This window comes from Streptomyces sp. CT34 (assembly GCF_000805335.1).
Lineage (GTDB): Bacteria > Actinomycetota > Actinomycetes > Streptomycetales > Streptomycetaceae > Streptomyces.
The window spans coordinates 6080069-6185691 of record NZ_KN708638.1; the positions used below are offsets into that span (position 1 = coordinate 6080069).

General features: G+C 71.7%; 83 protein-coding genes, 1 pseudogene and 1 riboswitch. Of the genes and pseudogenes, 57 read left to right on the forward strand and 27 right to left on the reverse strand.

Features of this window, described 5'->3' with window-relative positions; genetic code table 11:
* The 4 genes from RZ84_RS26590 to RZ84_RS26605 form a co-directional block, all read right to left on the reverse strand.
* On the reverse strand, nucleotides 1-862 hold an 862-nt coding region (locus RZ84_RS26590; RefSeq protein ID WP_241777866.1), incomplete at its 3' end, for an amino acid ABC transporter permease.
* A 73-nt stretch (nucleotides 863-935) separates the two neighbouring features.
* Nucleotides 936-1583: an amino acid ABC transporter permease gene (locus RZ84_RS26595; protein WP_043266420.1), complete on the reverse strand. Its 648-nt coding sequence runs from the start codon at nucleotides 1581-1583 to the stop codon at nucleotides 936-938.
* Between the two features lie 157 nt (nucleotides 1584-1740).
* Nucleotides 1741-2652: a glutamate ABC transporter substrate-binding protein gene (locus RZ84_RS26600; protein ID WP_043270901.1), complete on the reverse strand. Its 912-nt coding sequence runs from the start codon at nucleotides 2650-2652 to the stop codon at nucleotides 1741-1743.
* A 56-nt stretch (nucleotides 2653-2708) separates the two neighbouring features.
* The gene (locus RZ84_RS26605) at nucleotides 2709-3494 is read right to left on the reverse strand and encodes an amino acid ABC transporter ATP-binding protein (RefSeq protein WP_043266421.1); all 786 of its coding nucleotides are present in this window, start codon (nucleotides 3492-3494) and stop codon (nucleotides 2709-2711) included.
* A 287-nt stretch (nucleotides 3495-3781) separates the two neighbouring features.
* Between RZ84_RS26605 and RZ84_RS26610 the strand changes: the two genes are divergently transcribed.
* The 4 genes from RZ84_RS26610 to RZ84_RS26625 all read left to right on the forward strand — a co-directional run bounded on the left by RZ84_RS26610 (nucleotide 3782) and on the right by RZ84_RS26625 (nucleotide 7871).
* Nucleotides 3782-4519 carry a response regulator transcription factor gene (locus RZ84_RS26610; RefSeq protein WP_043266423.1) on the forward strand — a complete coding sequence of 246 codons (738 nt, stop codon included), beginning with the start codon at nucleotides 3782-3784 and terminating at the stop codon, nucleotides 4517-4519.
* Nucleotides 4520-4534: 15 nt separating this feature from the next.
* On the forward strand, nucleotides 4535-5950 hold the full coding sequence (locus RZ84_RS26615) for a sensor histidine kinase (protein WP_043266426.1): 1416 nt from the start codon (nucleotides 4535-4537) through the stop codon (nucleotides 5948-5950).
* A gap of 214 nt (nucleotides 5951-6164) precedes the next feature.
* Nucleotides 6165-6368 carry a cold-shock protein gene (locus RZ84_RS26620; RefSeq protein ID WP_043270903.1) on the forward strand — a complete coding sequence of 68 codons (204 nt, stop codon included), beginning with the start codon at nucleotides 6165-6167 and terminating at the stop codon, nucleotides 6366-6368.
* Between the two features lie 120 nt (nucleotides 6369-6488).
* Entirely contained in the window at nucleotides 6489-7871 is a 1383-nt protein-coding gene (locus RZ84_RS26625; RefSeq protein ID WP_241777867.1) for a DEAD/DEAH box helicase, read from the forward strand.
* On the opposite strand, the gene RZ84_RS26630 is transcribed toward RZ84_RS26625, so the two are convergent.
* Together RZ84_RS26630 and RZ84_RS26635 are read right to left on the reverse strand one after the other, a co-directional pair.
* Nucleotides 7861-8856, reverse strand: coding sequence for a TAXI family TRAP transporter solute-binding subunit (locus RZ84_RS26630; RefSeq protein WP_043266427.1), 996 nt, complete (start codon nucleotides 8854-8856; stop codon nucleotides 7861-7863). The two genes, RZ84_RS26625 and RZ84_RS26630, sit on opposite strands and share 11 nt — an antisense overlap.
* Before the next feature lie 48 nt (nucleotides 8857-8904).
* On the reverse strand, nucleotides 8905-9876 hold the full coding sequence (locus RZ84_RS26635; protein ID WP_052230167.1) for a LysR family transcriptional regulator: 972 nt from the start codon (nucleotides 9874-9876) through the stop codon (nucleotides 8905-8907).
* Nucleotides 9877-10001: 125 nt separating this feature from the next.
* Here RZ84_RS26635 and RZ84_RS26640 point away from each other — a divergent pair, with 125 nt between their 5' ends.
* Complete coding sequence (locus RZ84_RS26640; RefSeq protein WP_043266429.1) at nucleotides 10002-10619, forward strand: maleylpyruvate isomerase family mycothiol-dependent enzyme; 618 nt, start codon at nucleotides 10002-10004, stop codon at nucleotides 10617-10619.
* Nucleotides 10620-11106: 487 nt separating this feature from the next.
* Nucleotides 11107-11958 carry an LLM class flavin-dependent oxidoreductase gene (locus RZ84_RS26645; RefSeq protein ID WP_043266431.1) on the forward strand — a complete coding sequence of 284 codons (852 nt, stop codon included), beginning with the start codon at nucleotides 11107-11109 and terminating at the stop codon, nucleotides 11956-11958.
* A 15-nt stretch (nucleotides 11959-11973) separates the two neighbouring features.
* Here RZ84_RS26645 and RZ84_RS37105 read toward each other — a convergent pair.
* Nucleotides 11974-12854, reverse strand: a protein-coding gene (locus RZ84_RS37105; protein ID WP_107068170.1) for an IS5 family transposase whose coding sequence is annotated in 2 segments (ribosomal slippage) — nucleotides 11974-12386 and nucleotides 12386-12854 — 882 coding nt in all. Because the reading frame shifts where the segments join, the coding sequence is not laid out codon by codon here.
* 75 nt (nucleotides 12855-12929) lie between these two features.
* On the opposite strand from RZ84_RS37105, the gene RZ84_RS26655 reads away from it, so the two are divergent.
* Nucleotides 12930-13490: a recombinase family protein gene (locus tag RZ84_RS26655; protein ID WP_043266436.1), complete on the forward strand. Its 561-nt coding sequence runs from the start codon at nucleotides 12930-12932 to the stop codon at nucleotides 13488-13490.
* Nucleotides 13490-14098 carry a hypothetical protein gene (locus RZ84_RS26660; protein ID WP_043266438.1) on the forward strand — a complete coding sequence of 203 codons (609 nt, stop codon included), beginning with the start codon at nucleotides 13490-13492 and terminating at the stop codon, nucleotides 14096-14098. The genes RZ84_RS26655 and RZ84_RS26660 overlap by 1 nt, the downstream gene beginning before the upstream one ends.
* Nucleotides 14099-14323: 225 nt before the next feature.
* Here RZ84_RS26660 and RZ84_RS26665 read toward each other — a convergent pair whose 3' ends face one another.
* Nucleotides 14324-14620: a hypothetical protein gene (locus RZ84_RS26665; RefSeq protein WP_043266440.1), complete on the reverse strand. Its 297-nt coding sequence runs from the start codon at nucleotides 14618-14620 to the stop codon at nucleotides 14324-14326.
* Nucleotides 14621-15239: 619 nt separating this feature from the next.
* Between RZ84_RS26665 and RZ84_RS26670 the strand changes: the two genes are divergently transcribed.
* A complete protein-coding gene (locus RZ84_RS26670) occupies nucleotides 15240-15467 on the forward strand; it encodes an OsmC family protein (RefSeq protein ID WP_198540054.1) in 228 nt (75 codons plus the stop codon).
* A gap of 48 nt (nucleotides 15468-15515) precedes the next feature.
* Here RZ84_RS26670 and RZ84_RS26675 read toward each other — a convergent pair whose 3' ends face one another.
* On the reverse strand, nucleotides 15516-16430 hold the full coding sequence (locus RZ84_RS26675; RefSeq protein WP_043266443.1) for a GNAT family N-acetyltransferase: 915 nt from the start codon (nucleotides 16428-16430) through the stop codon (nucleotides 15516-15518).
* Nucleotides 16431-16597: 167 nt separating this feature from the next.
* Between RZ84_RS26675 and RZ84_RS26680 the strand changes: the two genes are divergently transcribed.
* The 3 genes from RZ84_RS26680 (at nucleotide 16598) to RZ84_RS26690 (ending at nucleotide 19753) form a co-directional block, all read left to right on the forward strand.
* Entirely contained in the window at nucleotides 16598-16876 is a 279-nt protein-coding gene (locus RZ84_RS26680) for a hypothetical protein (RefSeq protein ID WP_043266445.1), read from the forward strand.
* A 507-nt stretch (nucleotides 16877-17383) separates the two neighbouring features.
* The gene (miaB, locus tag RZ84_RS26685; protein ID WP_078894216.1) at nucleotides 17384-19000 is read left to right on the forward strand and encodes a tRNA (N6-isopentenyl adenosine(37)-C2)-methylthiotransferase MiaB; all 1617 of its coding nucleotides are present in this window, start codon (nucleotides 17384-17386) and stop codon (nucleotides 18998-19000) included.
* 42 nt (nucleotides 19001-19042) lie between these two features.
* Nucleotides 19043-19753, forward strand: coding sequence for a class III extradiol ring-cleavage dioxygenase family protein (locus tag RZ84_RS26690; RefSeq protein ID WP_043266447.1), 711 nt, complete (start codon nucleotides 19043-19045; stop codon nucleotides 19751-19753).
* A 120-nt stretch (nucleotides 19754-19873) separates the two neighbouring features.
* On the opposite strand, the gene RZ84_RS41760 is transcribed toward RZ84_RS26690, so the two are convergent.
* On the reverse strand, nucleotides 19874-20251 hold the full coding sequence (locus tag RZ84_RS41760) for a hypothetical protein (protein ID WP_063772704.1): 378 nt from the start codon (nucleotides 20249-20251) through the stop codon (nucleotides 19874-19876).
* A 182-nt stretch (nucleotides 20252-20433) separates the two neighbouring features.
* Here RZ84_RS41760 and miaA point away from each other — a divergent pair, with 182 nt between their 5' ends.
* The 6 genes from miaA to hflX all read left to right on the forward strand — a co-directional run bounded on the left by miaA (nucleotide 20434) and on the right by hflX (nucleotide 29325).
* A complete protein-coding gene (gene miaA / locus RZ84_RS26700; protein ID WP_043266448.1) occupies nucleotides 20434-21372 on the forward strand; it encodes a tRNA (adenosine(37)-N6)-dimethylallyltransferase MiaA in 939 nt (312 codons plus the stop codon).
* Between the two features lie 108 nt (nucleotides 21373-21480).
* Nucleotides 21481-22011 carry a hypothetical protein gene (locus tag RZ84_RS26705; RefSeq protein WP_043266449.1) on the forward strand — a complete coding sequence of 177 codons (531 nt, stop codon included), beginning with the start codon at nucleotides 21481-21483 and terminating at the stop codon, nucleotides 22009-22011.
* A gap of 407 nt (nucleotides 22012-22418) precedes the next feature.
* The gene (gene dapF, locus RZ84_RS26710; RefSeq protein ID WP_043266450.1) at nucleotides 22419-23297 is read left to right on the forward strand and encodes a diaminopimelate epimerase; all 879 of its coding nucleotides are present in this window, start codon (nucleotides 22419-22421) and stop codon (nucleotides 23295-23297) included.
* 381 nt (nucleotides 23298-23678) lie between these two features.
* Nucleotides 23679-25874: a RelA/SpoT family protein gene (locus RZ84_RS26715; RefSeq protein WP_043266451.1), complete on the forward strand. Its 2196-nt coding sequence runs from the start codon at nucleotides 23679-23681 to the stop codon at nucleotides 25872-25874.
* A 119-nt stretch (nucleotides 25875-25993) separates the two neighbouring features.
* Entirely contained in the window at nucleotides 25994-27691 is a 1698-nt protein-coding gene (locus RZ84_RS26720) for a M1 family metallopeptidase (RefSeq protein WP_078894220.1), read from the forward strand.
* Nucleotides 27692-27837: 146 nt separating this feature from the next.
* The gene (gene hflX / locus RZ84_RS26725; RefSeq protein WP_043266452.1) at nucleotides 27838-29325 is read left to right on the forward strand and encodes a GTPase HflX; all 1488 of its coding nucleotides are present in this window, start codon (nucleotides 27838-27840) and stop codon (nucleotides 29323-29325) included.
* Nucleotides 29326-29488: 163 nt separating this feature from the next.
* Here the strand turns inward: hflX and RZ84_RS26730 are convergent, their stop codons facing one another.
* A complete protein-coding gene (locus RZ84_RS26730) occupies nucleotides 29489-30676 on the reverse strand; it encodes a trypsin-like serine peptidase (RefSeq protein ID WP_043266454.1) in 1188 nt (395 codons plus the stop codon).
* 283 nt (nucleotides 30677-30959) lie between these two features.
* On the opposite strand from RZ84_RS26730, the gene RZ84_RS26735 reads away from it, so the two are divergent.
* From RZ84_RS26735 to RZ84_RS26755, 5 genes are all read left to right on the forward strand, one after another.
* On the forward strand, nucleotides 30960-32354 hold the full coding sequence (locus RZ84_RS26735) for a diaminobutyrate--2-oxoglutarate transaminase family protein (RefSeq protein WP_043266455.1): 1395 nt from the start codon (nucleotides 30960-30962) through the stop codon (nucleotides 32352-32354).
* Nucleotides 32351-34396, forward strand: a complete 2046-nt coding sequence (locus RZ84_RS26740) for an IucA/IucC family protein (protein WP_043266457.1) — start codon at nucleotides 32351-32353, stop codon at nucleotides 34394-34396. The genes RZ84_RS26735 and RZ84_RS26740 overlap by 4 nt, the downstream gene beginning before the upstream one ends.
* Before the next feature lie 37 nt (nucleotides 34397-34433).
* Nucleotides 34434-35129, forward strand: a complete 696-nt coding sequence (locus tag RZ84_RS26745; protein ID WP_043266459.1) for a GNAT family N-acetyltransferase — start codon at nucleotides 34434-34436, stop codon at nucleotides 35127-35129.
* Nucleotides 35130-35233: 104 nt separating this feature from the next.
* Nucleotides 35234-37018, forward strand: a complete 1785-nt coding sequence (locus tag RZ84_RS26750) for an IucA/IucC family protein (protein ID WP_043266461.1) — start codon at nucleotides 35234-35236, stop codon at nucleotides 37016-37018.
* 42 nt (nucleotides 37019-37060) lie between these two features.
* Nucleotides 37061-39028, forward strand: coding sequence for an ATP-dependent DNA helicase (locus RZ84_RS26755; RefSeq protein ID WP_043266463.1), 1968 nt, complete (start codon nucleotides 37061-37063; stop codon nucleotides 39026-39028).
* Nucleotides 39029-39164: 136 nt separating this feature from the next.
* On the opposite strand, the gene lexA is transcribed toward RZ84_RS26755, so the two are convergent.
* The gene (lexA, locus tag RZ84_RS26760) at nucleotides 39165-39962 is read right to left on the reverse strand and encodes a transcriptional repressor LexA (RefSeq protein ID WP_043266465.1); all 798 of its coding nucleotides are present in this window, start codon (nucleotides 39960-39962) and stop codon (nucleotides 39165-39167) included.
* Nucleotides 39963-40596: 634 nt separating this feature from the next.
* Between lexA and nrdR the strand changes: the two genes are divergently transcribed.
* Both nrdR and RZ84_RS26770 read left to right on the forward strand, forming a co-directional pair.
* Nucleotides 40597-41127 (forward strand): transcriptional regulator NrdR, encoded by a 531-nt coding sequence (nrdR, locus tag RZ84_RS26765; protein ID WP_043266467.1) that lies wholly within the window; start codon nucleotides 40597-40599, stop codon nucleotides 41125-41127.
* A gap of 121 nt (nucleotides 41128-41248) precedes the next feature.
* Nucleotides 41249-44122, forward strand: coding sequence for a vitamin B12-dependent ribonucleotide reductase (locus tag RZ84_RS26770; RefSeq protein ID WP_043266469.1), 2874 nt, complete (start codon nucleotides 41249-41251; stop codon nucleotides 44120-44122).
* Nucleotides 44123-44469: 347 nt separating this feature from the next.
* Here the strand turns inward: RZ84_RS26770 and RZ84_RS26775 are convergent, their stop codons facing one another.
* Entirely contained in the window at nucleotides 44470-45327 is an 858-nt protein-coding gene (locus RZ84_RS26775; protein WP_043266471.1) for an alpha/beta fold hydrolase, read from the reverse strand.
* 449 nt (nucleotides 45328-45776) lie between these two features.
* Entirely contained in the window at nucleotides 45777-47075 is a 1299-nt protein-coding gene (locus RZ84_RS26780; RefSeq protein ID WP_052230168.1) for an MFS transporter, read from the reverse strand.
* A gap of 166 nt (nucleotides 47076-47241) precedes the next feature.
* Between RZ84_RS26780 and RZ84_RS26785 the strand changes: the two genes are divergently transcribed.
* Nucleotides 47242-47835, forward strand: a complete 594-nt coding sequence (locus tag RZ84_RS26785; RefSeq protein WP_198540055.1) for a CGNR zinc finger domain-containing protein — start codon at nucleotides 47242-47244, stop codon at nucleotides 47833-47835.
* Between the two features lie 123 nt (nucleotides 47836-47958).
* Here the strand turns inward: RZ84_RS26785 and RZ84_RS26790 are convergent, their stop codons facing one another.
* A complete protein-coding gene (locus RZ84_RS26790) occupies nucleotides 47959-48480 on the reverse strand; it encodes a TerD family protein (protein WP_043266473.1) in 522 nt (173 codons plus the stop codon).
* 614 nt (nucleotides 48481-49094) lie between these two features.
* Between RZ84_RS26790 and RZ84_RS26795 the strand changes: the two genes are divergently transcribed.
* Nucleotides 49095-49700 (forward strand): YdbC family protein, encoded by a 606-nt coding sequence (locus RZ84_RS26795; protein ID WP_078894224.1) that lies wholly within the window; start codon nucleotides 49095-49097, stop codon nucleotides 49698-49700.
* Nucleotides 49701-49750: 50 nt separating this feature from the next.
* Here RZ84_RS26795 and RZ84_RS26800 read toward each other — a convergent pair whose 3' ends face one another.
* Nucleotides 49751-50497, reverse strand: coding sequence for a TetR/AcrR family transcriptional regulator (locus tag RZ84_RS26800; protein ID WP_043266478.1), 747 nt, complete (start codon nucleotides 50495-50497; stop codon nucleotides 49751-49753).
* 117 nt (nucleotides 50498-50614) lie between these two features.
* On the opposite strand from RZ84_RS26800, the gene abc-f reads away from it, so the two are divergent.
* The 5 genes from abc-f (at nucleotide 50615) to RZ84_RS26825 (ending at nucleotide 55856) form a co-directional block, all read left to right on the forward strand.
* Nucleotides 50615-52234: a ribosomal protection-like ABC-F family protein gene (gene abc-f / locus RZ84_RS26805; protein WP_043270919.1), complete on the forward strand. Its 1620-nt coding sequence runs from the start codon at nucleotides 50615-50617 to the stop codon at nucleotides 52232-52234.
* Between the two features lie 322 nt (nucleotides 52235-52556).
* Nucleotides 52557-53216 (forward strand): histidine phosphatase family protein, encoded by a 660-nt coding sequence (locus tag RZ84_RS26810; RefSeq protein WP_043266480.1) that lies wholly within the window; start codon nucleotides 52557-52559, stop codon nucleotides 53214-53216.
* 10 nt (nucleotides 53217-53226) lie between these two features.
* Complete coding sequence (locus RZ84_RS26815; protein WP_043266482.1) at nucleotides 53227-54135, forward strand: ADP-ribosylglycohydrolase family protein; 909 nt, start codon at nucleotides 53227-53229, stop codon at nucleotides 54133-54135.
* 302 nt (nucleotides 54136-54437) lie between these two features.
* A complete protein-coding gene (locus tag RZ84_RS26820; protein ID WP_043266484.1) occupies nucleotides 54438-55139 on the forward strand; it encodes a ribonuclease HII in 702 nt (233 codons plus the stop codon).
* Nucleotides 55140-55205: 66 nt separating this feature from the next.
* Complete coding sequence (locus tag RZ84_RS26825; protein WP_043266487.1) at nucleotides 55206-55856, forward strand: hypothetical protein; 651 nt, start codon at nucleotides 55206-55208, stop codon at nucleotides 55854-55856.
* A gap of 579 nt (nucleotides 55857-56435) precedes the next feature.
* On the opposite strand, the pseudogene RZ84_RS41765 reads toward RZ84_RS26825, so the two are convergent.
* Nucleotides 56436-56975, reverse strand: a pseudogene (locus RZ84_RS41765) (hypothetical protein); the annotation flags it as partial.
* A 304-nt stretch (nucleotides 56976-57279) separates the two neighbouring features.
* On the reverse strand, nucleotides 57280-59445 hold the full coding sequence (locus RZ84_RS26835; RefSeq protein ID WP_043266491.1) for a RecQ family ATP-dependent DNA helicase: 2166 nt from the start codon (nucleotides 59443-59445) through the stop codon (nucleotides 57280-57282).
* A 125-nt stretch (nucleotides 59446-59570) separates the two neighbouring features.
* Between RZ84_RS26835 and RZ84_RS26840 the strand changes: the two genes are divergently transcribed.
* The 6 genes from RZ84_RS26840 to RZ84_RS26865 all read left to right on the forward strand — a co-directional run bounded on the left by RZ84_RS26840 (nucleotide 59571) and on the right by RZ84_RS26865 (nucleotide 68965).
* On the forward strand, nucleotides 59571-61181 hold the full coding sequence (locus RZ84_RS26840; RefSeq protein WP_043266493.1) for a DUF4192 domain-containing protein: 1611 nt from the start codon (nucleotides 59571-59573) through the stop codon (nucleotides 61179-61181).
* A gap of 113 nt (nucleotides 61182-61294) precedes the next feature.
* Complete coding sequence (locus RZ84_RS26845) at nucleotides 61295-63406, forward strand: glycogen debranching N-terminal domain-containing protein (protein ID WP_241778096.1); 2112 nt, start codon at nucleotides 61295-61297, stop codon at nucleotides 63404-63406.
* 48 nt (nucleotides 63407-63454) lie between these two features.
* Complete coding sequence (locus RZ84_RS26850) at nucleotides 63455-64222, forward strand: NUDIX hydrolase (protein ID WP_043266495.1); 768 nt, start codon at nucleotides 63455-63457, stop codon at nucleotides 64220-64222.
* A gap of 859 nt (nucleotides 64223-65081) precedes the next feature.
* Nucleotides 65082-66065: a FadR/GntR family transcriptional regulator gene (locus RZ84_RS26855; protein ID WP_043266497.1), complete on the forward strand. Its 984-nt coding sequence runs from the start codon at nucleotides 65082-65084 to the stop codon at nucleotides 66063-66065.
* A 400-nt stretch (nucleotides 66066-66465) separates the two neighbouring features.
* Nucleotides 66466-68016 (forward strand): RNA polymerase sigma factor, encoded by a 1551-nt coding sequence (locus RZ84_RS26860; protein WP_277816884.1) that lies wholly within the window; start codon nucleotides 66466-66468, stop codon nucleotides 68014-68016.
* A gap of 139 nt (nucleotides 68017-68155) precedes the next feature.
* Complete coding sequence (locus RZ84_RS26865; RefSeq protein WP_043266501.1) at nucleotides 68156-68965, forward strand: serine protease; 810 nt, start codon at nucleotides 68156-68158, stop codon at nucleotides 68963-68965.
* A gap of 123 nt (nucleotides 68966-69088) precedes the next feature.
* On the opposite strand, the gene RZ84_RS26870 is transcribed toward RZ84_RS26865, so the two are convergent.
* Nucleotides 69089-69319, reverse strand: coding sequence for a DUF7455 domain-containing protein (locus RZ84_RS26870; RefSeq protein WP_043266503.1), 231 nt, complete (start codon nucleotides 69317-69319; stop codon nucleotides 69089-69091).
* Between the two features lie 445 nt (nucleotides 69320-69764).
* Here RZ84_RS26870 and RZ84_RS26875 point away from each other — a divergent pair, with 445 nt between their 5' ends.
* From RZ84_RS26875 to RZ84_RS26890, 4 genes are all read left to right on the forward strand, one after another.
* Nucleotides 69765-71885, forward strand: coding sequence for a DNA gyrase/topoisomerase IV subunit B (locus RZ84_RS26875; protein ID WP_043266506.1), 2121 nt, complete (start codon nucleotides 69765-69767; stop codon nucleotides 71883-71885).
* A 158-nt stretch (nucleotides 71886-72043) separates the two neighbouring features.
* Nucleotides 72044-72532, forward strand: coding sequence for a DUF1453 family protein (locus tag RZ84_RS26880; RefSeq protein ID WP_043266508.1), 489 nt, complete (start codon nucleotides 72044-72046; stop codon nucleotides 72530-72532).
* Nucleotides 72533-72563: 31 nt separating this feature from the next.
* Complete coding sequence (locus RZ84_RS26885; RefSeq protein WP_043266510.1) at nucleotides 72564-73730, forward strand: sensor histidine kinase; 1167 nt, start codon at nucleotides 72564-72566, stop codon at nucleotides 73728-73730.
* The gene (locus tag RZ84_RS26890) at nucleotides 73727-74413 is read left to right on the forward strand and encodes a response regulator transcription factor (protein ID WP_043270923.1); all 687 of its coding nucleotides are present in this window, start codon (nucleotides 73727-73729) and stop codon (nucleotides 74411-74413) included. The genes RZ84_RS26885 and RZ84_RS26890 overlap by 4 nt, the downstream gene beginning before the upstream one ends.
* A gap of 809 nt (nucleotides 74414-75222) precedes the next feature.
* Here RZ84_RS26890 and RZ84_RS26900 read toward each other — a convergent pair.
* Nucleotides 75223-76233 carry a sucrase ferredoxin gene (locus tag RZ84_RS26900; RefSeq protein WP_043266514.1) on the reverse strand — a complete coding sequence of 337 codons (1011 nt, stop codon included), beginning with the start codon at nucleotides 76231-76233 and terminating at the stop codon, nucleotides 75223-75225.
* Between the two features lie 684 nt (nucleotides 76234-76917).
* Between RZ84_RS26900 and RZ84_RS26905 the strand changes: the two genes are divergently transcribed.
* Nucleotides 76918-78054 carry a CobW family GTP-binding protein gene (locus RZ84_RS26905; RefSeq protein WP_043266516.1) on the forward strand — a complete coding sequence of 379 codons (1137 nt, stop codon included), beginning with the start codon at nucleotides 76918-76920 and terminating at the stop codon, nucleotides 78052-78054.
* A 400-nt stretch (nucleotides 78055-78454) separates the two neighbouring features.
* Here the strand turns inward: RZ84_RS26905 and RZ84_RS26910 are convergent, their stop codons facing one another.
* On the reverse strand, nucleotides 78455-80902 hold the full coding sequence (locus RZ84_RS26910; RefSeq protein ID WP_043266518.1) for a DNA gyrase/topoisomerase IV subunit A: 2448 nt from the start codon (nucleotides 80900-80902) through the stop codon (nucleotides 78455-78457).
* Nucleotides 80903-81193: 291 nt separating this feature from the next.
* Between RZ84_RS26910 and RZ84_RS26915 the strand changes: the two genes are divergently transcribed.
* The 4 genes from RZ84_RS26915 (at nucleotide 81194) to RZ84_RS26930 (ending at nucleotide 86270) form a co-directional block, all read left to right on the forward strand.
* Nucleotides 81194-82534: a M16 family metallopeptidase gene (locus RZ84_RS26915; RefSeq protein WP_043266520.1), complete on the forward strand. Its 1341-nt coding sequence runs from the start codon at nucleotides 81194-81196 to the stop codon at nucleotides 82532-82534.
* 38 nt (nucleotides 82535-82572) lie between these two features.
* Entirely contained in the window at nucleotides 82573-83955 is a 1383-nt protein-coding gene (locus RZ84_RS26920; RefSeq protein WP_052230562.1) for a M16 family metallopeptidase, read from the forward strand.
* Nucleotides 83956-84354: 399 nt separating this feature from the next.
* Nucleotides 84355-84511: riboswitch (cyclic di-AMP (ydaO/yuaA leader) on the forward strand.
* Between the two features lie 12 nt (nucleotides 84512-84523).
* Complete coding sequence (locus tag RZ84_RS26925; RefSeq protein WP_043266522.1) at nucleotides 84524-85303, forward strand: M23 family metallopeptidase; 780 nt, start codon at nucleotides 84524-84526, stop codon at nucleotides 85301-85303.
* Nucleotides 85304-85580: 277 nt separating this feature from the next.
* Complete coding sequence (locus RZ84_RS26930) at nucleotides 85581-86270, forward strand: GntR family transcriptional regulator (protein ID WP_043266524.1); 690 nt, start codon at nucleotides 85581-85583, stop codon at nucleotides 86268-86270.
* A gap of 417 nt (nucleotides 86271-86687) precedes the next feature.
* On the opposite strand, the gene RZ84_RS26935 is transcribed toward RZ84_RS26930, so the two are convergent.
* Nucleotides 86688-86969 carry an HPr family phosphocarrier protein gene (locus RZ84_RS26935; RefSeq protein WP_043270927.1) on the reverse strand — a complete coding sequence of 94 codons (282 nt, stop codon included), beginning with the start codon at nucleotides 86967-86969 and terminating at the stop codon, nucleotides 86688-86690.
* Nucleotides 86970-87168: 199 nt separating this feature from the next.
* Between RZ84_RS26935 and RZ84_RS26940 the strand changes: the two genes are divergently transcribed.
* From RZ84_RS26940 to RZ84_RS26955, 4 genes are all read left to right on the forward strand, one after another.
* Complete coding sequence (locus RZ84_RS26940) at nucleotides 87169-90168, forward strand: bifunctional acetate--CoA ligase family protein/GNAT family N-acetyltransferase (RefSeq protein WP_043266526.1); 3000 nt, start codon at nucleotides 87169-87171, stop codon at nucleotides 90166-90168.
* A 38-nt stretch (nucleotides 90169-90206) separates the two neighbouring features.
* Nucleotides 90207-90800, forward strand: coding sequence for a DUF5998 family protein (locus RZ84_RS26945; protein WP_043270929.1), 594 nt, complete (start codon nucleotides 90207-90209; stop codon nucleotides 90798-90800).
* Complete coding sequence (locus RZ84_RS26950) at nucleotides 90800-91990, forward strand: alkaline phosphatase family protein (RefSeq protein ID WP_043266528.1); 1191 nt, start codon at nucleotides 90800-90802, stop codon at nucleotides 91988-91990. Before RZ84_RS26945 ends, RZ84_RS26950 begins: the two co-directional genes overlap by 1 nt.
* An 89-nt stretch (nucleotides 91991-92079) precedes the next feature.
* Nucleotides 92080-92769: a thymidine kinase gene (locus RZ84_RS26955; RefSeq protein ID WP_043266530.1), complete on the forward strand. Its 690-nt coding sequence runs from the start codon at nucleotides 92080-92082 to the stop codon at nucleotides 92767-92769.
* Nucleotides 92770-92835: 66 nt separating this feature from the next.
* Here RZ84_RS26955 and RZ84_RS26960 read toward each other — a convergent pair whose 3' ends face one another.
* Nucleotides 92836-93609, reverse strand: a complete 774-nt coding sequence (locus RZ84_RS26960; protein WP_043266533.1) for a VOC family protein — start codon at nucleotides 93607-93609, stop codon at nucleotides 92836-92838.
* A 252-nt stretch (nucleotides 93610-93861) separates the two neighbouring features.
* Between RZ84_RS26960 and RZ84_RS26965 the strand changes: the two genes are divergently transcribed.
* The gene (locus RZ84_RS26965) at nucleotides 93862-94701 is read left to right on the forward strand and encodes a sulfurtransferase (protein ID WP_043266535.1); all 840 of its coding nucleotides are present in this window, start codon (nucleotides 93862-93864) and stop codon (nucleotides 94699-94701) included.
* Between the two features lie 113 nt (nucleotides 94702-94814).
* Here RZ84_RS26965 and sepH read toward each other — a convergent pair whose 3' ends face one another.
* Nucleotides 94815-95885: a septation protein SepH gene (gene sepH, locus RZ84_RS26970; protein WP_043266537.1), complete on the reverse strand. Its 1071-nt coding sequence runs from the start codon at nucleotides 95883-95885 to the stop codon at nucleotides 94815-94817.
* A gap of 497 nt (nucleotides 95886-96382) precedes the next feature.
* On the opposite strand from sepH, the gene RZ84_RS26975 reads away from it, so the two are divergent.
* Nucleotides 96383-97594: a hypothetical protein gene (locus tag RZ84_RS26975; RefSeq protein ID WP_043266539.1), complete on the forward strand. Its 1212-nt coding sequence runs from the start codon at nucleotides 96383-96385 to the stop codon at nucleotides 97592-97594.
* 127 nt (nucleotides 97595-97721) lie between these two features.
* On the opposite strand, the gene RZ84_RS26980 is transcribed toward RZ84_RS26975, so the two are convergent.
* Both RZ84_RS26980 and RZ84_RS26985 read right to left on the reverse strand, forming a co-directional pair.
* Nucleotides 97722-99062: a D-arabinono-1,4-lactone oxidase gene (locus RZ84_RS26980; protein ID WP_043266541.1), complete on the reverse strand. Its 1341-nt coding sequence runs from the start codon at nucleotides 99060-99062 to the stop codon at nucleotides 97722-97724.
* 446 nt (nucleotides 99063-99508) lie between these two features.
* Nucleotides 99509-100795 (reverse strand): MFS transporter, encoded by a 1287-nt coding sequence (locus tag RZ84_RS26985; protein ID WP_043266543.1) that lies wholly within the window; start codon nucleotides 100793-100795, stop codon nucleotides 99509-99511.
* A 169-nt stretch (nucleotides 100796-100964) separates the two neighbouring features.
* Here RZ84_RS26985 and RZ84_RS26990 point away from each other — a divergent pair, with 169 nt between their 5' ends.
* Entirely contained in the window at nucleotides 100965-102119 is a 1155-nt protein-coding gene (locus RZ84_RS26990) for a ferrochelatase (protein WP_043266545.1), read from the forward strand.
* A gap of 54 nt (nucleotides 102120-102173) precedes the next feature.
* Nucleotides 102174-102989: an inositol monophosphatase family protein gene (locus RZ84_RS26995; RefSeq protein ID WP_043266547.1), complete on the forward strand. Its 816-nt coding sequence runs from the start codon at nucleotides 102174-102176 to the stop codon at nucleotides 102987-102989.
* Nucleotides 102990-103072: 83 nt separating this feature from the next.
* Here RZ84_RS26995 and RZ84_RS39935 read toward each other — a convergent pair whose 3' ends face one another.
* Nucleotides 103073-103246, reverse strand: coding sequence for a hypothetical protein (locus tag RZ84_RS39935; protein WP_198540056.1), 174 nt, complete (start codon nucleotides 103244-103246; stop codon nucleotides 103073-103075).
* Nucleotides 103247-103551: 305 nt separating this feature from the next.
* Between RZ84_RS39935 and RZ84_RS27000 the strand changes: the two genes are divergently transcribed.
* Nucleotides 103552-104205, forward strand: coding sequence for a response regulator transcription factor (locus RZ84_RS27000; protein WP_043266549.1), 654 nt, complete (start codon nucleotides 103552-103554; stop codon nucleotides 104203-104205).
* Nucleotides 104206-104211: 6 nt separating this feature from the next.
* Nucleotides 104212-105474, forward strand: a complete 1263-nt coding sequence (locus RZ84_RS27005; RefSeq protein ID WP_043266551.1) for a sensor histidine kinase — start codon at nucleotides 104212-104214, stop codon at nucleotides 105472-105474.
* Nucleotides 105475-105623 lie beyond the last annotated feature (149 nt).

Below are 105623 nucleotides of genomic sequence, written 5' to 3' on the forward strand. Positions count from 1 at the left end.
CGGCGGCTGCGGCCATCCCGATGCCCGTCTTGGCGCGACGGCCGCGCCGCTCGATCCAGTTGGCGAGGCCGGACAGGGCCAGGCACATCGCGACGTAGATGCATCCCGTGACGATGATGACGGGGACGTAGGTGTCGTTCCCGTTGACGATGATGTTGCCGCTCATCCAGCGGGCTTTGTAGAGCAGTTCCTCGTACGTGATGATGTAGCCGAGGGAGGTGTCCTTGAGGGTCACCACCAGCTGGCTGATGATCGTCGGCAGCATCGCCCGGACGGCCTGCGGCATCAGCACCGTCGTCATGACCTGCGTCTTGCTCATGCCCAGCGCATAGGCGGCCTCCTTCTGGCCCTTGGGCACGGAGTTGATGCCGGCCCGCAGCACCTCGGCCTGGACCGAGCCGTTGTAGACCATCAACCCGAGGACCAGGGCCCAGAATTGCGGCTGGCTGCCGGTGAGGCCGAGGCTCCCGCGGTTGCTGAGGAAGATCACCCACAGCGCGTAGATGGTGATCAGCAGCGGGACGGCCCGGAAGAGTTCGATGAACCCGGTCGCGAACCAGCGGATCGGCTTGTGGTCCGACAGCCGCGCCACCGCGAGCAGTGCGCCGAGGGCGAGCGACAGCACCCCGGCCACCGCGAAGACCTGAAGCGTTGTCAGGACGCCCTCGCGGATGCTGGTGCGCACCCCGGCGTAGTTGAAGATGTTCCACACTTCGGGCTGGAGCTGCCCCTTGGCGCTCAGCCGCAGCACGACGAACGCGATCAGCCCGAGCACCGCAAGGGTGCCCACGGCGGCGTAGACGCGGTTACGTGCCTTCGCCTTCGGTCCCGGAACGTCGTAGAGAACGCTCGCGCCGCTCATGCCCATACCTCGCTTCGATCCGCCCCGCCTGCGCGTGGCACCTGCGTCCTGCTGTCCCGTCCGCCCTGACCACTCACCGCGCCACCCCCAACCGCCGCTCCAGCAGCCGGAAGAGCCCGCTGATGGCGAAGGTGATGACGAGGTAGGCGAGGGCGATCCAGAGGAAGATCCAGGCGATCGGATATCCCTTGTCGTTGAGCAGCTTGGAGACGTTGAACAGCTCGGTGACGCTGAACGCGCCGGCGATCGCGGAGTTCTTCGTCAGGGCGATGAAGATGCTGCTCAGCGGGGGCAGTACGGTGCGCGTCGCCTGCGGCAGCACGATCAGGCGCAGCGTCTGGGAGAAGGTCATCCCGAGGCTGCGGGCGGCCTCCGCCTGGCCCAGCGGCACGGTGCTGATGCCGGAGCGGACCGCCTCGCACACGAACGAGGAGGTGTAGAAGCCGAGCGCCAGGGTGGCGAGCACGTACGGGCTCGCGCCCTGGAAGAGGACCTGTGGGACGACGAAGAACGCGACCAGGAAGAGCAGCGTCAGCGGCGTGTTGCGCAGCACCGTGACCCAGGCCGTTCCGAAGGCGCGCAGCGGCGGTATCGGAGAGACCCGGAAACCGGCTATGAGCACGCCGAGCACCAGGGCGAGCAGCGCGCTGGACGCGGTGATCGCCAGGGTTCCGAGGAATCCGTCCCGGAACTCGGGCAGATAATCGAGGAGTACGTTCATGGGGTCTCCGCGGTAGCGGTCGGGCCGGCGACGGGGAAGAAGGGCGGCTCAAGGGGGAGCGCGCGGGGCTCAGTTGGGGGCGCGGAAGACACCGCGCCCCGTACACCCGCCGCGGCGGGCGGACGGGGCGGCGCGGTCCGGTGTGCGGCGGGCGGCCTCAGTACCGCGGCAGCGGGGTCTCCGGCGCGACGTAGGCGGAGCCGGACTTGCCCAGCGTGCCCTCGTACGCCTTCTTGTAGTCACCGTTCTTGATGTGGTTCTCCAGCGCGGTGGTGATCGCGTCGCGCAGGGCCTTGTCGTCCTTGCCCAGACCGACGCCGTAGGGCTCCTTGGTGAAGGGCTTGCCGACGACCTTGAGCTTCTCGGGGCGCTGGGCGGCGTAGCCCTTGAGGATCGCGTCGTCGGTGGTGACCGCGTCGACCGAGCCGTCCAGCAGCGACTTCACACAGTCCGAGTACTTGGACTGCTCGACCGTCTGCGCACCGTACTTGGGCTTCTTGATCTCCTGGAGCGGGGTGGACCCGACGATCGAGCAGACCTTCTTGCCCTGGAGGGAGTCCGGGCCGGTGATGGCCTTGTCGTCCTTGCGCACCAGGAGGTCGGCGCCGGCGGTGTAGTACGGGCCCGCGAAGCTGACCTGCTTCTTGCGCTCGTCGTTGATGGTGTACGTGCCGACGTAGTAATCGACCTGGCCCTTGGAGATGGTGGTCTCACGGACGTTGGAGTCGATGGTGTCGAACTTTATCTGCTTCTCGGAGAAGCCCAGGTCGGCGGCGATCATCTTGGCGATCTCGATGTCGAAGCCGGAGTACTTTCCGGTGGCCGGGTCCTTGAAGCCGAGGAACGGCTGGTCGGCCTTGACACCGATGGTGATCTGACCGGCCTTCTGCGCCTTCTTGAACGTCGCCGAGTCCACGTTCACGCCCTTGGCGACCGGGTACGTGCCACTGTAGACATCGCCGCCGGCCGGCTTGTCGCCCGCCGTGCCCGACTGGCCCCCGCACGCGGTCGCCGTCGCCGCCAGCGCGAGCACCACCGCACCCGCCGCAGCCGTCTTGAGAATCCTCATGGTGAACATCCTTTGGTTCAACAGGTGTTGGCATTCATGGTGGCCCAACCGCGGCCTCAGTGGTGGAGGATCTTCGACAGGAAGTCCTTCGCCCGGTCGCTGCGCGGGTTGGTGAAGAACTGGTTCGGCTCGGCCTCTTCGATGATCCGGCCGTCCGCCATGAAGACCACCCGGTTCGCCGCGGAGCGCGCGAAGCCCATCTCGTGGGTGACCACGACCATCGTCATGCCGTCCCGGGCGAGCTGCTGCATGACCTCCAGCACCTCGTTGATCATCTCCGGGTCCAGTGCCGAGGTCGGCTCGTCGAAGAGCATCACCTTCGGGTCCATCGCCAGGGCGCGGGCGATCGCCACGCGCTGCTGCTGGCCACCGGAAAGCTGTGCGGGGTACTTGTCCGCCTGGGCGCCGACGCCGACCCGGTCGAGCAGCGTACGGGCCTTCTCCTCCGCCGCGGTCTTGTCCGTTCTGCGGACCTTGGTCTGGCCCAGCATCACGTTCTCCAGCACCGTCTTGTGCGCGAAGAGGTTGAAGGACTGGAAGACCATGCCCACGTCGGCGCGCAGCCGCGCCAGTTCGCGGCCCTCCTGCGGCAGCGGCCTGCCGTCGATGGTGATGCTGCCGCTGTCCACGGTCTCCAGGCGGTTGATCGTGCGGCACAGCGTGGACTTGCCGGACCCCGAGGGCCCGATCACCACGACCACTTCGCCGCGCCGGATCGTCAGGTCGATGTCCTGGAGCACGTGCAGCGCGCCGAAGTGCTTGTTCACGTTGTCCAGCACGACCAACCGGTCCCCGGCGGGCGCGGGACCCTCGGCGTTCTCGGTCACCGATACTTCGCTCATCGGCGTACAGCTCCGTCCTCCTCGGTTGGGAGGACCCTAATGACGCCCCGCGACCAGCGTCATTACATCTGAGGGAGAATTGAGCATAACGATCCGGCTGCAAACGGACACACCGTGTGAAGGCGCCGCCGTGCCGGTGTGCGACGGAGTCACCCACCGTAGGCGCCGGCGTACCGGCTGGGTAACGGATGGCGGCCCGGAGGCGGCGCCCTCTTGACGGGCGGGGCGGCCATCCCCGTAGATGCCCTGTGGCCCGTACGCACGCACGCACCGAAGGAGGGGGCCGGATGAGACTGCTGCTCGTCGAGGACGACGACCATGTCGCCGCCGCCCTGTCCGCGGTGCTGGCCCGGCACGGCCTGACCGTCGTGCAGGCCCGCAGCGGCGAGGAGGCCCTCCAGGCCCTGCTGCCCGACGACGCCGAGCCGTACGCGGTGGTGCTGCTCGACCTCGGGCTGCCCGACCAGGACGGCTTCGAGGTGTGCGGCCGGATCCGCAGGATCTGCACGATCCCGGTCATCATGGTCACCGCGCGCTCCGACGTGCGCTCCCGTATACACGGCCTGAACCTCGGCGCCGACGACTATGTCGTCAAGCCCTACGACACCGGCGAACTGCTCGCCCGTATCCACGCGGTGAGCCGGCGCACCACCCCGGCCGCGGGCGGCGAACCCGCCGAGGAGGCCGCCCCGGTGGAGCCGCTGCGGCTCGGCCCGCTCACCGTCGAACTCCCCACCCGCCAGGTGTCCGTGGGCGGCACGGCGGTCCCGCTCACCCGCAAGGAGTTCGACCTGCTCGCCCTGCTCGCCCAGCGCCCCGGGGTGGTCTTCCGCCGGGAGCAGATCATCAGCGAGGTGTGGCGGACGAGTTGGGAGGGCACCGGCCGGACCCTGGAGGTGCACATCGCCTCGCTCCGCGCCAAACTGCGCATGCCGGCGCTGATCGAGACGGTCCGCGGCGTCGGCTACCGCCTCGTCGTCCCGGCCGCCGGCGCCGCACCGGGCACCCGGCCGCCGGCCTCCTGACGGCTGCCGGTCCCCGTGCGCACCCGACTCCTCCCGCTCCTCCTCGTCCTCATGGCCGCGGTGCTGCTGGCGCTCGGCATCCCGCTGGCCGTGATCAACGCCGGGGTTGCGCAGCAGAAGGTGGTCGTCGACCGGATCGACGACGCCGCGCGGTTCGCCTCCCTCGCCCAGTTCGTCACCGCCCGCCCCAGCGTCGCGGCCGGCGCCAAGACCCCCGAGGAGGACGAGCGGCTGGCCACCCTGCGGGCCGAACTCACCCGCTACTACGGCCTCTACGGAATACGGGCCGGCGTCTTCTACCGCGACCACACCCCGATGGCCGCCGCCCCCCAGGACCTGCCGGTGCCCGCGGACGGTGAGGGCGCCCAGGCGTTCAGCGAGGCGCTGGCCGGCCGCCGCAGCCACGACCCGCACCAGATCTGGCCCTGGGATGACACCGGCCGGATCCCGGTCGCCTCGCCGGTCATCCGGGACGGCGATGTGGTCGCCGTCGTCGTCACCGACTCGCCCACGGGGCAGATGCGTTCGCGCATCCTGCACGGCTGGCTGCTGATCGCGGCCGGGGAGGCGGCGGCGGTGCTCGTCGCGGTCGGCGCGGCCTTCCGGCTCACCGGCTGGGTGCTGCGGCCGGTCCGCGTCCTGGACACCGCCAGCCACGACATCGCCACCGGCCGGATGAACGCCCGGGTCGCCGCCACCGCCGGACCGCCCGAACTGCGCCGGCTGGCCCGCTCGTTCAACGAGATGGCCGACCACGTCGAGGAGGTCCTGGAGCAGCAGCGCGCCTTCGTCGCCGACGCCTCCCACCAGCTGCGCAACCCGCTCGCCGCGCTGCTGCTGCGCATCGAGCTGCTGGCGCTCGAGCTCCCCGACGGCAACGAGGAGATCGCCTCGGTCCGCACCGAGGGCAAGCGGCTCGCCCGGGTCCTGGACGACCTCCTCGGCCTCGCGCTCGCCGAGCACAGCGCCGCCGACCTCCAGCTCACCGACGTCGCCGCGCTGGCCGCCGAGCGCGTCGGCTCCTGGCGCCCGTTGGCCGATGACAAGGGCGTCCGCCTGACCTACGAGGGCCATCCCGCCGTCACCGGCTGGGCCGACCCGGTCGCCCTCTCCAGCGCGCTGGACGCGGTCGTCGACAACGCCCTGAAGTTCACCCCGGCCGGCGAGCCGGTCACGGTGGCCGTCGCCGCCGACGGCGCGCGGGTGCGGATCACCGTCGCCGACCGCGGCCCCGGCCTCGCCGAGGACGAACTCGCCCGGATCGGCGACCGGTTCTGGCGCAGCAGCCGCCACCAGAACGTCTCCGGCTCCGGCCTCGGCCTGTCGATCACCCGCGCGCTGCTCGCCGCCGGCGGCGCCACCATCGCCTACGCGCCGCACCCGCCGCACGGCCTGGAGGTCACCGTGAGCGTGCCGCGCAGCGCCCCCTGAGAAGCCCGGGGCAGCGCCCACCGGGGCCGCCGTACTCGTGTGCTATCGTGAACGGCGTTGCAGTTGTGGTACCCATGAACTTTGTGCGCGCCCGGAGGCTGGAAGCCCCGGGCGTTCCTTGTTTTCCGGACAGGTTCCGGTGTGGGGCGATCATCTCGGCGACGAGGAGGCCGCACGGTGCGGTCTCCGGCTTGCCCCATGAATGGAGAAAAACATGGCTTCCGGCACCGTCAAGTGGTTCAACTCGGAAAAGGGCTTCGGCTTCATCGAGCAGGACGGCGGCGGCCCCGACGTCTTCGCCCACTACTCGAACATCCAGTCCCAGGGCTTCCGCGAGCTCCTCGAGGGCCAGAAGGTCACCTTCGACGTGACCCAGGGCCCCAAGGGCCCGCAGGCGGAGAACATCGTCACCGCCTGACGCCCCCGCGTCCCGTGGACAGGGCCCGCACCGGCCGCGCCGGTGCGGGCCCCGTCCCGTTTCCCGCGGGGCGGCACCCCTCCCGCGGTCACCCCCCTCCCTCCCCCTGAAGGGCCTGCCGTGACACCAGCGACCGCACCGCGACCGAGCGCCGCCCCCGGGACGCCCGCCCCGGCGTCCACCCCTCCGCCCGCCGGCTCCTTCGACGAGCTGCCGCTGGCCGAGGCGCTCCGCACCGCGCTGCGCGCGCAGGGCGTCACCACCCCGTTCCCCATCCAGGCGGCCACCCTCCCGGCCACCCTCGCCGGCCGCGACGTCCTCGGCCGCGGGCGCACCGGCTCCGGCAAGACCCTCGCCTTCGGCCTCGCCCTGCTCAGCCGTACGGCGGGCAAGCGCGCCGAGAGCAAGCGCCCCCTGGCACTGGTGCTGGTCCCCACCCGCGAACTGGCCGGCCAGGTCACCGACGCGCTCGCCCCGTACGCCGCGGCCCTGCGGCTGCGCTGCGCCACCGTCGTCGGCGGCACCTCGATCAACCGGCAGACCGAGACCCTGCGCAGGGGCGCCGAAGTGCTGGTCGCCACCCCGGGCCGGCTCGCCGACCTGCTGGACCGGCGCGCCTGCTCGCTCGACCGGGTCGCCGTCACCGTCCTCGACGAGGCCGACCAGATGACCGACATGGGCTTCCTGCCGCAGGTCACCCGGCTCATGGAGAAGACCGACCCCAACGGCCAGCGGATGCTGTTCTCCGCCACCCTCGACCGCAATGTCGACAAACTGGTCCGCCGCTTCCTGACCGACCCGGTCACCCACTCCGTGGACCCCTCGGCCGCGACCGTGACCACCATGGACCACCACGTCCTGTACGTGGACGACGCCGACAAGCGCGCCACCGCCACCGAGATCGCCGCCCGCGACGGCCGGGTGATCATGTTCGTGGACACCAAGCGCGGCGCCGACCGCCTCACCAAGCACCTGCTCGCCCAGGGCGTCCGCGCCGCGGCGCTGCACGGCGGCAAGACCCAGCCGCAGCGCACCCGCACCCTGGAGCACTTCCGTACCGGCCGCGCCACGGCACTGGTCGCCACCAACGTCGCGGCCCGCGGCATCCACATCGACGGCCTCGACCTCGTCGTCAACGTCGACCCGCCGACCGAGGCCAAGGACTACCTGCACCGCGGCGGCCGTACCGCGCGGGCCGGCGAGTCCGGCACCGTCGTCACCCTTGTCACCCCCGGCCAGCGCCGGGAGATGACCCGGCTGATGCGCCAGGCGAAGATCACCCCGGACACCGCCCGGGTCCGCCCCGGCGACGCCGAGCTGATCCGCGTCACCGGCGCCCGCACGCCCAGCGGCGAGCCCGTCGCGATCACCGCGCCGGCGCCCGGGCGGACGGCCGGGGCGGGCGCACCCGGCGGCAGCAGTGGCAACGGCAGCGGTGGCGGTGGCCGGCGCCGGCGTCCGCGCCGCGGTCGGCCGTCGGGACGCCGGCCGGTCACTGCTTGACCGACACGTAGTACTCCCGGGCCCCCTTGTGCAGCGGCAGCGGATCGGTGAACACGGCCGTCCGCAGGTCCACGTTCTGCGCCGCGTGCACCTCGTGCCCGATCGCGTCCCGGCTGTTGATGACGGTCCGGGTGATGCCGAACGTCAGCGCGGCATCCTCCCGGTCCGTCGTCACCAGCAGGTTCGCGACCGCGATGGTCTTCACCGCCTCGCCGTCCTGCGCCTGCGGATACGCGTCGGCGGGCATCACCGCCGCCCGGTAATAACGGGTGCGCTCACCCTGCTCGTGCAGCGCCCGGCTCAGATCCCCGAGCTGCACCAGCCGTACCGGGAACCGCTGCGTCAGCCGCTGCACCGCCTGCGTCGGCAGCCCGCCCGACCAGAAGAACGCGTCCAGGTCGCCGTGCTCCAGCCGACCGGGCATCTGGTCGATGCCCACCCGCACCGGCACGATGTCCCGGTCGAAATCCAGGCCGGCCGCCGCCATCAGCCGCCGGGTGATCAGCTGGACGCCCGAGCCGTCCGCCCCGACGCCCACCCGCAGCCCCCGCAGGTCCCTGGCCGAGTGCACCGGGGAGTTCTTCGGCACCACCAGCTGCATGTAGTCGTCGTAGAGCCGCGCACAGGCCCGCAGCCGGTCGGCGCCCGGCTCGTGGCCGACCTGGTAGGCGGCCACCGCGTCCGCCGTCGCGATGGTGAACGCCGCGCGCCCGGAGACCAGTTGGCGCAGATTGTCGATCGAGCCCTCGCTCCGCGTCAGCCGCAGATCCACCCCCGGCATGTCCCGCGCCAGATCCTGCTTCAGCAGCTCGCCGTAGCGCGCGTACACCCCCGTCGGCACCCCGGTGGCCAGCGTCACCCGGCCGCTCGGCGCGCGCTCACCGACCGGCGGCAGCAGCCACCACAGCACCATCCCGAGCACGGCCAGCGCCGCGCCCGCCGCGGTGAGTGCGCGGCGGCCGGGGCGGCGGAGTGCGGTGACCATGGGCGGGATCCTGCCAGCACCGGCCGCCCAGGGGGAGGGGCGGGAAGGTCACGTCTCGGCCTCCGGACGCCGCCCGGCGTCCCCCTGCGCGCCCTCCCCTGAGCCGGGCTCCGCCCCCGCCGTCCCCATCGTCGTCCGCAGGCACTCCAGCAGCGCCCGGGCCGCCGGCCCCGCCGGACCGTCCGCCCGCCACGTCAGCGCGACCCGGCCGCGCGGGCAGGGCGTACGGAATCGCAGCGTCCGCACCCCGGCCGCCTTCGCCGCGTCGGGCGCCGGCACGACGGCGACGCCCAGCCCCCGGGCCGCGAGCCGGGTCAGCAGCTGCGGCGCCGCCGCCTCGAACGCGATCCGCGGCCGGAACCCGGCATCGGTGCAGGCGTGCTCCAGCACGCCGCGGATACTGGTCCCGCGCGGCAGGCTGATCAACGGGCGGTCGCGCAGCGCCGCCAGCGGGATGCGCCCGCCCTCCGCGGACGCCAGGAGCGGATCGCCCGGAGCGACCGCGGCCACCAGTGGCTCGTCGACGACGACTTGGAGCGCGAGCCCCGCCGGCGGCGTCACGTCCGCGACCCCCAGCAGTGCCACATCGAGCTCCCCGCACTGGAGGGCGGTGAGCATCCGCTCCGAGGTGTCCTCGGTCAGCGCGATGTCGACCTGCGGATGCGCGTCGTGGAACCCGGCCAGCAGCGCCACCACATCGACGTCGGTGCCGGCGTGCGCCCCCGTCACCATCCCGAGGGCGACCCGGCCGCGCAGCAGCCCGGTGAACTCGTCCACGGTGTGCCGTACGCCGTGGACGGCGGCCAGCGCGGCCCGGGCGAACGGGAGCACCGCCGCACCCACCTCCGTCAGCGTCACCGTCCGGCCGGACCGGTCCAACAGCGGCTGCCCCAGCTCCCGTTCGAGCTGACGGACCTGGGCGCTCACCCCCGGCTGCGCCAGGTGCAGACGAGCCGCGGCCCGGGTGAAGTTGGCCTCTTCCGCGACAGCGACGAAGTACTGGAGCTGGCGAAGTTCCATAACCGGCAATGCTAGCCACCAGAACACCAAACTCTTGGACTTATGGCACCCGCCACCGAGATCCTGGAAGCCGAACAGCCGACGGGCGCGGCCGGGAACGGCCGCCCGGAGACGGGGGAACGACCATGGACATCCGAGCCGCCATCGCCGCCGAACGGCGCGAGCTGGCCGACCTGCTGGACGGCCTGACGACCGAGCAGTGGGACGCCCCCAGCCTGTGCGCCGGCTGGCGCGTCCGCGACGTCGCGGCCCATATGTCGCTCGGCTTCCGCCACCGGCTCCCCGCACTGGCCGCCGAACTCCTCAAGGCCCGCGGCAGCCTGCACCGGATGACCGACCGCTGCGCCCGCAAGGACGCCGCCGCCCTCTCGGCGCCGCAACTCGCCGCCGCCCTGCGGGACAACGCCGACCACCCCTGGACCCCGCCGGTCGGCGGCCTCGCGGCGGCGCTGGGGCACGACGTCGTGCACGGCCTGGACATCACCGTCCCGCTCGGCCTGGACCGCCGCGTCCCCGAGGACCGCCTCCGCGTCCTGCTGGCCGGCATCACCCCCAAGTCCCTGAAGTTCTTCCGGGCCGACACCGACGGCATCGCGTTGCACGCCGACGACCTCGACTGGTCCTACGGAACCGGCACCCCCCTCCACGGCACCGCCCAGGACCTCCTCCTGGTCGCGTTCGGCCGCAGACTCCCCCCGGGCCGCCTCCGCGGCGCCCCGAGCGACCGCTTCGCCACCGCCTGAACAACCGCATCGCCGGCGCCTGAACGGCCCGGGTCCGCCACGGCCCGGCGGCGCCCGCCCGCAGCTCCGGGGCGGCCGGGATCCGGCGTCCGGAGATGTCCCCGGCAGCACCTACCCTTGAGGAATGACCAGCAGCAGCGACCGGAGCCAGGCAGTGGGCGTCAACAGAAGCTACGAGATCCGCACCTACGGGTGCTGATTTTCACACACGCCTGCACGTCCCTGACCAGCTGCGACGCTCAAGCTCGGGGCTAGGGCGTGTCCGGTGGGTCGAGTGGCCACAAAGCCCTGTCATGTGGCCGTCGTTCGGCATGTGCGTGTGCTGGAGAGATGTTGCTCAGGCTCCGCCGACCGCGGTATGGTCACCGCACTCTAAAGATCACGCTCTCTGGAAACGTAGCCGCAGAACGGGAGCAAGCCCGCGCACAGCAGCGCGGAGCCACGGAGGGGCGGCACCTGGTTCGCCGTACCCTCCGGAGGTTTCCCCATGAAGATCGGTCTCGGTCTCCCCATCGATGACCCCGCCCTGCTGCTGACCTGGGCCCAGCGCGCCGATGTCGGCCCCTTCAGTACGCTCGGCCTGCTCGACCGGCTCGTCTTCGACAATCCGGAGCCCCTCATCACCCTCGCGGCGCTCGCCGGCGCCACATCGCGCATCCGCCTTCAAACCGAGGTCCTGATCGCGCCCGTCCACAACACAGCGATGCTCGCCAAGCAGACCGCGACCCTCGACCGCCTGTCCGGCGGCCGGTTCACGCTCGGCATCGGCATCGGCGGTCGCGAAGACGACTGCCTGGCCGCGGGCATCGACATCCGACGCCGGGGGCGCCGCCTCGACGAGCAGATGCCCCTGCTGCGCCGGACCTGGCGTGGCGAGCCGTATGGTGATGGCGTCGGACCCATCGGTCCCGCGCCCACGACGCCCGGTGGCCCGGAAGTGCTGTTCGGCGGCTTCGCCCCAGCAGCGATCGAGCGTGTCGGCCGGTTCGGCGACGGCTTCCTCGGCGCGGCGCTGCCGCCGCAGTTCATGGCCGGACTGTTCCGCAACGTGGAGGCGGTCTGGGAGAAGCACGACCGCTCTGGCCGGCCACGCTTGGTGGCTCAGGCCAACGTCGCCCTCGGCCCAGAGAGCACCATCGAAAAAGCCCGACGCAATATCCGTGACTACTACGGATTCAGCGGCCGCGCCGACCACGTGGCCAATGGTCTTCTCACCACGCCGGAGACGATCCGTAAGGCGGTCGATGACTTCATCGGCATCGGCGCCGACGAAGTCATGCTCTATTGCTGGTCCCCGGACATCGACCAGATCGACCGTCTTGCCAACACCCAGTTCTGAGGAGTGCCCAAGGAGTCACGGGCGAAGCCAAAGACGCATGGCGGCAACGGTCACCGTGCCGTGGAAGACGTATGGTCGCTTGTCGAAGCGACAGGCCACGGCGTGGAAGTTCTTGAGGGTGTGGATCGTTCGCTCCACCTCGTTGCGGCGCTTGTACATCGTCTGCTCGAAGCCGGTAGGCCGGCCACCTGCGCTGCCTCGTCGTTGGCGGTTGGCTCGCTGGTCTTTGCGTTCGGGGATGGTGTGCTCGATCTGCCGACGGCGCAGGTAGCGTCGGTTACGGCGCGAACTGTACGCCTCGTCCCCGCTGAGGTGGTCGGGCCGCGTGCGCGACCGGCCTCCGGCTTGACGGGGGACACGGATGCGTTCGAGTACGGGGATCAGCTGCGGGGCATCGCCCCACTGCCCTGGTGTGATGACGATGGCGAGGGGCGTCGGCCGCCGTCGCTCGCCAGATGGATTTTGCAGGTCAGCCCACCGCGTGACCGCCCCAGGGCCTCATCGTCGCGGTGCTGGCCAGGCCGACCGCGTCGACCCGGAACGCGTGCTGGTCGTCTGCGAGCACCGGCGGCGTGCTGGTGGGCCCGGCAGGAAGTCGAGTCAACACCAACCATCGTCCAGTCGATGCGGCCCTCCGCGTCGGCGTCGGCCTGGACGGCACGCAGGAGCCTGTCCCAGGTGCCATCCGCTGACCAGCGTCGATGCCTTTCGTAGACCGTTTTCCACTTCCCGAACCGTGGCGGCAGATCCCGCCACGGGATACCGGTCCGCTGGCGGAAGAGAATGCCGTTGATCACCCTGCGATGACTCTTCCACCGTCCGCCCCGCCCGACGTTCCGTGGCAGGTGCGGCTTTAGCCGAGCCCACTCTGCATCGGATAGATCACCCCGTCCCACAAGGGGCGGAACGACATGGACACCACCCAGTCACCGGACCCGCCGGACCCTGCCTAATGCCAGTTTCCGGGTGCGATGACGGCGACGACCTTCGTCAGAGGTGTCGGCGGGCTCGAACTCGCTTACGCCCGGGTCTCCACCACCAAACAGAGCCTGGAACGCCAACTCGACGCGCTGAGCGCGGCGGGCATCCCCGACGAACGGATCTACGTCGACAAGAAGAGCGGCGCCACCGTCGACCGGCTCGGCCGGAACCTGCGCGAAGTCCTTGACCTCGTCCACGACCTGGGCGAGAAGAACATCGGCGTATGCTCCCTGGCCGCCCCGCTGCCAATCCACACCGCCGACGAGGGCATGGCCCGCATCGCCTTCCTACTGCGTGCGCTCTTCGCCGAGATGGAACGCACCTTCACCGCCGAACGCGCCGCCCACGCCTGGAACGTCGCCGAAGCCTCCGGCCGCCACAGCGGCCGCCCCGTCGCCCGCCCCGCCGACAAAATCGAATACGCCCGACTGCTGAAGCAGCAGGGCAGCAGCCTCGGTGAGATCGCCACGGAGACCGGCATCCCCAAGACCTCCCTCCACCGCTACCTCACAGTTCCGAGTACCGACGAGACACCGAGCGAGTCTCGCTGATGGCATCGAACTTGGACCCGCAGCAGGTCGAGATCATCGGACGGCACTGGCGAATCGGCGAAGTTGTACGCGCTGGCCTGGAGGCCGCACAACCGATTCGGGACAACGGCGTCAACCTCCTGGTCTCCGCACTGGATTACACCTGGACCCAACCGATCCAGATCAAGACCTCCCGCGACCGAAACATCAACGTGTACCCGAAGTACGCCCAGGGCAGGTTCGTCCGGCTCCCGATGCTGATCGTCTACACGTTGCTCGGCGACAGTCAGGCCCAGCTGCCAACGGAGGCGGATGATGCCTGCCTCGGCCGCTACAACGACTACTCGCCGCGCCTACTGGTTTTGACCCCTGCAGAAGCCTGGGGGCTACGCTCCGTCAGCGGAAAGAGCGACGCCGATCCCGTTAACGGAACCCAGCACCGCCTGAGTTGGACATCGCTCGTCCGCAACGGTCATCTGCGTGACGGTGCGATGGTTGAGCACCGTGATCAGTTGCTGGCGGCCCTACGAATAGGCCGGCAGCGACGCCAGGCCGAGATGGCCGCCCAATCTGACCGTGCCCGGGCTCAGGGGACTTCGGGTATCAGCGCAGACGACTTCGAAAGCTGACACCTGCAACTTCCTCAACGCTGGTGCCGGGAAGCCGACTTCATCGATCCGTGGACCGCTGTCGACCACAGCATGGTCACCTGACCAGCGCGTCCACCGCCCGCCCGCGACCACAAGGAACCTCGGAGAACCCGCCACCGGGACGGTCATCCGGAAACCGGCTTGCCCCGCATCCGCGAGAGACCCCCGAAAACCAAAATCAGGATTCACCCGGTGGATCGAGGCTCAGTGAGTCCAGATCTTGGGCACTTTGCTGTTCTTGAAGGCATACACGACTGCGGCGTCATTATTCGCATGGAAGTTACCGGCCGTTGAAATCACGCCATTCTCGTCGAACTTGGCGATGGAGAAAACGTAGGTCCCGATGACCGCGACCAGCGGAGGGGTCCGCGCCGCGATCAGTTCCGCGATCTTTTCCAGCCCGCCATCACCGTTGCCGATGAAACGGATCTTGCCTACGAGCTCGTCACGGGCACTGGCAGCCGAGAAATGGGGGTGCGTTGAGCGCGTGAGCGCCCTCATGTCCGCAGTCTGTGGGTTGAGCTGCTGCCATACTCCAGTCCCAAACTTCCATCCGAGTCCTCCCCGAGAGGCGAATCATGGTGTGGCTTCACTGCCCTGATCGGCGTGCCCCGGCTTGCTGGACGGCCGCAGCTAATAGCCCCGATCGAGCCGGTGGCGTCGCTGAGGTCGTAGTTGATCTGGGCCATGTGACTGACGCGGTTCCGGTACGAATCCACGTCCATGAAGAGGCTCAGCGCAGTGAAGGTCAGCGCGTCGGGCTCCTCCGGCGAATGGCGCGGCAAGCCAACCTGCTTGGGGCCGCCCGCGTTCGCTCAGAGGGGTGGCGTGTGGCTTGTCTCCCCTGAACGCGGCGACCGTTCGAACGGCGTCTATCGCGACGTCCGGCTGCACCCTGAAACCGTCGATGCCCTTCATCAGTCATGCTTGAACCGTAGGCTCTGAGCGCGGTACCTGTCCCGGGTCCGCCTGGGTCAGTCGGCCACGTCCTCACGGTCGCGCCGCCGGGCACGCGGTGCCTGGGAGGCGCCTGCCTAGTGCCGCGTCAGACAACGTTCACCCTGTAGTTCGCGACGCGGCGGTCGGGATGATCCATCTCTGCGCTGTCGACGGCGTTGGCGTGATCGACTACGAGGACCACGCCCATGGAGTCATGACCATGGTCGAGAGCAGCGGAGGAGGCCAGATCACCGAGGTCGTCCTGCATCCCGAGGTGACGGTCGCCGACGCGTCGATGGAGGAGGAGGCCCGCCCGCTGCACGGAAAACTACCCGCCGTGTGCTTCTTCGCCCGCTCGGTGAACTTCCCCATCACCCACGCACCCATCATCCGTGCCCAGGAGAACTGAGCGGCGTTCCGGCAGCACCGAGCTCACAGCAATGTCTACGGAGCGCTCCTATACGCCGAGGTCCTTGCGGAAGACCGTGGAACTGCGTCGGACCGTCATGCCGACCCGTAGATAGGGGTCGAGCGCGCCGGTGTCCGAGTGGGTCCACAGGGTGCAGGAGCGGAGACCCGTGCGGTGGAAGGCGCGAAACGTGTGGCGCAGCAGGAGCCGGGCGATGCCGCGGCCACGGTGTTCGCGGCGTACGGCGACCTGTTCGAGGTAGCCCTCATCCGTGCCCGGCACGTCCAACGCCAGGGCAGCGCCCACCAGATGATCACCGGCAAAGGCCAGGGCCGACCGCTGAGGGGCGAACGTGGGACGCTCCACGGTGTGGGCGGCCCACTCCTCGTACGCCTGCCGACGCTCCTGCCACTCGTCGAACGCGTCCTGGACGAGGACGTGCGCGGCGGGCCCGTCGCCGGTGCGGAAGGGCCGCACTGTGATGCCCGCCGGGGGCTCGGGCACGGCGGGCTCGGCCGGCATGGCGAACTCCAGCAACCACGCCGTCACCAGCGGCTCGTATCCGTGCGCGCGCAGCAGCGCCACGGCGCCCGTGTCCGCCTCCGGCACGGTCTGCACGACGCGGGCGGTGCCAGCCTGCCGTGCCCGCGCCAGCGTCCAGCCGAGGAGCACGGCGCCCAGGCCCCGGCCCCGGTGCGCCGGATGCACGTCCACCTCGGAGCGCCGGTCCACCCAGGCGCGGGCGGCGAGGCGCCCGGCCGGGTCGAGGACGAGGACGGTGTCCGACTCCGGCACCAGGCCAGGCCGCGCGAGATCGGCGGCGACGGCCCCGGCGTCACTCTGCCCCCGCCCGTACGCCTCCCGTTCGCAGGCCGTGACCAGTGCATGGATCGCCGGGACGTCGTCGGGGGTCGCGGGCCGCGAACGGTAGCCAGGTGGCAGGGACGGGACGAGGGAGGACACCGGCGGAGAGTAGCCGTGCGCCGGTTTTCCTCACAAGAGGGCGAACGTTGCCTGATACGGCACTAGTTCACCGGTCCCGTCGGCAATGTGCTGTCGGCCTCCAGATCGCAGCCCTTCGCCCCTGGGCGACGGGGCGGTTCGGCCTCGTGACCGCCTATGGTGGAGAAATGAGCGAGATCGTCGTCTACGAACTCGACAAGCTGGTGACAGCGGGCTCCTCCCCGGGAACGCTGAGCGGGGCGGAACGACGCGTCCGCAGGGTGCACGCGGCACCCATGGCCCCAGGGTCGCGCACCGCTGCCGGACCGCGGACCCTCTGCGGCAAGGACACCTTCGCCATGGAAACGGCCCTTGGGGAGCCCTCCGAACACCCTGGAGCGCCCTGGTACCCCGCGGAATACGCATCCGTGGTCTGTCCCGACTGCGACGCCGTGATCGAAACCTGACCGGCGTACCGGCCTGCCAGACGTCGCCGCGCGCACCCTGTTCCTGCTGCTCACCCCCATTCCACGTACTCTTTGAAGTGCTCCAGATCGCCACGACGAGCCGTTCGATCGCGTTCGTCTGGGCGGACAGTGTCGAGGCCGCACTCCAGCCGTGCGTGGATCCGTGCGTGGATCCGGGTGTGATTCTGGCCGACCGGCTGAACGGCAGAAGGAACCCGTCAGCTCGGGGCCGCCCCTGGTGAGCCCTCCATCACGTGCTCGCCGTGGTCAGAAACCTCGGCCTTGAAGTCCCGGGCCCGGCCACCTGCCTCGACCTCCAGATGTGCTCGGCGCCCCGCCCCCGTACGCGCGCCCCGCACTCCTTCCACGAAGCGCGGCCAGTGCTCTGCACCTTGCAGGAACCGGCACCCGAGGCGCGTACCGGTGGTCAGCTCAGGAACCCCTGCGACCCCGGTGAAAGAAGACGAGCCGGGACAGGGCTCTCCCGCGAGCGCCTACCCTTGACTCATGACCATCAGCAGCGACCGGAGCCCCGCAGTGGACGTTCGATCATCTAAGACATACGAAATTCGCACCTACGGGTGCCAGATGAACGTCCACGACTCCGAGCGGCTGTCCGGCCTGCTGGAAGAGGCCGGATACGTCCCCGCGCCCAAGGACGGCGACGGCGCCGACGTCGTGGTCTTCAACACCTGCGCGGTCCGGGAGAACGCCGACAACCGGCTCTACGGCAACCTCGGCCAGCTCGCCCCGAAGAAGGCCGCGCGCCCCGGGATGCAGATCGCCGTCGGCGGCTGCCTGGCCCAGAAGGACCGCGACACCATCGTCAAGAAGGCCCCCTGGGTCGACGTGGTCTTCGGGACGCACAACATCGGCAAGCTGCCCGTCCTGCTGGAGCGCGCCCGCGTCCAGGAAGAGGCACAGGTGGAGATCGCCGAGTCCCTGGAGGCGTTCCCCTCGACCCTGCCGACCCGCCGCGAGAGCGCGTACGCCGCCTGGGTCTCCATCTCCGTGGGCTGCAACAACACCTGTACGTTCTGCATCGTCCCGGCACTGCGCGGCAAGGAGAAGGACCGCCGGCCCGGCGACATCCTCGCCGAGGTGGAGGCACTGGTCGCCGAGGGTGTCAGCGAGATCACCCTGCTCGGCCAGAACGTCAACGCGTACGGCTCGGACATCGGCGACCGCGAGGCGTTCAGCAAGCTGCTGCGCGCCTGCGGGAAGATCGAGGGCCTGGAGCGGGTCCGCTTCACCTCCCCGCACCCGCGCGACTTCACCGACGACGTGATCGCCGCCATGGCCGAGACGCCCAACGTGATGCCGCAGCTCCACATGCCGTTGCAGTCCGGCTCCGACCGCGTCCTCAAGGCGATGCGCCGCTCGTACCGCCAGGAGCGGTTCCTCGGCATCATCGAGAAGGTCCGCGCCGCGATGCCGGACGCGGCCATCTCCACCGACATCATCGTCGGCTTCCCCGGGGAGACCGAGGAGGACTTCGAGCAGACCCTGCACACCGTGCGCGAGTCCCGCTTCGCGCAGGCCTTCACCTTCCAGTACTCCAAGCGCCCCGGCACCCCCGCGGCCGACATGGAGGGCCAGATCCCCAAGGCCGTCGTCCAGGAGCGCTACGAGCGCCTGGTCGCCCTCCAGGAGGAGATCTCCTGGGAGGAGAACAAGAAGCAGGTCGGCCGCACCCTGGAGGTCATGGTCGCCGAGGGCGAGGGCCGCAAGGACGGCGCCACCCACCGGCTCTCCGGCCGTGCGCCCGACAACCGCCTCGTCCACTTCAACCCGACCCTGCGGGACGCGGACGCTCGGCGCGCCCCGGGCACCGAGGCGTCCGACGGCACCGGGCCCGCTCCGCGACCCGGCACTGTGCTCGACGGCACCGGGCCCGCTCCGCGACCCGGCGACATGGTCACCGTCGAGGTGACCTATGCCGCACCGCACCACCTCCTGGCCGAGGGCCCGGCACTGAGCATCCGGCGCACCCGCGCGGGCGACGCCTGGGAGAAGCGCAACGCCGCCCCCGCGGAGAAGCCCAAGGGCGTCCTCCTCGGCCTGCCCACCATCGGGGCCCCGGCTCCGAGCCCGGCACCCGCGGCCGGCTGCGGCTGCGACTGACCCACGCGGACGGCCCGGGCCCCGGGCGTTACGCTGCGTGGCATGCTCGTTGCCGCCGCCCTGTGCCCCTGTCCGCCGCTGCTCGTCCCGGAGGTCGCCGCCGGCGCCGCCCCCGAGCTGGACGCCTTGCGGGCCGCCTGCCTGGACGCGGTCGGCGTGCTCGCCGCGGCCCGCCCGGACCGCCTGGTCGTCCTCGGACCCACCGACGAGGCGGGCCGGGGCACGCACCCGCAGGGCGCCACCGGCTCCTTCCGCGGCTTCGGGGTGGACCTGCACGTACGGCTCGGCGCCGCCGGACCGGCGCCGGAACGGGACCTTCCGCCGTCGCTGTCCGTCGGCGCCTGGCTGCTGTCCCGTACGGACTGGGCCGACGCGCCCGTCGAGGGGCTGGGCGTGACGGAGTCGCTCACCGGCGACCGCTGCCGGGCCCTGGGCCGGGAACTCGCCGCGTCCGCGCCCCGGTTGGCGCTGCTGGTGATGGGCGACGGCAGCGCCCGCCGGTCGCTCAAGGCGCCCGGCTACTTCGACGAACGCGCCGCGGACTTCGACGCGGCGGCGGCCCGCGCCCTCGGAGCCGCCGATCTCGCCGCCCTGAGCGCCCTCGACGAAGACCTCGCCGCCGACCTCCTGGTGTCCGGGCGGTCGTGCTGGCAGGTCCTGGCGGGCGCCGCCGAGGGCGCCGGCCTGGGGGGCCGACTGCTGCGCGAGGAGGCCCCGTACGGCGTCGGCTACGTCGCGGCGGCCTGGACGTAGCGGCAGCACGGCAGCCCCCGTACGCGCCCGCACCCCGCCGGAGCACCGGCGCAGCGCAACGGCCGCGAGGCGGCTTGCGCGCCCCGCGGCCGTTGCGACCCGCATCCGGCAGGCGTGCGCCTATTTGCGCGCGCCCTCGCTGTCCGCCGCAGCTCCCGCGGACTGCTGCCGCGGAATCCCGGCGCCCTCGGCAGCCTCGGCCGGCCGGGCCGACTCCTCGGCCGCCGGTTCGGCGTCCGCGTCACCGGACTCCTCCGGAGCCGCCTGCGCCGCCTCGGCCGCGCTCTGCTCGGCCTCCTCCGGCTCCGCCGCCGTGGCGTCCGTACCGGCCTCGGCCACCGCCGCGTCCGCCTGCGCGCCGTCCTCCGGCTGCGCCTCGGCTTCCTGCTGCGCCTCCGACGCCGGCTGCGGCTCCGACTCCGCCGTCACCGCCGCTGCGGCACTGTCCTCCATCGCCGCCTCGGCCTTACGCCGACGGAACCGCGAAAACACGCCCATAACTGCTCCTACGCTCCTCATGTGGGCGAAATCCCTTCGTCGCCCGGAGCGTCCTCTTGCGCCGCCCGACGGGCGCCGGCAGCGCACCGGCGTTCGGGATCTCGCAACAGGCAACGACGCTGACCGTGCCCCGTCACGTCGCTCGTTCGAGATGGGTGCGTGAGGTTTGCGAGACTGACGGGGTGAACACCGTCGTCCCCACTCCCCGGGTCATCGCCGTCGTCGGCCCCACCGCGGCCGGAAAGTCCGATCTGGGCGTCGCACTCGCCCGGCACCTGGGCGGCGAGGTGATCAACGCCGACTCGATGCAGCTCTACCGCGGCATGGACATCGGCACCGCCAAGCTCACGCCGGAGGAGCGACAGGGCGTCCCGCACCACCTCCTCGACATCTGGGACGTCACCCGCGCGGCCAACGTCGCCGAGTACCAGCGGCTGGCCCGCGTCGAGATCGACCGGCTGCTCGCCGAGGGCCGCACCCCGGTCCTCGTGGGCGGCTCCGGCCTGTACGTACGCGGCGCCCTCGACGCCCTGGAATTCCCCGGCACCGACCCCGCCGTCCGCGCCCGCCTGGAGGCCGAACTGGCCGAACTGGGCAGCGGCGCCCTGCACGCCCGGCTGGCCGCCGCCGACCCCGAGGCCGCCCGCGCGATCCTGGCCGGCAACGGCCGCCGCATCGTGCGCGCCCTGGAGGTCATCGAGATCACCGGCCGCCCCTTCACCGCCAACCTCCCCGGCCACGAATCGGTCTACGACACCGTGCAGATCGGCGTCGACGTAGCGCGCCCCGAACTCGACGAGCGGATCGCGCGGCGGGTGGACCGTATGTGGGAAGCGGGCCTGGTCGACGAGGTGCGCCGCCTGGAGGCCGTGGGGCTGCGCGAGGGCCTGACGGCCTCCCGGGCGCTCGGCTACCAGCAGGTGCTCGCGCAGCTGGCGGGGGAGTGCACCGAGCAGGAGGCGCGGGACGAGACGGTGCGCGCCACCAAGCGGTTCGCGCGCCGTCAGGACTCGTGGTTCCGCCGGGACCCCCGGGTCCACTGGCTCAGCGGGGCCGCCGATCGCCGGGCCGACCTCCCCGGGCTCGCGCTGGAGTTGCTCGAACGACCGGTCACAGCCTGATCACGTCATGGCATCGGGACGCTCCGGGCGTCATCCGGCCCCCTGAGGGCGTGTCATCATCGACCTTCGATCGAGGCGTGCAATCTGCAGTGGGGAGGGCGCGTGGTAATGGAGGCCGGCCCTCGCAACAGAGCCCAGCAACCGGACCGCAACGGCACCGGGGCGGCACCGCCGCACCACGACGGCCCGGAGGCGCACGACATCATCCCCGAGCCCCATGACGGCCCCCCGGCCACCCTGGACGCCTCGGACGGCCCCGACGACGGCCACGACGGCCATGACGCACCTCCGGAGGGCGGCGAGTCCTTCCGCGACCTGCGCCCGCCCCGGCGGCTGCGGCTGTGGCAACTCGCCCCGATCGTCGGCCTCGCCGCCGTCGGGTCGCTGATGTTCGCCTTCCCGCTGGCCTTCGAGTTCGGCGGCGACGGCGGCGCGGTGATCGCCATGCTCGGCCTGCTGCTCTGCTGCTGCGCCGCCGGCTGGGGCATGATGGCCGCCCGCCGCGTCGGCTACACCTGGCCCGGCCTCCCGGCCCGCGGCTCCGGCCGCCGCGCCGGCTGGCGCGTGGTCCTCCTCTACGCCGCGGTGGTCGCCGTGCTCGCCGCCCTGGCCATCTGGCGCGTGGCCCGACTGCGCTGAGCTCTGGCCCCTGACCTCTGCCGGTCTTCGCGGTGGTTGTCCCCGGCTGTCTTCGCGCTGCCTGTCGTCCCGCTTTCTGTCGTCCCGCTTTCTGTCGTCCCGCTTTCTGTCTTCGCGCCGTCCGTGCGTCTTCCCCGCCGCCCACCCGCAGCTCTGGATTGTGTTTTTCCCCGCCGCCCACCCCCCTTCGGGGGGTGGGCGGGTGTAGAGCGCGAAGCGCGAGGCGCGGAACGCGCAAGTAACGCGCAAGTAGGGACGGCCAGCAAGTCAAGTAGGGACGGCCAGCAAGTAGGGACGGGCAGGCAGGGCGCAGGCCGGCAGCGGCCCTGGTTACCCGGTCCGGGTCGCCCCATAGGCGGCCTCGGCCCCGGGGCGCCGGGCCCGTTTGCGACCCGTAGGATTCAAGGGTGACCAGCACGCAGCGCATCGCTTTCCTCAAGGGCCACGGCACCGAGAACGACTTCGTGATCGTCCCGGATCCGGATGGCCGGCTCGATCTGTCCGCGGCGGCCGTCGCCCGGATCTGCGACCGCCGGGCCGGTGTCGGCGGCGACGGGCTGCTGCGCGCCGTACGGTCCGCCGTCCACCCGGAGGCGCGGGCGCAGGCCGGCGAGGCCGAGTGGTTCATGGACTACCGCAACGGCGACGGCTCGGTCGCCGAGATGTGCGGCAACGGTGTCCGGGTCTTCGCCCGGTACCTGCTGCACGCGGGACTGGTCGAGGCCGGCGACCTCGCGATCGCGACCCGCGCCGGGGTGCGCCGGGTGCATCTGGCCAAGTCCGGCGATGTCACCGTCGCCATGGGGCGGGCCGAACTGCCCGAGGAGGGCGTGGTGGTCACGCTCGGCGGGCGCAGCTGGCCAGCCCGCAACGTCAGCATGGGCAATCCGCACGCCGTAACGTTCGTCGAGGATCTGGCGCACGCCGGTGACCTGTACACCACGCCGCCGTTCAGCCCGGCAGCGGTGTATCCGGACGGCGTGAACATCGAGTTCGTCGTCGACCGCGGCCCGCGCCATGTGGCGATGCGGGTGCACGAGCGCGGCTCCGGCGAGACCCGCTCGTGCGGCACCGGCGCCTGCGCGGTGGCGGTGGCCACCGCCCGCCGGGACGGCCTGGACCCGGCCGCGACCGGCACGCCCGTCACCTACACCGTCGACGTGCTCGGCGGCAGCCTGACGATCACCGAGCTGCCGGACGGCACGGTCGAGATGACCGGCCCGGCCGTGATCGTCGCCGAGGGCAGCTTCGAGCCGGAGTGGCTGACCGGCGCGCTCGGCGCCTGAGGGCGGCGAGAGGCCCGAGAAGCCCCTGTTCCACCGACGAGGCCCTTCCCCCGACGAGGCCCCTGTTCCACCGACGGGCGGTACCGCTCCGGACGGGGGCTCGGTCGCCCGCCGGCGGCTGTCAGCGCGTCGCGCCGGAGGCGCCACGCCCGGCCGCCGGAGCCCTCCGCCACCTGGCCCACACATTCCGCATCCCGCTCGGTGATTCGCCTTCTCAGAGCAGAAACGGCTCCGGCCGGAAAGTTCGCTCGAATGGGTGATCCGGTTCACGCTGAGCGAGAGCCGGACAGCACTGCGTGATGGGCTCGGTAGCATCAAGCACCGGCCCAGGCGCCAGAACTGACGGCGTCCCACCGCCGGTCGACGCTGCCGGAGGTGCCCATGAGCGCAGAGGCCACGAACCCTGGTAACCCTGAAGCAGCGGGCCGCAAGCGCGGACGGCCCCGGCCGGCGCTGCGGGGGCTGCGCCGTATCGGGCGCGCCGCACTGCTCGGCCCGACCCCTCGCGACGGCCTCCCGGACGCCCTGGAGCACGTCGCCAAGGTGCACCGCCGCCACCACCCCGACGCCGGCCTGCACATCCTCAGCAAGGCGTACCAGCTCGCCGAGTCCTCGCACCGCGGGCAGCTGCGCAAGAGCGGCGAGCCGTACATCACCCACCCGCTCGCGGTGACCCTCATCCTCGCCGAACTGGGCGCGGAGACCACCACGTTGACCGCCTCGCTGCTCCACGACACCGTCGAGGACACGGAAGTGACGCTCGATCAGGTGCGGGCGGAGTTCGGCGCGGAGGTCTGCTATCTGGTCGACGGCGTCACCAAGCTGGAGAAGGTCGACTACGGTGCCGCGGCCGAGCCGGAGACCTTCCGCAAGATGCTGGTGGCGACCGGCAGCGACGTACGGGTGATGTCCATCAAGCTCGCCGACCGGCTGCACAACATGCGCACGCTCGGCGTGATGCGGCCCGAGAAACAGGTCCGGATCGCCAAGGTGACCCGTGACGTGCTGATCCCGCTCGCCGAACGCCTCGGCGTCCAGGCGCTGAAGACCGAGCTGGAGGACCTGGTCTTCGCGATCCTGCACCCGGAGGAGTACGCCACGACCCGGCGGCTGGTCCGGTCGTACGCCGGGCGGCCCGATCCGCTCGCCGCGATCGCCGAGCGGGCCCGTACGATCCTGGCCGATGCCGGGATCGACGCCGAAGTCCTGGTCCGGCCACGGCACTTCGTCTCCGTGCACCGCGTCCTTCTGGCGCGCGGGCAGCTGACCGGTGCGGATCTCGGGCGGCTGCTGGTGCTGGTGGCGGAGGACGCCGACTGTTACGCCGTCCTCGGTGAGCTGCACACCTGTTTCACGCCGGTGGTCTCCGAGTTCAAGGACTTCATCGCCGCACCCAAGTTCAACCTCTACCAGTCGCTGCACACCGCCGTGAGCGGTGAGGCCGGCGAGATCGCCGAGACCCTGATCCGCACGCACCAGATGCACCGGGTGGCGGAGGCCGGGGTGATCGCGCTGGGCAATCCGTACGCGCCCACGGACGGCGCGGACGCCCCCGAGGGCGAGCGGGCCGACCCCACCCGCCCCGGATGGCTCGACCGGCTGCTGGAGTGGCAGCGCACCACCCCCGACCCGGACACCTTCTGGACCTCGCTGCGCGACGACCTCGCCCAGGACCGGGAGATCACCGTCTTCTGCACCGGCGCGCCCGCGGGCGGGGTGCCGGACCGCTCCGCGGGCCCGGCCGGCGGCGCCATCGGCCTGCCGGCCGGCGCGAGCTGCGTGGACGCGGCGTACGCCCGGCACGGCGAGGCGGCGCACTGCTGCATCGGCGCCCGGGTCAACGGCCGGCTCGCCACGCTCGGCACCGTCCTGCACGACGGCGACAGCCTGGACCTGCTGATGGCCCCGGACTCCGCCGCCGGCCCCTCGCCCGAGTGGCTCGACCACGCCCGGACGCCCGCCGCCCGGCTCGCCATCTCCCGCTGGCTGGCCCGCCCCCCGGGCGGCGGCGAGCCGCCCGCCGCCCCCGCCGGCCGGGGCGGCGAACGCCGCAGGGCCCCCGGGGACCGCCCCACGGAACCGGACCGGGAGGCCGCCGCCTCCGGGCTCGCGGTGGCGGACCTGCCCGGGGCCACGGTCCGGCTGGCCGGCTGCTGCACCCCGGTGCCGCCGGACACCGTCACCGGATTCGCGGTCCGCGGCGGCACGGTCACCGTCCACCGCGCGCTGTGCCCCGCCGTGGCGCGGATGGCGGCGATGGGCCGGCAGCCGGTCGGGGTGCGCTGGCGGGGCGCGGGGAAGGGCGGCCACGGCTGCCGGGTGACCCTCCTGGCGGAGGCGTTCAGCCGGCCGCATCTGCTGGCCGACCTCACCGAGGCGATCGCCGCCGAGGGCGCCGCCGTGGTGTCGGCCGCCGTCGAGCCCCCGCACGAACAGCTGGTACGGCACACGTACACGCTCCATCTGCCCAACGCCGCCGGGCTGCCCTCCCTGATGCGGGCGATGCGTCAAGTGCCCGGCGTGTTCGATGTGTTGCGGGCGGGCCGGCCCCGCCCCGCCGCCGCGATCCGGCCCTGACGGATCGAAGGGCAGATCCGGCAGACCGGCGCAAGCCGGACCCCCTCGGTGCCGCTCGTTCGGGTGCCGTCCTGCCGCGTCGTCCACGGGGGAGCGGGCCGCGCTGATAGCGGTAGCCCATGTCCCTTCCCTTGCGCCGCCCGCCCGACGGGTCCGACGGGCCCGCCGCCCGCCCCGCTACCGACCACTCCGCGCCCGCACGGCGCCGCTTCCGCGCCGTACCCGGCCGGATCCCGCGCCGCGCCGCGGCCCTCGGTCTCGCCATCGCCGCCACGGTCGCCGCGGCCGAGCCGCCGGCGGTAGCGCCGCTGGGCATCGGCGACCGCCTCTTCCCGACGCTCGGCAACACCGGCTACCACGTCACGTCCTACGACGTGTCGATGAACTACTCCGGCCGCAACGACCGGCCGCTGGACGCGGTCACCGTGATCAACGCCCGCGCCACCGGCAACCTCGACCGGCTCAGCCTCGACTTCGCGCGCGGCGCCGTCCGCTCCGCGGAGATCGACGGGGCGCCCGCCAGGCACGAGCAGGCGGGCGAGCACCTGGTGCTCACCCCGGCCCGCCACATCTCCCCGGGGCAGAAGCTGCGGATCGTGGTCCACCACACCAGTAATCCGGTCGGCGCGGGCGACGGCGGCTGGATCCGCACCAAGGACGGGCTGGCGATGGCCAATCAGGCCGACGCCGCGCACCGTGTCTTCCCCTGCAACGACCACCCCTCCGAAAAGGCGTACTTCACCTTCCACATCACCGCGCCCCAGGGGCTGGTGGCGGTCGCCAACGGGCTGCCCGCGGGGCAGGCCACCCGCGGACCGCGCCGCACCTGGACGTACCGCACCGCCCACCCCATGGCCACCGAGCTGGCACAGATCTCCATCGGGCACTCCGCCGTGCTGGCGCGGCGCGGGCCGCACGGGCTGCCGATCCGCGATGTGGTCCCGGCCGCCGACCGGCCCGTCCTGGCGCGCTGGCTCGCCAAGACGCCGGGCCAGGTGGCCTGGATGGAGAACAAGGTCGGACGCTTCCCGTTCGAGACCTACGGGGTGCTGACGGCGGACGCCAGCACCGGTTTCGAGCTGGAGACCCAGACCCTCTCGCTGTTCGAGAAGCGCCTGTTCACCATGGCCCAGCTGCCCGACTGGTACGTCGAGTCGGTGATGGTGCACGAGCTGTCCCACCAGTGGTTCGGCGACAGCGTCAGCCCTCGCCGGTGGTCCGACGTCTGGCTCAACGAGGCGCACGCCACCTGGTACGAGATGCTCTACGCCCAGGAGAAGGGCGACATCCGCGCCTCCATGGAGACGCGGATGCGCCACGCCTACGAACAGTCGGACGGCTGGCGCGCCGAGGGCGGCCCGCCCGCCCTGCCCAAGCTCCCCGACCACGGCCAGAAGATCAGCATCTTCCGGCCGGTGATCTACGACGGCAGCGCCCTGGTCCTGTACGCGCTGCGGCACAAGCTCGGCACGGCGGGCTTCGACCGCCTCGAACGTGCCTGGGTGCAGAAGCACCGCGACGGGGTGGCCGGCACCGCCGACTTCATCAACCTGGCCTCGAAGATCTACGGACACAACCTGTCCGGCTTCTTCTGGGAGTGGCTCTACGGCAAGAAGACCCCGCCGATGCCCGGCCACCCCGACTGGAAGCCCCAGGCGCCCCGGCAGACGCAGAGCACCGGCGGCCAGAAGGCGCGGGTGCCGGGCGCCCGGCCCGGGCCGTCGGGCCGGGCCGCCGAGGTGCCGCTGCACCCCCGGTGGCCGCTGCCCGCACGGCACCCGGCCGCGCAACGGGAGAACACCGGAAAACCCGCGTGACGCCCCCGCCCGGCCGTGCGACCATCAACGGGTCGACGCGGACGGGCGCCGGGGAATCTCCGGAGCGGCCCGGACGTTGTCACCAGCGATAGTCCCAGCGGGACCGGCCGGTCCCCCGAGGGCTTCCCAACGACGCAAAGGATCAAATGACCTCCTCTTCTTCCCTTCCGCAGGACCGCCAGCGCCTCCCCGAGAGCCGTCGGGCCGACGCCCTGATGGAAGAGGACGTCGCCTGGAGCCACGAGATCGACGGGGAGCGCGACGGCGACCAGTACGACCGCTCCGAGCGTGCGGCGCTGCGCCGGGTGGCCGGCCTCTCCACCGAGCTCGAGGACGTCACCGAGGTCGAGTACCGCCAGCTGCGCCTGGAGCGCGTGGTGCTCGTCGGGGTCTGGACGTCCGGGACGGTGCAGGACGCGGAGAACTCCCTCGCGGAGCTCGCCGCGCTGGCCGAGACCGCCGGTGCCCTGGTGCTCGACGGCGTGATCCAGCGCCGTGACAAGCCGGACCCGGCGACGTACATCGGGTCCGGCAAGGCGCTGGAGCTGCGCGACATCGTGCTCGAATCCGGGGCGGACACCGTGGTGTGCGACGGTGAGCTCTCCCCGGGCCAGCTGATCCACCTGGAGGACGTCGTCAAGGTCAAGGTGGTCGACCGGACCGCCCTGATCCTCGACATCTTCGCTCAGCACGCCAAGTCCCGGGAGGGCAAGGCGCAGGTCTCGCTGGCGCAGATGCAGTACATGCTCCCCAGGCTCCGCGGCTGGGGCCAGTCGCTGTCCCGGCAGATGGGTGGCGGTGGCTCCGGTTCGGCGGGCGGCGGTATGGCCACCCGTGGTCCCGGTGAGACCAAGATCGAGACGGACCGGCGGCGGATCCGCGAGAAGATGGCGAAGATGCGCCGGGAGATCGCGGAGATGAAGACCGGCCGCGACATCAAGCGCCAGGAGCGCCGGCGCAACAAGGTCCCCTCGGTCGCCATCGCCGGCTACACCAACGCCGGCAAGTCCTCGCTGCTCAACCGCCTCACCGGCGCCGGAGTCCTGGTGGAGAACGCCCTGTTCGCCACCCTGGACCCCACCGTCCGGCGGGCCGAGACCCCCAGCGGGCGGCTGTACACCCTCGCGGACACCGTCGGCTTCGTCCGGCATCTGCCGCACCACCTCGTCGAGGCGTTCCGTTCCACGATGGAGGAGGTCGGCGACTCCGACCTGATCCTCCATGTCGTCGACGGCTCCCACCCGGTGCCCGAGGAGCAGCTGGCGGCGGTGCGCGAGGTGATCCGCGACGTGGGTGCGACGGACGTGCCCGAGATCGTGGTCGTCAACAAGGCCGACGCGGCCGATCCGCTGGTGCTCCAGCGGCTGCTGCGCCAGGAGAAGAGCGCCATCGTGGTCTCCGCCCGTACGGGCCGGGGCATGACGGAGCTGCTGACCCTGCTCGACGAGGAACTCCCGCGCCCCCGCGTCGAGATCGAGGTGCTGGTGCCCTACACCCAGGGCGCCCTGGTCTCGCGGGCGCACGCCGAGGGCGAGGTCATCTCCGAGGAGCACACCCCCGACGGCACGGTCCTCAAGGCCCGGGTGCACGAGGAACTGGCCGCCGAGTTCCGCCCGTTCGTCCCGGCCGCCTAGGGCCTAGCGGCCCGCCCGGTGCCACGTTCGGCGTCCGTACGGTGAAGGCCCGCCCCCGGTTCCCCGGGGGCGGGCCTTCGTCATGCCGTGGACGGTCTGCGGCTCATGCCGTGGGCGGTCTGCGGCGGGCGGCGCCGGACACCGGCACCGCCCGCCCATGTCCTCAGCCCTGGCCGGCCCACTTCCTGCTCATCGCGTCGAAGATCGACTTGGCCTCGGCACCCAGGTGCGGACCCGCCGACCAACGGGCCGGACGCGGCCCCATCGACATGTTGGAGACCAGCACCGGCTTGCCGTCCGGGCCCTTGATGAACCACGGACCGCCGGAGGAACCGCCGGTCATGGTGCAGCCGATCCGGTACATGGTCGGCTTCTTGGCGTCCGTCGTCAGCCGGGTCGGCTTGTCGGTGCACGACTCCTGGAGCGCGCCGTCGAACGGCGGCTCCGCCGGGTAGCCCTGCGCCGTCAGGCTCGGCATCTTGGACATCGCCGGGGCGTTGAAGTTCACCTCGTAGGCGGCGCCGGCCATCTCCTCCAGGGACTTGCCGCCGGTGCTCTCCTCCGGCTTCACATGCATCAGCGCGAAGTCATACGGAGCCATCGGGACCCCCGGCACGTCGCCGCCGCCCTTGATCCACTCCTGGGACGTCGCCATGTCGTCCGCCCACCACTTGCCGGCCGGGACCCGGTCCTCGTACGGCGCGCTCTTCATCCGGGACTCCGGTACCCCGGTCCGGTTGAAGCTCGGGACGAACATCACGTTCCGGTACCAGCCGCCGTTCTTGCCGGCGTGCACACAGTGCGCCGCGGTCCACACGAGGTTGGACTTGCCCGGGTGGGCCGGGTCCTTGACGACGGTGGCGGAGCAGCGCGCCTGACCCTCGGGCGTGCTGAACGCCAGCACGCCGATGCCCGGAGCGGTGGAGTTGTAGGGCGTCTTCACGGGCTGCGCGGTGACCGCGGCCGGCTCCGGGTCGGTCTTGCCCTGGTCCTGGGTGATGTCCGAGGGCTTGCTCGGCTCGTTCGGCGGCTTGGCCTTACCGATCTTGTCCGGGTCCCAGAAGCCCTTGATGACCGGGTTGATGAACTGCCCCGCCTCGCGGAGCCACTTGGCCTTGTCCCAGTTCTTCCACTCCCCGTTCTTCCACTTGTCCAGGTTGATGCCGTGCTGCTTGAGCTTGTCCTGGAGGTCCTTGGGGATCTTGATCTCACCCCCGCCCGTGGTGCCCTGGGCCGACTGGCTCGGCTTGGCGTCCGCGTTGTCGCCCGACGGCCCGCAGCCGGTCGCGGTCAGCGCCACTACGGCGGTGAGGGCGGCGGCGGCCACAACTGGCCGACGTATCGATCGCATGGGTCAGTTCCCCCTGAGTGAATCGGGCTGAGCCGGAGCGGCTCGTGTGGTGCGCACCCTCACCGGTCCTTGTCATGAACCCCAAGATCCGGGTGCAGCCCCCCACTATGCCGGTGCCGAAGGGGACGGCGGTACCCGGGTCCCCGGTTCCCGGCCGTCAAGGATCTTGCCGGCGGCCGTGTTCCCCCGCCCGTGCCGTCGTTGGTACGTACGGGGGAAGGCCGGGCTGCCCGCAGCGCCCGCGCGGAATACCGCAGTTCACCAGCAGGAGGACACAACTGCCGTGGCGTTGACCGAAACCGTGCCGGCGGACGCACCGCCGGCCCACGAAGGGATCCTGCGACGGCAGTCCCTGCGTGAGTCCGCTGCGCGTACGTACGCGCGCTCGCTGCCCATCGTCCCGGTGCGCGCCCGCGGGCTGACGATCGAGGGCGCCGACGGCCGGCGCTATCTCGACTGCCTCTCCGGCGCCGGCACCCTCGCGCTGGGCCACAACCACCCGGTGGTCCTCGAAGCGATCCGCACGGTCCTCGACTCCGGGGCGCCGCTGCACATCCTCGACCTGGCCACGCCGGTCAAGGACGCTTTCACGACCGAGCTGTTCGCCACCCTGCCCGGCGAGTTGTCCGAAAAGGGGCGTATCCAGTTCTGCGGCCCGGCCGGTACGGACGCCGTCGAGGCCGCCTTCACCCTCGTCCGCACCGCGACCGGGCGCAGCGGCCTGATGGCCTTCTCCGGCGCCTACCACGGCATGACGTCGGACGCCCTGGCCGCCTCCGGAGGAGCCCGGCACACCGCCGTGACCCGGCTGCCCTACCCGTACGACTACCGCTGCCCGTTCGGGACCGGCGGCGAGCGCGGTGCCGAACTCTCCGCGCGCTGGACGGAGAACCTGCTCGACGACCACAAGAGCGGGGTGCCGCGGCCCGCGGGCATGATCCTCGAACCGGTCCAGGGCGAGGGCGGGGTGATCCCGGCGCCGCCGAGCTGGCTGCGCCGGATGCGGGAGATCACCGCCGCCCGGGAGATCCCGCTGATCGTCGACGAGGTGCAGACCGGCGTCGGCCGCACCGGCACCTTCTGGGCCGTCGAGCAGAGCGGCATCGTCCCCGACGTCCTCGTGCTGTCGAAGGCGATCGGCGGCAGCCTGCCGCTCGCCGTGATCGTCTACCGCGAGGAACTGGACGCCTGGCAGCCCGGCGCGCACGCCGGCACCTTCCGCGGCAACCAACTCGCCATGGCCGCCGGCACCGCCACCCTCGCCCACGTCCGCCGCAACGGTCTCGACCGCCGCGCCGCCGAACTCGGCACCCGGATGCTCGCCCGGCTCGGCGGACTCGCCGCCGCCCACGACTGCATCGGCGACGTCCGCGGACGCGGGCTGATGCTCGGCGTCGAACTGGTCGACCGGGACGCCGACGCCGACGCCACCGGCGCCCGGCCCGCCGACCCGGTACTCGCCGCCGCCGTCCAACAGGCGTGCCTGGACCGCGGCCTGATCGTCGAACTGGGCGGCCGGCACTCCGCCGTCGTCCGGCTGCTGCCACCCCTGACCATCACCGACGAACAGGCGGACGCGATCCTCGACCGCCTCGCCGACGCCATCACGGCGGCGGGCCGCGCCCCCCCCCGGCCCAAGGGCTCGTCCCCCACCACCCTGCGAGGCACCTCCGCATGAACGAACGCCCCGGCCCCGACGGGACCCAGGCCGCCGAACGACTCCCCGCCCCGCACCCGGGCCCGGGGCTGATCGAGCCGTCCGTACCGCGGCAGCAGCGGCGGCACGGCGACGACGCCTGCCATCAGCAGACCCCGGAAGGCCGCGACCGGCCCCCGGCCGGCCACGGCACCCCCGGCCCCTACGAGACGACGGCCCGGCACCCCGACGCCGACCCCCTCGACCACCCCGACGCGGCGGTCGCCGCCGACGCCGCGGGCATCGAGAACCTGCTGCGCTGCTGGCTCCGCGAGAACGGCACCCCCCGCCCGGCCGGCGGCCGGCTGCGCCTCCCGCTGCACGCCAGCGCCACCGCCCTGCACATCCCCGTCCGCTACTGGTCGCCCACCGGCTGGCACCGCCTGGGCGCGCCCACCCTCGAAGGCACCCCGCCCGGCTCCGCCCCCCTGGACGCCGTCACCCTCGCCGCGCTGCTGCGCCGCGAAGCCGCCCACGGCGGCGACCGCCGGGCCTCGGACGGCGGCGAGCACCGGGTCGCGGACGGCGACGAACGCCCGGCGGTGGACGACGCGCCGCAGGCGCCGGACGGCGACGGCGCCGAACTCGTCGGCCGGGTCGCCAACTCCGTACGCGCCACTGCCGTGTTCATCGCCGACCGGCGCGCCCGCCCCGCCGACGAGCAGGACTCCCGCTTCCTCGAAGCCGAGCAGTCACTGCTGCTCGGCCACCCCCTGCACCCCACCCCCAAGAGCCGCGAGGGCCTCACCGACGCCGAGACCCGCGCCTATTCGCCCGAACTCCGCGGCGCCTTCCCGCTCCACTGGATGGCCGTCCACCGCTCCGCCGTCGCCGCCGACTCCGCCTGGACCGAACGCGGCAAGACCGTACCGGCCGGACAACTCGCCGCCGACCTGGCCGGCGACGGGCTCCCGCTCCCCGACGACACGGTGCCGCTGCCGCTGCACCCCTGGCAGGCGCGGGACCTCGCCGCCCGCCCGGACACCACCGCGCTGCTCGACGCCGGACTGCTGCACGACCTCGGCCCGCACGGCGCGCTCTGGCACCCCACCTCCTCCGTCCGCACGGTCTACCGGCCCGGCGCGCCCGCCATGCTCAAGCTCTCCCTCGGGCTGCGCATCACCAACTCCCGCCGGGAGAACCTCCGCAAGGAACTGGAGCGCGGCGTCGAGGTCCACCGGTTGCTGCGCACCGGCCTCGGCGAGCAGTGGCAGGCCGCCTTCCCGGGCGCTCCCGGATTCGACATCGTCCGCGACCCGGCCTATCTCGCCGTCGACGGCCCCGACGGCGCACCCGTCCAGGGCCTGGACGTCGTCATCCGCCACAACCCCTTCGGCACCACCGACGACGCGGTCTGCATCGCCGGGCTCACCTCGCCGCGGCCCTGGCCCGGACACGGCGAGATGCGCTCCCGGCTGGAAAGCCTGGTCAGCGAGCTGAGCGCGCGCACCGGGCGGCCGGCCGGGGCGGTGGCCACGGAGTGGTTCCTGCGCTACCTCGAAGCGGTCGTCCGCCCCGTCCTCTGGCTCGACGGCACGGCGGGCGTCGCCCTGGAGGCCCACCAGCAGAACACCCTCGTCCTGCTGGACCGCGACGGCTGGCCGGCCGGCGGCCGCTACCGCGACAACCAGGGTTACTACTTCCGCACCTCCCGCCGGGCCGACCTGGAGCAGCGGCTGCCCGGCATCGGCGCCACCAGCGACACCTTCGTCGCCGACGACGTCACCGACGAGCGCTTCGCCTACTACCTCGGCATCAACAACGTCCTCGGCCTCATCGGCGCGTTCGGCGCCGGCCGCCTGATCCGCGAGGAGGTCCTGCTCGCCGCCTTCCGGCGCTTCCTCACCGACGCCGCCGCGGCCCCCCGCGCCCACCGCTCGCCCCTGCCGGAGCAGCTGCTGGAGTCCCGCACGCTGCGCTGCAAGGCCAATCTCGCCACCCGGCTGCACGGTCTCGACGAACTCGTCGGCCCCGTCGACACCCAGTCCGTCTACGTCACCCTGCCCAACCCGCTCGCGCCCTAGATGACGCGGTCCCCAGCCATCAGAGGAGAGCGACACCGTGACACCGACCGATTCCGACCTCCGCGCCGCCACGGACCCCGTACTCGACCTCCGGATCCCACCCGAACCCGGCGCACGCCCCGCCGACGCAGACCGCCCGCCCGCTGACGGCACCGCCGTCGGCCCGCTGCTGGACGACCTGGCGGGCTGGCCGGCGGCCGACACCCCCGCCGGGCCGTTCGCCCTCGTCCCCGTCCGGCCGGAGCGCGACCTGGACCGGATCACCGCCTGGATGAACGATCCCGCGGTCGCCGCCTTCTGGGAACTGGCCGGCCCGCCGGAGACCACCGCGGCCCATCTGCGCGCCCAACTGGACGGCGACGGGCGCAGCGTGCCCTGCCTGGGAGTGTTGGACGGCGTCCCGATGAGCTACTGGGAGATCTACCGCGCCGACCTGGACCGCGTCGCCCGTCACTACCGGGCCCGGCCGCACGACACCGGGGTGCATCTGCTCATCGGCGGCTGCGGCGACCGGGGCCGCGGCCTGGGCACGCTGCTGCTGCGGGCCACCGCCGATCTCGTCCTCGACCGGCGCCCCCGGTGCGAGCGCGTCATCGCCGAACCGGACCTGCGCAACACCGCCTCCGTCGCGGCCTTCCTGAGCGCCGGCTTCCGCTATGCCGAGGAGATCGAACTCCCGGAGAAACGCGCGGCGTTGATGGTCCGCGACCGCGCCCACCGCCACCTGCTCTGAGCCCGGGGCGTCCGTCGACGGCCCCGAACCGGTCCGCCATCCACCCCGCCGCCCCGGTTGTCCCCCGCACGTGCCGGGCCGGTCCCGCATCGAGGAGTCCCGCCTTGTCGTCTGCGTTCCCTGCGTTTCCTGCGTCCCACCCGTCGCACCGCGCCTGGCAGCACGCCGCCCGCCGCCTCTTCGCCAAGACCCTCGCCGAATTCGCCTACGAGGAAATCCTCACCCCCGAGCCCGACGGCACCGCCCCCGACGGCACCCCGCGCTACCGCCTTCCCGTGGGCGACGACCTCACCTACCGCTTCACCGCCCGCAGAGGCGCCTACGGGCACTGGCGCGTCGACCCCCACTCGATCACCCCCGACACCGATCCCCTCCGCTTCCTCACCCACGCCCACGACACCGTCCTGGGCCTGTCCGGCGACACCACCGGCCACCTCATCCGCGAGCTGACCGCCACCCTCGCCGCCGACACCCGCCTGGACACCACCGCCCTGACCGCCGCCGAACTCGCCGACCTGGACTACGCCGACCTCGAAGGCCACCAGACCGGCCACCCCTGGCTCGTCGCCAACAAGGGCCGGCTCGGCTTCTCCGCCGGCGACGCCGAGACCTGGGCCCCCGAGGCCCGCAGCCCCCAGCGGCTGCCCTGGCTCGCCGCCCACCACCGCATCGCCCACTACCGCGGCGTCCCCGCACTCGCCACCCCCGACCGCCTCTACAGCGACGAACTCACCCCGGCCACCCACCGCGCCTTCGCCCGCACCATCGCCGACGCCGGCCAGGACCCCGCCGACTACCTCTACCTCCCCGTCCACCCCTGGCAGTGGGACGAGACCATCGCCCCGCTCTTCGCCCCGCAACTCGCCGACAGATCCATCATCGCGCTGCCCACTGACAACGACCTCCGGCTGCCGCAGCAGTCCATCCGCACCTTCCTGAACATCAGCCGCCCCCGGGCGCGCACGGTCAAGCTGCCGCTGTCCATCCTCAACACCCTGGTCTGGCGCGGCCTGCCCACCGAGCGCACCCTCGCCGCCCCCGCCGTCACCCGCTGGGTCCACGGCCTGCGCGACGGCGATACGTATCTGCGCGACGAGACCCGGGTGATCCTGCTCGGCGAGACCGCCTCGGTCACCGTCGAGCACCCCCTCTACGACCGGCTGCCCGGCGTCCCCTACCAGTTCAAGGAACTGCTCGGCTGCATCTGGCGGGAGCCCGTCAGCGGCTGCCTCGACCGGGGTGAACGGGCCCGCACCCTGGCCTCCCTGCTCCAGACCGACCCCGCCGGCCGCGCCCTGACCGCGGAGCTGGTGCACCGCTCCGGACTGCCCGCCCGTCTCTGGCTGGCCCACCTGTTCGCCGCGCTGCTGCCGCCCCTGCTGCACTTCCTCTACCAGTACGGCACGGTCTTCTCCCCGCACGGCGAGAACGCGATCGTCGTCTTCGACGAGCACGACATCCCCACCCGCCTGGCCATGAAGGACTTCGTCGACGACGTCAACACCAGTGCCCAGCCGCTGCCCGAGCACGACGCCATGCCGGACGACGTCCGGGCGGTGCTGCTGACCGAACCGCCCGTGTTCCTCACCCAGTTCATCCACTCCGGACTGTTCGTCGGCGTCTTCCGCTATCTGGCGCCGCTGTGCGAGGACCAACTCGGCGTGCCCGAGGACGAGTTCTGGTCACTCGTCCGGGCGGAGATCCTGCGCCACCACGAGCGCTTCCCGCACCTCAAGGAGCGGCAGGAGACCTTCGACCTGCTCACCCCGGAGATCGAGCGGCTCTGCCTGAACCGCAACCGGCTGCACGTCGACGGCTACCGCGACCGCCGCGACCGCCCGCACGCCGCCGTGCACGGCACCGTCCCGAACCCCCTGCACGTCCCGTGACCGACCCCGCTGTCAGTGGTCCCGCGTAGGCTGGCAAGCGCTATGACGAAGCCCTCTCTCCCCGATCTGCTCCATGCCGCCGTCACCGCTGTCGGTGGCACCGAGCGGCCCGGCCAGGTGGCCATGGCCGAGGCCGTCGCCGAGGCCGTGGACGACTCCGCCCATCTGCTCGTGCAGGCCGGCACCGGCACCGGAAAGTCTCTCGGCTACCTGGTGCCGGCGCTGGCCCATGGGGAGAGGGTGGTGGTCGCCACCGCCACCCTCGCCCTCCAGCGCCAGCTCGTCGAGCGCGATCTGCCGCGGACGGTCGAGGCACTGCATCCGCTGCTGCGCCGCCGCCCCAGCTTCGCGATGCTCAAGGGCCGTTCCAATTACCTCTGCCTGCACCGCCTCCACGAAGGCGCCCCGCAGGAAGAGGAGGACGGCCTCTTCGACGTCTTCGAGCAGGCGACGCCCACCAGCAAGCTCGGCAAGGACCTGCTCCGGCTGCGCGACTGGGCGGACGAGACCGAGACCGGCGACCGCGACGACCTCACCCCCGGTGTCTCCGACCGCGCCTGGGGCCAGGTCTCGGTCGCCTCCCGGGAGTGTCTGGGCGCCGCCAAGTGCGCGTACGGCGCGGAGTGCTTCGCCGAGGCCGCCCGCGAGCGCGCCAAGCTCGCCGATGTGGTGATCACCAACCACGCGCTGCTGGCGATCGACGCCATCGAGGGCGCCCCGGTGCTGCCGCAGCACGAGGTCCTGATCATCGACGAGGCCCATGAGCTGGTCTCCCGGGTGACCGGCGTCGCCACCGGCGAGCTCACCCCCGGCCAGGTCAACCGCGCCGTCCGCCGCGCCGCCAAGCTGGTCGACGAGAAGGCCGCCGACCAGCTCCAGACCGCCGCCGAGACCTTCGAGCGGCTGATGGAGCTGGCGCTGCCCGGCCGCCTGGAGGAGATCCCGGAGGAGCTGGGCTACTGCCTGATGGCGCTGCGGGACGCGGCCCGCACGGTCATCTCGGCGCTCGGCGCGACCCGCGACAAGTCCGTCCAGGACGAGGACGCCGTCCGCAAGCAGGCCATCGCCTCGGTGGAGAACGTCCACGCGGTCGCCGAGCGGATCGCCAACGGCTCCGAATACGACGTCGTCTGGTACGAGCGGCACGACCGCTTCGGCGCGTCGCTGCGGGTGGCCCCGCTCTCCGTCTCCGGTCTGCTGCGCGAGAAGCTGTTCGCCGACCGCTCCGTGGTGCTGACCTCCGCCACCCTCAAGCTGGGCGGCGACTTCAACGGCGTCGGCGCCTCCCTCGGCCTGGCCCCCGAGGGCACCCAGGGCGACGACGATCCGGTGTGGAAGGGGCTGGACGTCGGCTCGCCCTTCGACTACGGCAAGCAGGGCATCCTCTACGTCGCCAAGCACCTCGCCCAGCCCGGCCGGGAGGGCAGCCGCACCGACATGCTCGACGAGCTGGCCGAGCTGATCGAGGCCGCCGGCGGGCGGACGCTGGGGCTGTTCTCCTCTATGCGCGGTGCCCAGGCCGCGGCCGAGGCGATGCGCGGCCGGCTGGACATGCCGATCCTGCTCCAGGGCGAGGAGACCCTCGGTGAGCTGATCCGGAACTTCGCCGCGGATCCGCGGACCTGCCTGTTCGGCACGCTGTCGCTCTGGCAGGGCGTCGACGTGCCCGGCCCCAACTGCCAGCTGGTGGTGATGGACCGGGTGCCCTTCCCGCGCCCGGACGACCCCCTGATGAGCGCCCGGCAGAAGGCCGTGGAGGAGGCCGGCGGCAATGGCTTCATGGCGGTCGCCGCGACCCATGCGGCGCTGCTGATGGCGCAGGGCGCGGGCCGCCTGATCCGGGCCACCGGCGACCGCGGTGTGGTCGCGATCCTGGACCCGCGCGTGGAGCGGGCCCGCTACGGCTCCTTCCTCCGCAAGTCCATGCCGGAGTTCTGGTACACCACCGACCGGAATCAGGTCCGCCGCTCCCTCGCGGCCATCGACAAGGCCGCCAAGGAGGCCGGGTAGTCGGCGGTGACCATGGCCGGGGCGGGATCCGGCCCTGCGCTGGGCGAACCGGCCCGCGAGAACGGCGCCGGCTCCCGGACAGAGGCGAGCCCCGGAACCGGCGCAGTGGTTCCGGGGCCCGGTCGCGAGCGCGGAGTCAGACCCGGCGCAGCACCGCGACCACCTTGCCGAGGATGGTCGCCTCGTCACCCGGGATGGGCTGGTACGCGGAGTTGTGCGGCAGCAGCCACACATGGCCGTCCTCGCGCTTGAAGCGCTTGACGGTCGCCTCGCCGTCGAGCATCGCGGCGACGATGTCGCCGTTCTCGGCGACCGGCTGGCGGCGGACGGTGACCCAGTCGCCGTCGCAGATCGCGGCCTCGATCATGGAGTCGCCGACGACCTTCAGCACGAACAGCTCGCCGTCGCCGACCAGCTGCCGGGGGAGCGGGAAGACGTCCTCGACGGATTCCTCGGCGAGGATCGGGCCACCGGCCGCGATCCGGCCGACCAGCGGGACGTAGGACGCGGCGGGCTTGCCGGCGGTCTCCGTCGCCGCGCTCGTCGGCTGGTCGGAGCCGCGGACCTCGTACGCCCGCGGGCGGTGCGGGTCGCGCCGAAGGAAGCCCTTGCGCTCCAGCGCCATCAGCTGATGGGCGACGGAGGAGGTGCTGGACAGCCCGACGGCCTGGCCGATCTCGCGCATGGACGGTGGATAGCCGCGCCGCTGCACCGAATCCCGGATCACCTCGATCACCCGGCGCTGGCGATCGGTGAGCCCGGAGCTGTCGGCGCGAATTCCCGGGGGGCGGCCCGGGAGTGAGCGGGTCGGCTTGTTCTCTTCGGAGCCCGACGTGGCGTCATCCATCGGCCGCTGTGCCCTTTGCGGTTGTTCGAATCGGCTCTGGGAGTGGCTCTGTGCGGTGATGGTCGCGCTGTCTGCGGTGGTGGTCACGTCGGCCCCTCTCGAAATGTTCTCCCTAGTTAGCCAACGGTAGTTGCTTTCGAAAGGTTGCGCCAAACACACGTTCGAGTGAAAAATTCAGCGATTGGCTGACCTGATCACGCAGCGGGGTGTATGGCCCAATCGCAATTCGGGTCCTCGGGGGGCTTTCCGCCGGGTTTCCACCCGGCCTCCGTGCCGGTTTCCGCCCCGGATTTCCGGTCGGCCGCCCCTCCGGGAAACCGGCGAACGGGTGCCGCGGCAGCGGGCCGCCGCGGCGCCGCGGCGCCGCCGATTGTGTCATCCCCGCCCTTCCGGACCGCCTCCCGGGTGTCTTCCCGTACCCTCTTGGACGGCCCGCCGGCCTGCCCTCCCGTCGCCCGACCTCCACCGCCGGAAGACGGCGCTGCGGCCCGTTCATGGCGACACGCGGTAGGCACGTATAAGCGCCCCGACACCATATCTAGTGCTTAGATGCGTTCGGCCGCCTACAAGTTGTGGTGCCGGGTCCGTCAGGGCCCCAGGGATCGCCTATGCTGGTGGCTGCTCCGAAGGGCCCGTACGGACCGGCCGGAGGTCAGTCGCCGTACGCCGGTTCCGTTGGCGTGCGTGCGTCCCGCAATTCGAGGGTGAGGAGGGTGGAGCCATGCACTGTCCCTTCTGCAGGCACCCGGACAGCAGGGTCGTCGACAGCCGCACCACGGATGACGGGACGGCGATCCGCCGGCGGCGCCAGTGTCCCGACTGCTCCCGCCGTTTCACGACCATCGAAACGGCGTCACTGATGGTGATCAAGCGGAGTGGGGTCACCGAACCCTTCAGCCGCAACAAGGTCATCGCGGGGGTGCGCAAGGCGTGCCAGGGGCGGCCGGTCACCGAGGACGCGCTCGCCAAGCTCGGCCAGCGGGTCGAGGAGGCGGTGCGCGCCACCGGCAGCGCCGAGCTGACCACCCATGACGTCGGGCTGGCCATACTGGGCCCGCTGCAGGAACTCGACCTCGTCGCGTACCTGCGCTTCGCGTCCGTCTACCGGGCGTTCGACTCACTCGAGGACTTCGAGGCGGCCATCACCGAGCTGCGGGAGCAGCGCGAGCAGGGCCCGCCCGTGCAGGAGCGCGGGACCGACGAGGAGGCCGGAGTCCCGGCCGTTCCCGTGCCCGCCACCGCCGCCGACTGAGCTCGGCGCGCATCCAGACCTGGGCCGGGGCGAGAGCAGGCCGCCCCGGTCGCAGAAAGACATACACCGTGCCACGGAATGAGTGTGCACATATGGGCGTTTGCCTATACAGGGAGGCGGAATGACAGAGACGACGAGCGGCCCGGCACGAGGCTCCCGCGCCAAGGGCAGCAAGGCGAGCAAGGGTCTGCGTATCGAGCGCATCCACACCACCCCCGGCGTGCATCCGTACGACGAGGTCGAGTGGGCGCGCCGTGACGTCGTCATGACCAACTGGCGCGACGGCTCGGTCAACTTCGAGCAGCGCGGCGTCGAGTTCCCCGAGTTCTGGTCGGTGAACGCGGTCAACATCGTCACGAGCAAGTACTTCCGCGGCGCGGTGGGCTCCCCGAACCGGGAGTCGAGCCTGAAGCAGCTCATCGACCGGGTCGTCAAGACGTACCGGAAGAGCGGCGAGGAGAACGGTTACTTCGCCTCCCCGGCCGACGCCGAGATCTTCGAGCACGAGCTGGCCTACGCCCTGCTCCACCAGATCTTCAGCTTCAACTCCCCGGTGTGGTTCAACGTCGGAACCCAGCAGCCGCAGCAGGTCAGCGCCTGCTTCATCCTCTCCGTGGACGACTCCATGGAGTCGATCCTGGACTGGTACAAGGAAGAGGGGATGATCTTCAAGGGCGGCTCCGGCGCCGGCCTGAACCTCTCCCGTATCCGCTCTTCCAAGGAGCTGCTCTCCTCCGGCGGCAACGCCTCCGGCCCGGTCTCCTTCATGCGTGGCGCCGACGCCTCCGCCGGAACGATCAAGTCCGGTGGCGCCACCCGCCGCGCGGCCAAGATGGTCGTCCTCGACGTCGACCACCCCGACGTCGAGGCGTTCATCGAGACCAAGGTCAAGGAAGAGGAGAAGATCCGCGCGCTGCGTGACGCGGGCTTCGACATGGACCTGGGCGGCGACGACATCACCTCCGTCCAGTACCAGAACGCCAACAACTCGGTCCGCGTGAACGACGAGTTCATGAAGGCCGTCGAGTCCGGCGCCAAGTTCGGGCTGCGCGGCCGGATGACCGGCGAGGTCATCGAGGAGGTCGACGCCAAGGGGCTGTTCCGCAAGATGGCCGAGGCCGCCTGGGCCTGCGCCGACCCCGGCATCCAGTACGACGACACCATCAACCACTGGCACACCTCGCCGGAGACGGGCCGGATCACCGCGTCCAACCCGTGCAGCGAGTACATGCACCTGGACAACTCCTCGTGCAACCTCGCCTCGCTCAACCTCCTGAAGTTCCTCCGCGACGACGACCAGGGCAACCAGTCCTTCGAGGCCGCGCGGTTCGCCAAGGTCGTCGAGCTGGTCATCACGGCGATGGACATCTCGATCTGCTTCGCGGACTTCCCCACCCAGAAGATCGGCGAGACCACCCGCGCCTTCCGCCAGCTGGGCATCGGCTACGCCAACCTCGGCGCCCTGCTGATGGCCACCGGCCACGCCTACGACTCCGACGGCGGGCGCGCGCTGGCGGGTGCCATCACCTCCCTGATGACAGGCACCTCCTACAAGCGCTCCGCCGAACTGGCCGCGGTCGTCGGCCCGTACGACGGCTACGCCCGGAACGCCGACGCCCACAAGCGCGTCATGAAGCAGCACTCTGACGCCAACGGCAGCGCGGTGCGGATGGACGACCTGGACACCCCGGTCTGGGCCGCCGCCACCGAGGCATGGCAGGACGTGCTCCGCCTCGGTGAGAAGAACGGCTTCCGCAACGCCCAGGCGTCCGTGCTGGCCCCGACCGGCACCATCGGCCTGATGATGGACTGCGACACCACCGGCGTCGAGCCGGACCTGGCGCTGGTCAAGTTCAAGAAGCTGGTCGGCGGCGGCTCCATGCAGATCGTGAACAACACGGTCCCCAAGGCGCTCAAGCGGCTCGGCTACCAGCCCGAGCAGGTCGAGGCGATCGTCGCGCACATCGCCGAGCACGGCAATGTCGTCGACGCCCCCGGCCTCAAGCCGGCGCACTACGAGGTCTTCGACTGCGCCATGGGCGAGCGCTCCATCTCCCCGATGGGCCATGTCCGCATGATGGCCGCGGCCCAGCCGTTCCTCTCCGGCGCGATCTCCAAGACGGTCAACGTCCCGGAGTCGGCCACCGTCGAGGAGATCGAGGACGTCTACTTCCAGGGCTGGAAGCTCGGCCTGAAGGCGCTCGCGATCTACCGCGACAACTGCAAGGTCGGCCAGCCGCTCTCCGCCAAGAAGAAGGAAGAGGAGAAGAAGGCCGAGGCCGCCGAGCAGGCCACGGAGAAGAAGGTCGTCGAGTACCGCCCGGTCCGCAAGCGCCTCCCCAAGGGCCGCCCGGGGATCACCACCTCCTTCACCGTCGGCGGTGCCGAGGGCTACATGACCGCCAACTCCTACCCGGACGACGGTCTCGGCGAGGTCTTCCTGAAGATGTCCAAGCAGGGCTCGACCCTCGCGGGCATGATGGACGCCTTCTCCATCGCGGTGTCGGTCGGCCTCCAGTACGGCGTGCCGCTGGAGACGTACGTCTCGAAGTTCGTCAACATGCGCTTCGAGCCGGCCGGTATGACCGACGACCCGGACGTGCGGATGGCGCAGTCGATCGTCGACTACATCTTCCGCCGCCTGGCGCTGGACTTCCTGCCGTTCGAGACCCGCTCGGCACTGGGCATCCACTCCGTCGAGGAGCGCCAGCGCCACCTGGAGACCGGTTCCTACGAGCCGGCCGAGGACGAGGTCGACGTCGAGGGCTTGGCCCAGTCCGCCCCGCGCCAGACGGAGTCCACCCCGACGGTGAAGATCGTCGAGGAGTCCGCCGCGCCGGCCCCGAAGGAGGCGCACACCAACGCCGAACTGGTCGAGATGCAGCTGGGCATCAACGCCGACGCACCGCTCTGCTTCTCCTGCGGCACGAAGATGCAGCGGGCCGGCAGCTGCTACCTCTGCGAGGGCTGCGGCTCCACGAGCGGCTGCAGCTGACGGCGCACGCTCCCCGGCGCGTACGCAGGTACGCAGCCGGTGGGCATGAGCCGGTGTGAAGCGCCGGCGTGACGAGCCGACCAGGGCGGTGGAACCGGGGATCCGGTCTCCACCGCCCTGGCTTCTTTCCGCGGGGCCTGCCGGGGGGAGCCCGAGCCGGGCAGCGCTCCGGCGGGGCTGGTCTGCGGACCCGGTCTGCGGGCCCGGTGTGGTGTGAGTCGGTGCCGTGCGCTCTGCATCCCCGGACCGGAATTCCTTGTCGGCGGGAACGCTGCCGGCGGGAATCCGGTCGGTGGGAATCCCGCCGGTAGGAATCCTCGGCGCCCGGTCGGGGTGCTTCTCCCGGTTTATCGGCCGGGTTTCCCTGCCGAGAGGAATTCCTCGACGGTCCGGGTGAAGCGGTGAGGATCGTCGAGCCAGGGGTAGTGGCCGGCGTCCCGTTGGACGGCCAGTTCGGCACCGGCGAGCAGTTCGGCGATACCGGCGGCGACGCGGGGGAGCGGGCCGCTGTCCTTCTCACCCGCGAGGACCAGGACCCGCGCATCCCATGAGGCGAGGGCGGCACGTGCCGCGGCCGGGTCGAAGGCACCGGAGGAGGCATAGATCTCCGCGGCCGGTTCGTTGGTCTGCGCCACTTCGCGGGCGGCGTGGGCCGCGGCGACCGCGTCCCAACGGCCGTAGAAGAACGGGGCGATGGCGTCCCATTCCTTGTCCGTCGCGGAACCGGCCCACACGGCCTCGTAGGCGGCGTACGCCTCCGAGAACCACGGTTCGGCCGACCGCAGCGAGGCCGCCTCCCGGCGGTGCTCCTCGGTGAAATCGATGCCCACGGCCCGCGCGCGGGCCGTGATCAGCGCGAGCGAGCGGACACGCCGCGGGTACCGGGCCGCGTAGAGCAGTGCGAGATCACCGCCCGCGGAGTGCGCGAGAAGATCGACGCGGTCCGTGCCCAGGTGAGCGCGGAGCGACTCGACATCGTCGACCTGCCGGTCGCAGCGGTACGTTGCCGAGTCGGCGGGGATGGCGGAGCCGCCGGTGCCGCGCAGATCGAGCATGATCAGCCGGCGGTGCCGGGACAGCCCACCGAGATCGCCGAGATAGGCGGCGGCGCGCATGGGCCCACCGGGAATACAGAGCAGCGGTTCGCCTTCCCCCTGTTCCCGGTAGGCGAGTTGGGTCCCGTCGGGAGCGCTGAACGTGGGCATGACGCCATCTTTGTGGGGGCTGGCGATCACAGCAAGGGGATGGGGAAATTACCTGCCGGCGCCGTGCTGCTGGCCGGGATTGCGCATAGTGTCCTGGGGGTGGGGCCCTCGGCCACCTTGGCTTTTGACTGCCGTCTTCTCGACGCCCGGGACGTGCGCCCGTGAACTCCTCCGTGAGTCCCGGAACTCCTCAGAGGGTCGTGAATCCCTTCGCGTGTCCGTGATTTCCCTGCCCGTGGACTCTCTGCCGTGACGGGCTGTCCGGCTGCGGGATTTCCGTCCGTGGGCTGCTGTCTGCGGGATTTCCGTCCGTGATTTTCCGTTCGTGATGCGGCAGTTGAGGTACGGGGGTCGGCGTGGCGTGCAGGGTGACTCGGCCGGGTCGTCGCGCCGCCGTGAGCTCCCCTCCGCTCGCGCCGGAGCATGCCACGGGATGCCGCAGAGGACGGCTATCGGGCCGCGCGAGAGCGGGCTTCCGGAAGTCGGTCTGCCGGACCAGGGGAGCGGCGCGTGGCCGAGCGGGCACGTGCGTGGAGCAGCGCGGCGGCGAGCTGGAGGGCGGCAATCGCCAGCAGTGGTACGGGCGGTGGCAGCGGGGCGGCCAGTCCGGCGAGGGCCGCCCCGCAGGCCGCCGCCGTGATCTTCAGGCCCGCCCCCAGGGTGAAGACCTGGGCCCGTACGCGCGCCGGGGCGTGATCCGCCCGGATCCGCAGCGTCGCGGTCAGGAGCGGGCCGTCGAAGAGCCCCGCGAGGACGAACAGCGCCACGATGGCCGGCGGCGCCGGTATCAGGGCCGCGCCTCCCAGGGACAGCCCGGTGCCCAACAGGGCGGCGGTGGCCTGGTGTTGGACCGGAATGCGCGGTTCCCGGCGGGCCACGGCCAGGGAGCCGGCGAGTGCCCCGATGGCGAACGCGGTCATCAGGGCGCCACCGCTTCCCGGGCCGCCCCGATAGGCGGCGAGCAGTACCGTGGCGGTGGTCAGCCCGCCGATCCCGACGAATGCCAGGCAGGTCGCCGCGGTGATCGCCCGCAGCTCCGGGATGCGCCGTACGGCCGCGAGGCCCGTCGTCAGATCGGACCGCAGCGTGGTCCGCGCGGCGGGCGGGATCAGCGCCGGGGACGTTTCCGGGACCGGCGCCGGGAACTCTCCTGCGGGACGTACGCCGGCAAGCGCGTGCCCGTAGGGGAGCCCGGTGGCCAGTACTGCGGCAGTGGCTGCCGCTCCGGCGAGCAGCCACATCGCGGGACCCGGCCCGGTCAGCCCGGCGATCACACTGACGACCGCGGGTCCGGCCACCGACGCGGCGTTGTAGACCGCCGCATCCCGTGCGTAGGCGCGGTCGCGCGGGGTGCCTGCCGGCACCAGGAGGGCGATCAGCCCCGACAGCCCACCGGAGACCACCGGGCCGCAGCAGCCGCCGAGAAGGGCTGCGGCCAGGGTCACGGGGGCGGGAGCGCGCCCCAAGAGCAGTGCCAGCGCCGTGATGGCCGCGGCGAAGCCGCCCAGCGCGCCGGCGTGGAAGAACCGCGGCCTTCGCGTCCGGGCGGCGACGGCGCCCACCAGGGGAGCGGCGAGGACGTGCGGTGCCATCCAGGCGGTGAGGGTGTACGCCCCCTGGGCCGTGCTTCCGGTGCGGGCGAGCGCCAGCAGCACCACGGCCACGCCCGTGCCTTCCTCGGCGAGCCGCGCGAGGAAGGCCGTGGCCGGATAGAGCCTTAAACCGGTGGGGAGTTGGGGTGTGCGCACGGCGATTCCTCCACGGGCGGCGGGAAGCAGACGGCAGGTGACGAGCAGGTGTAACGGGTTAGGGAGGTAAAACGTTACACTGAGTCTGAGAGGTCGGACCTCGACGACGGCACGGAGATCATCCGAGGGGTCACCCGGGAATCGGCAGCGGAGGAGAAGGGTCGCCATGACCGCTATCAGTGGCACCGCAGAGCACGGCTTCCGGCCTGTGGACCGGCTGATCGACCTGGCGAACGCCGTGCGCGCCGCACCCGGCCTGCCGCGTACGGCCCTCGTCGAACTCCTCGCGCGCCACGGCGAGAGCCCGGACGATCTCACCGACGAGGCGTTCCCGCCGGATGACGCCGATGCCCTGCGCGCCGCCGCGGCCCGTATCGCGCACCTCCTTGCGGAGACCGACGTCGACCGGGCCGCGCTCGCCATCAATGCGCTGCTGGCCGAGTGCGGCGCCCGTCCGCATCTCTCCCGGCACGGCGGCCACCCGTGGCACCTCCACGTGGACCGGGGTGATGACGCGAGCTGGGCCGACTGGTTCCTGGCCTCAAGTGCCCTCGCCCTGGCCCAGGTTCTGACCGAATACGGCCGCATCCCCTGGGGCGAATGTGCCGCGGCCGGCTGCGCAACCCTCTATTCGGGCGTCGGCCCGGGAAGCGCCCGCCGCTATTGCTCGGCCACCTGCGCCTCCCGGGAACGGGTCGCGGCACACCGCCGCCGTAAAAGGCAGGAGGCTGCGGGAACGAAACGTGAGAGCAAGACGTGAGAGCAAGAGCGGCCGAACGAAGGGGAGCTGAACGAGGGGAGGGGACTCGGTCGATCGCTGCCCCCGTCCGTACCGGCCCATTCCGTCATCAACGGCGTCGCTCAGCTACGCATCAGCCGCCCTTCAGCCGCCCATGAGCCCGGCGAACGTGTCCGGGTCGGCGTCGAACCCGCGTATGACGGGGTGGAACCGCCATTCGCCCGCCGCGTCCCGGGAGAATTCGGCGACCGCCGCCGCGGTGGCCTCCGCGACTTCGGCGAAGTCGTTCTCGGCCAGCTGGTGGTACCCCTCGCGCACCACGACAACGGTGTTCTCCACCTCGCCGAAGACCTTCCGGCCGTCGGTCTGCTGGATGAGCACGCCCACCACGACGCGGGAGTAGTTTTCGGACAGCCGGTTCAGTTCCAGCGTCAGGACCTCGTCGGCACCGAACCCCTGGCCGGTCCGGCTGTCCCGGTTGAGGGTGATGGTTCCGTCGGGCGACCGGCTGTCGAAGTGCACCAGATATGCCGGCTCGCCGTGCGGCGCGTCCGCCCGGTACGTCGCCGCGATGATGTCGAGGTCAATGTCCGGATCACCGATGGGGCTGGGGTCCCACCCCAGCGATACCTCGACCTTGTCCATGCCTTTGTTGAGCGTGCTCACCGGGCTCCCCTTCCGTCAGCTCCCGTGGCGCAGCTCGCCCGCACGTATGCGGGCAACTCCTAAGGATTTCCCCTTGTTTGCCATGGTGCCACGCAAAGGCGTTCCGCGGACGAGGCGAACTTCCCCTGTGGAAAAACCCGTTACGAGCAGTACCGCCGACGTGAAAGCGCCGACCCGACGAGGGGAATTCGTGCGGCGTGATCCCCGGGAACACGGCGATGGGACGCGACCCACAGGAGGCGACCGACCGCCGGGAGACCGGCCGTCCGTTCCTGGGGAGGGCGGGCACGCAGGGCGGGCACGCGGGCACCGCTCCGTCGGGCCGGGCTGCGGAGGTGCACGGCGGCGAGACCCGTCGGCTCGGCCCGCCGCGGTGGCGGTGCCCACAGGGGGTGGTGAACGGCTCCCGTATGGCGTGCGGCTCGTCGGGCGCTCCTACCGGTCGGGCGCTGCTACCGGGGGGATCTGTCCCGGGGAGGCCGGGGAGGCCGCGGAGGCGGGCGAGCGGCGGCCGGGCTCGCCTGCCCCATCGATCCGCGTCCGTAAGGCAGTTCGGGGTGGTCACCGTGTGACGCGCAGCTATTCGTTGTGCTTATGGGCCGTACGATGGCGCGGTGCTGGTCAAGTGGATTCGCCTCACCGTTGTGGACCGTCGAGGGTTCGAGCGGGGGCAGCGGAAATGGGCGGGGCTGCTGGGGGAGCCAGGGTTCCGCGGGCAGGCCGGGGGGTGGAGCCGGGGGCGCCCGGGAGTGGCGCATCTGGTCGCCTTCTGGGAGAGCCGGGCGTTCTACGACTCCTTCATGGCGCGCTCCCACGACCGGCTGGCCGCCTCCCAGGTCGGCACCTACAAGGACAGCCAAGTCCGGCTGTTCGAGCATGAATTCGACGTAAAGGTCGGTTTCCGGCCGGCGTTCGGCGACGCGGATGTGCTGCGGCTGGCGCACTGCCAGGTGCGCCAGGACCGGGTGGACCACTTCGTCCTCATGCAGGAGAAGGTCTGGAACCCGGCGATGGCCGGTTCGCCGGGCATGCTGCGGGGGATGGTCGGCCGGGCCCCCGGTGAGGAATTCCTGGTCCTGTCGATGTGGCAGTCCGCCGCCGAGCGTGGGAAATACCGGCCGGAGCGGGTGGAACGGCTGGCGCTGCGGGCCCAGATAGCCGCGGACGTCCGCGCGATCGCGGGCGACGTGGTGCAGCTCGAACCGTCCTGGACGGTGTGAACGCATCGCCGGCCGGAGCGCCGCGGCGGTGAACGCCTCGGCTGGTGCGGTCAGCCGGCGGTGCCGGGGGAGCCGTCGCCCGAGGCTGCCGCGGCCGGCTGTTCCGCGGTGAAGACGCCCGCGCGGGCGGCGGCCAGGGTTGCCGCCGCGGCCTGGTCGGCGAGTGCCGCATCGACCGGCTCCCGGCTGATGAACAACCGGAAGAACAGCGGCGCGGAGACCGACCGGACCAGTGCGCCGGCGTCGATGGCGGCTTCCTCGGGGGAGCCGGGGAGGGGCTCGCGCCCGGTCAGCTCGCCGCGGTCGACGGCGCGCTCCACGATGGCTTCGCAGCGCGCGAACCGCTCGGTGTAGTAGGCGCGCAGCGCGGCGGCGGCCCGTTCCGACTGGAAGGCGGCTGCGATGATCGCGGACCCCGAGGCAGCCACCGCCGGGTCGGCGAACGAGGCGACGACCTCGTGCGCGAGCGCCCGCAGGTCACCCTCGAAGGAACCGGTGTCTGGCGGGGTCCAGGTGTCCTCGCCCGCCAGGTCCAGGGCGTCGGCCACCAGTCCCTCGACGTCGCCCCAGCGGCGGTAGAGCGTCGTCTTGTGCACACCGGAGTGCTCGGCGACGTATTCGACGGTCAGCCCGGGATAGCCGTGTTCGGTGAGGCCGGTCAGTACGGCGTCGCGGACGGCGGCCCGGGTGCGGGCGGTGCGTCCGCCGGGGCGCCGGGTGCCGGGGGTGGGCGCGGTCGCGGGCGTACCGCTGCCGGGTTCCGCTCCGGCCTGCTTCTTCTCGTCCTCGCCAGTCAATTGCAACTCCCGTTGCGTTAGTGAGTACTCCTGTGTCATCATCAGCGTAACGCAACATGAGTTGCGTTTGTGGGCTCCGGGGTGCCCGGAGTGCCGCGGCATCACCTGGAGGTTCCCTTGCCCACCCAGATTTCGTTGCACGACGTCACCAAGTCCTATGCCGACCGACTGTTGCTCGACGGTGTCTCGCTGTCGATCCGTCCCGGTGACCGGGTCGGGATCGTGGGGGAGAACGGGGCCGGCAAGTCCACGCTGCTCCGCATCATCGCGGGCATCGAGCAGCCCGACGAAGGCCGTACGTCGCTCAGCGCCGACGGCGGCGTCGGCTACCTCGGACAGACCCCCGACCTCCCGCCGGACCACACCGTCCGGGACGCGATCGATGCGGCCCTGGCCGAGCTCAGAGCCATTGAACGCCGGCTGCGCGCCCTGGAGTCCGGCCTGGGCAGCGCCGGGACCCGTGGGCTCGACGAGTACGGCGACCTGCTCACCCTCTTCGAACTCCGCGGTGGTTACGAAGCCGACGCCCGCGTCGCCAAGGCGCTGCACGGCCTGGGCCTGGAGGAGCTGGACCACGACCGGCGGCTCGGCAGCCTCTCCGGCGGCGAACAGGCTCGGCTGGGGCTCGCCTGCCTCATCGCCGCATCACCGGAGGTCATGCTCCTCGACGAACCGACCAACCACCTCGACGCGACCGCCCTCGACTGGCTGGAAGACGCCCTGCTCGCCCACCGCGGCACGGTCCTGGCCGTCTCCCACGACCGGCTTTTCCTCCAGCGCATCGCCACCACGATCGTCGAGGTCGATGCCGACCGCCGCGGCCTCGTCCGCTACGGCGACGGCTATGGCACCTTCATCGCCACCAAAGCCGCCGCCCGCCGCCGCTGGGAGCAGGACTACGCCCGGTGGTGCGACGAGATCGACCGGCTCACCGCGTACGCGGCGGGCACGGCGCACGGCGTCGCCCAGGGACGGCTCATGAAGGACAACAACAAAATGGCCTACGACCGGGACGGGGGCCGCGTCCAGGCATCCGTCTCCAGCAGGGTCCGTAACGCCCAGGAGCGATTGCGCCGGCTCCGCGAGGAGCCGGTCCCCAGACCGCCCGAGCCGCTCCGCTTCCGCGCGGCGCCCGGCGTCGGCGAGGCCGAGGGCACCCTCGTCCAGCTCGACGGGGTACGGGTCGGCGCCCGGCTCGCGGTGGACTCGTTCACCGTGGGTGCCGGCGAGCGGCTGCTGGTCCACGGCGCCAACGGCGCGGGCAAGTCCACGCTGCTGCGCGTCCTGGCCGGCGTCACCGAACCGGACCGCGGCACGGTCGTCCGCCGAGGACGCATCGGATTCCTGGCCCAGGAAATACCGGTCTCCCGCCCCGCCGAGCCGCTGCTGACCACCTTCAGCCGGGGCCTGACCGGCGACGCCGAAGAACTGGCCGGCCTTCTCCTGTCCTTCGGACTGTTCCGGGAGCGCGATCTCCGGGTGCCGGTCGGGGCACTCTCCGCCGGCCAGCGCCGCCGCCTGGCCCTGGCCCGCCTGCTCTCCCGGCCGGCGGATCTGCTGCTGCTCGACGAGCCGACCAACCACCTCGCCCTCGCCCTCGTCGAAGAACTGGAGGAAGCCCTGGCGGCATGGCCCGGTGCCCTGGTCGTCGTCTCCCACGACCGCCTGCTCCGCCGTCGCTTCGCGGGCCGCCCGTACGAGATACGCGACGGCCGCCCCGTTCTCGTCCCCTGCTGACCGGCCGGCACCGGAATGCACCGGCGAGGGGCTGTGCGCGACGGCGGACACGTCAGCACCCGAGGACAGCGGCCCCCGAGGACAGCAGTAAGAGAGCGGCGGCACCTGCGGACAGTGGGACGGAGAGGCAGCAGGGCGGAAAGCCGTAGTGGTTATGGGAAGTCCCCGGAAGTAGCCGGAAGTCCCCGGACCGGCCACGGAAGTACGGAGCACACGGCATGAACGGAAAGGAACATCGTGCGGTCGAGACGACACCGGCGGCCAGAGGCCGGCCGGGCGGCCGGATGCGGCATGTACAGGGCAGCGGATTTAGGCTGGCGGCATGGCCCGGCCCCGACGCATTGTCCTCATCCGCCACGGAGAGTCCGAGGGCAACGTCGACGACACCATCTACGAACGCGAGCCCGACCACGCGCTCTCCCTGACCAAGACCGGTATGCGGCAGGCCGAGGAAGCCGGTGTGCGGCTGCGCGAGATGTTCGGCCACGAACGGGTCTCCGCCTATGTGTCGCCGTACCGCCGCACCCACCAGACCTTCCGGCTCCTCGGCCTGGACCCCGGCAGGGTCCGTGTCCGCGAGGAGCCCCGGCTGCGCGAGCAGGACTGGGGAAACTGGCAGGACCGCGACGACGTACGCCTCCAGAAGGCATACCGCGACGCCTACGGTCACTTCTTCTACCGCTTCGCCCAAGGAGAGTCCGGCGCGGATGTGTACGACCGGGTCGGGGCGTTCCTGGAGAGCCTCTGGCGCAGCTTCGAGGACTCCTCCCACCCACCGAACGTCCTGATCGTCACGCACGGCCTCACCATGCGCCTGTTCTGCATGCGCTGGTTCCACTGGACGGTCGCGGAGTTCGAGTCGCTGTCCAATCCGGGCAACGCGGAATGGCGCACCCTGCAGCTCGGCCCGGAAGGCCGCTACTCCCTCGATCGCCCCTTCGACCGCTGGTGTGAACCGGAGCCATATGGGGTCACCGGTTAGAGTGCCACCGATGACCGCCGACCATCGTGACGCCGACCGCTGGGCGCGGGCTCTGGCGAGCCTGCGCGGGCTCGCCGTGGGCGACGCCCTCGGATCGCAGTTCTTCGTCCCCGCCCACTACCCCGCCCTCAAGCGCCGCGAGCTGCCTCCCGGCCCGTGGCGGTGGACCGACGACACCGAGATGGCCTGCTCCGTCCTGGCCGTGCTCACCACCCACCACCGCGTCGACCAGGATGCGCTGGCCCGCTCCTTCGCCGACCACCACGACGTCGACCGCAACTACGGCCGGGCCGTCGACCGGATGCTCCGGCTGATCCGCGAGGGCGAGGACTGGCGCGAGCTGGCATCCGGCCTCTTCAACGGCCACGGCTCCTGGGGCAACGGTGCCGCCATGCGCATCGCCCCCCTCGGCGCCTGGTACGCCGACGACCCGGAACAGGCCACCCACCAGGCGGAGATCTCCGCCTACATCACCCACCAGCACCGCGAGGCCGTCGTCGGTGCGATGGCCGTGGCCGCCGCGGCAGCCCTGGTCGCCGACCCGGCGCGTGCCCTCGGCCCCGCGGAACTCCTCGACGGTGTCCTGGCCCTGATCCCGCGCAGCGCCGTACAAGCCGGCCTGCGCCGGGCCCGCGACATGCTCGACTACGCCGACCCCGGCACCGTCGCCGCCGTCCTGGGCTGCGGTCGCCGCACCAGCGCCCATGACACCGTGCCGTTCACCCTCTGGGCCGCGGCACGGAACCTCGGCGACTACGAGAAGGCTTTCTGGACCACCGTCCGCGCCGGCGGCGACGTGGACACCACCTGTGCCATCGTCGGCGGCATCATCGCGGCGTCCCCCGGTGGCGACCCGCCCCAGGCGTGGTGCGACGCCACCGAACCCCTCCCGTCCTGGGCTCCCGGCTCCGCCGCCTGACCGCCCCCCCCGCGGGACGGTGTCCCGGCGCGCCCGCGCCGGCCGCCCACGACATGATCGCCACCCGTCGGCGCCCGCCGGCCCACACCACCAACAGGCCCCGTCGAAGGGCGACTTCACGCCTGCGCGGGCGCCTGCCCGCGCCCGTACCGGCGCCTGCGCCGCCCCGTCCGCGCGCGCCGCGCATACCCGCCGGTAAGTAAGTGGAGCCGTCCCGTCCGCGCCCCCTCCGCAACCGTCCGCCATCAGGTCGGGATCCGATGCGGACGACTGGGCCGAATAGGCGTAACCTGGCTGGCGCCATGCCGTACGAGCCTCCCACCCATACCGTCGAGCGATCACTGCGCGCCAAGACGGGCGCCAGGATCGTCGCAGGGATCGACGAGGTCGGGCGCGGAGCCTGGGCCGGCCCGGTCAGCGTCTGCGCAGCCGTCACCGGACTGCGCCGGCCGCCGGATGGACTCACCGATTCCAAACTGCTGACCCTCAAGCGCCGCACCGAACTCAGCGAGGTGCTCGCCGACTGGGTCACCTCGTACGCCCTGGGGCACTCCTCACCGGAGGAGATCGACGCCCTGGGAATGACCGCGGCGCTGCGCCTCGCCGCCGTACGCGCCCTGGAGGCGCTGCCGGTCCGACCGGACGCGATCATCCTCGACGGCAAGCACGACTACCTGGGCGCGCCATGGCGGGTCCGCACGGTCATCAAGGGCGACCAGTCCTGTATCGCGGTCGCCGCCGCGTCCGTGATCGCCAAGGTGCGACGGGACGCGATGATGGCCGAACTCGGCCTGGAATACGCCGACTTCGGCTTCGCGGCCAACGCCGGCTACCCCTCGCCGACCCATCGCACCGCCCTGGAGGAGTACGGTCCCACGCCGCACCACCGACTGTCGTGGTCCTACATGGACGCACTGCCCCGGTGGCGGCATCTGAAGAAGGTGCGCATCACCCCCGAAGCAGCCGCTCTGGAGGCCGGTGGCCAACTCGGCTTCGACTTCTGAGCGGTGCGGGCATGAATTCGGTACCCACTGACGTGTCCCGCACCTACGTTTGATAGACATCCTTTTATGCCTCTCATCCCCGAGGAGCCTCAGATTCACGAGAGTGTCCCGGGTCCCCGCGCTACTCCGGCCGCCGGCCGCACCGCGCCGACCCCCCGTCCTGTCCCTGGTCCCGGTCCCCGCCCCGCCCCGCCGCGTGGCGCTCCCGCGTCCAGTGCCCGTCCGGGCAAGCCCGGACCCGCTGCCCCGCCGCGTGGGCCTGTCGCCGGTCCGCCGGCGCAGCGCACCGGCTCGCCGCAGCCCCCCGCCGCCGAGACCGGCAGCGCCACGGGAACCCAGCTCCAGCTGATCCCGGCGCCCGCCGGGGGCGCCGTCGACGCCGCGGACGAGGCTGTCGACCTGCTCCTGGACTCCGGGCGCGCACCCGGCGAGATCCTGGTGCTGACCACCGGTGAGAACCACCCGTGGGCGGCCCACGAACTGTCCTTCGGCGAGGCGTCCTACTGGGCCCAACACGACGCCGCGGACGACGTGTTCTACGCGGACGCCGCCGCCGAACGCGCCGCCGGGCGGCCCGTGGTGATCGTCGCCGTCAACGGCGGTACCGACGAGACCGCCGCACGGGCGCTGCCCGCCGCGATGGCCCGTGCCGGAACGCTGCTGATCGTCTGCGGTGACCCGCAGCGGATCAACACCGCTCTCGGCGCGAACGCCTGACCGCCGCGGGCCCGACGCAGCCCGCCGGCCCCCGAGGCCGGTCGGGCGCGTTCGCCTGCCCGGACGCGTCCGGTAGCCGCGAGCCGGGTATCCGCGGCGGCCGGACCGCTCCGGTCAGCGCGCCGCCGTGTGCCGGTGCGCCTCGGCCGCGCCACCGCCCCGCCGCCGTGCCCCGCGGCCACCGCTGTGCGGCTGCTCGGGCGGCGGCCCGGTAGGCGTCTGAAGGGCGGTGCGCCGCGAGGACGCGGCGGCCGTGCCGGGCGGGCGAAGCTGCGCGGCGGGCAGCACCTCCTGCGCACCCGGTGCCTCCATCGGGGGCGCGACGGCCCCGGGGGGCACCGGCGGTGCATCCGTGAACGGTGGTGCCGTACCGGTCGCTTGCGTACGGGCGGCCGCCGTACCGGGCGATGCGGTGCGCCTCGGCTCCGTACGCGGCGCCGTCCCAGGCCCCGGCACCGGCTCGCCAACAGGTGCATCCGGCCCGGTTTCGGTATGGCGCAAAACCGTGCCACCGGCGCCGGTGGCCGCGCCTGCCGCACCACTCCGCGCCCCCATCCGCGCCCCGTCCGGACCGCTCCGGGGCTTCTCCGCGGCGGACGCCCGCGGGCACCGCCCGCCCCGCCCCTCGCCCAGCACCTGCCAGCGGTCCCGGGTGAGCGTGATGTAGGCGCCACAACGGAGACCGTGCAGGGTGCAGGCGTCGCGCAGCCCCCACATCCACGCGCCGTCCGCCTCCGTCCAACGAAGCTCGCCCGCACGGCAGTAGAGCAGTACCGCCGTCCGCACCGGGACGCGCAGCCGCAGGTCGTGCGGGATGATCCGGCGCAGCTGCGTCAGCAGCGCATTGCGGAACTCCCAGCCGTCGGGAGCCACCGCGGACTGGGTGAACGACGCGCTGGCGGTGACCCGCTCCTCGGGGTCGAGCACCGCCACAATGGCCGTGGCGAGCCCGGGGAGATGCCGTGCGTGCAGACCGGCGACCACCTCACGAGGGTTGCGCAGCAGCGGAATTCCGGCCGAGGCCCACTCCGCGGGCTCCAGCATCCGCCCCAGCCGGGCGGTGGAATCGGTGGACGCGGGGCGGGACACATACGGGGGCTGGGCGAATCCGAAGGTCATCGTCCTCCCTTCGTCTACGCGTCCGCGCTTCGGGTGGCGGCGCGGCACGCGAGCGCACCGCGACACGGCCCATCCGCACCGCGAACGGCCGGATACGGGGAGCCACTTCAATTCTTGCGGTTCGTACAGGCATGCGGCAACGAGCAATTCCCCCGCACGGCCGGAATGAACCGGTCCGCCGCCGGTATCCCTGCCCGCCGCACCCGCCTCTGATGCCCGCCGCCTCCCTTCCTTCTCCCCAGGCCCCGGCCGTACGGAGCGCACGCCCCGCCCGCTCACCGACGGGACAACGCCTCGCCCGGAACTAGCCCTGCACGGCCAGAACCAGCGGAAACACCCCCTCGGCCCCGGCTCCGCGCAGCAGCCGGGCGGCCACCGCCAGCGTCCAGCCGGTGTCCGCGTAGTCGTCCACCAGGAGCACCGGGCCGCCGGCCGACGCCAGCGCCCGGGCGAGCTCCGGCGGCACGCTCAGCGAGCTGTGCAGCGCCCGCAGCCGCTGGGCGCTGTTGCTGCGCGGAATCCTGCCCTCCGGACCGTCGTCCGGCGACCCCACCGTGCCCAGGAACGGCATCCGGCCCACCGAGGCGATCCGCTCGGCCAGCGACCGGATCAGCTGCGGGCGGCTGCGCGAACCGAGGCAGACGACGCCCACGGGGCGGGCCGGTGCGTCCGCCGCGCCCGAGGCCCAGCCCCCGGGGCCCTTGGCCCAGTCGGCGAGGACCGTGACCACCGCGGCCGACACATCCTCGGGCACCGGACCGTCCGGGGCCTGCGCTGCGAGCATCGGCCGCAGCCGGTTGCCCCACCCGATGTCCGACAGCCGCCCCAAAGCCCGTCCGGTAGCGGCCAGTTCACCGGCCGGGATGCGGCCCTTGAGGTCGATGCCGACCGCCGGCAGACCCGTGGGCCACATCCGCCGCGGCTCCACCTCCACACCGGGGCGCCCCAGTTCGCCGCGCGCCGCGTCCAGCGACGCGGCGGACACCTCGGTGCCGAACCGCGCCCCCGTGCAGTTGTCGCACCGGCCGCACGGGGCCGCCGCCTCGTCGTCCAGCTGCCGCCGCAGAAACTCCATCCGGCAGCCGGTCGCCGCCGCGTACTCCCGCATGGCCTGCTGCTCGGTCTCCCGCTGCCGCGCCACCCACGCATAGCGCTCGGCGTCGTACGACCACGGCCGCCCGGTGGACGTCCAGCCGCCCTTGACGCGCTGGACGGCGCCGTCCACGTCGAGCACCTTGAGCATGATCTCCAGCCGGGAGCGGCGCAGTTCGACCTGCGGCTCCAGCGCCGGCAGCGACACCGGCCGACCGGCCGCCGCGAGCACGTCCAGCGTCCGGCGCACCTGCTCCTCCGGGGGGAACGCCAGCGACGCGAAGTACTTCCAGATCGCCTCGTCCTCCCGGCCGGGCAGCAGCAGTACCTCGGCATGCTCGACGCCGCGGCCGGCACGGCCCACCTGCTGGTAGTACGCGATGGGCGACGACGGCGAGCCCAGGTGCACCACGAACCCCAGGTCGGGCTTGTCGAAGCCCATCCCCAGGGCCGAGGTCGCCACCAGCGCCTTGACCCGGTTGGCGAGCAGATCGTCCTCGGCCTGCTGGCGGTCGGCGTTCTCCGTCTTGCCGGTGTACGAGGAGACCGTGTGCCCCCGGTGGCGCAGGAACGCCGTGACCTCCTCGGCGGCGGCGACCGTGAGCGTGTAGACGATCCCGGAGCCCGGCAGCTCGTGCAGATGGTCCGCGAGCCAGGCGAGCCGGTGCGCCGCGTCCGGCAGCGGCAGCACGCCCAGACTCAGGCTCTCCCGGTCCAGCGTGCCGCGCAGCACCAGTGCCTCTCCGGTGCTCTCGCCCGTCCCCAACTGCTCGGCGACATCGGCCGTCACCCGGGCGTTCGCGGTGGCCGTCGTGGCGAGCACGGGCACACCGGGCGGGAGGTCGGCGAGCATCGTGCGCAGCCGGCGGTAATCCGGCCGGAAGTCATGGCCCCAGTCCGAGATGCAGTGCGCCTCGTCGACGACCAGGAGGCCGGTGGCCGCCGCGAGCTTGGGCAGCACCTGTTCGCGGAAATCGGGGTTGTTGAGCCGCTCGGGGCTCACCAGCAGCACATCCACCTCGCCGGCCGCCACCTCGGCCTGGACGGTGTCCCACTCCTCGGTGTTGGCGGAGTTGATCGTGCGCGCGCGGATACCGGCCCGCGCGGCCGCCTCGACCTGATTACGCATCAGCGCGAGCAGCGGAGAGACGATCACGGTCGGACCGCTGCCCCGCTCGCGCAGCAGCGCAGTCGCGACGAAATAGACCGCGGACTTCCCCCAGCCCGTGCGCTGCACGACCAGGGCGCGGCGGTGGTCGGCGACCAGCGCCTCGATCGCCCGCCACTGATCCTCGCGCAGCCGGGCGTCGCCGCCGGGATCCCCGACGAGTCGGCTCAGGACGGCATCGGCTGCGGCACGCAGGTCTTCGTTGCTCATGCCCCCATGCAACCCGATGCCACCGACAACGCGCGAACCCCCGCCCGAAGCTGTGGACAACCACCCCACCCGCGAGTTATCCACAGGGGTCGCGGAGCGGCGGTGAGCTGCGCGATCTTCGAGCCATGAATCCGCACAGCGAACCGCGCAAGCCCGGTACCGACAACCCCTCGCCCGCCTCCGCGAGCCCGTCCTCCGCGGCCCCCACGGGCCCGCCCGAGCCACCGTCTCCCGGTGCTCGGCCCGGCCCACCCGCCTCCGCCGACCCCACGCAAGCCGCCGCCCCCACCGCCGCTGCCACCCCCGCTACCCCTTTCATCGCGCCCGACCCGTCCGCCCCCTCCCTCTCCTGCAACGCCTACACCCCGGCCGACCCCACCCCCTCCCGCCCGTCCTCCGACCCCGCCGACTCCCGGCCGCGCGACACCACCGCACCCGACGACCCGGCCACCGAACCCCCGGTCACCCTGCGCGGCCCCGCCGAGCTCGCCGACGCACTGCCGTATCTCATGGGTTTCTACCCGGACGACAGCATCGTGATGGTCGCGCTGCACGGCGAGCGCGCCCGCTTCGGCGGACGGCTCAGGCTCGGCATCCCGGCCGACACCACCCAATGGCCCGACGTCTGCGACCAGCTCGCCGACTGCCTCATCACCGGCGCCCGGGACCGCGCCGCGCGCCCCGTCGGCATCCTTGTCTTCCTCTGCCAGGAACCGTCCCGGGGAGAGACCGGCAAGGACGTCAAGGACCGCCTCCGCCCCCTCGCCCAGCGCCTGCGCACCGCATGCGGCGCACAGGACGTACCGGTACTCGAAGCCCTGTGCATCTCCAACGGCCGTTTCTGGTCCTACTGTTGCCCCGACTTCCGCTGCTGCCCCGCGGAGGGGACACCCCTGTTCCTGCCCGGTACATCCGTGATGGCCGCAGCCGCCGCCTACGCGGGAATGCAGGTGCGCGGCTCGCTCAAGGAGATGGAGGCCCGGCTGGCACCCCGCACCGGACCGCGCGCCGACGACCAGGAGCAGGCCCTGGACACCGCGGCGGCGACGCTCATGCCCCGGATGCTCCGGCCGGACGGCGCGCCCGTCGTCCGGCGCGAAACCCTCGATCTGGCGCGTGCGATGATCCACCGCTTCCGCCAGGACACCCCCACCGGCAGCAACCGCGCCAGGGACGCCTGCGACGACGCGCTGATCACCGACCGCGAAGCCGCCGACCTCATCCTCGGCCTCCAGGACCGCGGCACCCGCGACCGGGCCGCGGAATGGATGGACGGCCCCGAGGCCGCCCCGGCCCTCCGCCTCTGGCGCGCCCTCGCCCGCCGCTGCGCCGGCGGCTACGTCGAGCACGCGGCGGCGCCACTGACCCTCGCCGGCTGGGTCTGCTGGTCCACCGCAGACGACCCATCCGCACGTGTCGCACTGACCCGTGCCCTCACCGTCGATCCCGGCTACATCTTCGCGCAGATGCTGCACCGCGCCCTCAACGAGGGCCTGGATCCCGAGCCGCTGCGCCGCTGCCTGCGCGAGCAGCGGAAGGAGGCGGAGAGCGCCGCCGACGGACCGGCGGCCGTCCCGCAGGAACCACACCGGCCTGCGGACCGGCCCGGACCGCCGCGCCCCGCAGCCGCCGACCGCCCTCGCGGGCCACGCGGCGGCACCGGTCCCGGCACCCGTACGACCGGCGCCGCCGGCAAGCGCCGGACCGGCCGGGACGGCGATCGGAGCCGGCGGTGACGCAGCGGTCGCGGTCCGGCCGGCGTGACCTGGGCGCCGGCCGGAACGTTCACCTATATGGCGCAGGCCGTACGGAGCCCCGACCTCACCAGGGAGCGCAGAGCGTGCCAGGGATCGTCCCCACCACCCAGCCGACCCACCAGCCCGCCGGAGAACGGCGCACCGCGCCGCCCCGGCCGCCCCAACCGCAACCCGTCCACTCCGCGCTGATCTGTGTGGCCCTGCCGTCCCTCGCCGTGTCGCCCCCCTCGGGGCAGCTCACCGGCGAGGGCTTGGAGGGCTACTACCGGGACGGCCGGCGGATCCTCTCCCGATGCGAAGTACGGGCCGCGGGCGGTGAACCACTCGTCGTCCAGGGCCGGTTGGTCGCCGCGGACCGGGCCCGGTTCATCGGTGTGGTCCGCAGAACGGGCGAGCGCGGGCCGGACCCGGAGATCCGGATGGAGCGGCTGCGGTACGCCGACGGCACCGAACGGATCACCTTCCACAGCAACGCCGGCCGGCCCGTCCGGCTGCCGGTCGAAATCCGGCTCGGTACCGACCTCGCAGAGCTCGGGGCCGTCGCCCTCGGCTTCCCCGGCGCCGAACTCCGCGCCGCGGTCCACGGCTCCGGGCTCCGCTGGACCGGGCCCGGCGCGCACGCCCTGGTCTCCGCGACGCCCACACCCCAGGACGCCCTGGCCTCGGCGGGTCTGCTGCGCTGGGACCTGGAGCTACCACCGGGCGGCCGGCGCACCGTCGAGCTGCACGCCCGCCTCGAATACAACACGGGCAACCCCCGGGGCGGCGCCCACCCGGCCGCCCGCGGGCGCCCCGGCCAACCCCGTATTCCCGGTCCGCGTTCCGCCCTCTCCGGCCCCCGGATGCGTGGCGACCGGCCGCCGCACCCTTGGTCGGCCGCCCACCTGGAATGCGACGACCATCGCGCCGACGCCCTCATGGCACGCAGCCTCGACGATCTGCGCGGCCTGCTGATGCGCGACCCGGCCATGCCCGCGGACGTCTATGTGGCCGGGGGATTCCCCTGGCGCTGCGGCCTCGCCCCGGCAGAGGCCCTCTGGAGTGCCCGGATGCTGCTTCCTCTCGGCACCCGGCTTGCTGCGAGCACCCTGCGCACCCTCGCCCGCACTCAACAGGCCACCCCAGGAGCGGATTTCGGCCGAATTCCCGGCGCCCTGCGCGACGCCGGGCCGCACGCCCCACCGAGCTGCACGGGCATCGAAGCCACCCTCCTCTTCCCCGCAGTCCTCGCGGAGGCCCGCCGCTGGGGCCTCCCCGACCCGGAGACAGAACGGCTGCTGCCCCCCGCCGAACGGTGCCTCCAGTGGCTGCGCACGGCCACCGACCCGCCGGGCGGAGGCCGCGGCGGCTACCTCCCCGACCCGGCGCCCGACGGCCCCTACCGCTGCGAGACACAGGCCCACGCCCACCGCGCCGCGCTCCTGGGCGCCGACCTCCTCGACGCCTGCGGCTCCTCCGGTGCCGCCGCACTCCGCGACTGGGCGGCCGACCTGAGCACCCGCTTCCGGACCGACTTCTGGGTGGAGGACCGCGCGGGCGGCCGTCCGGCCGCCCTGCTCACCGTCGACGGCAGGCCGGTGCCGCACCTCGGCTCCACCGCCGCCCATCTCCTCGACACCGGCCTGCTCGGCGGCGGCACCCTCGCCCCCGGCCTCCTGGACGCGGCACAGACCGACCAACTGGCCCGACTGCTGCGCAGTCCGGCGATGGACTCCGGATGGGGCCTGCGCGGACTCGGTGCCAAGGAGACCGGCTACAACCCGTTCGGCCACCGCAGCGGTGCCGTCCGCGTCCAGGAAACGGCCATCGCCGCCGCCGGACTCGCCGCGGCAGGCCACGAAGCCGCTGCCGGTGCCCTCACCAGGGGCGTTCTCGATGCCGCGGAGAGCTTCGGCCACCGCCTCCCGGAGATGTACGCGGGGGAGCAGCGCACCGCCGACGGCGCTCCGGTCCCGCACCCGGCGGCCTGCCGCCCTGCCGCTGCGGCGGCGGCCGGGGCGGTCCAGATGCTCGTCACCCTCGCGGGGCTGCGCCCCGATGTCCCGTCGGGGACGGTGGCCGTCCGCCCGCTCGGCACCGCCCCGCTCGGCGCGATGCAGCTCACGGGACTCACCATCGCCGAGCAGCCTTTCGCCGTTCGGATCAGCCGGCTGGGGATGGGCATGGTCGAGGCAGCGGCGGACGGCCTGCAACTCGGTTCGTGAAGGGCCGCGTGACCTGTTTATCGTCAGGCGGACGACTATGATCACGTCATGCCTCCCTACGACCCGTCGGCCTTCCCGCCCTTTGCTGTCACCGTCGACCTGGTCGTGCTCACCGTGCGCCGCCACGCCCTGTGTGCGCTGGCGGTACGCCGCGGTGAGCCGCCGTTCCAGGGCCGCTGGGCCCTGCCCGGCGGTTTCGTCCGGGCCGACGAGGATCTTGAGGACGCAGCCGCCCGGGAGCTCGCCGAGGAGACCGGCCTGCACGCCCACCCGGAGGCGGGCCCGCCGCCCGCGTACGGCGCGCACCTCGAACAGCTCGCCACCTACGGCGACCCCAAGCGCGACCCCCGGATGCGCGTCGTCAGCGTCGCCCACCTGGTCCTGGCCCCCGACCTGCCGGCCCCCAGGGCCGGCGGCGACGCCCACAGCGCCCGCTGGGCACCCGTGGACACCCTCCTGGAGCACGAGGGAAGCGCGCACGCCCGCGACGGCGAGCTGACGACCCCGCTCGCCTTCGACCACGCGCGGATCCTCGCCGACGGCGTGGAACGCGCCCGCTCGAAGATCGAATACTCCTCCCTCGCCACGGCCTTCTGCCCGCAGGAATTCACCGTCGGCGAGCTCCGCCGGGTCTACGAGGCGGTCTGGGGCGTCGCCCTCGACCCCCGCAACTTCCACCGCAAGGTCACCGGCACCCCCGGCTTCCTGGTCCCCACCGGCGGTACCACGACCCGTCAGGGCGGACGCCCCGCACAGTTGTTCCGAGCCGGCGGCGCGACCCTCCTCAACCCCCCGATGCTGCGCCCCGAGGTCTGACCCACCGCCGCGCCCCGTCGGACCCCCGCGTCACCACGTCGGCTTCCCCGCCGACTCACACCTCACGAGGCGCGCTCCAGTCGCCATCAGATCAGTCGCGCCGGCCGCCGGTTCATGCCGTCCGCAGCGCTATCCCCTGGGTCAACATGCCGCCCGCGAAGTCACCGGACGAGGTGACTCGACCGCCTCGACGTCCCCAATGGTCACAGCTTGCGCTCCGCCAACTCCTCTGCTCCAAGGCAAACTTGGTTGCTTCCCGGTGAGCATGCGCCGCCTTCCACCCCGGGCACTCACCACCACGCATCACCACACGCACGACTCATCGCCCATGAGGCCACCACTTGCCCGCAGTTCGCCCGGGACGCGTCCGCCGGCATCCCCGATTGGCCTGTACACCCCGCTGGTTGCCCTGCGCAGGGAGGCTGGCGGCGTACGCGGCGGACCGATCGCCGGTGCATGACCGCGGCCGGCAATGCGGTGGACGGCCGAACTCGCCATGCCCATCCGGCATGGGTCGCCACCGCACGCGTCATGCCCGACCCGGCGCCCCGAAGCCCAGCCGGAGTACCCGGTCCGCGAGGCTGCCGACGGCGGTTCGCGGGCCTTCCGGATTCGACCGAGGCGTATCGATGGCGACGCCTTGTGCGCCCCAACCCTCGGGCGGTGCACCCGCGTTGCTGCCGTCCGCCCTGGGCTGCACTTATGTGTTCACCGTGCTAACGGGCCGGTGGACGCCGACCTGCCAAGACGCCCGTTTCCGGGCTCCGTTGTTGCACCCGCTGTCCACAACTCGCCGCCGAAAGCGCATTTCTTTCCGATAAAGCGTCAATTGCGAGATAACGGGCGATCACCCTTTCGTGTGCTTTTCACCAAAGACCTCAAGGCCGTTCAGGGTGTCGCCGACAAAGGATGCGTGAGTACCCTTGCGCACACCATGATGACCGCGGCTCGCCCCGGCGACACCGGCCTCGCAGGCCCCGGCGAGCTTGACCGCTACTCCTACGCCAACGCCGCCAACGCGACCGGCCAGGAGCGCGCAGAGCGCGTTTCGCCGGTCTGGGAAGGCTCCGAAGCAGACATCGGCCGGGTCGGCCGTCGCGCGGCGGGCAGCCGTGGCCGCGGCCTCCACGGCCAACTCGTGCAACAGCTCGGCCAGATGATCGTCTCCGGCGATCTCGGTGCCGACCGCCCGCTCGTCCCCGAGGAGATCGGCCAGCGCTTCGAGGTCTCCCGCACCGTCGTCCGCGAGTCGCTGCGCGTCCTCGAGGCCAAGGGGCTGGTCAGCGCGCGCCCCAACGTAGGCACCCGGGTACGCCCGGTCAGCGACTGGAACCTCCTCGACCCCGACATCATCGAGTGGCGGGCCTACGGGCCGCAGCGCGACGACCAGCGGCGCGAGCTGTGCGAGCTGCGCTGGACGATCGAGCCGCTCGCCGCCCGCCTCGCCGCCGGCCACGGCCGCGAGGACATCCAGCAGCGGCTCCCCCACATGGTCGAGATCATGGGCCACTCCGCCGCCCAGGGCGACACCATGACGTTCACCCGCGCCGACGTCGAGTTCCACACCCTGCTCCTCCAGCTCGCCGGCAACCGGATGCTCGAGCACCTCTCGGGCATCGTCACCTCCGCCCTGCATGTCTCCGGCGGATCCGGCGGCGGCTGTGAGCGGCCGGTCGAGACATCCGTGGGCCAGCACATGCGGGTCGTCGACGCGATCGGTTCCGGCGACGCCACGGCCGCCGAATCCGCGATGCGCCAGCTCCTCGCCGCCCACGGTGAGACCGGCGGGCAGGGCACCGGGACGCCCGTGGACCACGTCGTCCCCGCGCCCCGCGAGCACTGAAGGGCCGTACCCGACCACGTGCGGACCGTAAGCCCAGCGCGACCTCGTGCCCCGCGCACTCCGATGGAGGGTGTGCCGTGCGTACCGAAGGAGCGCAAGATCGCCGGATCCGGGGCGTCGTCCGGATCCGGCGGCAGACCTTGAGAGGGTTGCATGTCATATGACTGGGAATAGGTCGTTATGGGGTGTGACTCGGGCCACGCAGATTGGGCGTAACGCTCTCCGGGGAAGCGCGATGACTTAAGAGGTGATAGCCGAGGAGGGAATACGAGCGGCGTTCGTGACGCTGTTCAACTCCCCGGTTGCCCCTGCGCCGTCGGTCCATCCCCACCGGCGGTCGTCGGCTCCGATCCGCATGGACGGGGTCGGAAGCCGTTTCCATCGTTCCGAGAGGTTGTTCGTGTCGGCCAGCACATCCCGTACGCTCCCGCCGGAGATCGCCGAGTCCGAGTCTGTGATGGCGCTCATCGAGCGGGGAAAGGCAGATGGGCAGATCGCCGGCGATGACGTGCGTCGGGCCTTCGAGGCTGACCAGATTCCGCCAACCCAGTGGAAGAACGTTCTGCGCAGCCTCAACCAGATCCTCGACGAGGAGGGTGTGACGCTGATGGTCAGTGCCGCAGAGGCGCCCAAGCGCACCCGCAAGAGCGTCGCAGCGAAGACTCCCGCAAAGCGCACCGCCACCAAGACCGTGGCCGCGAAGACCGCCACGGTGAAGAAGGCCACCGCCGCCGCCCCCGCCCCCGTGGCGGACCCGCCGGCGGGTGAGTCCGAGTCCGCGCCTGTGAAGAAGGCTGCGGCGAAGAAGACGGCCGCCAAGAAGACGGTCGCGAAGAAGACCACGGCCAAGAAGGCCACGGCCAAGAAGACGGCGTCCAAGAAGGACGTCGACGAGCTGCTCGACGACGAGGTGACCGAGGAGACCGCGGCACCCGGCAAGGGCGAGGCTCCCGAGGCCGCCGAAGGCGCCGAGAACGCCGGCTTCGTGCTGTCCGACGACGACGAGGACGACGCCCCCGCGCAGCAGGTCGCCGCGGCCGGCGCCACCGCCGACCCGGTCAAGGACTACCTCAAGCAGATCGGTAAGGTCCCGCTCCTCAACGCCGAGCAGGAGGTCGAGCTCGCCAAGCGCATCGAGGCCGGCCTGTTCGCCGAGGACAAGCTGGCGAACAGCGACAAGCTCGCGCCGAAGCTCAAGCGCGAGCTGGAGATCATCGCCGAGGACGGCCGCCGCGCGAAGAACCACCTCCTGGAGGCCAACCTCCGACTGGTCGTCTCCCTGGCCAAGCGGTACACCGGCCGCGGCATGCTCTTCCTGGACCTGATCCAGGAGGGCAACCTCGGTCTGATCCGCGCGGTCGAGAAGTTCGACTACACCAAGGGCTACAAGTTCTCGACGTACGCGACGTGGTGGATCCGCCAGGCGATCACCCGCGCCATGGCCGACCAGGCCCGTACGATCCGTATCCCCGTCCACATGGTCGAGGTCATCAACAAGCTCGCGCGCGTTCAGCGCCAGATGCTCCAGGACCTGGGCCGCGAGCCCACCCCGGAGGAGCTGGCCAAGGAACTCGACATGACCCCCGAGAAGGTCATCGAGGTCCAGAAGTACGGCCGCGAGCCGATCTCGCTGCATACTCCGCTGGGCGAGGACGGCGACAGCGAGTTCGGTGACCTCATCGAGGACTCCGAGGCCGTCGTCCCGGCCGACGCGGTCAGCTTCACGCTCCTGCAGGAGCAGCTGCACTCCGTGCTGGACACTCTCTCCGAGCGTGAGGCCGGCGTGGTGTCCATGCGCTTCGGCCTCACGGACGGCCAGCCCAAGACGCTGGACGAGATCGGCAAGGTCTACGGCGTCACGCGTGAGCGGATCCGTCAGATCGAGTCCAAGACGATGTCGAAGCTGCGTCACCCGTCGCGTTCCCAGGTGCTGCGCGACTACCTCGACTGACCGGACCTGCTCCGTTCGCGCCGCGAGCCCGGCCCTCCCACCTCGGTGGACGGGTCGGGCTCGCGGCCGTCCGGGTGCGGGGCGCGGCCGTTTGGGTCACTCTGGGTGGGCGACCACTGTCCCAGAGTCAGGAGTCCGTATGCGCCCCTGCGTACCCGCCGCCTTCGGAGCCCTCGCGCTGATATTCGCCGCACCGACCTCGGCTGCTGCGGACGGGTCGGTGATCGGTGGCAAGCCCGTGCGGCCCTCCAGCAGCCCGTGGGCGGTGGCCCTGGCATCACATCAGCGGTTCGGGACCCAGCGCTCCGGCCAGTTCTGCGGCGGCGTGCTGGTCGGGCACGCGACGGTGGTGACGGCCGCGCACTGTCTGGGCCAGGAGGTGCTGGGACTCCCCTGGAAAGAGGTGCGCGATCTACGGGTCGTCGTCGGACGCGACAACCTCACTGGCGGCGGCGGCCAGGAGGTAGAGGTCGCCAACGTGTGGGTCAATCCGCGCTACAACAGCTGGACCAACGAGGGCGACATGGCCGTCCTGACGTTGAAGGAGCGGGTCCGGAACCGCCCGATCCGAATAGCCGGCGAGGACGACAGCGCCTACCGGCCGGGCAGCACGGCGACGGTCTACGGATGGGGCGATACGACCGGAGAGGGCAGCTATGCGTCGCAGCTGCGGTCGGCCCGGGTGAACGTGCTGCGTGACACGGTCTGCGCGAGGGCCTATCCGGGGAGCGCGGACGGGACGTACAAGGCCGCATCGATGCTGTGCGCGGGGGAACCGAAGGGCGGGCGGGACGCCTGCCAGGGGGACAGCGGGGGGCCGCTGGTGGCGCAGGGGCGCCTGGTGGGGCTGGTGTCGTGGGGGACTGGCTGCGGGCAGGCGGGAAGCCCCGGTGTCTACACGCGCGCTTCCGCGCTGCTCCCGGCGGTGCGCGAGCATGGGGCGGGCTGAGCGCCGCCGAGGATTGTCGGAGATGCCGCGGCGCACGAGTGCGGGCGGCCTCCCCGGTGGTGCCGGGAAAACCGCCCGCCGCACGGCGCTGGGCCGCTACTCGCTCGTCGTGGATGCGATGTGTCAGCGTTCCTCGTCAGACGCAGACGTCGGAGAAGCGGTCAGCCGCTCCGTCTCGTCCTGTATTTCCGCGGCGATCTTCTTGAGTTCTGGCTCGAACTTGCGACCGTGGTGGGCGCAGAAGAGCAGTTCTCCGCCGGACATCAGGACGACGCGCAGGTATGCCTGGGCGCCGCAGCGGTCGCAGCGGTCAGCGGCCGTCAGCGGGCTCGCGGGTGTCAGAACAGTAGTCACGTCGCCTCTTCTCTAGCTCGACGAGCTGTCGTACCAGGGTCAACATCCAACCAGGCCGAAAACGTTCCCGCTCGTGCCTTTTCCTCGAAAAAATTCTTCCGAGGGGCCGGGTGCTGCCGGGTGGCGGCGAATGAGCCGTATTGCGTGGTGGTCTGATTCACGTTGGTTACTGGAGGTCTGCCCTCCCGGCTGGCTTGCCGGTTGTTGATGAGGACGTGCCCGGAGCCTAAATGGTTCATGCCTCGAAGGGAACGTGATGTGCACGTCACTCAGACGTCACCCCATCGAGCGATCGAACGCGTGAGCGAAATTCTACTACCATGGTCATGCTCACGGGTGGCGTCACATCGGCTCTACTGGGCCTCGGTACCCTCTCACCGGCGACACCGCCACAACCGAGTCCGCGGAATGCGGACTGCCAGAAATTCAGCGAGGAGCGAACCGCGTGACCGCCGAGATGTCCGTGCCGTCCACCGCAGTGCTGACCGGGGCAGACCGGGACGGTTCCAACTACACCGCGCGGCATCTGCTCGTCCTCGAGGGCCTGGAAGCCGTCCGCAAGCGCCCCGGCATGTACATCGGCTCCACGGACAGCCGTGGCCTGATGCACTGCCTCTGGGAGATCATCGACAACTCCGTCGACGAGGCGCTGGGCGGCTACTGCGACCACATCGAGGTGGTCCTCCATGACGACGGGTCGGTGGAGGTCCGGGACAACGGCCGCGGCATTCCCGTTGACGTCGAGCCCAAGACGGGGCTCAGCGGCGTCGAGGTCGTGATGACCAAGCTCCACGCCGGCGGAAAGTTCGGCGGCGGTTCGTACGCCGCCTCCGGCGGCCTGCACGGCGTCGGCGCCTCGGTCGTCAACGCGCTCTCCGCGCGGTTGGACGTCGAGGTGGACCGCAGCAGCAAGACGCACTCCATCAGCTTCCGGCGCGGCGTGCCCGGCATCTTCACGGAATCCGGGCCGGACGCCCCGTTCGACCCCAGTAACGGCCTCATCAAGGGCAAGCGGGTCCCCAAGACGAAGACCGGCACCCGGGTGCGCTACTGGGCCGACCGGCAGATCTTCCTCAAGGACGCCAAGCTCTCCCTGGAAACGCTGCACGCCCGCGCCCGGCAGACCGCGTTCCTGGTACCGGGGCTGACCATCGTCGTCCGCGACGAGCGCGGTATCGACGGCGCCGGGAAGACGGAGGAGACGTTCCGCTACGACGGCGGCATCAGTGAGTTCTGCGAGTACCTGGCGCAGGACAAGGCCGTCTGCGATGTCCTGAGGCTGACCGGCCAGGGCACCTTCAAGGAGACGGTGCCGGTCCTCGACGAGCGCGGTCACATGACACCGACCGAAGTCACCCGTGAACTGGGCGTCGACATCGCCCTCCGGTGGGGGACCGGCTACGACTCGACGATCAAGTCCTTCGTGAACATCATCGCCACCCCCAAGGGCGGCACCCATGTCTCGGGCTTCGAGCGTGCGGTGACCAGGACCGTCAACGAGGTGCTGCGGTCCAGCAAGCTGCTGCGCGTCGCCGAGGACGACGTCGTCAAGGACGACGCGATGGAGGGCCTCACCGCCGTCGTCACCGTGCGGCTCGCGGAGCCGCAGTTCGAGGGACAGACCAAGGAGGTGCTGGGTACCTCCGCCGCGTCCCGGATCGTCGCCCAGGTGGTCGGCAGGGAACTCAAGGCGTTCCTGACGTCCACGAAGCGAGATGCCAAGCAGCAGGCGCGCTCCGTACTGGACAAGGTCGTCGCCGCGGCCCGTACGCGCATCGCCGCCCGCCAGCACAAGGAGGCCCAGCGGCGGAAGACGGCGCTGGAGTCGTCCTCCCTGCCGGCCAAGCTGGCGGACTGCCGCAGCGACGACGTCGACCGCAGCGAACTGTTCATCGTCGAGGGGGACTCGGCGCTGGGCACGGCGAAGCTGGCGCGGAATTCGGAGTTCCAGGCGCTGCTGCCGATCCGCGGCAAGATCCTCAACGTCCAGAAGTCGTCGGTCTCGGACATGCTCAAGAACGCCGAGTGCGGCGCCATCATCCAGGTCATAGGGGCCGGATCCGGCCGCACCTTCGACATCGACACCGCCCGCTATGGCAAGGTCATCTTCCTCGCCGACGCCGATGTCGACGGTGCCCATATCCGCTGTCTGCTGCTGACGCTCTTCCAGCGCTACATGCGGCCGATGGTCGAGCAGGGCCGGGTCTTCTCCGCCGTCCCGCCGCTGCACCGTGTCGAGCTCATCAACCCCAAGAAGGGCCAGGAGAAGTACATCTACACCTACTCGGACAACGAACTCCGCCAGACGCTGCTGGAGCTCCAGCGCAAGAAGGTCCGCTACAAGGACAGCATCCAGCGCTACAAGGGCCTCGGCGAGATGGACGCCGACCAGCTCGCCGAGACCACCATGGATCCGCGGCACCGCACCCTGCGCCGGATCAACATCAGTGATCTCGAGGCGGCGGAGAAGGCGTTCGATCTCCTGATGGGCAACGAAGTCGCTCCCCGTAAGGAGTTCATCACCAACTCCGCCTCCACTCTGGACCGTTCGCGCATCGACACCTGAGTAGGCCGCTGCTCCGTACGGGCGCCTCTCCACCCACGGGTGGACGGGCGCCCGTCGTCATTTCCACCCGCGCCCCACCCTGGCTCCGATCCGGGCGGTGGGGTGCTCTCCGTAGCGTCGGGAACGTCGAAATTCCCCGTCCACGGAGGCTTCAGGACATGAGCGGCTGGCCCAGCGTCGTCGTGATGATCGCGGTTGTCGTCGTCGTGTGCGCCCGGCAGTTCACGGCGCAGCGCGTCACCTCGGAAGGCAAGAAGTGGTGGCTGATACCCGTCATCCTTTGCATCCTGGCGCTGCGGCAACCCGGCCTCCTGGACCCCGCGCACCATGCAGCGTCCGCGGTCCTGCTGGCAGTGACCCTTCTGCTCGGGCTGGCCAGCGGTGCGGCATGGGCCTGGACCACGCGTATCTGGACCGATGCGGACGGTGCGGTCTGGACCAAGGGCACCTGGGCGGCGGCCGGTGTGTGGCTGTGCGGGATGGCACTGCGCTTCGGCCTCATGGGCATTGCTGCGGTCCTGGGCGTCCACCAGGGGAGCCAGGCCACAATGCTGTCCGTAGCGGCCATGCTGCTCACCCGTGCCGGTGTCACCAGCTGGCGCGCCCAGGCCGCGCTGCAGACGTACCGTGTCCCTGTCGCGGGCTGACGCTCCGCGGCGCCCACCGAAAGGACCGTACGTGCCGCCCAACCACTGGACCAGCTGGCCCCTGCGGGAGTCGCTCTCCCGTGAGGGCGTCAGCGAGGCCCGGTTGTGGATCGGCCGCACCATCCGTGTCCTGGTGGTGGCCGGCCTGCTGTGGACCACCCTTGTAGAAGGCCCCTTCAGCGGCTGGGGCCTGGTTGCGGCGTGCGCCGCAATCGTCACGACCTTGGTGATGTTCCGGTGCTTCCTCCACATGACGCGTGAGCGTCGGCTGTGGACCTCCATCGGGCTGTTCGCCGTGCTGGAGGCCGCGGCATTCGGCTTCTACCTGGCCGACGCCCGGATGCCGGCGATCGTCCTGTGGTGCGCCTGTGCCATCACTTCCATGGAGCGGCTGCCGCTGAGCGTCGCCGTGCCGTGCTCGTCGATCGCACTCGGTGCGTTCGCGGTGGTCAACACGGACAACTGGCTGACGACCGTTGTGACCACAGGAGGGCTGGGGCTCGCCGGTTATGTCGTACGGCTGGATGCCGAGGCGCGCGGCAATGCCCAGCGTTTGCTGGCGCAGGAACGCGCCGCCCGTAAGGCCGAGGCCGAAACCGCAGCGCTTGCGGAACGGGGGCGGATCGCGCGAGAGATCCACGACGTCCTCGCCCACAGCCTCAGCGCCCAGCTGGTGCACTTGGAGGCAGCTCGGCTGATGATCCAGCGAAGCACCGACCTGGAATCGGACCGTGAGCAGCTCCTGGAGCGGGTGGTGGCATGCAGAGGGATGGCGCGAGAAGGGCTTGACGGCACCCGTGAGGCCCTTTCCGCGCTGCGCGGCGAGATGATCCCGGTCGAGGACTTCCTGAGCCGTCTGACGGCCGCTGAGGGCGCGCAATTGGACGTCGTGGGTGAGCAGCGCACGCTGCCGGCGGAGGCGGGGCTAGCGGTCCGCAGAGTCGCGCAAGAGGCGCTCACGAATGTACGCAAGCACGCACCGGGTGCCCGGGTGACTGTGCAACTGGAGTACGCCGAGAGCCACATAGGACTGGTGGTGCGCAATTCGGGAGGGCGTTGCAAGCCTGGTGAGCTCGCGAGCAGCGGTTCCGGGTACGGTCTGCTCGGGATGCGGGAGCGCGCCGAACTCCTCGGCGGAACGCTGGAGTCCGGCCCCGATGAGGAGGGTTTCGTGGTGCGGTTGTGGGTGCCCGCATGATGGCACGCACGGTGGCGCGCGTCGTCGTGGCCGATGACCAGACGGTGGTACGCGAGGGAATCGTGATGCTGCTGGGGCTGTTGCCCGGTATCGAGGTCGTCGGATCGGCCGGGAACGGTGAGGAGGCCGTCAGCATGGTCGCCGAACTCGCCCCCGATGTCGTCCTGATGGACCTGCGGATGCCCCGTTGCGACGGCGTCGAGGCGACCCGGCGGATCCGTACGGACCACCCTGGCACCCAGGTCGTGGTCCTCACTACGTATGCCGATGACGAATCCCTCTTCCCGGCCTTGCAGGCCGGCGCCCGTGGTTACCTCACCAAGGACGCCGACGGTGATGAGATCGTCCGCGCCATCGAAGACGTGCTGTCAGGCGAGGCCGGCCTGTCGCCGAAGATCCAGCGGCGCCTCCTGGACCGCTTCGCAGAGCCCGCACACACCCTTCCGAAACAGTCGGACGATCCCCCGGACGGACTGACCGCCAGGGAGGTGGAGGTGCTACGACTCGTGGCAGAGGGGCAGTCGAACCCAGAGATCGCGCGCACGCTGCATGTCTCCACTGCGACGGTGAAGACGCACATCAACAACATCTTCGCCAAGGCAGGTCTACGGGACCGCGCCCAGGCTATCCACTATGCGTACCGGAACGGCCTCGCAGAGCCGCCCGGGTCGGCTGCGACCTGATGACGTGGCGAGGGGCCCGGACCGAAGAGTCTTGGGCCTTCCGTTTCGTTCTGCCCACCTGAACGATCCGCTCTCGTCTGGATGGCCAACGAGGCAGCGGGGGTTGGGAGTCGGGTGTCTGGCTGGGCTCTGGATCAGAGCATCAGCTGTGTTTCCGGACCGCTAATCCGGGGCGGGTGGCGCGGATGGGTGCGGCGGACCTTGCTTCCTGATGGCGGCCGTGGGGTGCGGGGCAGACTGTGACGGCGTTTCGGCGCGCGTGTTGTGGGTGCCGGCTGCCGACCGGGGCGGACGTGTGCGACGGGCGATTGTGGAACGTGGGTAGGAGCGCGGCGCGGTGTGAGTTATCCACAGGCTCCGCGATTGCGGATTGTGTGCGCGTAGCCTCACAAAGTGAAGTTCGGGCTGGAGGGCCCGTCTCATGCCGGCTGGCGAGCGTCGCCGAGCGGCGCTCTGTCAGGGTGCGGCGAGCTCGGTGACGAATGCACGGGTGCCGAGTGGCTGGTGGCTGGGGCAAGTCCGTGGCCCGACAGGAGCTGGGAAGCGTGCGGTGAGGCGCGCGGAGGGGAGTCGGTATGTGGGTAACGGGGGATGGCGCCGGCGCCTGGCGCGCGGCAGCAGGGCGCGGTAGGCACCGGACTGCTGTGTTGCGCTCTGTGCGGCCGATGCTCGGCTTGGGGCTCGCCGCGACGTTGGGTCTGGCGGCAGGGGCAGCGCTGGCCCGGGCTGTGGCAGGCGAAAGGCAGCCAGATGGGACACAGCGCTGCAGGTGCATGCGTGAAGCCGGGGAGCGGAAAATGCGTCCGGCTTCAGGTGAGCGGCAGGGCGGGAGAGAAGGGCCGGCCAGGGACGTCGGTATCCGGGATGGCGGTGATGGAAGTGACCGCCATTCGCGTCGGTGGACCGAGAGGCGCACCACAGCTGGCGGGCGCCGGAGCACCGTCGGTCCGCTGATCGACGACAACGTGCCAGGCCCGGCCGTCGGCATGGGTGACGGTGACGACCCAGGAGGGAGAAGCCGCCGGAACCGCCCCGTCACCCGGCGCCGGCCCATTGCCCCACCGCGCTTCGGGCCGCACCGCGTCGGTCCGTACGATGTCGAGTGCGTCCGCCCGCGGCTCACGGATCAACTCGCGGACCGCGAGGTCAGCGGCCTGAGCCGGGCGGTCCCAGGTAGAGCGGCCGCGGCAGTGATCGAGCCCGACTCGGCCGTGACGCGCCGCTTCCACGATGTCCTTGACCAACTGGGCCGAGGCTCGTCCGTAGGCGTAGCCGTAGGGCAGGACGAAAAGCGTGGGGGAGAAGCGGTGTCCGCCGATATGGGTGACTTCCCAGGTTGCCGTACTACTGGCGGCGAGCTCGGTGGCCAACGGGCGGCCGAGGATGGCACAGCAGCGATCCCTCTTGCCGTTCGTGCATACAAGGACCACAGGATCTCCGGCGTATTGCTCCCAGAGGCCGTCATGTTCGCCGGCGCCCAAGGCGGTGAAGTTCAGCCCAAGAGCCGCCCGCGGGTCGGTGACGGTGGTGGTGCGGATCCAGGAACGGCCCGGAGCGGTGTGCGCGACGAACAGCCGGCGTCGGGGAACACCGTGGCAGTCGGCGTGGCGTCCCGGCCGGCGGATCAGCGCGACGCGTACACCTGTCCCCTCTGTGGCGGCCTCCAGGGCCCGGCCGACGTGCGGGTCGAGGTGGCTGTCCGTCAGGGCCTTCGCCCCCCACGGTCCGGTCTGCTCGATGAGCAGCCAGGTGAGGGCTGTGGCTGCCGTCCCGGCGACGGGCTCGGCCGATTCACGGGAAGCGGTAGCGCAGGTGCTCACAAAGGTGAGCCTAACTCGGACAGGCTGACCGCGAATCCTGGGAGGGCGACGGAGGAGGCCACGACGAGTGGCGGCGGTTGGTCGTGCCTGCGTTACGGCGGTGTCGGGCATGGAAGTCGCGCGCTGCGGCGACGTTCCGGGGGGCTGCAGCGACGAAGGCCGGCTCCGACAAGGTCACGGACGGCTCGTCGGAATGCGTGACTGAGCGCTGCGCGGGCCGTCAGACGGGGCACGGGGCCGTGGGATGCCTGGTGAGCGTTTCCTGGAGCGGTACGAGCAACGGGGTGGGGTGCGGCGGGCCCCGGCGTGTGGGCGTCGGGGCGACGGTCCGGCGAGTGATGGGTCTGTACGCGGCGTCGGGCTGAGTGGCCCGAGTGGTGAGTTTGGCTGGAGCGCGGCGCGAGACTTCCCGAGCCACCGCATGGGACGGCATGCGGTTCAGCGTCTCGCATCGGGGACCGGTGTGGGACTGCCATGGCATAGGGACTTCGTCTGCCGATAGCGGGGAGGACCATCCTGGTGGCGGTATGCACGTCCCTGCGGTAGCCCGGGCCCGCTGTGGTCTTCGGCACTGCTCGTTGGCAGACGTGGCTCGGGCTGTCCCGTAGGCAGTCCGTTACGATCGACAGCTCGTTCGCCGCCGTCTCGGGCGGCACGCCACCCGCACGATGGAGGCACACCCCCTTGGCCACACAGCAGATCCCGGTAGTCGTGCTCGCGGGGTTCCTGGGGTCGGGCAAGACGACGCTTCTCAACCACTTGCTCCGCGCCGGCGACGGAACCCGTATCGGCGCGATCGTCAATGACTTCGGCAGCATCGAGATCGACGCGATGACTGTCGCAGGGCAGGTGGATTCGATGGTGTCGCTCGGCAACGGCTGTCTGTGCTGTGCCGTCGACACCAGCGAGCTGGACACCTATTTGGAGCGACTGGCCCGCCCCGCCGCCCGAATCGACGTGATCGTCATCGAGGCCAGCGGCCTGGCCGAGCCGCAGGAACTCATCCGGATGATCTTGGCGAGTGACAATGACCGGATCGTTTACGGCGGACTGATCGAGGTCGTCGACGCCGCCGAGTTCGCGGAGACCCGGATCCGGCATCCCGAGCTGGATCGGCATGTGGGCATCGCGGATCTCGTGGTGCTCAACAAGGCCGACCGGATCGGGGATGCGGCGCGTCAGGAGCTCTTGGACACGCTGGCGGATCTTGCTCCCGGACGTCCGGTGCTCTGTACGGCGTACGGGCGGATCGATCCGGAGCTGTTCTTCGACAGGGGAGCAGGGGAGGACCGTGACGCGGCCGTACGGCAGCTGTCCTTCGAGGACGTGTTGCGCGAAGCCGCCGCTGATGGGGAGCCGGGGTACGGAATCGAGGACGGCGTCGGGCACGGGACCCACGAGGGGCGTGAGCAGGGCCATCAAGGCTGTCACGACGGCTGCCATGAGCACGCAGGGCATCTTCATGCGGCGTATCAGAGTGTGGAGTTCACCTCAGAGGAGCCGATGCATCCGCGGCGCCTGATGGATTTCCTCGACAGTCGCCCCGCCGGCCTGTATCGCATCAAAGGCTTCGTGTACTTCGATGTCCCGGAGAACCGCCAGAAGTTCACGCTGCACGTGGTCGGTGACTTCCTGCGCTTCTATCCCTCACCCTGGCCGAAGGGCGAGGAGCCGTGCACCCAACTGGTGATGATCGGCAGTGGTATCGACGCTCCCGCACTGCGGAAGGAACTGGAGAACTGCCGGCAGACCGTGCCCTCGGATGCTGACGTGAACAGCATGTGGGGTGTGCTGCGGTTCGTGGCTTCACAGGAGGAGTGAGCGCCCGGGCAACGACCCTGACGCGATGAGCGGCCCACGGGGGCCCACGGGCAGGGGGTACCTCCTGTGTCATGGGGGGACGTCGTGGGAGGGAGGCCGGGGTGGTCGCCGCCAACGGAAAGCAGGAATCAACGTTGGCCACCGCTGCAGCGGCGACAACCTGCCTCAACCTCAGTCACCTCCCCACGCGGCAACCGCTCACCCTGGTCGGCGCACCGTCGATGGCCGGCCTCTCCTCAACGACTGTCCCGGAGCACGCACGAGCAACTTCCCCAGCACGGGCAAAGGCGACTTCCCTGGCGCACGAAAGGGTGACTTCCCCGGCGTGCGACTGACGCCGCTGAGCCGGTTCTTCACCGGTTCGGCGGCGTCAGTCGTCAGGGCTTGTGGGAACGCGTGGTTACACCGGCCCGGCCAGTGCGGTCACCGGCTTCGCCAGCGGCACGCCGGAGCCGTCCCTGCGGGGGTCCGGCTCCGGCAGGGGGACCGGGGCGCCCTTCGCGTCCGCGGCCCGTACCGGAGCAGGACCGGCCCAGGCCGTCGTCAGGCAGTCCTCGCCCTTCAGGAACCGCTGGCAGCGCACACCACCGGTCGCCCGGCCCTTGCGCGGATACTGGTCGAACGGAGTGAGCTTGGCCGTCGCCACCGAGTCGTCCAGGGTGCCGTGCGACCCGGCGACCGTGAACACCATGGCATCGGCGGCCGGGTCGACCGCCGAGAATGCGATCACCCGCGCACCCTCGCCCAGCTTGATGCCCGCCATACCGCCCGCCGGACGTCCCTGCGGCCGTACCTGCGATGCCGGATAGCGCAGCAGCTGCGCCTCGTTGGTGATGAAGACCAGGTCCTCCTCACCCGTGCGCAGTTCGGCCGCGCCCACGATGCGGTCGCCCTCCTTGAGGGTGATGACCTCCAACTCGTCCTTGTTGGACGGGTAGTCGGGCGCCACGCGCTTCACAACGCCCTGTTCGGTGCCGAGCGCGAGGCCCGGCGAGGACTCGTCCAGCGTCGTGAGGCAGATCAGTTCCTCGTCCTCCTGGAGCGTCAGGAACTCCGAGACCTGCGCGCCGCCGGAGAGATTGGGGGCCGCCGCGGTCTCCGGGAGCTGCGGCAGATCGACCACGGAGAGCCGCAGCAGCCGCCCGAGCGACGTCACCGCGCCGACCTCGCCACGGGTGGTGGCCGGCACCGCCGAGACGATCACATCGTGCTTGACGCGCTTGGCGTCGGCGTCGAACTGCGTCTCGCTCGTGGCGGTGCGCGCCAACAGGCCGGTGGAGGACAGCAGCACCCGGCAGGGGTTGTCGGCGACCTCCAGCGGGACTGCGGTGACGGGCGCACCCGCCGACTCCAGCAGGACGGTCCGGCGCGACGTGCCGAACTTCTTGGCGACCGCGGCCAGCTCGCTGGAGACCAGCTTCCGGAGCTCCGCGTCCGACTCCAGGATCCGGGTCAGCTCCTCGATCTCGGACCGCAGCCGGTCGCGCTCCGACTCCAGCTCGATCCGGTCGAACTTGGTCAGCCGGCGCAGCGGGGTGTCGAGGATGTACTGGGTCTGGATGTCGCTCAGCGAGAAGCGCTCCATCAGGCGCTCCTTGGCCTGCGCGCTGTTCTCACTGGAGCGGATCAGGCGGATGACCTCGTCGATGTCGACCAGGGCGGTCAGCAGGCCCTCGACCAGGTGGAGCCGGTCGCGTCGCTTGGTGCGGCGGAACTCGCTGCGCCGGCGCACCACGTCGAAGCGGTGGTCGACATAGACCTCCAGGAGCTCCTTGAGGCCCAGGGTCAGCGGCTGGCCGTCCACCAGGGCGACGTTGTTGATGCCGAAGGACTCTTCCATCGGCGTGAGCTTGTAGAGCTGCTCCAGGACGGCCTCGGGGTTGAAGCCGTTCTTGACCTCGATCACCAGGCGCAGGCCGTGCTCGCGGTCGGTGAGGTCCTTGACGTCCGCGATGCCCTGGAGCTTCTTCGAGCCGACCAGGTCCTTGATCTTGGAGATGACCTTCTCCGGGCCCACCGTGAAGGGGAGTTCGGTGACGACCAGGCCCTTGCGGCGGGCGGTGACGTTCTCCACCGTGGCCGTCGCCCGGATCTTGAACGTGCCGCGGCCCTTCTCGTACGCGTCCCGTACCCCGCTCAGGCCGACAATCCGGCCCCCCGTCGGCAGGTCCGGACCCGGCACGAAGCGCATCAGGGTGTCCAGATCGGCGTTCGGGTGCTTGATCAGGTGGCGGGCGGCGGCGATCACCTCGCCCAGGTTGTGCGGCGGCATGTTCGTCGCCATGCCGACCGCGATACCGGACGTCCCGTTGACGAGGAGGTTCGGATACGCGGCGGGGAGGGCGACCGGTTCCTGCTCCTGGCCGTCGTAGTTCGGCGCGAAGTCGACGGTGTCCTCGTCGATGGACTCCGTCATCAGGGATGTCGCCGACGCCATCCGGCACTCCGTGTACCGCATCGCGGCGGGCGGGTCGTCATTGCCCAGCGAGCCGAAGTTCCCGTGCCCGTCCACCAGGGGCAGCCGCATCGAGAACGGCTGTGCCATGCGCACCAGGGCGTCGTAGATGGACGCGTCGCCGTGCGGATGGAGCTTGCCCATCACCTCGCCGACCACCCGGGCGCACTTCACGTAGCTGCGGTCGGGGCGCAGGCCCATCTCGTTCATCTGGTAGAGGATGCGGCGGTGCACGGGCTTGAGTCCGTCGCGGGCGTCCGGCAGGGCGCGGGAGTAGATGACCGAATACGCGTACTCAAGGAAGGAACCCTGCATCTCGTCGACGACGTCGATGTCGAGGATCCTCTCCTCGAAGTCGTCCGGCGGCGGGGTCTTCGTGCTGCGGCGGGCCATCGCGGCTGCGGCTCCTTCTGCTGCGTCTACTGCCGATGTTGGATCAACGCTCTGGATCAACGCTGTGGTCGACCGGCTGGGGATCGACCGATGAGTCTGCCTGAGTCTGACGCGGACCATTGTGGACCGCCCCACTGACAACGCCGACCGCGACTCCCCCCTTCCCCCTCCAGGGGGGCTGGGCGCGGCGCACGTTCGGGGCCTTCCTCATGGGAACTTCGCCAGATGCCGACGCGGTTGCATAGAGTGACAGAACTTCCTCGCAAGCGGATCGAAGGGACGTACATGCCCATGGGTCACACGGCCACAGAACAAGCCGGCTCCGGCGGCCTGACAGCGACCGAGCACCGGCTGGCCAACGGCCTGCGCGTGGTGCTCTCCGAAGACCACCTGACGCCGGTGGCGGCGGTCTGCCTGTGGTACGACGTCGGCTCGCGCCACGAGGTCAAGGGCCGTACGGGCCTGGCTCACCTCTTCGAGCACCTGATGTTCCAGGGTTCCGCACAAGTCAAGGGCAACGGCCACTTCGAGCTCGTCCAGGGCGCCGGCGGCTCGCTCAACGGGACCACGAGCTTCGAGCGCACCAACTACTTCGAGACCATGCCCGCCCACGAGCTGGAGCTCGCCCTCTGGCTGGAGGCGGACCGGATGGGCTCGCTGCTCACCGCCCTCGACGAGGAGTCCCTGGAGAACCAGCGCGACGTCGTCAAGAACGAGCGCCGCCAGCGCTACGACAACGTCCCCTACGGCACGGCCTTCGAGAAGCTGACGGCCATGGCGTATCCGGAGGGCCACCCGTACCACCACACTCCCATCGGGTCGATGGCCGATCTCGACGCGGCCTCCCTGGAGGACGCGCGGGCCTTCTTCCGCACGTACTACGCGCCCAACAACGCCGTGCTCTCGATCGTCGGCGACATCGACCCCGAGCAGACGCTGGCCTGGGTCGAGAAGTACTTCGGCTCGATCCCGTCGCACGACGGCAAGCAGCCGCCGCGCGACGGCAGCCTCCCCGAGGTCATCGGCGGCCAGCTGCGCACCGTCGTCGAGGAGGACGTCCCCTCCCGCGCCCTGATGGCGGCCTACCGTCTTCCGCACGACGGCACCCGTGAGGCGGACGCCGCCGACCTCGCACTCACCGTTCTGGGCGGCGGCGAGTCCTCCCGCCTGTACAACCGCCTGGTGCGCCGTGACCGCAGCGCCGTCGCCGCGGGCTTCGGCCTGCTCCGGCTGGCGGGCGCGCCCTCGCTCGGCTGGCTGGACGTGAAGACGTCCGGCGGTGTGGAGGTCGCCGCCATCGAGGCCGCGGTCGACGAGGAGCTGGCCCGCTTCGCCGACGAGGGGCCGACCCCGGAAGAGATGGAGCGGGCCCAGGCCCAGCTGGAGCGCGAATGGCTGGACCGCCTCGCGACGGTCAGCGGCCGTGCGGACGAACTGTGCCGCTTCGCCGTCCTGTTCGGCGACCCGCAGCTCGCGCTGACCGCCGTGCAGCGCGTCCTGGAGATCTCCCCGCTGGAGGTGCAGGCGGTCGCCAAGGCCCGGCTGCGCCCCGACAACCGCGCCGTGCTCGTCTACGAGCCCACCGAGCAGACCGACGCCGCCGACACCGAGGAAGAGGAGGCGGCGCAGTGAACGACGCCACCACCCGCGACGACGTACCCATGAGCACCATGGACTTCCACCCGCAGCCCCACGGGGGCGCGCCCAAGCCGTGGGCGTTCCCGGCCCCCGAGCGCGGCCAACTGCCCAACGGCCTCACCCTCCTGACCAGCCACCGCCCCGGCCAGCAGGTCGTCGCCGTCGAGGTCAACCTCGTCGCCCCCCTGGACGCCGAGCCCGAGGGCCTGGACGGCGTCGCCACGATCATGGCGCGCGCCCTGTCGGAGGGCACCGACAAGCACACCGCCGAGGAGTTCGCGGCCGAGCTGGAGCGCTGCGGCGCCACCCTGGACGCGCACGCCGACCACCCCGGCGTACGGGTCTCCCTGGAGGTCCCGGCGTCCCGGCTGCCGCGGGCGCTCGGCCTCCTGGCCGACGCGCTGCGCGCCCCCGCCTTCCCGGACAGCGAGGTCGAGCGGCTGGTCCGCAACCGCCTCGACGAGATCCCGCACGAGCTCGCCAACCCGGCGCGGCGCGCCGCGATGGCGCTGTCCAAGGAGCTGTTCCCGGCCACCGCCCGGATGTCCCGGCCCCGCCAGGGCACCGAGGAGACCGTGGCGCGCGTCGACGCGGCGGCCGTCCGGGCCTTCTACGACGCGCATGTGCGGCCCGCCACGAGCACCGCCGTCATCGTCGGCGACTTCACCGGCGTCGACCTGGACGCGGCCCTCGCCGACACCCTGGGCGCGTGGACCGGGCCCACCGCCGAACCGCTGAAGCCCGCGCCGATCGTCGCCGACGACACCGGCCGGGTGGTGATCGTGGACCGCCCCGGGGCCGTCCAGACCCAGCTGCTCATCGGCCGGATCGGCGCCGACCGGCACGACCGGGTGTGGCCCGCGCAGGTGCTCGGCACGTATTGCCTCGGCGGCACGCTCACCTCCCGTCTGGACCGAGTACTGCGGGAGGAGAAGGGCTACACCTACGGGGTGCGCGCCTTCGGGCAGGTGCTGCGGTCCTCCGCACCCTCGTCCCCCGAGGGCGCCACGGGCGCCGCGCTGCTGGCCATCAGCGGCTCGGTGGACACCGCTTCCACGGGACCGGCCCTTGAGGACCTGTGGACGGTGCTGCGCACCCTCGCGGCGGAGGGGCTGACCGACGCCGAGCGTGATGTCGCGGTGCAGAACCTCGTAGGCGTCGCGCCGCTGAAGTACGAGACCGCGGCGGCCGTCGCCGGCACGCTCGCCGACCAGGTGGAGCAGCACCTCCCGGACGACTTCCAGGCGCAGTTGTACGTCCGGCTCGCGGAGACCGGCACGGTCGAGGCGACCGCGGCGGCCGTCAGTGCCTTCCCGGTGGACCGCCTGGTGACGGTCCTCGTGGGCGACGCGGAGCAGATCGCGGAGCCCGTCAAGGCACTGGGGATCGGTGAGGTGACGGTCGTCAGCGGCTAGCGTCCGCAGCCATGACGGCCTGTCATGCGACGGATGGTCACATAGCGACATGGCGACATAACGGCTCCCGTGGTGGTCATTTGCCACGGGAGCCGTCGCATGTCTGCCGCCGGCCCGCAGCGAGCCGGCAGCCCGTGACCGCGTATCGCCGTGCTGACCGTGCTCACCGTGTTCCTGTTGGACGGGTGCGTCGCGTGTTCCGCCCGACCGCCGGCCCGCTTCCCCGTTGCCGGGCCGTGCCGTGCCGTGCCGTGCCGCTGATGTCCCGTGCGGCGCTGCTGGTTGCCCCTTCGAGGTGTGGCGTCCCGCACAAAGAGCCGATTCTGTTTGCCGATTGAAAGTTGTCCCGTTTAGCGTCGGTCCGGCTGTTCGTCACAAGACCGCCACAACAGTGGCACCGGACAGTCATCGCCGAGTCCCCGTACGGCGCGAGCCAGGGGAGCCGGGGACCCACACGTCCCTTGGGGTGAATCGGGCGCCTCTCCGGAGGGGCCCGTAGGAGACCTTCCTGCTCCGAACCCGTCAGCTAACCCGGTAGGCGAGAGGGAAGGAAAGGACCAGCCAGTACATGGCGTTCACCCGTGCCACCGGGAAGCACCGCCGTGCGAGCCGCACAGCCCGTACGACCCGCAACATCGCCGGCATAGCCACCCTCGCGGCCTCCGGTGTTGTCGCCTCCGTGGCGTCGCCCGCGCTGGCCGCCACCGACGAGGCGGCGCACCACGACACCGGACTCCAACAGGCCGTCGTGGTGGGTGACGAACTCGCCGGCCGGATCGAGGCCCAGGCCGACGCGCAGCAGGCGGCAGCCGAGGCCGCCGCCGCGAAGGCGAAGGCCGAGGCGGAGGCCAAGCGGCGCGCCGAGGAGGCCAGGAAGAAGGCCGAGGCGGAGCGGGCGGCCAAGGAGCGCGCCGCCCGCGAGGCCGAGCGCAAGCGCCTCAACACCTTCGTCGCCCCCGTGGACGGCTCCTACGTCTCCACCCCGTACAAGGCGTCGAGCGGCCTGTGGTCCTCGGGCAGCCACACCGGTATCGACTTCCACGCCGCCTACGGCACGTCCGTCCACGCCGTGGGCTCGGGCACCGTCGTGGAGGCCGGCTGGGGCGGGGCGTACGGCAACAACATCGTGGTCAAGATGAACGACGGTACGTACACCCAATACGGTCACCTGTTGTCCATCGGCGTCTCCGTCGGCCAGCCCGTCACCCCCGGCCAGCAGATCGCCCTCTCGGGCAACACCGGCAACACCACCGGTCCGCATCTGCACTTCGAGGCCCGCACCGGCCCCCGGTACGGCTCCGACATCGACCCCGTCGCCTACCTCCGCTCGCACGGCGTCGACGTCTGATCTCCCGCCGCATCGCGCGTCCCCCAGGAGCCCCGGCCCGCCCCCCATACGGGCCGGGGCTCTGCCGTATCCGCCGCGTCCGGTGTACCCGCCGCATCCGCCGTCCCGTAGTGCCGGGTGTCCGGCCAGACCACCGACCACTGCACTGTCCGACGCGCCGGCCAAAAAATATCGATAAATTCACGGGATCCGCAGGAAACTTCGCCGTGGTCGAATAGAGTCGGGGAAAGGCGCCGATAGGCGGCGTTTCCAGGGGAATACGGCGGAGGCACGGACGATGCGAGGCCACATTTCCGCGCATGCGGTGTGCACAGCGATTCGCGACGATATCGTCTCCGGCGTGCTCGCGCCGGGAAGCCGGCTGATCGAGGACATTCTCGCCGCGCGTTACGGGGTCTCCAGAGTCCCGGTCCGTGAAGCGCTGCGTACCCTCCAGTCCGAGGGCTTCGTCACCACCCGCCACCACGCGGGCGCCTGCGTCGCGGAACCCACCGAGCAGGAGGCCGCCGACCTCCTGGACATCCGCGCCCTCCTGGAGCCGATGGGCGCCGCCCGCGCGGCCGTCCGCCGCAGTTCCGCCCACCTCAAGGTGCTCCGCGGCCTGGTGCGGCTCGGCCGGGAGCGCGCCCGGCACGGTCATCCCGCAGACCTGCGCCAACTGGACGGCTGGTTCCACGAAACGCTCGCCCAGGCGGCCGGCAGCCCGAGCCTGACGGCGCTGCTCACCCAGCTGCGGCGCAAGATCGAGTGGATGTACGTCGTCGAGCCGACGGCCCGGGTCGCCGACGCCTGGGACGAACACGGCGCCGTACTGGACGCGGTGGCGCGGGGCGACGCCGAACGGGCCCGCGCCCTGATGACGGCCCACATCGAACGCTCCCTTCCGGTGCACCGGCTGCGGCGCCCCACTGCGGCAGCGGTGAGCGATTCGAAACAGCCCGTCAACACCGCGCGTGCGCGGAATTAACACACGGGCCGTATACAAAGAGATGTGGAATGGCTCTCGTGCGGGTCGTAATGAATCCCGTGCGGGGTCGGAATGCGTTTCTGTATTTCCGCGGGCGTGCCGGGACGGGTGAGGCGCGTCCGGTATATTCTGCTGTTTTTCGCCCGAGGTGCTCGCTGAATCTTGGGAGGCGGCATTTCCCGTGAGCTGATTTTCCGCGTCCGTCGATCCTGGGTGCGCGATTCCCGTATTCGCCGGCGGTCCAGTGATGGGCCGGAGGACCCGTCATGCCCGCCCCGTGTGCTCAGTGACGGACCGCGGACAGCGAAACGGCCCCGTCGCGGCAACCGTGTCCGGTCGTCGTGGCGGGGCCGCATCGGCGGAAGTCCCGGCGGGCCCGGCAGGTACGAGCGGGTCCGCGGTGGTCTTCGAGGGGGCTCAGACGGTCTCGGGGAGCTCCTCCAGGCCGTCCGCGACCAGCTTCGCCAGGCGGTCGAGCGCCGCCTCGGCGCCGTCGGCGTCGGAGGCGAGCACGATCTCCTCGCCACCCTGGGCGCCCAGGCCCAGCACGGCGAGCATGGAGGCCGCGTTGACCGGGTTGCCATCGGCCTTGGCGATCGTCATGGGGACACCGGACGCGGTGGCCGCACGGACGAAGATCGACGCGGGGCGGGCGTGCAGGCCCTCGGCCCAACCGACATTGACGCGGCGCTCAGCCATGATGTTGCCCTTCAAAGTCGTGACTGTTGTCTAGACCAGTCTCTCACGCTGCGGGGGGTGCTCCCACAGCCCTTCGTCCTGACCTCCCGGTCCGGCTCCCGGCCCCATCTCCTGGCCGTTCGTTCCGCCGGAGACGGGCCATGCGACCGAGCGTACGCACGCCGGGTCGGTTGTCAGTGCCCGGCCGTACGCTGTCGGCATGCAGACGCCGCCTGATCATGCGTACCCGACCCACTGGGAAGCCGATGTGGTGCTGCGCGACGGCGGGACGGCACGCATCCGCCCCATCACGCCCGATGACGCCGAGCGGCTGGTCTCCTTCTACGAGCAGGTCTCGGACGAGTCGAAGTACTACCGCTTCTTCGCGCCCTATCCCCGCCTGTCCGACCGCGACGTCCGCCGTTTCACCCACCACGACTACGTGGACCGCGTCGGCCTGGCCGCCACCGTGGGCGGCGAGTTCATCGCGACCGTCCGCTACGACCGGATCAACGACCAGGGCCTGCCTGCCCAAAGCCCCGACGACGACCAGGCCGAGGTCGCCTTTCTGGTCCAGGACGCCCACCAGGGGCGCGGTGTCGCCTCCGCCCTCCTGGAGCACATCGCGGCGGTTGCCAGGGAGCGCGGCATCCGCCGGTTCGCCGCCGAGGTGCTGCCCGCCAACTCCAAGATGATCAAGGTGTTCACGGACGCCGGCTACACCCACAAGCGCACCTTCGCGGACGGCGTGGTCCGCCTGGAGTTCGACCTCGAACCGACCGAGCAGTCCATGGCCGTGATGCGCGGCCGGGAGCAGCGCGCCGAGGCCCGCTCCGTCCAGCGGCTGCTCGCCCCCGGTTCGGTCGCCGTCATCGGCACCGGCCGCGCCGGCGGCGTCGGCCGCACCGTGCTGCGCAACGTCCTGGACTCCGGCTTCACCGGCCGCCTGTACGCCGTCAACCACGCCTTCCCCGAAGGCCGGCGCCTCCTGGAGCCCGAGGGAGTCCTCGCCGCCCGTACGCTGCGCGAGATCACCGAGCCGGTCGACCTGGCCGTCATCGCCGTCCCCGCGGCCGGCGTCCCCGACGTGGTCCGCGACTGCGGCGAACACGGCGTCCAGGGGGTGCTGATCCTCTCCTCCGGTTACGGCGAGGCCGGCCCCGAGGGCCGCGAGCGGCAGCGCGCGCTGCTCCGTCAGGCCCGCTCCTACGGCATGCGCCTCATCGGGCCCAACGCCTTCGGCCTGATCAACACCGCCCCCGACGCCCGGCTGAACGCCTCCCTCGCCCCCTGGATGCCCGGCGCCGGCCGGATCGGCCTGTTCACCCAGTCCGGCGCCATCGGCATCGCTCTGCTCAGCGGACTGCACGCGCGCGGCCCCGGCGACGGGGGTATCGCGGGCATCTCCGCCTTCGTCTCGGCCGGCAACCGCGCCGACGTCTCCGGCAACGACCTCCTCCAGTACTGGTACGACGACCCGGACACCGACGTCGCGATCCTCTATCTGGAGTCCATCGGCAACCCCCGCAAGTTCGCCCGGCTCGCCCGCCGCACCGCCGCCGTCAAACCGGTCGTGGTGGCCAAGGGCGCCCGGCACACCGGCACCGCCCCGCTGGGGCACGCCGTCCCCACCGTCCGCATCCCGGACAGCACGGTCGCCGCCCTGATGCGCCAGGCCGGTGTGATCCGCGTCGACACGGTCACCGAACTCATCGACGCCGGGCTGCTGCTCGCCTCCCAACCGCTGCCCTCCGGCCCGCGCATCGCCATCCTGGGCAACGCCGAGTCGCTGGCGCTGCTGGCGTACGACGCCTGCCTCACCGAGGGGCTGCGCCCGCAGCGCCCCCATGTGCTCGCCTCCGACGCGACCCCCGAGGACTTCCGCGCCGCGCTCGCCGAGGCGCTGGCCGGCGACGGCTGCGACGCCGTCGTCGTCACCGCCATCCCGTGGGTGGGGGAGGAGGCCGTCTTCTCCCCGGGCGGCAGCGGGGAGGGCGCCTCACTGGCAGCCGCCCTGCGTGCCGCGGTCGCCACCGACCCGGGCAAGCCGGTCACGGTCGTCCATCTCGCGATGGACGACCTCGCCGAGGCCCTCGCGGCACCGCCCGGCTTGCAGGAGCCGGTGGCCCCCGCCCCGGACGACGGGCCGTCCCGCCCGGAGACGCCCGAGCGGTCCCCGGAGCAGCCGCCCGCACCGCCCCGTCCGACCCCCCCCCCGATGCCGCCGCCCCCCCCGGCCCCCTCGTCCGCCCCCGGTCCGCCGGGCCCGCCGCCGGTCCCGGGTGCCCGGCAGGCCGCCCCCGAAGCCGAGGCGCCCGTCGCGCCCCGCCCCCACCCCGCCCTCATCCCCGCCTATCCCGCCGCCGAGCGTGCCGTCCGCTCGCTGGCCGAGGCCGTCCGGTATGCGGCCTGGCGCCGGTCGGCTGCCGAGCCGGGCCGGGTGCCCGAGTACGAGGACATCCAGGAGGCCGCGGCCGGCGCCGACGTCGAGCGGCTGCTGGACCAGCTCACCCAGGGCGTCGCCCCCGGCCGCTCCGTACGGCTGCCGTCCGCCGACGCGGAGGCCCTGCTCGCCCGCTACGGCATCCACGTCCGTCCCGCCCTCCCGGCCCCCGACCCGGACACCGCCGTCCGCGCCGCCGCCCGGATCGGCTATCCGGTCGCCCTCAAGACCACCGCCCCCCATCTGCGGCACCGGGGCGACCTCGGCGGCGTCCGCCTCGACATCGCCGGCGAGGCCGAACTCCGCCGTACGTATGCCGAATTGACCGATTTTCTCGGTTCCTCCCAGGAGCTGCAACCGGTCGTCCAGGCGATGGTGCCGCGCGGTGTCGACACGGTCGTCCGGGCCGCCATCGACCCGGCCGCGGGCGCCGTGCTCTCCTTCGGCCTGGCCGGTGCGCCCTCCCAGTTGCTCGGCGACATAGCCCACCGATTGATTCCGGCCACCGACCGCGAGGTCAGCGAGCAGATCCGGTCGATCCGCAGCGCACCGCTGCTGTTCGGCTGGCGCGGGTCCCAGCCCGTCGACACCGCCGCGCTGGAGGAGCTGCTGCTGCGGGTCTCCCGGCTGGTCGACGACCACCCCGAGGTGGTCGGCGTCGACCTCGAACCGGTCGTCGTCGCCGCGCACGGCCTCGCGGTCCTCGGAGCCGCCGTCCGGATCTCCAGGCCGCCCGCCACCACCGACCTCGGCCCCCGCCGGCTGCCCGTCTACTGAGGCTCTCGCGGCTCGGTACGCCCCGTAAGATGGACCCCATGGCTAAGACCGGTACGACGACCCAGGGGCTGCGCGCGGCGATCGAGCGCAGTGGCTATTACCCGACGCTCGTGGCCGAGGCGGTGCAGGCCGCGGTGGGCGGCGAGCCGGTCGTGTCGTACCTCGTCCATCAGGAGACGACGTTCGACGCCAACGAGGTCCGCCGCCATGTGACGGTCCTGGTCCTGACCGGCACCCGCTTCATCGTCAGCCACACCGACGAGCAGGCCGCCGACGCCACCTCCCCGTCCCCGTACGCCACGACCTCCACCGAGTCCGTCAAGCTCGGCCGGATCTCGTCCGTGGTGCTCAGCCGCGTCGTCGCCAACCCCGAGTCGTACACCCCCGGCCAGCTGCCCCGTGAGGTCGTGCTGACCATCGGCTGGGGCGCCGTCGCGCGCCTCGACCTGGAGCCCGCCAGCTGCGGCGACCCCAACTGCGACGCGGACCACGGCTACACGGGCTCGTCCACCGCCGACGACCTCTCCCTGCGGGTCAGCGAGGCCGGCGACGGCCCGGACTCGGTACGTGAGACCCTCGCCTTCGCCCAGGCGCTCTCCGAGGCCACCGCGGCCACCACCAGCCCCCGCTGATGGCACACGCCGCTCCCGCCTGGCCGGAACCGGAACCGCTCGACCCGCTCAGCGCCCCGGTGCCCCCGTACGGCACCGGCTCGCTCGCCGATCTGCTGCCCGCCATCGTTGCCGGGCAGGGTGTCCGCGACCTCGTCACCACGATGGAGCTGGCCCCCGCCGACCGGGCCTGCGTCTTCCTGGTCGACGGCCTCGGCTGGGAGCTGCTGCGCTCCCACCCGGACGAGGCGCCGTTCCTCACCTCCCTCCTGGGCACCTCGTTCAACGGCACCGGCCGCCCGTTCACCGCCGGCTTCCCCGCCACCACCGCCACCTCCCTGGCCTCGGTGGGCACCGGCCTGCCACCGGGCGCCCACGGCCTGCCCGGATACACCTGCGAGGACCCGGCCACCGGCGCGTTGATGAACCAGCTGCGCTGGCGCCCGTGGACCGATCCGCATGCCTGGCAGCCGTACCCGACGGTCTTCCAGCTCGCCGACGCCGCGGGCATTCACACCTGCCAGGTCTCCGCACCGGACTTCGAGCACACCCCGCTCACCAAGGTCGCGCTCAGTGGCGGCACGTTCCACGGCCGGCTCTCCGGCGAGGAGCGGATGGACCTCGCCGCCGAGCAACTGGCCGCCGGCGACCGCTCGCTGGTCTACACGTACTACTCCGAGGTGGACGGCAAGGGCCACCGCTACGGCGTCGACTCCGACGCCTGGCGTGGCCAGTTGATGTACGTCGACCGGCTCGCCCAGCGGCTGGCCGAGCAACTCCCGCCGCGCAGCGCCCTCTACGTCACCGCCGACCACGGCATGATCGACGTCCCGTTCGACCCCGACTCCCGGATCGACTTCGACGAGGACTGGGAACTGCGTGCCGGCGTCCGCCTGTTGGGCGGCGAGGGCCGGGCCCGGCACGTGTACGCCCACCGGGGCGCCGCCGCCGATGTCCTGGCCGTCTGGCGCGAGGTGGTCGGCGACCAGATGTGGGTGGCGAGCCGCGAAGAGGCCATCGCCGCGGGCTGGTTCGGTCCGCGCGTCGACGACCGGGTGCGCGGCCGGATCGGCGACGTGGTCGCCGCCGCCCACGCCGACATGGCCATCATCGCGACCGAACGGGAGCCCCATGAGTCGCAGATGGTCGGTCTGCACGGCTCGATGACCGCAGTGGAGCAGCTGGTGCCGCTCCTGGAAGTCCGTACCTGACCCGCACGGCCCGCCCGACCCGGTCCGCCCGGCCCCGTCCGCACGCCGCCCGCCCCTTCCGTACGAGCCCGAAAGGCCCGCCAACCCCCATGCCCGAGCTGGTGTTCTTCTCCGGAACGATGGACTGCGGAAAGTCGACACTGGCGCTGCAGATCGAGCACAACCGCTCGGCCCGCGGCTTGCAGGGCATGATCTACAGCCGCAACGACCGGGCCGGCCGCGGAAAGCTTTCCTCCCGTCTCGGCCTGGTCACCGAGGCCGTCGAGGCGGGGCAGGACCTGGACTTCTACGCCCATGTCGTCGGCCACCTGAGCTCCGGCGGGCGGGTCGACTACGTCATAGCCGACGAGGCGCAGTTCCTCACCGCCGAACAGGTCGACCAACTCGCCCGCGTCGTCGACGACCTGGCACTGGACGTCTTCGCCTTCGGCATCACCACCGACTTCCGCAGCAAGCTCTTCCCCGGCTCCCAGCGGCTGGTCGAACTCGCCGACCGGATAGAGGTCCTGCAGGTCGAGGCGCTGTGCTGGTGCGGCGCCCGCGCCACGCACAACGCCCGTACCGTCGACGGCCGGATGGTCGTGGAAGGCGCACAGGTCGTGGTCGGTGACGTGGTCGGGGACGCCGCCGGCGACGGCGCGGAACGGCCGCAGGCGGAGGTCGGCTACGAGGTGCTGTGCCGGCGCCACCACCGCCGCCGGCAGACGTCGGCGACCGCCCGGGCGGCTGCGCTCTCCCCGGACGTCCTGCCGGTCGACGCAGCGGGCCCGCACAGCTAGCCACCGGCCTGTCGGGCTGGCCCCGGCGGGGCGGCGACGCGGTGCCCTCGACCGGTGCCGACCCGCTCAGTGCTGCTGGATGATCGTGAAGACAGCGCCCTCGCTGTCCGCCACCGTCGCCAGCCGGCCGTGCGCCGAGTCCCGTGCCGGACGCAGCACACGCCCACCCAATTCGGTGACCCTGCGGGCCGCGGCGTCGGTGTCCGACACGGCGAAGTACGTCATCCAGTGCGGCCCCCGGTCACGCGGCAGGGCGTTGCCGACACCGTGGATGCCCGCCACCGGCTTCCCCTTGATGTGCAGCGTCAGGTAGTCGAAGTCGGCCGAGACCACGGCTTCCGGCTCGAAGCCGAAGACATGCTCGTAGAAGGGCCCGACGGAGTCCGTGTCCTGGGTGATCAGTTCGTTCCACACCGGGGTGCCCGGCTCCCCGCTGACCGCGGTGCCCGGCATCGACTTGCCCTGCCAGATGCCGAAGATCGCCCCCTGCGGGTCGGAGCCGATCGCCATCCGCCCCGCGTCGTCCGCGTCCAGCGGTCCGACACCGACCGTGCCGCCACAGCAGCGGATCTGCTCGGCGGTGGCATCCGCGTCGTCGCTGGCCAGATAGGTGGTCCAGGCGACCGGGAGATTCCGGTCGGGCGCCAACTCGCCGACCCCGGCCACTTCCAGGCCGTCGAGGAAGGCGCGGGCGTACGGACCGAAATGCTGCGGTCCCGGGCGGAACTCCCAGCCGAAGAGCGCGCCGTAGAACTCCTGCGTCGCGGACAGGCTGTGTGCCAGGAGGCTCACCCAGCAGGGCGCGCCGGGCATCCGCCGGGCTGCTGCCTCGGTCGTCATCGTCACTCTCTCCTCGGAGCATCAGGTGCTGGCCATGTGCTGCGGTACGGGCGCGGGTCCCGAGCAGATGCTCGCACCCTGTGACCTGCTGTGCGCCCCGGCCGCGCCGTCCATGGCGCGTTCGCGAGGGAGAATGCCCGTTTTGATATCTCTCGTCCATTTCGGTGGCGTTACGCCGCCGCGTAACTCCGCCATACGGAGGGTGGGCACCCGCCTTCTGTACGTAGCCGTCGCTACGCAAGGATGAGGCCCATGAATGCCATCATCACCGCTACCGAACTCGCGAGCGAGTTGGCGGGTCCCGCCGCTCCGCTGCTCCTGGACGTGCGCTACCAGGTGGGCGGCCCGCCCGGTCGCCCCACGTACGAGGCCGGTCACCTGCCCGGCGCGGTCTATGTGGACCTCGAAGGCGAACTGGCCGGGCCGCCCGGCCCGGCCGGCCGGCATCCGCTCCCCGACCTCGCCGTCTTCACCGCCGCCATGCGGGCTGCAGGCGTCACCGCCGGCCGTCCGGTGGTCGTCTACGACGGCGGCCAGGGGTGGGCCGCGGCCCGTGCGTGGTGGCTGCTGCGCTGGGCGGGTCACCCGGACGTGCGAGTTCTCGACGGCGGGCTTGCCGCCTGGCGGGCGTCCGATGGCGCCATGAGTGTCGACAAAGTGACTCCGCCGGTTGGTGACTTCACCCCCGCCCCCGGGGCGATGCCGCTGCTGACGGCGGACGAGGCGGCGGCGCTGGCTCGCCGCGGCGCCCTCCTGGACGCACGGGCGGGCGAGCGCTACCGGGGCGAGGTCGAGCCCATCGACCGGGTCGCGGGCCACATCCCGGGCGCGGTGTCGGCCCCGACGACCGAGAACGTCGCCGACGGCAGCACGGTCTTCCGTGACGCCACCGAACTCGCCGAGCGGTTCGCCGCACTGGGCGCCACCGCGGACGCCGAGGTCGGCGTCTACTGCGGCTCCGGGGTCTCCGCGGCCCACCAGGTGCTCGCCCTCGCGGTCGCCGGCATCCCGGCCGCGCTGTACGTCGGTTCCTGGAGCGAATGGTCCGCCGACCCGTCCCGGCCCATCGCCACCGGCCCGCAGCCCGGCTGAGCCCCTGCCGGGGCTCGCGGCGGGCCCCGTACGACGGCGTCCGCCCGCCCCCTGGAAGCAGGGGACGGGCGGGCGGGGACTTCCTCGGCGGGCATGGGCGGCCCGCTCCCGCGCTACTCGGGCTTCTTGCGCCGGGTGCCGAAGACGATCTCGTCCCAGCTGGGCACCGCGGCCCGGCGCCCGGGGCGCACGCCGTCCGCCTCGGCCTGCCGGTCCGTCGTCCCGGTGAGCCGGTCGCGGTGGCCGGCGACCGCCCGAGGCATGAGCACGTCGGCGTACGCGGAACCCGCGCCCGCGCTCGCCGCCGGGGCGGGCGGTTCCTCGACCTCGGCCTCCGTCGGTTCCTCCTGCTGCTGCGGCGTCTTGGCGGTCTCCGGCACGACCATGTCGCCACGGAAACTCGGCACCGCCTCCAGCAGGCTGGTCAGCGAATCCCGCTCCCGCTCGCCGGTGGCCTCCTCGCCGTCCCGCGACTCGTCCCGCTCCTCACCGCCGGACGGCGCGGTGCGGTCGCCGCGATCGGGCATCTGGCGGTCCAGGGCGCGGTCCAGCGGGCGGTCGCGCGGCAGCCGCGCGATACGGGGCACGAACGGGAAGCTCGGCTCGGGGGTGTCGTCGCTCTCGCCGATCAGCGCCCGCGCCTCGTCGTCCACGGCCTGGACGAGCCGCCGCGGCGGGTCGTACGTCCATGTCGCCGAGCGCGGTTCGCCGGCGACCCGGTAGACCAGCAGCACCTCCCAGGTGCCGTCGTCGCGGCGCCAGGAGTCCCACTGGGCGCTGTCCTTGTCGGCGCCGCGCAGCAGCAGCCGCTCCGCGACCGCCTCGCCGAGCTGCGGACCGTTGTTCTCGCCGGGCCGCCGCACCGGGGTCTTGCGCGCCCGCTCGGCCATGAACGCCCGCTCCGCGAGCACCGGCCCCTCGAAACGGCGTACCCGGTCGACGGGGATGCCGGCGAGCTGAGCGACCTCCTCCGCGGAGGCACCGGCTCGTATCCGCGCCTGGATGTCCCGCGGGCGCAGGTGGCTCTCGACTTCGATCTCGATCTGGCCCAGACGGGCGCGGTCGTTGCGGACGGCAGCGCGCAGCCGCTCATCGATCGGAAGCGTGTACTCGGTGCTGTCCGCAGCTTTGAGCACCAGCCGTGTGCCGTCGTTGGAGACGGCCACGACACGCAGTTCGGGCATGGGGACCTCCCGGGTGGTGCCTGCCGACGTCACGTGCGTCGCTGCTTCCGCTAGTCGAGTGTGGCCTGCCCGGGTGCAGCCTGCCACAACATTGCCGAGTTGCCCGGCGTGTCGGGGCTTGGCCCAGAAACGCCGTTATGACACGGTTACCAGTTCGCAACGCTCAGTGACCATGCCGCTTGCCCTGTCACCGATCACCCGTGCCGAGCGACGGCGCCCCAGGGAGGGGTGCCACCTTCAGGGCCCCTCCCGCGGGTCCGGGCAGCCGGACGGGAACCGGGGCCAGGGCTCGCCACAGTACTCCATTCGGGCCACCGAGGTGGACCGCCGCGCCGCCGAAGTTCTCGTAAGCCAACGGAGTTGAGTCGCCTTGTCGACCTCTCTACCTGCAACGACGGTGTCGAGTTTCACAGATTCCCCAGATTCGGAACTATTGACTCCGCCACTTGGTCACTTCTCCATGCAATATGGATCTAAGGGGCGATCAAAGGTAGGAGATGGACGAAAAAACCGAAACCGACACGAAGAAGAAAGAGAAACGGATAGACCTGAGCCTCGCCCAGGTCTCCGGTAGCGCCCTCGCCGCAGCCGTCGCCGCGTACCTCGCGGGTCAGCTCAGCTTGTACGGAACCATGATCGGCGCAGGTGTCGTCAGCGTCATCGCCACGACCGGCGGTTCCATATTCCAGCACCTGTTCCGGCGCACCGGCGAACAGATCAAGGAAGCAGCCGTCACCACACGGCCGAAGCCACGCCGTTTCTCCACCCCTCGACCCAGATCCACCACCGGGCAGGCGGATCCCGCCGGCCCCACCAGAGTGTTGCCCACCTTCGACAAGCAGGGCGCGGAGGACACCGTCACCTCCGTAGCGCGTAAGCCCGGCCCCGCCGCGGCCCGTACGCAGCTCATCCCGCGCGCCGAGCAGGCGCGCCGCCGCGACCCCGCCCACGCCCACCCGGCCGACGACCCCACGCGCCTGCTGCGCACCCTCGGCCGCGACGCCACGCGCGCACCGCGCCCGGCGAACGGCGCCGGCCGGGCGGGGGACACCGACGGCACCGACCGGACGCAGCTCGTCCCGCGCCTCGACGAGCGGACCGTGGCCCTGGGCCAGGCCGCTCCCCGGGAAGCCGCGGCGACAGCCGTACTCCCGCAGGCCGGCGGGCCCGGCTCCACGGTGGCCGACGAGGAGGAGAACACCGCCACATACGGCACCCGGCTGCGCGGCTGGAAGCGGCCCGCACTCGGCGCGCTCGCCGTGTTCGTGCTGGCGATGGGCGCCGTCACCGCCACCGAACTGTTCACCGGTGAGACGCCGAGCGGCGCCCAGGGCACCACGGTCGGCAACCTGACCACCGGGTTCATCCCGCACCGGCCCAGCACCCCGGCGCCGACCCCCGGCCACTCCTCCGGAAGCGGCAAGGACGGCGGCAGCGGTGCGCCGTCACCGGGCCCGAGCCGGTCCGGCGACACCGGCACCGGCGGTGGGACGGACCGCGGTACGCCTTCCCCGTCGACGACGCCCTCCGACCGCGGTTCCGACTCCCCGAGCCCCGGTACGTCCTCGTCCGCGAAGCCGTCACCGAGCCACTCCACCGGCACCGACGGCGGCAGCGGCGACGACTCCAAGGGCGGCGCGACCCCGGGGCACCAGCAGAGCCAGAAGAACCCCGACACCCAGCAGTCGCCCGTTCCGAAGAATCCCTGACGAAGGATCGCCCCCCTCCTGAGGGGCGGACCACCGCACCTGGTGGACCGTCCTTCGGCCGTGGCCCGGTGCCCCATCAAGGGACGCCGGGTCACCGCCGTCACGGGGCGGCGGGAGACCGCACCGCTCAGTCGCCCAGGACCTGGCGCAGATACCCGTTGGTGAACCGGCGTTCCGGGTCCAGCCGGTCGCGGAGCGCGGTGAACTCACCGAACCGCGGATAGACCTCGGCGAGGTAACTGGCGTCGCGGGTGTGCAACTTGCCCCAGTGGGGGCGCCCGTCGTGCGCCGTCATGATCCGCTCGGCGGCGGCGAAGTACGCCTGGTACGGCGTCCCTCGGTACATGTGCACCGCGATGTACACGGTGTCCCGGCCCGAGGCGGTGGACAGGGCGATGTCGTCGCCCGGCGCGGTCCGCACCTCCACGGGGAAACTGACCCTGAGGTCCGACCGCTCCATCATCGTCTTGAGCTGCCCCAGAGCCTCGATCGCGGCCTCCCTGGGCAGCGCGTACTCCATCTCCACGAAGCGCACTCGCCGCGGCGAGGTGAACACCTTGTACGGGATGTCGGTGTACGTACGGGCCGACAGCGCACGGCTGGAGACCTTGGCGATACCCGGGATCGCGGCCGGTACCGCCCGGCCGACGGCGCAGGCGACCTGGAACACCCCGTTGGACAGCAGCTCGTCCTCGATCCAGCCGCTCACCCTCCCGGGTGGCGCCGCCGGGCCCTGACTGCGGTTGTTGCGCTTGGTGTTGCAGTTGCCGGTGTGCGGGAACCAGTAGAACTCGAAGTGCTCGTTCTCGGCGACCAGTTCGGCGAAGCGGTCGGTCACCTCGTCGAAAGGCATCGGCTCCTCACGGGCGGTCAGCAGGAACTCCGGCTCCACGGCGAAGGTCAGCTCACTGATGACGCCGAGTGCACCCAGGCCCAGTCGGGCCGCGGCGAAGACGTCCGGGTTCTCCTCGGCGGAGCAGCCGAGGACCGAGCCGTCGGCGGTGACCAGTTCCAGAGCGGTGATCTGGGCCGCGATCGAGGCGGAGTCGCGGCCGGTGCCGTGGGTGCCGGTGCTGGTGGCCCCGGAGACGGTCTGCTCCATGATGTCGCCCATGTTGGTCAGCGACAGTCCGTGCGCGGCCAGCGCCCGGTTGAGGTGCTTGAGCGGGGTGCCGGCGGCGACGGTCACCCTCCCGGACTCGCGGTCGATCCTGCGTATGCCGGTGAGCCGGTCCGGGCGGATCAGCAGCCCGTCGGTGGCCGCGGCAGGGGTGAAGGAGTGCCCGGTGCCGACCGCCTTGACCGTCAGCCCGTCCGCGGCGGCGGCGCGCACCGCGGCGGCCAGCTCCTCGGTGCTCGCCGGTGCTGCGACCCGGGCGGGGCGGGCGGTGACGTTCCCCGCCCAGTTGCGCCAGGGCCCTCCCGATCCGCGTCCTCCCGTGCCGCCGATGACATCGGTGACCGCCATGGTGACGTCCCCTCCCCTCTGTGCGGGTCGGCCGGGTTCGACCGTTGTTGGTGTCAGCGCATGATGTCAGTCACCGACACGACATCCAGGCGGGGTGACGGGAATCACACCGCTGGGGAATCGGCTGCAATCGTCCGGCTCCTGGACATGTCGTACCGACGGTAACTCGGAAAGTTGGCCGGGATGTTGCCGGGGCCGCCCCCCAGGGGACCGGGCGGGAGCATGAGCGCGCACCAGCTGGAGACGGGCCTCGCGGGTGACACGCGAACTCGTGGAGCAGAGGGGTGCGTCGGTTTCACCGTGGAGCAGAGAGGTGCGTCGGTTTTCTGACGGTGCAGAGAGGGGCGTGCTGGAGCAGACGCGATGAAGCAGAGAGGAGTGCCGGTGTCGCCAGCTCCCTGGGGTCGCTTCCCCCCGGAAGCAGCTTCTTCGATTTCTTCGATGAGTCAGCTCGTCCGCGACGGGTCGTGCCGCTCGTCGGCCGGGACTTCCACCAGGGACGGGATGCCGCTGGCCGCCGGGGTGGACGGGGGCGGCGCGGACCGTGGGCGGAGCCGGCGGTAGCCGGCGACTGCGACGAGGGCGGCGAGTACGCCCGCGGTCAGCGGTACCAGATAGGCGCGGTCGGCGCCGGCGGCGTCCACCACCCAGCCGGCCGCCGAGGAGCCGAGCGCGACCCCCACCGCCAGGCCGGTGCTCGTCCACGTCATGCCCTCGGTCAGCTGCGCACGCGGCACATGCTCCTCGACCAGCGCCATGGTCGTCACCATCGTCGGCGCGATCGACAGCCCCGCCAGGAACAGCGCGGCGGCCAGCAGCGTCAGCGATCCCGTCAACGACGCCACCGCCTGGAGCGGAGCCATGCTCACCGCCATCGCCGCGACCCCCACCAGCCACCGGCGGGCAGGATGCCCGGAGAGGTGCAGCAGCCCGAACACCGCACCGGCCACGCACGACCCGAGGGCGTACACCGCGAGCACCAGGCTCGCCGCGGCCTTGTGGCCCTGCTCCTGGGCGAACGCGACGGTCACCACATCGATCGCCCCGAAGATCGCGCCGGTCGCGACGAACGTCCCCACCAGCACCCGCAGCCCCCGGGACCGCAGCGCCGACCCCCTGGCGTGCTGCTCCCGCGGATGCGGCACCGGCTCCGTCGTACGCTGCGCGGTCAGCCAGAAGACCCCCGTGGCCAGGAATACCGCGGCCAGCAGCGGCCCGGCCTCCGGGAACCAGGCAGTGGACAGGCCGATGGACAGGATCGGGCCGACGATGAAGCACATCTCGTCGACGATCGACTCCCACGAATACGCGGTGTGCAGCTCGCGCGGGGCGCCCCGGTACAGCTCCGCCCAGCGGGCCCGGACCATCGAGCCGACGCTCGGCACACAGCCCGCGCACGCCGCGAAGCAGAACAGCGTCCAGTCCGCCCAGCGCTGCTGAGCGCTGAGCAGCAGCCCGGCGATCGCGGTGAGCGACACCAGGGTGGCCGGACGCAGCACCCGCCGTTGGCCGTGCCGGTCGACCAGCCGGGAGATCTGCGGGCCGATCAGGGCCGCCGACAGTGCGATCGTCGCGGACAGCGCCCCCGCCAGGCCGTAGCGGCCGGTCAGCTGGGACACCATCGTGACGACGCCGATGCCCGTCATCGACAGCGTCATGCGGCCCAGCAGCCCGGCGGCGGAGAAGGACTTGGTGCCGGGGCGGCCGAAGATGGCGCGGTAGGGACTGGGCAACGGGGGTGCTCCGCCAGGTGAGGACCGAAACTCGGTAAGGAACGTCTGTGGCCGATACAGCTTACGGGCGAAGGGGTGCCCGGCGCCTCCCGATTTCCGCCGGGTTCCGGCCGGCCACACCGGGGGCCTGGCCCCTCGTATCCGGGGCCGGGGTGGGAGGATCGGAGGCATGCCCGAACAGCGCGATCCCCGCCCCTTCGACGCCTTGCTGCTGCTGTCCTTCGGAGGACCCGAGGGACCCGAAGACGTCGTGCCCTTCCTGGAGAACGTCACCCGTGGCCGCGGCATCCCCCGTGAGCGCCTCAAGGAGGTGGGCCGGCACTACTTCCTGTTCGGCGGCGTCAGCCCCATCAACGCCCAGAACCGGGAACTCCTCGACGTGCTGCGCAAGGACTTCGCCGAACACGGCCTCGACCTGCCCGTCTACTGGGGCAACCGCAACTGGGCGCCCTACCTGACCGACACCCTGCGCACCATGGTCACCGACGGCCACCGCCGTATCGCCGTCCTGGCCACCAGCGCCTACGCCTCGTACTCCGGCTGCCGGCAGTACCGCGAGAACCTGGCCGACGCGCTCGCCGCCCTCCAGGCCGAGGGCCTGCCGGTACCCCGGGTCGACAAGCTGCGGCACTACTTCAACCACCCCGGCTTCATCCGCCCGATGATCGACGGGGTGCTGGCCTCCCTGGCCGAACTCCCCGAGGACGCCCGGGCCGGCGCCCACATCGCGTTCACCACGCACTCCATCCCCACGGCGGCCGCCGACACCTCCGGTACGCCGGCCGAGCACACCGAGGGCGGTGAGGGCGGCGCCTACGTGGCGCAGCACCTGGACGTCGCGCAGGTGATCGCCGACGCCGTACGGGACGAGACCGGCGTCGCCCACCCCTGGCGGCTCGTCTACCAGTCGCGCAGCGGCGCCCCGCACATCCCGTGGCTGGAACCCGACATCTGCGACCACCTGGAGGAGCTGCACGGCGCCGGCGTCCCGGCCGTCGTCATGGCGCCCATCGGCTTCGTCTCGGATCACATGGAGGTCAAGTACGACCTCGACACCGAGGCCACCGCCAAGGCCGCCGAACTGGGACTGCCGGTCGCCCGCTCGGCCACCGTCGGCGCCGACCCGCGGTTCGCCGCGGCCGTCCGCGACCTCCTCCTGGAGCGCGCGGCCACCGAACGGGGCGCCACCCCTGAGCGCTGCGCCCTGGGTACGCTCGGCGCCGGGCACGACCTCTGCCCCCTCGGCTGCTGCCCCGCCCGCGCCCCCCGCCCGGCCGCCGCCGGCGCCGACTGGGAGGGCCCCGTCGCCCAGGCTCCCGCGTAACCCCCGTCGCCCAGGCCCCGTACGGCCCCGTCCCTCGCCCGAGCAAGGAGCATCGTGCCCGACCCGCAGCACCCCGACCCCCTCCGCGACGAACTCCTCGAACTGGCCCTGGAAGCCGCCCGCCGCGCCGGCACCCTGCTGCGCGACAGCCGCCCCGCCGACCTCGGTGTGGCCGCCACCAAGACCAGTCCCATCGACGTCGTCACGGAGATGGACCTCGCCTCCGAGAAGCTGATCACCGACTTCATCGGGGAGCACCGCCCCGACGACGGCTTCCTGGGGGAGGAGGGCGCCGGTGTGGAGGGCACCAGTGGCGTCCGCTGGGTCATCGACCCCGTGGACGGCACCGTCAACTACCTGTACGGGCTGCCCTCCTGGGCCGTGTCCATCGCGGCGGAGCAGGACGGCGAGACGGTGGTCGGGGTGGTCGCCGCCCCGATGCGCCAGGAGACCTACCAGGCCGTCCTGGGCCGCGGCGCCCGCCGCAACGGCGAGCCGATCCGCCACCGGCCCGCCCCGCCGCTCTCCCAGGCCCTCGTCGGCACCGGCTTCGGCTACCTCACCGAGCGCCGCGCCGCCCAGGCCGAGGTCGCCCGCGCCCTGATCCCGCAGGTCCGCGACATCCGGCGGGGCGGCTCGGCCGCGATCGACCTGTGCGACGTGGCCTGCGGCCGGCTCGACGCCTACTACGAGCGCGGGCTGAACCCCTGGGACTTGGCGGCCGGCGTGCTGATCGCCACCGAGGCCGGCGCGCTCACCGGGGGCCGCCCCGGCAAGGCCGCCTCCCACGAGCTGACGCTCGCCGCCTCACCGGACCTCTTCGCCGAGCTCCAGCCGCTGCTCGACGGCCTCGGCGCCTGGCACGACTGACCCGCTCCGCGGGCGCACAGGACAGCGCCCCGGCACCATCGCTGGTGCCGGGGCGCTGCCGCGGTTCGTGCCGGGCCGGGGAGTCAGGCGCTGATGGCGCCGTAGCGCACCCCGTGCTCGGTCGCCAGGCGCTGCAGGTCCTCGAGCTCCGCCTGTTCCACCTCGGCGAGGTGGTCGTCGCCCGTAGCGCGGGCCCGGTCCAGATCGGCTTCGGTCTTCTCTATGCGCTGCAGAATGCCTGCGGTGAACGCGTCCATGTGCGCCCCCTCGTCGTGGGTCGGTGGCACGGGGGTGTGCCGACGGGTGGGTCGATCACGGCGTGGTCCCTGCGGGTGGGGATCGTGGCATGACGCCGGTACAGGGCGTGATCGCGGGTGTGCAGACGTCCTCCCCACGGGCATCCTCAGGGAAACCTCAACTCGCCCGGGAATCCTCGCGTCCGCCCGCCCGCACCCCCTCCAGGCCCCTCTTACAGCCGGTTTATGGCTCTTCGGGGCAGGATGGAAGAGCTCTGGACATTGTTGTGCCCTGCTCATGAGGGCCGTGAGGAAGGACTAGCGACGTGCGTGTTCTCGTCGTCGAGGACGAGCAGCTGCTCGCCGATGCGGTGGCCACCGGACTGCGCCGGGAGGCCATGGCCGTCGACGTGGTCTACGACGGCGCTGCCGCGGTGGAACGGATCGCGGTCAACGACTACGACGTCGTCGTGCTCGACCGCGACCTCCCACTCGTCCACGGAGACGACGTCTGCCGCAAGATCGTCGAGCTGGGCATGCCCACCCGCGTCCTGATGCTCACCGCCTCCGGCGACGTCAGCGACCGCGTGGAGGGCCTGGAGATCGGCGCGGACGACTACCTTCCCAAGCCGTTCGCCTTCACCGAGCTGACCGCGCGGGTCCGCGCCCTGGGGCGCCGTACGACCGTCGCGCTGCCGCCCGTCCTGGAGCGCGCCGGCATCAGGCTCGACCCCAACCGCCGCGAGGTCTTCCGCGACGGGAAGGAGGTCCAGCTCGCCCCGAAGGAGTTCGCCGTCCTGGAGGTCCTGATGCGGAGCGAGGGCACGGTCGTCTCGGCCGAGCAGCTCCTGGAGAAGGCCTGGGACGAGAACACCGACCCGTTCACCAACGTCGTCCGGGTCACGGTCATGACGCTCCGCCGCAAGCTCGGCGAGCCCGCGGTGATCGTCACCGTCCCCGGCTCGGGATACCGGATCTGACCGGCGATGCCCTCCCTGCCCTCCTTCTCCAAGCCGGCCGCCCCACCGCCGCCGGCGCCGCCCAAGCCGGCCTGGGACCCCAAGCCGGTCAACGTCCGGCCCTTCCCGTGGCTGCGCCCCACCATCCGGATACGGCTCACGCTGCTGTACGGCGGCATGTTCCTGATGGCCGGCATCGTGCTGCTCACGATCATCTACATGCTCGCCGCCGCGGCGCTGCACGACGGCAGTGCGCTCCCGCTGAAGATCCTCGGCGGCAAGTTCCAGTCCACCAGTGACACCTGCGCGCTGCCCACCGAGACGTCCGGGCAGCTGCTCCAGGAGGCCGTCACCAACTGCCTGATGCACCAGCGCGCGCTGGCCCTCAACAGCCTCCTGAACCGCTCGCTGCTGGCGCTGCTCGGGCTGACCATCGTGGCCTTCGCCTTCGGCTACGCGATGGCCGGCCGGGTGCTGTCCCCGCTGGGCCGCATCACCCGCACCGCGCAGCGGGTGGCCGGCTCCGATCTGCACCGTCGGATCGAGCTGGGCGGGCCCGACGACGAGCTCAAGGAACTCGCGGACACCTTCGACGAGATGCTGGACCGCCTGGACCGCGCCTTCGAGTCGCAGCGGCGCTTCGTCGCCAACGCCTCGCACGAGTTGCGCACCCCCCTTGCCATCAACCGCACCCTGCTGGAGGTCCAGCTCGCCGACCCGGACGCGTCACCCGAGCTGACCCAGCTGGGCAAGACGCTGCTGGCGACGAACGAGCGCAGCGAGCAGCTGGTGGAGGGCCTGCTGCTGCTCGCCCGCAGCGAGAACAAGATCGTCGACAAGAAGCCGGTCGACCTGTCCGAGGTCGCCTCCCAGGCCGTCGACCAGACCCGCGAGGAGGCGCAGGCCAAGGGCGTGGAGCTGCGCGGCGTCCGGCAGCAGGTCTTCGTCCAGGGCAACGGCGTCCTCCTGGAGCGGATCGCGCTCAACCTCGTCCAGAACGCGGTGCGCTACAACGTCCCCGAGAACGGCTGGGTCGAGGTCACCACCGAGCCGCAGCCCGGCTGCGCGGTACTGGTGGTCTCCAACACCGGCCCGGTGGTCCCCGCCTACGAGGTGGAGAACCTCTTCGAACCGTTCCGGCGGCTGCGTACGGAGCGGACCGGCAGCGACAAGGGCGTGGGCCTGGGGCTGTCCATCGTGCGGTCGGTGGTGCGCGCCCACGACGGCACGATCACCGCCGAGCCGCGGGAGGGCGGCGGGCTCGACATGCGGGTGGTGCTACCGCTCTGAGGAGGGCCGCGGGGCCGCTGTACGGCCGCTGGAAGGACGCGCGGCCCGTCGGTCATCCCCGGGGCTACCGGCGCGTACGGTAGCCCTCCCGGTGGCCGTACACCACCCGCCTGTCGGTTTGACGAAGGGGCGGGGGGGCGGGGGTCCTT

Bases quoted from the DNA above. Each gene is read 5' to 3' on its own strand.
- RZ84_RS26595 (WP_043266420.1), bottom strand. From the start codon at position 1,583: ATGAACGTACTCCTCGATTATCTGCCCGAGTTCCGGGACGGATTCCTC.
- RZ84_RS26600 (WP_043270901.1), bottom strand. From the start codon at position 2,652: ATGAGGATTCTCAAGACGGCTGCGGCGGGTGCGGTGGTGCTCGCGCTG.
- RZ84_RS26605 (WP_043266421.1), bottom strand. From the start codon at position 3,494: ATGAGCGAAGTATCGGTGACCGAGAACGCCGAGGGTCCCGCGCCCGCC.
- RZ84_RS26610 (WP_043266423.1), top strand. From the start codon at position 3,782: ATGAGACTGCTGCTCGTCGAGGACGACGACCATGTCGCCGCCGCCCTG.
- RZ84_RS26620 (WP_043270903.1), top strand. From the start codon at position 6,165: ATGGCTTCCGGCACCGTCAAGTGGTTCAACTCGGAAAAGGGCTTCGGC.
- RZ84_RS26630 (WP_043266427.1), bottom strand. From the start codon at position 8,856: ATGGTCACCGCACTCCGCCGCCCCGGCCGCCGCGCACTCACCGCGGCG.
- RZ84_RS26635 (WP_052230167.1), bottom strand. From the start codon at position 9,876: ATGGAACTTCGCCAGCTCCAGTACTTCGTCGCTGTCGCGGAAGAGGCC.
- RZ84_RS26640 (WP_043266429.1), top strand. From the start codon at position 10,002: ATGGACATCCGAGCCGCCATCGCCGCCGAACGGCGCGAGCTGGCCGAC.
- RZ84_RS26645 (WP_043266431.1), top strand. From the start codon at position 11,107: ATGAAGATCGGTCTCGGTCTCCCCATCGATGACCCCGCCCTGCTGCTG.
- RZ84_RS26655 (WP_043266436.1), top strand. From the start codon at position 12,930: ATGACGGCGACGACCTTCGTCAGAGGTGTCGGCGGGCTCGAACTCGCT.
- RZ84_RS26660 (WP_043266438.1), top strand. From the start codon at position 13,490: ATGGCATCGAACTTGGACCCGCAGCAGGTCGAGATCATCGGACGGCAC.
- RZ84_RS26665 (WP_043266440.1), bottom strand. From the start codon at position 14,620: ATGAGGGCGCTCACGCGCTCAACGCACCCCCATTTCTCGGCTGCCAGT.
- RZ84_RS26680 (WP_043266445.1), top strand. From the start codon at position 16,598: ATGAGCGAGATCGTCGTCTACGAACTCGACAAGCTGGTGACAGCGGGC.
- miaB (WP_078894216.1), top strand. From the start codon at position 17,384: ATGACCATCAGCAGCGACCGGAGCCCCGCAGTGGACGTTCGATCATCT.
- RZ84_RS26690 (WP_043266447.1), top strand. From the start codon at position 19,043: ATGCTCGTTGCCGCCGCCCTGTGCCCCTGTCCGCCGCTGCTCGTCCCG.
- RZ84_RS41760 (WP_063772704.1), bottom strand. From the start codon at position 20,251: ATGGGCGTGTTTTCGCGGTTCCGTCGGCGTAAGGCCGAGGCGGCGATG.
- RZ84_RS26705 (WP_043266449.1), top strand. From the start codon at position 21,481: ATGGAGGCCGGCCCTCGCAACAGAGCCCAGCAACCGGACCGCAACGGC.
- RZ84_RS26715 (WP_043266451.1), top strand. From the start codon at position 23,679: ATGAGCGCAGAGGCCACGAACCCTGGTAACCCTGAAGCAGCGGGCCGC.
- RZ84_RS26720 (WP_078894220.1), top strand. From the start codon at position 25,994: ATGTCCCTTCCCTTGCGCCGCCCGCCCGACGGGTCCGACGGGCCCGCC.
- hflX (WP_043266452.1), top strand. From the start codon at position 27,838: ATGACCTCCTCTTCTTCCCTTCCGCAGGACCGCCAGCGCCTCCCCGAG.
- RZ84_RS26730 (WP_043266454.1), bottom strand. From the start codon at position 30,676: ATGCGATCGATACGTCGGCCAGTTGTGGCCGCCGCCGCCCTCACCGCC.
- RZ84_RS26740 (WP_043266457.1), top strand. From the start codon at position 32,351: ATGAACGAACGCCCCGGCCCCGACGGGACCCAGGCCGCCGAACGACTC.
- RZ84_RS26755 (WP_043266463.1), top strand. From the start codon at position 37,061: ATGACGAAGCCCTCTCTCCCCGATCTGCTCCATGCCGCCGTCACCGCT.
- nrdR (WP_043266467.1), top strand. From the start codon at position 40,597: ATGCACTGTCCCTTCTGCAGGCACCCGGACAGCAGGGTCGTCGACAGC.
- RZ84_RS26770 (WP_043266469.1), top strand. From the start codon at position 41,249: ATGACAGAGACGACGAGCGGCCCGGCACGAGGCTCCCGCGCCAAGGGC.
- RZ84_RS26775 (WP_043266471.1), bottom strand. From the start codon at position 45,327: ATGCCCACGTTCAGCGCTCCCGACGGGACCCAACTCGCCTACCGGGAA.
- RZ84_RS26785 (WP_198540055.1), top strand. From the start codon at position 47,242: ATGACCGCTATCAGTGGCACCGCAGAGCACGGCTTCCGGCCTGTGGAC.
- RZ84_RS26810 (WP_043266480.1), top strand. From the start codon at position 52,557: ATGGCCCGGCCCCGACGCATTGTCCTCATCCGCCACGGAGAGTCCGAG.
- RZ84_RS26815 (WP_043266482.1), top strand. From the start codon at position 53,227: ATGACCGCCGACCATCGTGACGCCGACCGCTGGGCGCGGGCTCTGGCG.
- RZ84_RS26820 (WP_043266484.1), top strand. From the start codon at position 54,438: ATGCCGTACGAGCCTCCCACCCATACCGTCGAGCGATCACTGCGCGCC.
- RZ84_RS26825 (WP_043266487.1), top strand. From the start codon at position 55,206: ATGCCTCTCATCCCCGAGGAGCCTCAGATTCACGAGAGTGTCCCGGGT.
- RZ84_RS26835 (WP_043266491.1), bottom strand. From the start codon at position 59,445: ATGAGCAACGAAGACCTGCGTGCCGCAGCCGATGCCGTCCTGAGCCGA.
- RZ84_RS26840 (WP_043266493.1), top strand. From the start codon at position 59,571: ATGAATCCGCACAGCGAACCGCGCAAGCCCGGTACCGACAACCCCTCG.
- RZ84_RS26850 (WP_043266495.1), top strand. From the start codon at position 63,455: ATGCCTCCCTACGACCCGTCGGCCTTCCCGCCCTTTGCTGTCACCGTC.
- RZ84_RS26865 (WP_043266501.1), top strand. From the start codon at position 68,156: ATGCGCCCCTGCGTACCCGCCGCCTTCGGAGCCCTCGCGCTGATATTC.
- RZ84_RS26880 (WP_043266508.1), top strand. From the start codon at position 72,044: ATGAGCGGCTGGCCCAGCGTCGTCGTGATGATCGCGGTTGTCGTCGTC.
- RZ84_RS26890 (WP_043270923.1), top strand. From the start codon at position 73,727: ATGATGGCACGCACGGTGGCGCGCGTCGTCGTGGCCGATGACCAGACG.
- RZ84_RS26910 (WP_043266518.1), bottom strand. From the start codon at position 80,902: ATGGCCCGCCGCAGCACGAAGACCCCGCCGCCGGACGACTTCGAGGAG.
- RZ84_RS26915 (WP_043266520.1), top strand. From the start codon at position 81,194: ATGGGTCACACGGCCACAGAACAAGCCGGCTCCGGCGGCCTGACAGCG.
- RZ84_RS26920 (WP_052230562.1), top strand. From the start codon at position 82,573: ATGGACTTCCACCCGCAGCCCCACGGGGGCGCGCCCAAGCCGTGGGCG.
- RZ84_RS26925 (WP_043266522.1), top strand. From the start codon at position 84,524: ATGGCGTTCACCCGTGCCACCGGGAAGCACCGCCGTGCGAGCCGCACA.
- RZ84_RS26930 (WP_043266524.1), top strand. From the start codon at position 85,581: ATGCGAGGCCACATTTCCGCGCATGCGGTGTGCACAGCGATTCGCGAC.
- RZ84_RS26935 (WP_043270927.1), bottom strand. From the start codon at position 86,969: ATGGCTGAGCGCCGCGTCAATGTCGGTTGGGCCGAGGGCCTGCACGCC.
- RZ84_RS26940 (WP_043266526.1), top strand. From the start codon at position 87,169: ATGCAGACGCCGCCTGATCATGCGTACCCGACCCACTGGGAAGCCGAT.
- RZ84_RS26945 (WP_043270929.1), top strand. From the start codon at position 90,207: ATGGCTAAGACCGGTACGACGACCCAGGGGCTGCGCGCGGCGATCGAG.
- RZ84_RS26950 (WP_043266528.1), top strand. From the start codon at position 90,800: ATGGCACACGCCGCTCCCGCCTGGCCGGAACCGGAACCGCTCGACCCG.
- RZ84_RS26955 (WP_043266530.1), top strand. From the start codon at position 92,080: ATGCCCGAGCTGGTGTTCTTCTCCGGAACGATGGACTGCGGAAAGTCG.
- RZ84_RS26960 (WP_043266533.1), bottom strand. From the start codon at position 93,609: ATGACGACCGAGGCAGCAGCCCGGCGGATGCCCGGCGCGCCCTGCTGG.
- RZ84_RS26965 (WP_043266535.1), top strand. From the start codon at position 93,862: ATGAATGCCATCATCACCGCTACCGAACTCGCGAGCGAGTTGGCGGGT.
- sepH (WP_043266537.1), bottom strand. From the start codon at position 95,885: ATGCCCGAACTGCGTGTCGTGGCCGTCTCCAACGACGGCACACGGCTG.
- RZ84_RS26975 (WP_043266539.1), top strand. From the start codon at position 96,383: ATGGACGAAAAAACCGAAACCGACACGAAGAAGAAAGAGAAACGGATA.
- RZ84_RS26980 (WP_043266541.1), bottom strand. From the start codon at position 99,062: ATGGCGGTCACCGATGTCATCGGCGGCACGGGAGGACGCGGATCGGGA.
- RZ84_RS26990 (WP_043266545.1), top strand. From the start codon at position 100,965: ATGCCCGAACAGCGCGATCCCCGCCCCTTCGACGCCTTGCTGCTGCTG.
- RZ84_RS39935 (WP_198540056.1), bottom strand. From the start codon at position 103,246: ATGGACGCGTTCACCGCAGGCATTCTGCAGCGCATAGAGAAGACCGAA.
- RZ84_RS27005 (WP_043266551.1), top strand. From the start codon at position 104,212: ATGCCCTCCCTGCCCTCCTTCTCCAAGCCGGCCGCCCCACCGCCGCCG.